Genomic DNA, 115,343 nt, shown 5'->3' on the forward strand with positions numbered 1-115,343 from the left:
ATTGGTAATGGTAACCGAAGTATCACAATTGTCAGTTGCAGTTGCAGTTCCGATTGCACCAACATAAGTACAAGCCGTGTTGGTTCCGATATTGAAATCTACAGGACAAGTAATCACCGGGGCATCATCATCATTGATTGTTACTTTTTGAGTACAAGTAGCGATTTTTCCGGCATCATCCGTTGCGGTCCATGTCACGATAGTTTCCCCAATCGGGAAAGCGGCAGGGGCGTTATTGGTAATGGTAACCGAAGTATCACAATTGTCAGTTGCAGTTGCAGTTCCGATTGCACCAACATAAGTACAAGCCGTGTTGGTTCCGATATTGAAATCTACAGGACAAGTAATCACCGGGGCAGTAGTGTCTGTAATAGTTATTTTAATATTTGCTGTATCACAATTGTTTGGATTAACAACTTGACAAATTTTATATACTAAAGTATATTGCCCAATAGAAAGTCCATTGACTATTATATCGCCGGTGGTTGTGTTTAAGGAAAGGTTTGGATTTCCACCAGATTGTAAAGTAATAGTAACGTTACTCGAATTAAATCCAAATCCGTTTAAAGTATCATTAGTTAAAATATTACCAAGGGTACCATTTGTAGAACATGTTGAATTATAAGTATCATCAACTGCATCAATAATCGGCGCAGTTACGGTTACAGTAACGGTAGCTTGGTCGCAGTTAGTTGGATTAAGGATTTCGCAGATTTTGTATACCAAAGAGTAAGTTCCTGCAGGTATACCTGAAGCAACTACTACATCGGTACCGGAAAGTGTTATACCTAAATTAGTCGCAGACACAAAAGTTGTATTGACTTTAGAAGAAACTACAGCCACTCCATTAAGCATATCATTCGACAAAACATTGGTAAATGTTCCGCCTGTGTATCCATTTATAGAAGTGGTATCATTAATAGCATCAATAATCGGCGCAGTTACGGTTATAATAACGGTAGCTTGGTCACAGTTAGTTGGATTAAGGATTTCGCAGATTTTGTATACTAAAGAGTAAGTTCCTGCAGGTATACCTGAAGCAACTACTACATCGGTACCAGAAAGTGTTATACCTAAATTAGTCGCAGACACAAAAGTCGTATTGACTTTAGAAGAAACTACAGCCACTCCGTTGAGCATATCATTCGACAAAACATTAGTAAACGTTCCGCCTGTGTATCCATTTATAGAAGCGGTATCATTAACAGCATCAATAATCGGCGCAGTTACGGTTACAGAAACGGTAGCCTGATCGCAATTGGTTGGATTAAGAATTTCACAGATTTTGTATACCAAAGAGTAAGTTCCGGCAGGCGTACCTGGAGCAACCAGTATATCGGTACCAGAAAGCGTCACACCTGCATTAGTAGCAGACACAAAAGTCGTATTGACTTTAGAAGAAACTACAGCCACTCCGTTGAGCGTATCATTCGACAAAACATTAGTAAACGTTCCACCTGTGTATCCATTTATAGAAGCGGCGGTATCATTAATAGCATCAATAACTGGAATAGGATCGGCGAAGCAAAGCGTATTGTTATAAATTACACCTGTACTAAAACCTATTGCACCCTTAGTAGAAAGCATTCTACCTTCAAGATTTCCATTAGCTCCCATCGTGTTGGCACCATCATGCGCAATAAGAGTACCTTTCATAAACGTAAATGTACCCATAGAAATAGCTCCTTCAGCTACCCAAAACACATTACAACGACGTACGCCATTAGTCAAAATCACTTTAGACTGTGCTGCTGTTGTAAAGGCTCCAGCAAACTTAAAGATAAATAAGGCATTGGCATTTCCCTGTCCATTTAAAGTAATGGTTCCTGCTAAAGATCCAGCTCCAGCAATGGAATAAACTCCTGCTGTTAAAGTTTCTCCGCTTCCAAAGGCAGGAGTATGAGAAGTATTTGTTGCAGGCGTGTTTGAAAGCTGAACATAAGCGGCTTGTAAATCTATTTTAGCTTGTGCGGTTGTAGCATCAACATGATGAAATGAACCAGCCACAGTAGAACTTGCGAAACCGCTAATATCTCCATCATTTGATCCTATATCACCTACTATTCCTGAAGTCGCTGCGTTAGCTACTGCCCCAACACTAGTAAATAGAGCAAAATTGGCAGCAGTTCCTAAAATATTATTATTACAAGTGTTATCACAAGCTATAGGAATAGTAATAGGACCGGCAGGTATGGTTGCCACACCAGGTCCAAAACTAATAGCACCTTCAGTAGAAAGCATTCTTCCTTCTATATCTCCTGAGCCTCCAATTGTTATGGCGCCAGGGTGAGCTATAAGTGTTCCTTTGGTAATTGATGATGAACCAATGGAAATAGCACCTTCAGCGATCCAAAATACATTACACGCACGGGCTCCATTAGCTAAAATGATTTCGGAACCTGCTGTTGAAGAAAATCCGCCTTCAAATTTAATAACAAACGCGGCATTCGTATTTCCTTGTCCATCTAAGGTAAGGGTTCCTGTCAATGATCCTGCGCCTGCTATTAAGTAAACTCCGGCAGTAATGGTTTCTCCGCTTCCAAATGCTGCAGCATGCGTGGTATTTGTTAGAGGAAGATCACTAAGATGAATATAAACCCGAAGTAAATCAATTTTAGCTTGTGTGGTTGTAGCATCGGCATTGTGAAATACACCAAATGTGGATGCCGGTCCAAAACCACTGATAGCGCCTACATTCGTCCCTATATCACCATGATAAGTAGACTTACCTGTATTTGAAACTGCTCCAGTACCGGAATAAGCAGAAAAATTGGTAAGTGTTCCTAAGTTAAGTACTTGTCCAAAACCTATATTTGGAAATGATAACAAAGCGATAGTTATTATACTATAAAGTAATTTTTTTTTCATTTGATTTCATTTGGGTTTAAAAAATTCATTTTTAAAGATTTGGATAAAATGCATAACCCATTCATTGGACGATTTTTTGTGATTTGTGTGTAACATATGTTTTTTATTACCGCGATATAACCATCTATTTGTTTGAATATCATTTTTTTAAATTGCTAATGTTGTAATTTTTCGATCTAAATAAATTGTAGGCTAAATTGATTAAGTCTTAATTATTTCAGTTTCTCTTACTATATGTAAAATGCTATATCCTTGTTTCGTATACTTTATTTTCATCTTATATTTTTCAATAGTCGTTCCTGTACTTTTAAGAGGCCTTAATTGTAATGATTCTCTAAATCCCTAAATGTTATATAAACAGTTTTTAAACATTAACACAACATGAAAGTTTATATAAATAAGTTAATTGTGTACTATTAACACTTTTAAATCTTTTTTTAGAGCAAGTTTGATATCGTGTAAAACTACTTACATAAAATTGCTATTTATAATTTTATCTATGAATAACCTAAATACCTGTTGAAACGAGATTTCTTGTTAAAAAAAAATTAAAAAACACTGCTTTTTAGCTTATTTTAACATGATTTTAATTTATTTTTATTCTATCCTTGTTTTTTTTTTTAAAATTTTAACATTTCAAATCTATATTTTTTATTATTTATTAACAAGTAAAAAAGACGATAAAATGCATATTTATCGGATTAAGTGCATTTTTGAATAATTTTGAGTAGGAAAATTACTATTTATATAAAGTAATTAACAATTTTTATCCTGATTTTTCTTATGACTAATATCTATAAAATATGTTTTTATTAAAAATTAGATTTAAAAAATATTTTGTAATTTGTAATCTTAAAGAAATTAATGCAATGCCATTGATAAATAAAATTTGAAAGTATGAAAAATTTAATATTAATACGGCATGCAAAATCAAGTTGGGAAGCGCCGCTACATGATAAAGATCGACCGTTGACTCATAAGGGAATGAAAGATGCACATTTGGTATCTTCTCATGTAAGTGATTTTATTCCTAAATCATATGTGATGTGGAGCAGCACAGCTGAAAGGGCTTTAGAAACAGCACTGATTTTTGCTCAAAATATAGCATATCCCATAGAATGTATTGATTTCAAAGACGAGCTTTATACTTTTGATGAAAATAAATTAGAGAAAGTTATTAAATCTTGTGATAATGGTATAGAAAGTGTTATTCTTTTCGGACATAACGAGGCTATTACAAATTTTGTTAATAAATTTGGAGATGCTTTTATTAATGATGTTCCTACAGCTGGATTTGTGTCTTTACAATTTGACACAGACAGCTGGGATAGGATTAAAAAAGGCAAAACAAAAAAAATAATATTTCCCAAAGAATTAAAATAAAAAAAGTGTTAGAACATAAATATATTGATAGAGAAAAAAGTTGGTTAGCGTTCAATGCAAGAGTACTTCAAGAAGCCGCGGATGATTCAGTACCATTATTGGACAGATTACGATTTTTAGGTATTTTTTCTAATAATCTGGATGAGTTTTTCAGAGTTCGTTTTGCCGCTATCAGAAGATTAAGCCTCTCAGGAATATCCGGAGAGAAATATCTTGGTGGTATTTCGGCCCAACAATTAGTAAAGGATATTACCGAAATAGTAATTCAGCAACAATCCGAAAGTCTGCGAATTTTAAACATTATCGAAACTAAACTGGAAACAGAAAACATATTCATTATTAATGAAAATGAAATTTCCCGTGAGCAGGAAAATTTTTTAAAAGACTTTTTTATTCAAAAATTAAGTCCAGAATTAGTAATCATAATACTGAATGATTTAGCAGAATTTCCTTTATTGAAAGATACTTTAGGATATTTGGCTGTAAAATTGGTTATGAATCATACCTCTGAAGTTAGATACGCAGTTATTGAAATTCCTAAAACGATTAATCGATTTGTTGTTTTGCCATCTAATAATGAAAAGCAATACGTAATCCTACTTGACGATGTTATAAGACATAATTTGAAAAGTATCTTTAATATTTTCGATTACCAAAGTGTTTCAGCACATATGATTAAAATTACCAGAGATGCTCAGTTAGACATCGATAGTGATTTGAGCAAAAGTATGATTGAAAAAATTTCTACAAGCGTAAAAGATAGAAGAATAGGGGAGCCCGTTCGTTTTATTTATGATCAGTTAATAGAAAAAGACACACTCCAATTTTTCCTCGATAAGATGAAAATTGTTACTACTGATAGTATTATTCCTGGGGGTAGATATCATAACAGACGTGATTATATGAATTTTCCAAATCTTGGCAGATTTGATTTATTGTATCAAACTAATGAACCTTTGCCGATTCCTGGACTAAGTCTTGAAGGAAGTATATTAGAAAAAATCAGTACTAAAGATTATTTGTTAAATGCACCTTATCAGTCGTTTTCTTATCTCACTAAATTTTTACGGGAAGCAGCTCTTGATCCAAAAGTTACTTCGATTAAAATCACGTTATACCGATTGGCAAAAAATTCTCAAATCATAAGTTCACTTATAAATGCTGCCAAAAACGGAAAAAAAGTGACTGTTCAAATCGAATTGCAAGCTCGTTTTGATGAAGCTTCAAATATTTCGTATGCAGAGCAAATGAAAACGGAAGGAATTGAACTTATTTTTGGAATAAAAGGACTGAAAGTCCACAGTAAGATATGCGTTATCGAAAGAACCGAGAATGATAAAATCAAACGTTATGGTTTTATTTCTACGGGAAATTTTAATGAATCAACTGCAAAAGTCTATACTGATGTGACTCTTTTTACAAGTCACCAACAAATTCTAAAAGACATTACAAAAATTTTTGAATTTTTTGATATTAATTATAGAGTACATAGATACAAACATCTTATTGTTTCTCCTCATTACACGCGAACTAGATTTTATAAACTGATAGATAGAGAAATTTTGCATGCTTCAGCTGGTAGAAAGACGCATATAAAATTAAAAATGAATAGTTTATCCGATTTTAAAATGATTGATAAATTATATGAAGCCAGTAATGCTGGAGTAAAAGTACAACTCGAAATTAGAGGTATTTGTTCATTGATACCGGGAATTCCTGGGATGAGCGAAAACATAGAAGCAATAAGTATTGTAGATAATTATCTGGAACATTCCAGAGTTTATATTTTTGGGAATGCCGGACAAACGGAAGTTTACATTTCCTCAGCTGATTTTATGACTAGAAATCTTGATGGTCGAGTAGAAGTTACATGTCCTATTTATGATCAGGAAATAAAAAATGAGCTCATAGACAATTTCGATTTAGGTTGGAAAGGAAATGTAAAAGCGAGATATCATTCTTATAAATTAGATAATAAATATAGAGTACGAAATCATAATCCAGTTTTTAGGGCGCAACTAGAGACTTATAAATATTATCGAAATAAAATTGACGTTTTAGAAGAAATCGTTTAAAAATTGGTTTCATATTTGCTATTGTCCTCTAATAAAATTAAGAAACTAAATTCAAATCATAAATTAAGAATGATTAAATTAAAAAAATATGCTGCAATAGACATCGGTTCAAATGCGATGCGTTTATTGGTTGTAAATATTGTTGAGCAAGATGGGAAAGAACCCCAATTCAATAAAAGTTCCCTTGTACGTGTACCAATTCGTTTGGGGCAGGATGCTTTTACAGTTGGCGAAATTTCTCAAGAGAATATGGAAAGGATGTGTGACGCCATGAAAGCATTTAATCTATTGATGAAAGTGCATAAAGTGGAACGCTATATGGCATTTGCAACTTCGGCGATGCGAGAAGCATACAACGGTAAAGAAGTTGTAGCAATGATTAAGAAAAAAGCGGATATCAAAATAGAAATCATTGACGGAAAAAAAGAAGCAGCAATAATCGCTTCAACTGATTTGCATCATTTATTAAAAACAGATCAAACGTATCTTTTTGTTGATGTTGGTGGTGGAAGTACTGAATTTACCTTATTTTCCAATGGTAAAATGATAAATTCCAGATCATTCAAAGCAGGAACAGTTCGATTGTTGAATGAAATGGTTTGCGATGTTGTTTGGGATGAAATTGAAAAATGGATAAAGTCAAATACTCAAGAATATGATGAAGTTACTTTGATAGGTTCTGGTGGAAATATCAATAAACTCTTCAAGATGTCAGGAAAAATGCAAGAAAAGCCTTTGTCTTACATTTATATGAATTCCCAATATGCTTTCTTGAATTCACTTTCTTACGAACAAAGAATTTCAGAATTAGGATTAAATCCGGATCGTGCCGATGTAATTCTCCCAGCCACCAGAATTTATCTAAATGCAATGAAATGGAGCGGAGCAAGAAATATTTATGTGCCTAAAATTGGACTTTCTGATGGTATTGTAAAAGCTATGTATTACGGTAAAATATAAATTTTAAAATGAATAAAAACAGACTTGAAGCTTTTAGCGATGGTGTTTTGGCTATCATAATTACTATTATGATACTGGAAATAAAAGTTCCGGAAGGAGAAAATTTCAGCGATTTATTATCGCTTTTCCCTAAATTCATAAGCTACATATTGAGTTTTGTTTATGTAGGTATATATTGGAACAATCATCATCATATGCTGCAAAGTGTCACTAAAGTAAATGGTAAAATTTTGTGGGCAAATCTTCATTTGTTATTTTGGTTATCACTAATTCCAGTTTCTACTGGATGGATGGGGGAACATAATTTTGCCAAAGCCGCCATTACATTGTATGGCGTAATTCTTTTTTTCGCAGCAATAGCCTTTTTGTTGCTTCAAAATGTAATTATATCTAGTGAAGGAGAAAATTCAATATTGGCAAAAGCTGTTGGGAAAAATTTTAAAGGAAGTATTTCTAATCTTTTATACCTAAGCGCAATATTTATTTCTTTTTTTTACGAAATCGTAGCTGCTTCTATTTATGTTATAGTAGCAATGATGTGGCTTATACCCGATAAAAGAATTGAAAAAATTATCAATTCTAAAGAATGATCTAATTCTTATGACATAAAATCATGCATCTAAATCTAATCCAAATGTTGTTCGTAAGAGTTCAATATTTGGATTTATTTCAAGAAGCCTATTGTAGCGGTCTTGGTCATTAAAGTTTCTCTTGCTTTCGACACTTTCATTAACAATAACTTCTATTGTAATGTCATGATTGTGTAAATGACCTTTCAAATGTCCTAAAAGGCCATTCAATTCTTTTTCAAAATCTAATTTTGAACCTTCATTTGGTAATTCAATCGTGATGGCAGTTCCATTTAATTTAGGATCGTTGATTAGTAACAACGATTCCATAATTTTATATCCTTTGTCGCCTAAACGTTGTGCATATTTATTCCAATACAATAGCATTTCAGTTTCGGTAAAAGATTCAGTTGGTAAATGAACGGCTTCTTTTACTATTCCTTTATTGCTTTCTTCTAATGCTTTTTTGGCACGAATACTAGATAATGAAAAAGCCGAAACCTTTAGTTCATTAGATTGTTGAATGTCAATTTTTACTATAGGAACAGGAACAGGAACTGGAGAAATAATATTTAAAGCTTCAGGTTCTTTTTCTTGAGCTGGTACAATTGGAGTATTTACAATGTTTTCTGTCTTAGCTTTTGGACTTTCTACAATAGAGTAATCGTTCTTTCTAAAATAAGTAGGAGGAATTATAAATTGCTCAACTTTTTTTTTTCTCCATCAAAAGTGATAGAGGCAAGTTGCATCAGGCAAAGTTCAACAAGAAGTCTTTGATTTTGGCTCAGTTTGTATTTTAAATCACAATCATTTGCAATTTCGATTCCTTTTAAAAGAAAGTCTTGACTGCATTTTTGCGCTTGCACGCCATACATTTGTTGTGCTTGTTCCCCAACTTCTAATAAAGATAAAGTAGCAGGTGTTTTAGAAACCAATAAATCTCTAAAATGGGAAGCTAATCCTGATACAAAATGATGCGCATCAAATCCTTTGGCTAGAATTTCGTTGAAAGCGATTAATAAATCCGGAATTTTATTTTCCAGAATCAAATCGGTTACATTGATGTACGTTTCGTAATCCAAAACATTCAAATTTTCTGTAACGGCTTGACGTGTTAAATCTTTTCCACAAAATGAAACTACTCTGTCAAAAATAGACAAAGCATCACGCATTGCTCCATCAGCTTTTTGGGCAATGATATGCAAAGCATCATCTTCAAAATTTACACCTTGACTTGTAGCTACTTCGGCAAGATGTTCTTTGGCATCTTTTACGGTAATTCTTTTGAAATCAAATATTTGACAACGAGAAAGTATCGTTGGAATAATTTTATGTTTTTCGGTCGTTGCTAATATAAAAATGGCATGTTTTGGCGGTTCTTCCAGTGTTTTCAAGAAAGCATTGAAAGCTGCCGAAGACAACATGTGAACCTCATCAATAATATATACTTTGTATTGTCCCGTTTGTGGCGGAATACGGACTTGGTCAATTAAATTCCTGATATCATCAACTGAATTGTTGGAAGCAGCATCTAATTCGAAAACATTAAAAGCGAAATCTTCATTTGGATCGTCATATCCTGGCTGATTAATTTTTCGAGCCAGAATACGGGCGCAAGTTGTTTTACCAACTCCACGAGGTCCTGTAAATAATAGGGCAGAAGCAAGATGATTGCTTTCTATGGCATTCAACAAAGTATTGGTAATGGCTTTTTGTCCTACAACATCTTTAAATGTTTGAGGACGATATTTACGTGCCGATACTACAAATTGTTCCATAGAAATTTTATTCGAAAGCAAATATAGGTTTTAATTTAATGATGGAAAAATTTGCGGCTTGAAAGATTTTATAATTTTTCAAATGGTTTTTAGTTCCCAAATTCCCTAGCCCAGATAGCAGTGGAAATCCTTATGAGCCGGGGTTCGGCGAATAAGATTGTAACGGATAGCTGGAAATTGCTCCTAATTAAATGCAATTTCAAGAATAAAAGAATTTCTAAATCTGATTAGATTTTTAGTTAAGAAGGGATTTTGAAGAATTCGAAAGTTTCAAACCGGATAGCGGATATTCAGGTACATTTTTTTGTTGGATCAATACTTTAAACTTCATCCCCATATCCACCAATAATCTGTAATTCAGGATTGATTCCTGCAGTGCCATTTGTAAATTGCCCTGATTGTTTTTAAAAGTAGTGTCTTGATATTCTTTAATTCCAAGTCCCAATAAAAAACTGGCTTGGTCTACTATTCCGCAACATTCGATGCCGAATTGCGAACCCCAATGCGATATCGCAGAAAAGTTGATGTGCGTTGTTATGTCTTGTTGTCCGATAAATTGATACGGATTGTCGTTTTTGTGGTGTTTGTAATAACATAAAAGCGTGCCACAACTCCTACGACTGTTGTATAATTCAGATGATAATGAACCATAATCGATGGTAATTACATAACCTTTTTGTAAAGATTGTGAAACTTCTTTGATCCATGATAGGGCTTCCAAATTAATTTCGGTTCGAAATCCTTCAGTTAATTGTACATTTAATACAGTCAAATAATCGGTGAGTTCTTTTTTTGCAGGTTTTAAAATTTCAATAAAATCTTCTTTATAGTCTACAAAAACTTCGTTAAGTCGCTCTTTCATAATTACCTGATGAACGGAGAAATTATCAATCAATTCATTGGATAAAACACAGCCGTTAATTTCCGGAATATCTTGAATGGAGTTATACCAGCTTACTTTTTCATGCAAATGTTTCTTTTGTATTTCCCTCATGCTGGCACTTTTCTCAATAATGCAATAAGTTAAGTTTTCATATAAAGAGTTGTTATTCTTGAGATAATCTAAAATATCATGACACAATAAACCCGTACCGGCACCATATTCAACAATTTTGAAAGGTTTTTTTTCTAAGTTTTGCCACATTTCTTCAATTTGGCGCCCTATCATTACTCCAAAAGCGGCAGTAAGATTGGCACTGGTATAAAAATCACCATATGCTCCAATCTTGTTTTGAGAAGAATTATAATATCCTAATTCTGGATAATACAATGCCATCTCCATAAAATCCCGAAAAGATAATGGCCCTTCTTTTTTGATTCGTTCTATTATTATTTCGGAAAGCAACATCGAATTTATAAATTAAATCGTGAAGTTTTTCTGGTAAACAAATTACAAGTAGCTTTAAAAAAACGGTAGAAATAAATCGAGTTTATTTTTATTTATTTCTTCCTTTAATGCTGATTTCATTTAAAACTCTTGCAGCATCATTCTCGGAATTTGCTGCAAAACCAGCTACAAAAACACCTTTTTTACCAGAACTGGACTTTATACCGTAAACCGTTGCTTCATCATCAGGATTACTATCACCTTCATATCGATAGATGTGTTCAATTTCATATCGATGTGGATTTTTGATAATGTCTTCTTCGTGAAGATTAAAATCAAACGTAAATCCCATTTCATTCAAATCGTCTAAGGCTTTAGAAACACTGGCATAATGATATATGTTTGACATAATAGTAGATTTATGGTTAATGCTTAAAGGTAACTATTTTATTATGAATTCATTGTCAAAGAGTTGTTAAAGTAAATAAGCTAAAACCCAAAAAAAGGATTAAATATCGTAAATTCGCACCGCAGACCGCCTTATCGTCGTTTTGAGCAATCAAAAGGGAGGAAAGTCCGGACACCATAGGGAAGCATAACGGGTAACGCCCGTCGGGTTGAGCAATCAATTCAGGACAAGTGCAACAGAAAGTATGTACAGGTAATGCTGTAGTGAAACCAGGTAAACTCTATGCGGTGAAATATCAAGTATATCAGCATTTAAGGGCTTCTCGTCCGTTGTTGAAGGGTAGATAGCTTGAACTTATGAGTAATTATAAGTCTAGATAAATGATAAGGCTCCGATTTATCGGGGACAGAATCCGGCTTATAGGTCTGCATTTTTTATTTTTTTTGCCGCGAAGGCGCAAAAAAAAACCACCTTTTTTTCTCATTTTTACACTTTACATTTTTAGGATTATTTGTCAAAAACCCATTTTGTTTGAGCTTTTGCACCTTTGTGATAAGTTTGATTAATTATCTTTGGGGTTTACTTTGAAACAGTGATTTATAATCAACTTATAAGATGAAAACAAGAATAGGAATTTTAGGATTGGGTGGAGTAGGTGGCTATTTTGGAGGATTATTGGCCAAAAATTACTATGATTCTGATACAATTGAAATCATATTTATTGCTCGTGGTGAAACCCAAAAAGTAATAGCCCAAAATGGATTGAAAATTATTTCTGATACTAATGAAGTAATTGTTTTTCCAAATTTGGTTTCTAATAATCCAGACCAAATTGGAAAACTGGATTACCTTATTTGTGCCACTAAAACCTATGATGTCGAATCCAGTTTTGAATCTATAAAAAGTTGTATTTTCCATAACACAATAATTCTACCTTTATATAATGGTGTTGACGCTGCAGAGCGCATACAAACATTGTTTCCAGAAAATATGGTTTTGCAGGGTTGTGCCTATATTGTTTCCATGATTGTATCTCCCGGAGTTATTAGAAAATTAGGGCATTTTGAAAAACTATTTTTTGGTTCAAGAACCGCTCCCATTTCTAAATTGAATGCGCTACAAACTTTATTGAAAAATGCTGGAATCGAAAGTTATCTTTCGGAAAATATCGAAGAAACGGTTTGGGAAAAATTCATTTTCATTTCCCCTTTGGCTTCGGCAACTTCCTATTTGAATCAGAATATTGGTGCTATTTTGAATAATCCAGTTAACAAAGCAATTTATATTTCACTGCTTAATGAGATTAGTTCGGTCGCTGCCGCAAAAGGATTAGCGCTGCCAAATGATATTATTGCCCAAACGATAGCCAAACTGGAAAAATCGCCTCAAGACGCCACCTCATCTATGCAAAGGGATTTTTTAGCAAATCGAAAAACGGAAGTAGCTTCTTTGACGGAATATGTGGTAAATGAGGGTGCGAAATATGGAGTTTCAACTCCTACTTATCAAATGATATTGGAAAAGTTATCAAAATAATACTAAAATCAGATTACTCTTCTTCACCATCGTTTTGGTCTGATTCATTTTCAGAATCTTCCTCTTCATTACTTGAACCTATTTCGAAGAAGCTAAAAATAGAACCTCCGTAACTTTTTTGAAATAAAAAGTGAAGCATGTGATCTAGTTTGGTATATTTCGAATGTTCGATTACCATCATTCCTTCGTCATTAAGCAATTCTTTTTCGAAAACTAATAAGATAATTTTCTCGAAAGTTTTTTGGTCCAAAGCATAAGGTGGATCCGCAAAAATAATATCATAAGACGTTTTACATCTTTCTAAATACGTGAAAACATCGCTTTTTGTGGCTGCAATATTAAAATCATATTCGGCTGCAACTTGTTTGATAAATTTTACACAACCAAAATCACCATCAACAGAAGTGATTGGCGTGCTTCCTCTTGAGGCAAATTCATAACTGATATTTCCGGTTCCTGCGAATAAATCTAATATTTTAAGCCCTTCAAAACTGAAATGGTTGTTCAAAACATTGAATAATGCTTCTTTGGACATATCGGTGGTCGGACGAACGGGGAGTCCTTTTGGTGGAAAAATGCGTCTTCCTTTGTATTTTCCTGAAATGATTCTCATGAGTTGAAAAGTATAAAATGATTTCTGTTTTCGGCCTCAGAAAAATAATTGTTCCATCGCAAATCTTCCACATCAATAAGGGAAACGTTGCGAATGTATTTGTAAGCGATTTTGAAATAATCACTTTCGGTATCAATATTTCCGATTAGTTCCAAAGGGAAGTTTTCGGGATTTAAATTCAATTGTTCGGCAGTAAATAAAATGTAATACAAGAAATCTTCGGGCGTGTTGTAATCAAAAGAATTGAAAAGCAATAATTTTTGGTTCTGAACCACAATGATTTCAAAGTGACCAGAATTGATGTGAATGAACATCTTTTTATCATCCTTATTTTTGGATGCAACCAAAAGTTTTGAGACCAAAATGCTATTGGCATGTTTGTAATCGAAAGAACCAAATTGGTCAATAAAAAAATTATTGATATTCACATACGGAATATAAACCGCATTCATTTGATAGTTTGGAATTTCATCAAAAGCAAAAAAATCCGTTTCAAAAACCTTAGTGTTGTATTGTAAATAACTGCCTAAAAAGTTCTCATCAAAAAGAGCTGTGGGAACAAAAGTGGAAAGGTTGTTATTGTGAATAATCAAAATTTCATCATATGAATCCTTTAATTCCGGATAATCCTGAAACGCATCACCAAACAATTCTTCAATTTTTGTTGCTTTATGAAACGTATCAAAATGCACTTCGTTAAATGAAGTTACCGTATTGTTTAGCGTGTCAAAACAACAAAAAGAAAGTCCAGTCAAGGAAACTTGAATGGACAGTTTTTTATATTTTTTTTCGGTGATGTTCGTATTTTGTATTGACATAATTTGATTTTCAATCCATTTCTACCTTATATATAGTACAAGAATTAAATGCGGTCACAAACTTACAATTTTTTTACGATTCTAATACCAATTTATGCAATTGCCTCGATTTTCATACTTATATTTGATGTTCATTTATAGCAATCAACTTCACATGAATTCCTCCTTGTTTTACAGTCTTTTACAGAGAAAATTTCCTTTTCAGCCCACTTATAAACAAGATATTTTTTTTCAAAAAATTGCTATTTTTTTAACCGAAGCCGATAATAAGACCATTTTCGTCTTAAAAGGATATGCAGGAACTGGAAAAACAACCGTTATTTCTACTATTGTAAATAGTTTATTGGACATCAATAAAAAATATGTCTTGTTGGCGCCAACCGGTCGTGCGGCAAAAGTGATTGCCAATTATTCGAACAAACCTGCTTTTACGATTCATAAAAAAATCTACTTTCCCAAGAAATCTTCTGGTGGTGGCGTTTCATTTACATTGCAACAAAACAAACACAAGAATACGATTTTCATAGTCGATGAAGCTTCGATGATTTCGGATACCAATTCCGATTCTAAGTTGTATGAAAACGGTTCCTTATTGGATGATTTGATTTCGTATGTATATTCAGGAACCAATTGTAAGATGATTTTATTGGGAGATACCGCTCAGTTGCCTCCGGTGAATTTGGATATCAGCCCCGCTTTGGACATTCGTACTTTGGGAATGAATTATGATAAGGAAATAGAACATATCGAGTTAGACGAAGTCATGCGTCAGGAAGAAAGTTCCGGGATTTTGCATAATGCAACCGAACTTCGGGAATTATTGAAAGATTCCTTTATCAATGAATTCAAATTTGATGTCAAGAAATTTAAAGATATTGTTCGGTTGACCGATGGGTACGATATTCAGGATGCGATCAATTCCGCCTATAGTAATTATAGTATAGAAGATACCGCTTTTATTGTTCGTTCCAATAAAAGGGCGAATCAATATAACGAGCAAATCAGAACCAAAATCCTCGATAAAGAAAGTGAACTTTCCACAGGCGATTTCTTGATGGTGGTAAAGAACAATTATTTTTGGTTAAAAGATTCTGATGAAGCGGGTTTTATTGCCAATGGTGATATTATTGAAATATTGGAAATTTTCAATATCAAAGAATTGTATGGTTTTAAGTTTGCCAAAGTAAAAATACGAATGATTGATTACCCCAATCAGATTCCGTTTGAAACGGTATTGTTAATGGACACCATAAAAAGCGAATCGCCATCTTTAACCTATGAAGAATCCAACCGATTGTATCAGGAAGTATTGAAAGATTATGAAGGCGAAACCAAATTCCAAAAATTCCAAAAAGTAAAAGCCAACGAATATTTCAATGGTTTACAAGTGAAATTCTCGTATGCAATTACGTGTCATAAATCACAAGGTGGACAATGGAATACCGTTTTTATAGAACAACCGTATTTGCCCGATGGAATCAATAGAGATTACATTCGCTGGCTGTACACCGCTATGACCCGAGCAAAAAATAAATTATATTTGATAGGATTTAAAGATGAGAATTTTGTGGAATGATTTTAAAAATAACCGCAAATTCGCAAATTTTTCAATTTAATGTTAAAATATATAATTTGCGAATTTGCGGTAAAAAAATAATTATGAATACACTAAACGACTTACATAAAATTTCTGGCTCTTTTTCGAATACCGAAAAAATGCCAGTGCTGTTTCTAGGACACGGAAGCCCGATGAACGCAATTGAAGAAAATCAGTTTGTAACGGGTTTTCGAAACTTGGCTAAAACCTTACCGCAACCGAATGCTATTTTGTGTATTTCAGCGCATTGGTTCACCAAAGGGACAAAGGTTACCGCAATGGAAATGCCAAGAACGATTCACGACTTTGGAGGTTTTCCGCAAGCGTTGTTCGACGTGCAATATCCAGCAAAAGGGAGTCCGGAATTAGCAATAGAAACCAAACAATTGTTGACACCAGCAGAAGTAGAGCTGGACGAACATTGGGGTTTAGATCACGGAGCTTGGAGTGTCATCAAACATTTATATCCAGAAGCTAATGTTCCCGTGATTCAGTTGAGTATTGATTATACAAAATCCGGGCAATACCATTTTGAACTGGCTCAAAAACTAAGTGCATTGCGTACCAAAGGAATCCTGATCGTAGGCAGTGGCAATATTGTTCATAATTTAAGGTTGGTTGATTATCATAATTTCGATAAAGACAATTACGGTTACGATTGGGCAATTGAAGCAAGGGAATCGGTAAACAATTATTTACTGGACGGGAATTTTCAGCCATTGATTGATTTTGAGAAACAAAGCAAAGCATTTCAATTAGCGATTCCTACGCCAGAGCATTATTTACCTTTGATTTACACTTTGGGATTAAAAGGAAAATCCGAAGAACTGAGTTTGTTTAATGATAAATTATTGGCGGGTTCCTTGAGTATGACTTCGGTGAAGATTATGTGAAATAAATCTTATATTTGAAAAAGAAGATTGGCATACCAAAGTATATCGTAAAATAATATGGAAGAAAATATAGTAAGTATAGAAAATAGTTCAAAAGAAATTAGATTTCAAAATAATTTGATACTTGAAGAATATCGAGGTGACAAAATAAGGTTTTCTCAATGCTTTGTAAAAGATGGTGATTGGATTGAGGAAAACAAAGTATTGTTCACAATTCAAACCTTTTCAAAATCACCATCCTTTCCAGATAGAGAGCTATGGTGTAGTTCCGAAGTAAGGTCTATAAAAAACGGAATTATTGAGTTTAAAAAAAAGCAAGATGAGCCAATTGTAGTAGGAGATTTATTGTGTGTTATTCATCCATTAGGTATATATCCTTTTGAAAATACACCATTAAGACCAACGTATAAATTTTATTTTGATCTGAATAAAATTCACTTGGTTCAATTAAGGAATGGTTCAATTAAAGAATGGTTCAAACAAGATGGTGAATTTGTTGAAAAAGGAGAAAAAATATTTTCTATTACAGTAGAAAACGAATTAATTAATTATGTTGCAGAAAAAGAAGGTTATATAGAAATTGTAAAAAAAATCAGGACAGAATCGTATTCTCAAGCAGAAAATAAAATTTCACATTATGAACTAATTTATGTTATTCGTGATGAAGAAACACATAATATATGGGTGAATGATAAATTTAAAAATATTCCAGAGGTTATTGTAGATGATTTTACTAGGAATAAAACTATTAGATGGGAGATAGGAAGGATTAAAACAAAATCTTTGGATGATACAATAAATTTAGATTTTTCATTTAATAACATAAACAATAAAGACTATATAGTTTTTAATTTTATTACAAGTGATTTAAAGTTAAGAAAAGACGATAATGTTTCTTTTTTGTTTGAAGACGGCAGAATTATAAGTTTCAAAATTAATAATCCATCTTATAAAATAAATCAATATTGGTCTGAAAATAAGGCACAAATAACCGATGATGAAATTTTCCATTTTGAAAAGGAAAAATTTTCCAAATGGAAAATATATTGTTTGAAAACAAAGAATGAGATTTTAGGAGGGATTATAGGTAAATATGGTATATATAATTCTTCAATATATTTAATTTTGGTAATACAACGATTAGCAAAAGAATATCGTGAATTGGTTAGAAATGAGATACCTGATTATAAACCATTGCTAGAGCATAATATTGTTATTTCACAGAGTTCAATAATTGAAATTGATGAATGTTATGTTTATTTGATGATTGATACTATAAACCAATATCATAAAATTGGTATTTCAAATAAACCAAGTTGGAGAGAAAAGACTTTACAAAGCGAGAAACCTTCTATCGAACTTATTGCTAGTAAAAAATTTGTTAGCAGAAGAATTGCTTTAAGTATAGAAAAAGCATTTCATAATACTTTTGCTGATAAAAGGGTTAGAGGAGAATGGTTTCAACTCAATGAAATGGATATTGAAGAAATTAGAATTACACTAACGAATTAGATTTTATGGAAAAGATTTTGAATAATGAATATGTGGATAAAGAATTTGAGGAGGCTTGTAAGAAAACTGATAAAATTAGAGAAGATGGTTTAAGAAATGTTTTTAAGCATTTTGATAGGATACATGATAAGCTCTTTATTTTTAATAATATTTTGATTGCTGGCTTCTTTGGTTTATCTAAAATTGACAATCAAATTTCCGTTAAATTGATTATAATACCAATATTAAATTTGTGCTTTTTAATTTTTATTGAATATGAAATGATGGAAGTAAGTAGGTTTGATGCTACAATAAACGAACAATTTTTTGAAAATTATAAGTTTAATAAGGAAAGAATAAGTAGAATAACTTTATTTTCTCTTTTAAGCATTTTGTCAACACTCATAGTTTCTCTAACATTTTTATATTTTTTATTCCAATGAAAATAATAGCCGTTATTCCCGCACGTTAAGTCCCCAGCTAGCGAGAGCGCAATGTCATTAAGTTAAGGGAAATCCAGCGGATTTCAATGTTTATAGAACCCTAGATACCACACGCCACCAACCCCAGCGGGGTTGTATTATTTTGGAAAACATACGACCCCGCTGGGGTCGTTGTGGAAATCGAATATTATTTCTATAAACATTTGACCTCTCCGAGGTCAGTATAATCCTTAACTTAATGACATTGAGCGAGAGCGTCTCGCTCGTGACCATAAACAAATATAACTTCCTCTTTTAAGAATAAATAATAACAATCCCAAAACAAATCCTCAAAACTAATTATTGTGAAAACAGAAGACGATAAAAAATTAGATAATCCCGTTTGGTTTTCGTTATCAGAAATGCATCAAAGTTTTGCGGTAGATTATGGCGGTGTAAAATTCTATCATCCTGATTATTGTCCGTTTGGTGGTTTTGTAAAAGGCAATGCGATTGCAATTTCTATCGATGAATATTCTGCTATGGTTGACAATTTTTTTATTGTTGGAGAAAAACCGGAACTTTCAAATCTATTGAAGTTAAATAAAGAATTTATTTGTCTTCAAATGATTGTTTACAATCCAATCGATATTGCAATTAATGATCCAATCATAAAACTTACTGGCGAACATATTGATGCTTTATATGAGTTAGTGAACTTTGTGCAACCGGGATATTTTAAAAGAAAAACGGCTTTATTGGGCAATTATTATGGAATTTTAAAAAACGATGAACTTGTAGCCGTGACTGGTGAGCGCATGCAAATGAATGATTTTATAGAAGTAAGCGCAGTAGTCACACATCCCAATCATTCAGGAAAAGGATACGCTAAACAATTAGTTGCCCATGCTGTAAATGAAATTTTCAAGCAAAATAAAACTCCTTATTTACATGTGATTGAAGATAACATGGGAGCAATACGATTGTACGAAAAATTGGGGTTTACAATTAGACGAAAAATTAGTTTTTGGAATATCACAAAGTAAATTTAGGTGTGAATTGAGAACATTTTTGTAAATCCTAAAAACATGCTAACTTAGCGCCCAGCTAACTTGATTGTTCCGTTTGCCCCAAATAAAAAATTTAAAATAAAAACTTTGCGACTTAGTGTCTTCGTGGCAAAATGAAAAATATAAAAATGAAAATAATAGCAGTCATTCCCGCCCGTTACGCTTCCACACGATTTTCCGCAAAACTAATGCAGGATTTGGGAGGTAAAACGGTTATTTTAAGAACTTATGAAGCAGCCATAAACACCCATTTATTTGATGATGTTTTTGTGGTAACGGATTCGGATTTAATTTATGATGAAATCGTTTCTCATGGTGGAAAAGCCATTCGAAGCATTAAAGAACACGAATCGGGTAGTGATCGAATTGCGGAAGCCGTCGAAAATCTGGATGTTGATATTGTGATTAATGTACAAGGAGACGAACCGTTTATTGATGCGGAACCTTTGGCAAAAGTCATTGAAATTTTTAGAAATGATTTGGATGAAAAAGTAGATTTAGCTTCGTTGATGCGCGAAATTACAAACGAAGATGATATCAATAATCCCAACAATGTAAAAGTTGTGGTAGATCAAAATGGATTTGCATTATATTTTTCACGTTCGGTAATTCCATATCCAAGAGAGAAAAACGTGGGCGTTCGTTATATGCAACACATCGGGATTTATGCCTTTAGAAAAGAGGCTTTATTAGACTTTTACAGTTTGCCGATGAAATCATTGGAAGCCTCCGAAAAACTGGAGCAACTTCGTTATTTAGAATTTGGTAAAAAAATCAAAATGGTCGAAACTACTCATGTTGGAATCGGAATTGATACTTTGGAAGATTTAGAAAAAGCTCGAAAGATGCTTGAATAAATTAAAAAACCGCAGATTCACAGATTATCAATTAAATCTGCGAATCTGCGGTCGTGTTTTTTGAAGTCATTAATTATAGCAGTTTTTATTCTAATTTTTCAATTACGATTAATTCATTGTGTACTTCAATTCTGGGTATAGTTCTTATTTTGAAATGATTTTCATAAAATTCAGAAACATATTTTTGATTTCTTATATTTTGTGTTTCATTCAAAATCATCGTATTGAAAAGAATGAAACCTTTACTTCTTAAAAGGAAACAGATGCGGTTGATAAAGAATGTTTCAAATAAAAAATTGGGCATTGTAGTATCTTGGAAGATATCAATAATAATCAAATCGTATTTGCTTTTGGTTTTCAAAACAAATTCAAATGCATCTTCAATAACAATATCAAGTTGGGGTATTTTATCTAAAGCAAAATATTTATTAGCAACCTTAATTATATCGGAATCAATTTCAACTCCGGTTATTTTTCCTTTAAATTTAATTTCATCAACCAACGTTTTTATGACACTACCTCCAGCTACTCCCAAAACCAAAATATGTTCCATGTCAGCTATTTTTTCGTAGCCAATGTTTTTTAGTCCGATTCTTAAAATACGTTGTAGACTTCCATACGAATAATTGGCATTTTCAGAATCTAAAAGTAACTCACCATTTGCCCAGGTCACTTCAATCGATTTGCTCAATGGAGATTTTGATTGGTAAATTTTTATTGGAATAAGGTAACTAAATATTTTTTTAATCATTAGGAACAGTTTTACTCAAAAATAAGATATTAATTATTTATTTTGTGCGAAAGAATTAAAGAATGAAGAAACAATTTTATAAATGGGTATTTTTTAAGCTGATGGGGTGGAAAATAGTTGGGACCATAGATGCAAATATTAAAGAATGTGTTATGATGGTCATGCCACATACTAGCGCTCATGATTTTTATTTGGGAATTTTCACCAGAGGAATAACTGGGTTGGAAATGAACTGGGTTGGGAAAAAAGAATTATTTCGTTTTCCTTTTGGATTTTATTTCAAATATATGGGTGGTGAACCTTTGGATCGAACTGGAGGATTGAATAAAGTAGATTCCATTGCAGCTATTTTTCAAAGAAAGGAAGTTTTTCGACTTGCCGTTGCACCCGAAGGAACCCGTGAAAAAGTAAGCGAACTAAAAACAGGATTTTATTACATTGCCTTAAAAGCAAATGTTCCCATAATTCCTGTTGCTTTTAATTTTGGTAAAAAAGAAGTGAATCTGGGAAATCCATTAATGCCTTCAGGAAATTTAGAAACTGATATGATTATTTTGAAAAAACATTATATAGGAGTAGAAGGTAAAATTCCTGAAAAAGGATATTTTTTTCAATAAAAGTTAAAATAATACCAAAAAGATAAAACCAAAAGTTTTTGTTTTTCGTAAGTATAATTAAATCTCTAAAATTATACTTATGAAAAATTTATTTATTACTTCCGCATTTCTAATCGTACTATTCGCATCATGCGATAATAATGATTCTAATTCTACTCCGGCAGAATTGAACTTGGTTACCTCAAGTAACACATCAGGAAAAGTTACATATACTAATTTATTGGCAACAATGCCAACAGTAAAATCATATACGGTGAGTTCAGCAGACGCTGAGGGAATATCATATAACGTTGAAACAGATGAGATTATAATTGCTTCCAGAACAAATAACCGCTTAGAAACCTATTCAGGATTGAAAACTGCATTTACAGAAGGAACTGATAATTTAATGTTGACATTGAACAGTATTACCGGAGAATTTTCTAATGCGAGAGAAACTGCTATTTCCGGAGATAAAATTGTGGTTACTCAAGACCAATCGACTAGTAATGGGATGATTAATAAATTATTTGTATATCAAAAAACAACTACAGGTTTTACATTGATGAAAACATATATAACCGATTTTAAACTATGGGGAATACACATGGATGGGGCAGATTTGTATGCTGTTGCTGATTTGACAGGTGATATTGTACAATTCAAAAATTTCATGACTAATGCTTCAGGTAATATTTCAGCTACTAAGCGTGTAACTATTGCAAGTTTAACCCGTACTCATGGAATTACATATTCAGCTTCAGATGATGTTATGATTCTTACAGATGTTGCCAGTGCAACTTCAGCAACTGATGGAGGTCTTGTCATAATAAAAAATTTCGCCAGTGTTTTTGCTTCAACAGCTACATCAGGAACAATTGCTTTGACAAACCAAGTTAGAGTTTACGGTCCTAATTCACTTTTAGGAAATCCTGTAGACGTTGCTTATGATAGTGTAACAAAGAATATTTATGTTGCCGAAAGACTCAACGCTGGTGGACAAGTATTGACTTATAGTTATCCAACAACTTCGGGTGATTTTGCTCCAATCAATGTAAGAGCCGAAGCAGGGGTGACTTCGATTTTTGTTCTAAGAAAATAGGGATACGTTTTAAGCTTACTTTTTTTAAATAACCCCCAATTCGGAAAACTGAATTGGGGGGTATTTTTTAATCCGGAACATAACTTTTAAAAGTTCCATTTTTATAAAAAATTACAATTTTATCAATTTCACTCGAATTTGATGCTGTGGCTATATTTTGAGTTTGCGTCTTTTTTGTTTCCAAAGCATTTATCGGATTTGTATTTTTTATTTCTGAGAATAAATTTTCTGGAATACTTTCGTTGCTTAATGGAGTAGGACTATTTTGTTTTACAGTTTCCTCAGATGCATTTTCTTTTTTATCACGTTCCGTATTTTTTGGAAATGTGCCTTTCCCATTCAAAATCCAATACAAATCAACATCAGGAAAAACGTCTAAAATTTTAAGGATGAAATCCAGACTTGGCTTGTTTCTTCCTGAAAGCAGGTGAGACAAACTGGAACGCTGCACCCCAATTTTATCTGCAAAAGAGGAAGCATTCAAACTGTAATAATCCAGTATAATTTCTAGTCTTTTTATAAAATCGTCTGTGTTTACCATTGTAAATTTGGATTAAAAATAATCTATTTACAAATGTAACTAAATCAGGTTGAAATACCAAAATTACAAGTGTAAATAGTATTTATTTTAACATTTTAATTAAAGTTATGTTGACTATAACTACAACTAACGTATTGATAGTTAAAACAATAATTAATAATAATGTTTTACGTAACATTTGTTAATTGGAGCGTAAAGGTTTAGAAGGATCGGGTGCAAAAAAGTGTTTACATCCTTGAAATAATTTGAATTTAACGTGTTTACAAATGTAAATATAAAGATGTTTACTTTTGTAAATCAAATAATATAGTATGAATTTAGAACAATTATTCAGTCAATATAAAGAAGAATCTATCTCCGGGCGTTACATTACTTTAGATTCAATTGAGCCTTTATTGAGAAAATTAAACGCCAATAATGAGTTAAAAATTATCGGAAAATCAGTCTTAGGAAAGTCTATTTATTCGTATCAAATTGGACAAGGCGAAACCAAAATTTTTCTGTGGTCTCAAATGCATGGAAATGAAAGCACCACTACAAAAGCACTATTTGATTTCTTAAATGTCCTCAATAGTGGTTCAGATTTAGCGAAGCAATTGCTGACGGATTTTACTTTTTGCAGTATTCCAATGTTAAATCCTGACGGAGCTACTTTATATACACGTGAAAATGCCAATAAAATTGATCTTAATCGAGACTCTCAGGATCTTTCTCAACCTGAAAGCAAGATATTGAGGGAAACTTTCGAATCTTTCAAACCTGATTATTGCTTTAATCTTCATGATCAACGCACTATATTTGGAGTTAGTAATACGGGCAAACCGGCAACATTGTCTTTTTTGGCACCTTCTTATAATGAAGAGAGAGAAATAAATGAATCTAGATTAAAAGCCATTAATTTAATTGCAGCCGTGAATGACGTTTTGCAAGACTATTTACCAAATCAAATAGGACGTTTTGACGATTCGTTTAATATAAACTGTATAGGGGATACTTTTCAGTATTTAGGTGTGCCAACTTTATTGTTTGAAGCGGGACATTTTGCAAATGATTATGATAGAGAAGAAACGAGAAAATTTGTTTTTATGGCGTTAATTTCCAGTTTTACGATACTTAGCGAAAACGTTATAGTTGACAACGGAATTAATAAATATTTGAATATTCCTCAAAATAAAGTCGTTTTTTATGATTTAATGTATAAAAACATCAGAATAAATTATGATGGTATTGAAAAAATCACCAATTTTGCAGCACAATACAAAGAAGAGTTATTTGAAAATCAGATTTACTTTAACGCCTATATTTCTGAAATTGGCGAATTAGAAAATCATTTTGGTCATTATGTGTATGATGCTGAAGGAGCACGCTATAAGGATGACTATGATGGTTTTCCGAAATTAAATCAAAAAGCTGATTTTTACTTAGATAATAACATAAAATTTGTTAACGGAATGATAAAAGTATAATATTTATATCGTTTTATTAATTTTTATGTATATTTTTATACTTTGTAATAGTAATTATTAATATTAATTAAAGAAATATGAGTAAGTTTCGTTTAGATGAAGTAGATCACCAGATATTAGATATGTTGATAGACAACACAAGAGTTCCGTTTACAGATATAGCAAAAAAATTGTTGATTTCTGCAGGAACTGTGCATGTTAGAGTAAAAAAAATGGAAGATGCAGGGATTATAATGGGATCTTCATTAGTTCTTGATTATGATAAATTAGGATATTCTTTTATTGCATATGTAGGTGTTTTTCTTAACAATACGTCTCAAACTAAATTTGTTTTAGAGCGTATTAATGAAATTCCTTATGTAACAGTTGCATCTGTAACAACAGGTAAATTTAATATTTTCTGTAAAATCAGAGCTAAAGATACTAAACATGCTAAGGATGTTATCTTTATGATTGATGATATAGAAGGCGTTTACAGAACAGAAACTATGATTTCTCTTGAAGAAAGTATAAATGATAAGAAGCGCCTAATGCATACTATTTTTAAAAATATGTAATTAATTCTTGAACGCTATATTCTAAAAATATAACCTCAAGTTTATTCTTGGGGTTTTTTTATGAAAAATTAACTAACTAAATCAACTATAACTGAATTATGTACACGCTGCCTAAAATAGAACGTTTCAATCAAGATGTTCTTTCGAAATATCACATTTATAATAGTGTTTTTATTACATTACCTTTTGATTCTATAGATAATACAGGTGTTTTGCTTCCTTTGTTTACAGATGTTTGTGATACGGGTTTTAAAAAACAAGAAACACCTAAAGAAATAGTCGATTTTTTTGCTAAAAGATACTTACATAGCGCTTCAGAAACGGAAAAAATTGATTTAATGTTTCGTTTTATTCAATATATCGAACGCCAAATCGTGTTGTTTGATGCGATTGAAGATGCTGCTTTTCCTGTAGTTAACAATATGGAAGGAAGAGGATCGCTAAGAGATATCAAAGAAAAATCAGAAGCAAAAGAGAAGGAAGAAGAATTGATTAATTTCTTAGAAGATTTTAATGTAAGAACGGTCTTAACAGCTCATCCTACACAATTTTATCCTGGTGCTGTACTTGGTATTATCAATGATTTAACGGATGCTATCCGTAAAAATAATTTGCTGGACATCAAACAATTGTTAGCACAATTGGGTAAAACTCCTTTTATTCAAAATGAAAAACCGAATCCTTTTGATGAAGCGGTAAGTTTAATTTGGTACCTTGAAAATGTATTTTATAAAACTTCGGGAGACATGGTTCATTATCTCCAAAAGAATATTTTTAATGGAAATTCTATTAAAAATCCATTAATTAAACTTGGATTCTGGCCCGGTGGAGACCGTGATGGAAATCCATTTGTAACTACAGAGATTACCTTGAAAGTTGCGGAACGTTTGAGAACTTCTATATTGAAATGTTATTACATTGAAATGAGGAATTTAAAACGCAAGTTAACATTCTCAGGTGTAGATACTTTAGTTTCAGAACTTGAATCTAAACTTTACCGTTCTGTTTTTTATTCACGAGGAGAGATTTTTATTACTTTGGATGAATTTAAATCACAATTGAAAAAAATTAAACAGATAATCATTGATCAACATCAATCATTATATCTTGATGAGTTGGACGCACTTTTGATTAAAGTCAATTTGTTTGGTTTCCATTTCGCCTCTTTGGATATTCGTCAAAACAGTAAAATTCACGATGCTGTATTTAATGACGTTGTAGAATTTTATTTGAATTCAAATCCAGATGTTTTTCCTGAAAATTATTTTGAATTATCGGAAGAAGAGAAATTTGCAGTTCTTTCTAATGTTAATGGAGATCTAAATCCAAATGTATTCAATGATGAAATGACTAGATCGACTATTGAATCGATTCAGGCTATTAAAACAATACAGGGAAATAATGGTGAATTTGGTGCAAACCGTTATATTATAAGTAATAATGAAAGTGCGCTTAATGTGATGGAAACTTTCGCGTTATTCCGTTTAAGTAATTGGGAAAATCCATCTGTTGATATTATTCCGCTTTTTGAATCTGTTGACGATTTACAAAATGCGCATGCTATCATGGAGAAATTATATACTAATCCTGCTTATGCAAAACATTTGGTAAACAGAAACAATAAGCAAACTATAATGCTTGGTTTTTCTGACGGTACGAAAGATGGAGGTTATTTAATGGCAAACTGGAGTATTTATAAAGCCAAAGAAGAACTTACCGAAATCTCTAGAAAATATGGAATAAAAGCTATTTTCTTTGATGGCCGTGGTGGTCCTCCAGCTCGTGGTGGTGGAAAAACACATAAATTCTATGCTTCATTAGGTCCAAATATTGAAAATAATGAGATTCAAGTTACCGTACAAGGACAAACGATAAGTTCTAATTTTGGAACTTTAGATTCTTGTCGTTATAATTTAGAAAATTTACTAAGTGCTGGTGTAACCAATCAAGTTTTCAGCAAAGGTCAAAACGAATTGTCAAGTAACGAAAAAGATATTTTGAATCAATTAGCAGAATTAGGATATGAAAAATACTTGAGTTTTAAGAATCATCCTAAATTCATCCCATACTTGGAGCAAATGAGTACTTTGAAATATTATGCCAAAACTAATATTGGAAGCAGACCATCAAAAAGAAGTAAATCTGAAAGTTTAGATTTTGCGGATTTACGTGCGATTCCATTCGTGGGTTCTTGGAGTCAGTTAAAACAAAATGTACCAGGATTTTTTGGTGTAGGATCAGCTTTGAAACATTTTGAAGATACAGATCAATGGAATAAAGTTCAAGATTTGTATGACAACTCTTTATTCTTTAAGACTTTGTTAGAAAACAGTATGATGTCATTGGCAAAATCATTTTTTCCATTAACAGCTTACATGAAAAAAGACCCTGAATTTGGTGTTTTTTGGCAAATAATCTATGATGAATTTTTAGAAACAAAACGTTTGCTTTTGAAAATTGCTGGTCATAAAGAATTGATGGAAAATTACCCTGATGGTAAAGCATCCATACAAATAAGAGAGCGTATAGTGTTGCCATTGTTAACAATACAACAATATGCTTTGCTGAGAATTAATGAAATAAATAAAGAGAAAAACCCTGATAGAGACTTGATTAAAGTGTATGAGAAAATTGTAACACGTTCTCTTTTTGGAAATACAAACGCAAGTAGAAATTCAGCTTAATTGTAAAAAATGAAAACAGATGAATTGCCTGTAAATGAATATTCTGAATTTAACGCAACTTATATCAAAGCTGCGGGTAATATTGAAATGATTGAAGAATTGGAAATTTGTCTTCACGATTTTATTCGTTTTGTACAAAATATTCCTATGGATAAATTTGATTATAGATACGCCGAAGGGAAGTGGACAATCAAAGATATAATTCAACACATCATTGATACGGAACGGATTTTTGGGTATCGTGCGTTGCGAATTTCTAGAAATGACAAAACACCATTACATGGTTTTGAAGAAAATGATTATGTAGATAATACGAATGCAAATGATAGAAATATTCAGAACTTATTGACAGAATTGTCAGCGGTTAGGCATTCAAATTTGTTTCTTTTTAAAAGTTTTTCAGAGGAACAATTAAAAAGAATTGGAACTGCTTCTAATAATGAAATTTCAGTTCGTGCAATAGGTTTTATTCTTATTGGTCATCAAAAACACCATCAAAAAGTTTTTCAAGAAAGATATTTATAAGCTTATTCGAAACAGGTTGACCAGATCTTCAACTTGTTTTCAAAAGACATTGTATTAGCAGGACTAGTTGAAGGCATCACATAATACGTGATGCCTTTTATTTGTCCGAATTTTTTTAGAAAGTATTTATGACTTTCCTTTCCGTTAAATACGATTTTAGTTATTGCGGGAAATTCTTTAAATAAGGTTTCAAAATCATTTTCTTTATGATTTTTGATTTGAATATCCAAACTTCCTTTTCTTTCGCAATTTTCCAATACATCCCACAATCCAATTTTGTTGGTTTGCAGTAATTGTATTTTTTCTTCAAAAATTTCTGAGATGGGTAAATTATCCAGTATAGTATACATTATTTTCCAAAAATGATTCCTTTTGTGCGCATAATATTCCTGTTTTTCCAGAGAAGCTATACCGGGCATAGTTCCCAAAATCAAGATTTCAGTTTGAGAATTTACAAAAGGGGAAAATGAATTTATCATGTTTATTTTTTAAAGTACTGCATTTTCTTTTTCTAGTATAGCCAATGCTAAGCGGATTTTTCCGTAATCTATTTTTTCTTCAAAATAATCAAAATACGGTTTTAATGCGTTTGGAGACTCTAGTCTTATTTGTGCTTCGGCAATTCGGGATACTTCCTCTTTAGAAATAAAGGACTTCAAATCAATAGCAGCTCCGTCAACATATAATTTGGCTAAATGGGACATAATCGTACTCAAACCTAATTTTCGCTTTTGAGAAATTTCTTCAACTGATAATCCGTTTTGGTATAGTTCTAATGTTTCCTTATAAGTTGTTGCTTCTTTCTTTTTTTTGACAATTTTTGATTTTTGAAAATCAATGATGACTTTAATAAAGGCATCGCCATATTTTTCGAGTTTTGCTTTCCCAACGCCGTCAATTGCCAGTAATTCCTGGTCGCTCATGGGTCTTTCCGTTTCCATTTGGCGCAAAGCCGCATCACTAAAAATAACATAGGCGGGAACAGATTCTTCTTTGGAGATTTCGTAGCGCAGTTTTCGTAATGTATCAAATAATGAATTTGCAGTAGATTTACTTTTTGTTTCTTTGACTTCCTGTTTGTCAATATTGATTTTCTGAACCGTGGTCAATTGTACTTTCTCTCCTTCAAACAAGACTTTTTTGGAAAATTCGGTTAATCTAATTTTGTTTTGCTGATGAAAAGCAATTTCGCAATAGCCCAAATTAATGAGTTGAATTAAATATTGATTCCAATCAAACCAAGAAATATCAATACCAACACCATAGGTTTTTAGGTTTTGATATTCTTTTTCATAAATATAGGCGTTTTTTGAACCGCGTAAAAAATCAATGATTACGGGTAATGGTTCCGTTTCTTGCAAACGAATAATTGCTGATAATGCTTTTTGCGCAATAACAGTTCCGTCAAAAAAGGAAGGCGGTTTTTTGCAAATGTCACAATTCCCACAGTTTTCCGTAACGAGTTCTCCAAAATACGAGAGTAATATTTTTCTGCGACAACTCAAGGCATCAGCATATTGCTTCATTCTTTCCAGTTTCGCCAGTTGTACTTCAGCATTCAAACCTTGAGATGCAAATTTTTGTAGTTGAATAACATCACCATAGCTTTCGAACAATACCGTTTCTGAAGGTAATCCGTCACGGCCAGCACGACCAATTTCCTGATAATAACCTTCTATATTTTTAGGTAAATTATAATGGATTACCCAACGAACATTTGATTTGTCAATTCCCATTCCAAAAGCTATTGTAGCGCAGACCACCTGGCAATCATCATTGATAAACTCGTCTTGGGTTTTAGACCGAATTTTATTGTCTAAACCGGCGTGATAAGCTTTTGCATTAATACCGATTTTTTGTAGTTTTTCGGCAAGTTCTTCTGTTGTTTTTCTACTTAAGCAATACACTATTCCTGATTCATTTGGCTTTTCCTGAATGAAATCTATAATCTGTTTTACGCGATCTAAAGCGGGACGAACTTCTAGACTTAGATTTTTTCTATCAAAAGAAGCTACGAATATTTTAGGATCTATTAAGTTTAATTGTTCGCTAATATCCTTACGTGTAGCTTTATCAGCAGTTGCAGTTAAAGCTAAGATTGGAGTAGAAGGGAAGCGTTTTTTGAGATATCCCAAATTAGTATAGGCAGGACGAAAATCGTGTCCCCAAGCCGAAATGCAATGTGCCTCATCAATAGCAATAAGACTTATGGTTAAACTATTGAAAATGTTATCAAGATAAGAAAGACTTTCAGGTGCAATGTAAACTAATTTTATACTATTCGATTGTAAGCTTTCAATATAAAATTGACGTTCGGCTTCAGTTTGGCTGCTATTTATAAAACAGGCTTGGATTCCATTTGCTTTAAGACTGTCTACTTGATCTTTCATCAAAGCAATTAGTGGCGAAATTACGATTGTGATTCCTGAAAAAATTAATGCCGGTAATTGAAAACAAATTGATTTCCCACCACCCGTTGGCATAATGGCCAAAGTATCTTGACCGTAAAGTACACAATTTATTATGTCTTCCTGATTGGGTCTGAATTTTTCAAAACCAAAGTTTTCCTTGAGTTTGGCATGTAAAATTTGTTGCGTCATTTTGGCGTATATTTTGAATTCTAAATTAACAAAAAAAGGAACTCGTTTGGGAGTTCCTTTTTTATTTTTATCCAAGACTTGAATTTAATCTTCGTCATCCTCATCGTCTTCGTCCGATATATTTTTATCTTCGATATCATCGTCGTCATCGTCCCCGTCATCACCTGCGTCAGAATCTGGTTTGTCGATAGCATCGTCGTCATCGTCATCTTCTATTGCATCCTCATCATCAAGTTCTAAGCCGCTTATTGGTTCAACAACTGCATCGATATCATCATCTTCATCATAATTTTCAATTCTGTCTGCTAATTTTGTACTAACTTTTACTAAATAAATGGTGTCTTCCGTACGTACTTCGACAGCTTCTATTAACTCATTTTTAGCATTTCTAAAACGGATAATGTTTGAATCATCATATCCTTCAGGAAATTTTTCTACCAAAAGGTTCAAAATTTCATTTGTAAGTTTTGCGTAATCAACTATTACTCTTTTCATAAAGTTATTCTATAAATCTAATAAATAAGCGAAAATTAAAGGTGCTACAATGGTAGCATCGGACTCAATAATGAACTTAGGAGTTTTTATATCTAATTTACCCCAAGTAATTTTTTCATTCGGTACCGCTCCAGAATAAGAACCATAACTGGTTGTTGAATCTGAAATCTGACAAAAATAACTCCAAAAAGGAATGTCATGCATTTCCATATCTTGGTATAACATTGGTACAACACATATTGGAAAATCTCCTGCAATACCTCCACCAATTTGGAAAAAACCTACGCCGTTAGTACTGTTTTTTGGATACCAATCTGACAAGAAAACCATATATTCAATACCTGATTTCATCGTAGATGCTTTTAATTCACCTTTAATTACATAAGATGCGAATATATTTCCCATCGTACTATCTTCCCAACCTGGTACAATGATAGGTAAATTTTTCTCGGCAGCTGCATACATCCAGCTGTCTTTTAAGTCAATTTCATAATATTCTTCAAGAACACCTGAAAGTAACATTTTGTACATGAATTCATGTGGAAAATATCTTTCGCCTTTATCATCGGCGTCTTTCCAAATTTTATAAATATGTTTTTGTAAACGACGAAACGCTTCATGTTCCGGAATACACGTATCGGTAACTCGGTTTAAACCTCTTTCTAATAAATCCCATTCATCTTGAGGAGTTAAATCTCTATAATTTGGAACTCTTTCATAATGAGAATGGGCTACCAAATTCATAATATCTTCTTCAAGATTTGCTCCAGTACAAGAAATAATATGAACTTTATCCTGACGAATTATTTCTGAAAAAATCTTTCCAATCTCCGCTGTACTCATAGCACCAGCCATGCTCACCATCATTTTTGCACCGTTGGCTAATTGTTGCTCGTACGCCTTAGCTGCGTCAACTAAAGATGCAGAGTTGAAATGCAGGTAATGCTTCTCAATAAATTGACTGATCGGTCCTTTGCTCATTTTTTAAAATTTAAAGATTTAAAAACCGAAACATTGAATTTGTATTTCAAATTTAACGAATTTTTAAATTGACTAATTGTATAATTAAGTATTTATTTTTTGTCGTAACCTAATATTTTTAAAACATCATCGGAGGTTTGTTGTTCTGAGAAAACCTCAGTTGCCAAAATTCCGTTTTCGTCTCTATCTATCAGTATGTGTTTGGGTTGAGGAATTAAGCAGTGGTGTAAACCGCCATATCCACCTATAGTTTCCTGATACGCTCCAGTATTAAAAAAACCAATATATAATGGTTTTTCTTTGTTGTATTTTGGCAAATATATTGCATTCATATTTTGCTCTGAATTGTAATAATCATCACTATCACAAGTCATTCCACCTAATAAAACTCTTTCATAAGTCTCATTCCAGCGATTGACCGCTAACATGATAAAACGTTTGTTGATAGCCCATGTATCTGGCAAAGTTGTGATAAAAGAGGAATCAATCATATTCCATTTTTCTCTATCATTTTGTTGCTTTTGATACAAAATCTGATAAATTGCGCCGCCACTTTCTCCAACCGTAAAGGAACCAAATTCTGTAAAAATATTTGGAACATCAACTTCTGCTTCATCACAGGCAATTTTTATCTGATTGATAATCTCATCAATCATATATTGGTAATCGTATTCAAATGCCAGTGAATTTTTGATAGGAAAACCACCACCAATATTTAATCCATCTAATGTAGGGCATTCTTTTTTTAATGCAACATAAACTTTGATACATTTTACTAATTCATTCCAGTAATATGCATTATCATTTATACCTGTATTGATAAAAAAGTGCAACATTTTAAGTTCCAATTTCTTATTTTCTTTGATTTCTTTTTTATAAAAAGGAACGATATTTTTGTATCCAATTCCCAATCTTGAAGTATAAAACTCAAATTTCGGTTCTTCCTCGGCAGCAATACGAATTCCAATTTTGAATTTCCCCTTTATTTGACCTTGAAGTAAATCCAGTTCTTCATAATTATCAATAATTGGAATAGCATTTTTATGTCCGTTATTTACTAATCGTGCTATGTTCTCAATGTATTGATCTCTTTTAAAACCATTACAAATGATATAGGTACTTTTATTGATTTTTCCATTTGCCAATAAATTTTCAACAATATTAATGTCAAAAGCAGAAGAAGTTTCAATATGAATATTATTCTTAAAAGCTTCATTCATTACAAATTCAAAATGAGAACTTTTTGTGCAATAGCAATAATAGTATTTTGCCTCATATTTATTTTTTTCCATCGATTTACGAAACCAGCTTTTGGCTTTGTTAATGTTATTGGAAATTTGAGGTAAATAAGTAAATTTTAATGGTGTGCCATATTTCTCTACCAGTTTCATCAAATCAATATTGTGAAACTGAAGGTTATCTTTGTTTAAAGTAAACTCTTCTTGGGGAAAGTAATAAGTTTGATTTATTAAATCAGAATATTTTGTATTCATTTAGTTTTTAGTATTTTAGATTAAGTATGCAAAAAATAATTAATCTAAAATTCAAACTCTGATATTTGCATAAATTATTTGAAGCTTTTCATTATCTGCTTTCAAATATTGAAAAATATCAAAACTAAAGTTTCCTTTGATGGAATAAAAACGTTTCAATATTCTTAAAAAAGACATATTGTTTCGGTTTTTCTTAGAACTATAATTTCTCTTGTTTTGACTTTTTTTCATTGCAGCAAATGTAAAAAATATTATATACGTAATGCAATCCTTTTTATAAAAAAATAATTAAGATTTATAATCCAGAAACGCTTTAAGAATTAATTCATTGTCAACCGATTGATTGATTTTTATGTTTCCGATGCCTTCGATTAATGCAAACTGGATGTTGCCATATTCATTTTTTTTGTCGTGAATAAGCAATTCCAAAATAGGTTTAATATCATTTTCTTCAAAAATAATGTCATCGTATATCGTCTTAATACTTGATTTTATTTGAAAATATTCTTCCTGACTGATTAAATTTTTATGTAATGAAATATAACTTTCCAATATCATTCCAACTGCAATCGCTTCGCCGTGTAATAAAGTAGTTTTGTTTTCATTCTCCAGAAAATAGCTTTCAATAGCATGACCAAGAGTATGACCAAAATTCAATGCTTTTCGGATGTTTTTTTCAGTTGGATCTTGTTTAACAATTTCATTCTTTATTTCTACAGAACGGTATATTAAGTCATCAAAATCAGCAAAATCAATGGCTTTCAAATCTAGAAATTGCTCCCAGTATTCTTTGTCATATATTAAACCATGTTTCAACATTTCGGCAAGACCGGAACGCATTTCGTTTTGCGGTAATGTATCAAGATATTGAGTGTCAATAAGAACCATTTTTGGGACATTGATAACCCCGATTTGGTTTTTTAAATTACCTAAATCAACACCGTTTTTTCCTCCCACAGAAGCGTCTACCATAGACAATAGAGTAGTAGGAATGTGAATAAAATCAACTCCTCTCTTGAATGTTGAAGCAACAAATCCACCTAAATCAGTAACAACACCACCACCTAAATTAATAACAAGGCTTTTTCTGTCAGCACCAAGCTCAGTTAATACATTCCAAATTTGAACACAGGTTTCAATATTTTTGTTTTGTTCCCCTGCTTCAAATTCAATGATTTCAATAGTAAGATCAGTTTCTAAAAAAGGTAGAAATTTTGGCAAACAAAACTCATTTGTATTGCTGTCTACAATAATAAATAGGTTAGAATACTTGTTCTCTTTTAAATGAAGGTTTAATGCTTCATATCCTTTTTCGTTGAAATAAATCGGATAACTGTTGGCTTGAATCGTTTGCATTGTTGTTAATTAATTGAAAGCGCAAAATAAGGTAATTTTTGCTAAATAATATTTAAAAATCGCTCAATAATTAGACATAAATATCACAAATAATAAAAAATATATTCAATAAAACATAAGTTGTCTTTTTAAAAAAGCTTTTCTGAGCTTTATTTAGCTTTTATTCTAATTTATTAAAAATAGTCTAGATGATGGTTTTAATAAAATAATTATTGACATTCTTGTCTCAGTATTTCTTGGGCATTACCATAATTTTTGTCTTTTGCTAAATTTAAATATTTACAGCAATTTTCTTTGTTTTTAATAAAAAAGTAACTCATACCCAATAAATATTCGGATTTTCCATCTTTTAAATTTGGAGAAATTAATGTTTGTTTTAAGTAAGAAATTGCATTCAAGTATTGTTTTAAGTTATAAAAACATATTCCTATATTTTGGATTAAAAAAACATTATTCGGATCTTTATTCAATGCTTTTTTATAGGATTGCAAAGCTTTTTCATAATTTGAATTATTAAAAAATAGAATAGCTTGATTTTCAAAAATATCTTTTTCAAATATTTTTTTTCTTTCAATTAAAAGGCTGTCGTTAGGGAATTTTTTTAATCCATTACTTATAAAAGAGATCAGTTTTTTATGATTATATCCTGATTGATTTAATGCACTTGAAGTATTTATCCAAACTTCTGGATAATCGTTATATTGAGTATAGATATTGTGAATTCTAATTATTCCTGTAGTATCTTTTAAAATAATTGCTGAATTAATCGCCTCAATATAATAATCTTTATTGCGAGGTCGAATATCTAAGGCCTTTTTTGCATAAAAATAGGCACTATCATTTTTCCCAGTTTCTTTTGCTATTTGATGTTTATAAAACTCTGTTCTTCCAATATATGGATTTATTTTATAACCAATATTTAAATATTTTAATGCCTGTTTGTAATTTTTCTCTTGAATATAATATTTTCCAACATAGGTAGCAAAAGGTTCTCCGGTACTAAAAATATTAGGATATTTGGGCAAATTGTAAACAATTTCATCTGCTTTTAAGTCAAAATCATTTTTTAAAAAATTAGCTTTAATATCATTTTCTAATTGATCTGCTTTAAAAGTTTTAAAAGAAAAGTAAACAGTAAAAAGTGAAATAATTATTATAAAAATAGAGGCTTTATTCCAAAAATTACTTATTTCAAATTCTTTAGATGTTGAAGTATTAATAATTGACAAAGCAAGAAAAAAAGAAAACCATACCTGCATTGTTGGTCTGTATAATGGAAAATTGAAGGTGGCATCGATACCATAAGATAATAAAAGTAAAATTGAAAGTAACGCAATTATTCTAACTTCACTATTTTCTGACTTAAAAAATCTTTTTAAATTTAGATAAAAGGCAAAAATAAAGATAGATAAATAAATGAGACCATTTATGATACCCGTTTCTGCAGTAATTTCAAGAAAATCATTATGTGTATGTCCCGAAATAGTATGATCATTTTCTATTTTTTTTTCATAAGGAATTGATTCTATTTGCCAATTCCCTATTCCTATACCCATTACAGGATTGTTTTTAATCATTTTAAGAGCATTATTCCAATAAAGTAATCTTGTGTTTATAGAAGCATCTTTTATATTAGCAACTTGTTTTACTCTGCTTGAAACAGACTCATATCGACCTGTACCTTTTCCTTTTTCAAAAATTAGATTTGCGATGAAAAATGAAATGATAATAGGTATGATGATATAAGAAATAGTTAAAATATTTTTTGGCTTTAAAGGATTTAACTTTAAGTATAATAGAATATAAATAATTGTTTCAAAGAATAGACTTAAAAAAGCAGCTCTAGATCCTGTTAAAAAAATAAGAATTGTAGCCAATAATAATGCTAAAACTAAAAACCATTTTTTCCATTTTGTAAAATGTAATATTCCTATCAGCAGGAAAGGGATTTTAATACTTAAACTAGCTGAAAATATATTGATATTTCCAGTGTTACCTTTTAAATTACTTAAAGCATTTAAAATCGAATCTACTTTTGAAAATTGAACAAAATTAGAAAGTTCTAGAAATGATTGAGTAAAAACACTAATGCCAATAAGAAAGATGATTTTGTAAATTAAATTTAGTCTATTATATAATAAAATGGAGAAGTTAACCAGTGTAAAAAAAACTATAATAAGTCTGGTAATACTTACAATACCCAAAGAGAGATTTACAGCTGAAAATAAGGAGAGACCACAAAATAGAAGAAATAATATATAGGCTTTAATTAAATAACTTTTTTTATAGATTGAAATTAAATTTTGAGGAATTATAGACGGATTATAATATATAAAAATTCCGATTATAATATTTAGTATTGATAAGTATAAATATTGGGGCCCAATAATTTCAATACTTCTAAATTGCGGCAAAAAATCAGTAATTAAAAAACCAATTATAAAAAATAAAGTGATTACCTCAAAATAATTATTTTCTAATTTATAATCTTGAGAATTAAACTTATTATTATCTATTTTAGCTTTCATATCTGTTTATATTAAAAATTATGTTTAAAAAAAATCTTTTGAAATTTAATTAAATCAATTGATTATTCTGTTCGTAATTAGAATAAGTTTTAAAAATAATTTAAAGTGTTTTTTCATTATTTAAATATGATTTTCTATAATATTTTTTCAACTCTATCTATATTTGTATAAAAATATCACAAAAAATGAAAAAAATATTCAATAATACACAAGTTGCATTTGCATTAAAAAGCGATACCGAACTCGATAGAGCTTATTTTCTTTTCAAAATGATTGATAATCAGCCTTTAGTTCGAATAGGAACTGCGGTTACTAATTTTGCATTGAAAGCAAATCTTCCTGTTGAAGGTTTAATTCGCGCCACCGTTTTTGATCATTTTTGTGGTGGAGTAAATGAGGTTGACTGTCTTTCTGTAGTTGATAAAATGTTTACCAAAGGTGTTTCATCTGTGTTAGATTATTCTGTAGAAGGAAAAGAAGAGGAAGATCAGTTTGATGCTGCACTCGAAATGACTTTAAAAACAATTGAATTTGCCAAAGAACGCAAAGCAATTCCTTTTGCAGTTTTTAAACCAACGGGTTTTGGGCGTTTTGAATTGTATGAAAAATTAGGAGAAAAACAAACGTTAACTACCGAAGAACAAGCTGAATGGAATAGAGTAGTGGAGCGTTTTGATTTGGTTTGCAAAGAGGCTCATTCTAAAAATGTAGCGCTTCTTATTGATGGTGAAGAAAGTTGGATGCAAGATGCGGCCGATGATTTAGTTACCGAAATGATGCGCAAATATAACAAGGAAAAACCAATAGTTTTCAATACGCTGCAAATGTATCGTTGGGATCGTTTGGATTATTTGAAAAAATTGCATGAGCAAGCCAAAAAAGAAGGATTTCTAATTGGAATGAAATTGGTTCGTGGTGCCTACATGGAAAAAGAAATTGCGCGTGCTGAAGAGAAAAGCTATCTTTCACCAATATGCGCTTCAAAAGAAGCTACAGATGAAAATTACGATGCAGCAGTGCATTACATGATTGAACATTTAGATGCGATGTCCATTTTTGCAGGAACCCATAATGAGGAAAGTACCTATACTTTAATGGAATTAATGCAGGAGAAAGGAATTAAATCAAACGATGACAGAATCTGGTTTGGCCAACTGTACGGAATGAGTGATAATATAAGTTACAATTTAGCCGCTAATGGTTATAATGTTGCTAAATACCTGCCTTTTGGTCCAGTTAAAGATGTGATGCCGTACTTGATTCGTCGTGCCGAAGAAAATACTTCAGTTGCTGGGCAAACGAGTCGGGAATTATCAATGATAAAAGCGGAACGCAATAGAAGAAAAAGGAAATAGAATAAAATTCTCAGTGATCAGTTTTTAGTTTAAAAGCTATGAAAATTTTAATAAAAAAATCCATTTGTTTTTTTGCAAATGGATTTTTTTATGTCATTAAATAAGAACTAAGAATTACTAAACTGCAAATTGCTTAAATTTTTATACATTCCGTTTTCTAAAGTAATTAATTCCTGATGTGTCCCTTGTTCAGTAATTTTTCCATTATCAAGAACCAAAATTTGATCTGCACTTCGTATAGTAGAAAGACGATGGGCAATAATGATACTTGTTCTTCCTTCCATCAAAATTTCTAAAGCTTCCTGAACTAATTTTTCACTTTCACTGTCTAATGAGGAGGTTGCTTCATCCAGAATCAAAATACTCGGGTTTTTCAATAATGCTCTCGCAATTGCGATACGCTGTCTTTGTCCTCCAGAAAGTTTAATTCCTCTTTCTCCAACAACAGTTTCAAATTTTTCAGGAAATCCTTCAATAAAATTTAAAGCATTGGCTTGTTTTGCAGCCAGAAGAATTTCTTCCTCAGTAGCATCTGGTTTTCCGTAAGCGATATTTTCTTTGATGGTTCCACCAAATAAAATCACGTCTTGAGGAACAATACTCATATTACCGCGAAGATTTTCTAAATCATAATCGTAAATATTTTTTCCGTCAACCAAAATTTCTCCGCTATCAATATTGTAAAAGCGCAACAATAAAGAAGCGATAGTCGATTTTCCAGTTCCACTCGGTCCCACTATAGCTATTTTTTGGCCATAATTAGCGGTGAAGCTGACATCTTTCAACACTTTTATTTCTTTTCTCGAATGATAACTGAACGCTACATTTTTGAACGTAACATTTCCTTTTATTTTATGTGCGGAGGATGCATTTTGAATTGAATTAATTTTTTCAGGAGTTTCATCTAATAATTCAAAAACTCTTTCAGTTGCTCCAATTGCCTTTTGGATTTGGGCATAAAGTTCGGCTATTCCTCCAAAAGAAGCGCCAACGAAAGTGGAATACAATACAAACGAAATCAATTGTCCTACACTCATTTCTCCGCTAATGCTCAAACGAACGCCAAACCAAACTACAGCAACAATAGCTCCAAAAAGACAAAAAATAATAAATGAAGCAAAGTATCCTCTGTATTTTCCACCTTTAATGGCTATTTTAACGACTTCTTTTATTTTACCATTATAACGTGCAATTTCGTACCACTCATTGGCGAAAGCCTTGACAATACTAATTCCTTGCATGGTTTCTTCAACAATAACCTGACTTTCGGCAACTTTATCTTGAACGTTTTTCGAATATTTTCTGATAAATCGTCCAAAAACAACAGCAGCAACAGCCACAAGTGGTACTACTGATAACATCAACAAAGTTAATTTTATACTTTCATTTGCCAATAAAAGAACACCGCCAATAATTAAAATGAATTGTCTTAAGAATTCGGCTATAGTGGATGTTAAGGTATCTTGTATTTGGGTTATATCAGAACTGATTCTACTGTTTAATTCGCCAACACGCTTTTGTGAAAAGAATGACATGGGCAACTTTACCAAATTACTATACAACGCTAATCTAAGGTTGGCTAACGTATGTTCCGTAAAATTGACAAATAAAGACAATCTAAAAAAGGAGAAAATAGATTGAAAAAATAAAATAACAACTAATCCCAAGGCTATAAAATTGGCTTGAGAATTGTCTTTGTTTTTTACACAATCGATAAGCATTCCCATTAATTTAGGGAAAGCTAGTGCGGTTGCACCTGTTAGCAGTAAAAAAACTAAACCTACATAAAATTTCCAACGATGGTTTCCTGCATATTGGAATATTACGGTTGCTTTTTGGAGTGAACTTGCAGTAATTTTTGATTTTGGTAAATCATTTTCTTTAAACCTTGCCATTATTTATAATTTATGTCACAAATGTAAGACTATAACAACTCAATACAAAAAAATAGTATGGTTTCGTCCTGTATTTAAAGTGCTATTAGAGAGAGTGAAAGAGAATTATTGTTGTTTTTTATTTTATTTTTTTAATATTTCACTTGTAAATACGATTTCTAGGTGTATATTTGCACTCGCAATAAGGAAATGAAAAAATCTAAATTGTACTAGGGCGATTAGCTCAGCTGGTTCAGAGCACCTCGTTTACACCGAGGGGGTCGGGGGTTCGAACCCCTCATCGCCCACTAAAAATTACAAACCTCCAAAGTCATTTGATTTTGGAGGTTTTTTTGGTTCGAAAGTTATTTGAAAAATATTTTAATATTTATCAACCTTTTTAATTTGCTGGGATTATTGGTTCTAACAACTTAAAGTATTTCTATAATGGGATATTACTTCACCCTCCGAGTTTCAGTATTGCACCCAACTATGCATTATACACGTTTTTAGTATACGTTTTTATTGTATTCTACTTTCTCAATATTAAAATTGTTGAGGCAATAAACGCAATCAACTATTTAAGTTGTGTTTAAGCGCCTTGTTTATGTGTCTTTTTTCTTTAAACACCGTCCTCTCGGCTCATCACCCTCATGAAGCACAATTTCGGAATGTAGGAACTGTGCGGCCTCTGCTGAATCTTTCACTTTGGAAGCACTGCGTTCTAACATTTCTGATTCAAACTCATTTAATACACTTTCCCTCACTCCAGCTTTTCTCCATTGAGATGCAGCTCTACATCCTCTTGAGATTCCCCGAGCCAGCGTGAGCGCATCCAGCAGCGCTTGATTCGCCCCCTGTCCTTTGAATGGGCTCATTGGGTGAGCCGCATCTCCGATCAGAGTCACTTTCCCTTCTTTCGCCAACAATTCTGACTTGAGTAATTCTCGGTCATACACGGGATAGCCAGAAATCTGCGCTTCCAGGGTCGCCGCTAAAATCTGAGGAATGGGATTATGCCATTGAGTTCTAAGACACGCTTCTTCCTTGAGTGCTTGAGGTCCTTGAGCACTTAACGCCTTAGCCTCTTCTTCCGGCATTGGGAAGCTAAGTTGCCACATCACCGAGTCTGACGTATAAGGCATCATGTACATCCGTTCATTGCCATTGGCGGTTTGAAATACAGTTGCCGAGTCCAGCAAAGGACTAGTAATGCCTTCGAGAGCACTTAAAGGGCAAATACCCAATATCACAATACACCCCAGGTAACGTAATGGGCTAATATCTTCACCAATCAGCAACCTCCGCACCGAACTACGAATACCATCGGCTCCAACCACGAGATCGGCTTTGTAGCTCTTCATTTCCCCGTTCACTTGAAATCTTAGATTAATAGCGTCACCCTCAGATTCTTTAAAATCTACTAATTGGTGTCCCCAATGTACCGCATCCTGTCCGCCTAGCTGCTTAAGTAGTGCTAAACGTAGAGATTGCCGTGAGATATGAATATTGGTACGTTTCTGAAATGTTTTTGCATCTGACGGTATCCACTTTCGGATGCCCCATTCACCGATTACTTTTCCGGCTGTAGTATGAACCAAATGTCTTGTTGAAATCACTCCTTCTTCTAACGAGAAAATACCCAATCCCTCAATCGCTTTACTAGCTTGCTGCAGAGTGAGTCCGTAGCCCTGAGATCGAGCTTCGAAGTTAGTGTCGCGCTCATAAAGGGTAAAAGGTATTCCCCGGTGCAAACAAGCCACAGCAAGAGCCACTCCGCCTATACCACCACCAATAATAGCAACATGTGGGTAGTTTTCTTTATCAGCTACAGGAGGACTGGCAGAACGAAGCAGTCCGGATCCGGAACAGTTCAAACAGGAGTGTTGATGTCCTTTAGGACGAATTGGAGGCGTCCCTTTGTCTTTTGTTTTTTCAAATTGATCTAATGCCATCTGGTAGTGGAGTTTCACTTTATTGCTGAGTCCTCTACTTTTTTTGCCGCGTCCCTTACATTCCTGACAAATAGTCCAGCTTACTTCTTCATTTTCCACTTCCTCTTTATTTAACTTGATTTCGACTCTTATTTTATAAGAAAAAACTATTATACACAATTAATACTGTGCCTAATAGCAAAGTAGTAATTATGACTTTCAATACTTCTATGTAATTTAACGTGTGAAATTAATATTTTCAGCCTTTTGCCGCTTGTGTCAGTTGCGTAACTTTAAGACAAAAGATTAGCAGCACAAAACTACTTTTTTCAAATTGAAATAGAAAGGATTTCTCAGAGCTATTTTATTGAAACTTTCTTCAAATCCTGCAAAAAAATGGTTCATAAGGACCAAAAAAAAGCTTTAGAGAAATCTGAGGCTTTTTTTATGGAATAAAATTAATTCTCGTTTTTTACAATCCTCAAAAAAGAACCACAACAAAAATTATACAAAAAAATTCATCCTCAATCTTGTTTTTCCGAGGAAAAAGGAAACTCCGCAAGAAGCTCAAGCTATGTAAATCATTTTTTTATCTTTCAAATAAAATGATTTTAGAACAATTCGTAAAAGTCGGGAGACTTTTATCAGATTTAAGATTTACAAGAACATAAAAGAATTGCGCAAATTCAGAGATATTTGTGCAGCTTTTCATAAGAAACTCTTTGGAGAGCGGGCTGTCGACGAAAGTGTAAGACACTTTTATGTTAGAAAGTGGAAAAATAATAGCTATTTTTTTGAAAGAATATTTTGTGAAATCAGAGCAAAATTATTTATGCATAAAGTAACAATATCCTGATTAGAATTTTGAAGTAAAATTAAATATTTAGGATATACTTTAGTGAATTGTAATAGTTTAAATAATGTCATAAAAGTTTTTGAATTAAATGCGAAAGAAAATCCAAAATCTGGAAACGTTTTTGATAGTCTGGCCGAAGGTTATTTTAATAATAATCAGTTAGAAATTTCCAGGCAAAATTATAAAAAGTCTTTAGAACTGATGCCAGAGAATAACAATGTAAAAGAAATGCTGGAAAAATTGATAAATGTTGACTAAAAAATCTTAAATGAATGCCTCAAAAGACTTTGCCAAACCGCAAAGTCTTTTTTATATCTTTGAAAAAAACAAACCTTCAATGCATAAAATTTTAGCCCAAATAAATAAAATTACTTTACCAAGTTTTACAAAACAAGGCTTAGATATTTCGAAAGCAAAAAAATGGCAAATGGCTATTATTGGTTATCGCTATTTTGTAACGACTCGTGCTTTGGGGTAATTTTAAAATACTGCATTTTTTTATCTTTTTTTAAATAAATATTGAAAGCAATTTCAACAACACTTCTTCTGAAGAAATAAGAAATGTTTATTTCAAAATACATTTCTATCTTTCTCATTCCACTAATTCCCATGAAAAATAAAGAATTTAATATACCTCCTATTCCCGCAGTCCTTTTAGCTATTATTAGTGTGCAATCAGGCGCAGCTATTGCCAAAAGTCTATTTCCTACAATTGGAGCCGCAGGAACAGCATCGATCCGAATTGGTATTTCGGCTTTAATTTTACTATTAGTTTATAGACCAAATCTAAAAGAAATTACACCTAAACAATGGAAAATAGTTATTCCGTATGGTTTGTCTTTGGGCGCTATGAATTTAATTTTTTATCTCGCTATAGAACGAATTCCAATTGGATTAGCTGTTACTTTAGAATTCATGGGGCCTTTATCAGTAGCTATAATTGGTTCAAGACGTTTAATTGATTATTGCTGGGTTTTACTTGCGACTGCAGGAATCGTTTTAATCGCTCCCTGGACAAATGATCGAATGGATTCTTTAGGCGTAATATTTGCTCTTTTAGCGGGTGCACTTTGGGCAGCTTATATTGTTTTAGGAGGAAAAGTTTCTAAAATCATGAACGGTGGCCAGGCTGTTGCCACAGGAATGTTATTCGCTGCTATTTTAATTCTGCCTTTTGGTTTTTACCAAAACGGATTGGCAAATCTTACTCCAAAGCTTTTGGGCTTAGGAATCGCTTTGGCTCTTTTATCAAGTGCTATTCCGTTTACGCTCGAGATGAAAGCTTTAGGTCAGCTTCCTCCTAGAACTTTTAGTATTTTAATGAGCTTAGAACCTGCTGCAGCTTCTATTTGTGCGTTTATTTTTTTGCAGGAAAATCTAAGTTTCTACGAAATTATGGCTGTCGTTTGTGTAGTAATTGCTTCTGTTGGGTCAACTTTAACGGCGAAACGATAAATTGTTTGTTGTATTTTTTAAATAACAAAAAGTCCTGAAATTTCAGAACTTTTTTTGATCGTAGGTTTCATAGTTTTTATTTGTGTTTGTCATTGTGAGGAACAAGCAATCACATTTAGTTGCTCAACTTGTGTCCTTATTAGTGTGATTGCTTCGTTTCTCTATGATATATTGCTTACTTCTTACCCGCTTCTACGAATTCCAATTCCTCTAAACTTACTTTCGAAGTAAACACACCATAATTCACTACTGCTTTGTTCTTCTCAATCTTATCAATGCTACCTACTGATTTTCCGTCGAGCATTCGGACACGATCACCCACTTTTAAAATGGCTTTTGGTTTTACAACTACGGGTTTTAGTTTCTTCTCTTTCTTTTCCTGGCGAATTTCTTCTACATGAACAGTGATTTCTTCTATAACTTCTTTTTTCTTCTCAATAATAGCTTTGGCCTCTTTAGGTGTGGCTTTTTTACGTTTTGAATTTTCAATTTCAATAATTTTTAAAAACTCCCCAATTAGGTCTTTTTTATTTTTGGTATTAAAATATTTCTCGGCTATATCTTCAATTTTTTGACCAATGTAAATCGTTTTCTGATTGCTGTCATATAATTCCTGATAGCTTTCCAGTTTTTGTTTGATTTTTACATTGATGTTTTCCATTTTCTTGCCTTCTTCTCGCGCTTTTGTTTCCTCTTCTTTGAGCGTTTGTGAGGTTTTTTCCATTTTCGAACGCTCTTTTTGAAGTGTAGCAATCGTTTTATCAAAACGCACTTTCCCCACTTCAATTTTCTTTTTCGCTCGATTTATTAAACTAAATGGAATTCCGTTTTTTAAAGCAACTTCAAATGTAAAAGAACTTCCTGCTTGTCCTAAAACCAACTTGTATAAAGGTTCTAATGTTTTTTCATCAAAAAGCATGTTCGCATTGGTAGCATAAGGCAATTCATTAGCAAGAATTTTTAAATTCGAATAATGCGTTGTAATAATTCCAAAGGCTTCCCGATGATAAAACTCTTCAAGGAAAATTTCGGCTAATGCACCACCTAATTCAGGATCAGAACCGGTACCAAATTCATCAATCAGGAACATTGTTTTTTTATTGCACTTCTTTAAAAAGTAGTTCATGTTCTTTAATCGATAACTGTATGTACTTAGGTGATTTTCAATAGATTGATTATCTCCGATATCTGTTAATATGCGATCAAACAAAAACGTTTCACTGCGTTCGTGTACCGGAATCAACATTCCGGATTGCAGCATCAATTGGAGTAATCCAACCGTTTTTAACGATATGGTTTTCCCTCCGGCATTAGGACCTGAAATAACAATGATTCTGCTTTCCTGATTTAATTCAATGGTCTGCGGATGTGTAATTTCATTTTTCTGTTTGTTATTCAAATACAAAATAGGATGGTAGGCATCTCTAAAATAGAGTCGGCGATCTTCCGTAATTGTTGGTAAAATTCCATTGATTTTATTGGCATATTTTGCTTTTGCGGCAATCACGTCAATATCACTTAAGAAATCCTGATATTGAATTAGCAACGGTAAAAAAGGACGAATTTTATTCGATAATTGTTTTAGGATTCGGGTAATTTCCTCTTTTTCCTCGTATTCTAAATTGCTTAGTTCACGGGAATATTTGAGTGTGGCTTCAGGTTCTATATAAGCAATGCTTCCCGTTTTTGAACTGCCCAGAATTGACCCCTTCACTTTACGACGATACATGGCAAGAACAGCTAAAACACGTCTGTTTTGAACGAAACTTTCTTTAATGTCGTCTAAATAACCTAAGGCATTATATTGCGTTAACGCGGTTCCAAAACTTTGGTTTACTTTCCCACGAACCAAATTCATATTGCGTCGAAGATCCAATAAATCCGGTGAAGCATTGTCTTTTATTTCACCATATTTATCGACTACTTCATCAACCATTGTGATGATATCTTTGGTAAATTCGACTTGTGAGGCTCTTGCGTTTAAGTTTGGATAATAATCTTCGAATTTTTTCAGGAAATTCAATAAGAAATTCGCAGTTGATGAAATGGTGGCAATTTTTCTAAAACTGCCCACTTCAAGAAAACTATCTTCAATAGCCAAGAATTTAATTTCGTGTGTTATGGCATCAAAACCATGATTAGGAATCGCATTGTTATTCTGAAAAGAGGAAACATATTCAGATGTTTGCATTAATGATTGCATCAAGGTTTCCTTATCCTTGAAAGGAGTGATTTCTAATGCTTTTTGTTTTCCAATATCAGTATTACAAATCTTCGAAATAGTATCGAGAACGGTTGGGAATTGTAAATCTTGTAACGTTTTTTCGGTGATGGATATCATTTTATAATCTAAGTTGTAAAGTTTCAAAGTTACAAAGATTCAAAATGAAATGCATTAATTTTTTAGCGGACTTTGCGAAAAACTTTGCGAACTTTACGGCAAAATAATTTACATGCAAATCAACCTCAATCCTTCTTGGCAATCCATTTTATCAGACGAAATTCAGAAACCTTATTTTCAGGATTTAATGGAAACTGTTGCCGAAGAATATAAAATTCATACTTGCTATCCTCCAAAAGAATTGATTTTCGCTGCTTTTAACTATTGCAGCTTCAAAGGTGTAAAAGTGGTTATTATTGGTCAAGATCCATATCATGGAAAAGGCGAAGCCAATGGTTTGTGTTTCTCGGTAAATGACGGAGTTAGGATTCCGCCTTCTTTGCGCAATATTTTCCGCGAAATGAGTGATGATTTAGGAACTATTTTTATGCCCACTTCCGGGAATCTGGAAGCTTGGGCGAAACAGGGTGTTTTACTTCTGAATGCTTCGCTAACTGTGAGAGAAGATAATCCAAATAGCCATAAGCATTTAAAATGGAACGTTTTTACGGATGCGGTAATCCAGAAAATTTCTGAAGAAAAAGAGCGTGTGGTGTTTTTGCTTTGGGGTAATTTCGCCCATAAAAAAGGACTTAAAATAGACCGAAACAAACATTTGGTATTAGAATCTGGGCATCCATCGCCAATGAGTGCGAATCAGGGAAAGTGGTTTGGGAACAAACATTTCAGTAAAACAAATACTTATTTGAAACAAAATGGAATGGAAACAATCAACTGGATTTCAGTAGATTAATTTTTTTGTTTAAAGATATAAACGCTCGTTTTACATTGCTTTGCGTGAGTGATGGCAGTGGAGCTCTTTTTTTGAGAGACGTTTTAGCCTCTCAAAAAAAAGCGGAACGTACAGCACGACCCGAAGTTTTTACGTAGGGTCACGCCCAAATTGAAATCGTATTGTTTGTAGAATTAAGTTCTAGATAACAATAATTAAAGTGTCTATTTCTTAATTATTTCTTCTAAAGTAGCTTTGCCTTCTTCGTTTTTTATTTTTAGGATAATTTCTTGACCTTTCAACGTTTTGCCTTCAATCACGTATACTTTACTTTTACCAAATTCGGTATTGCTTTTATCAAAGTCAACATCACCGTATTGCAATGTGTTTTTTATATCAATGGTATCAATCCACTTTTCAGCTAATATTTGGGATGCTTTTTCAGAATAATCAAAAGGTTTGTTTCTTAAATCATTCAATACTCTTGCATTTGGAAAATAATTGCAACGGGTATCTTTTCCACTAAAAATAGCGGCTACAAAAAACAATCCTAATATTAAACCAATAAGATAATAAGCAAAACGATGTACGAATTTCATGTTTTAAATTTTTGGCAAAGGTAAAAGAAAGTTTGCTTAAAAAACAATTAAATTGATGTCGTTAATAGGTAGATCAAACCAATCGCCAATTGCTTTATTGGTAAGTATTCCATGATAGAGATAAACTCCGTTTTTCAATCCTTTATTGCATCGTAAAGCGCTTTCAATTCCACCATCTTCAGCAATTTGTAACAAATAAGGAGTGATGATATTGCTAATGGATAATGAAGCCGTTTTTGAATAACGGGAAGGGATATTGGGTACACAGTAGTGCAAAACATTATTTTTGATAAAGGTTGGTTTTTCATGTGAAGTCACTTCCGAAGTCTCAAAACAACCACCGGTATCAATGCTTACATCTACGATAACGGCCCCCTTTTTCATGTATTCAACCATAGTTTCCGTCACTACAACCGGGCAACGTTCCATGCCTCTCATGGCGCCAATAGCGACATCACAACGTCTTAGTGCTTTCAGTAAAGATTTAGGCTGAATGGTAGAAGTAAATATGCGTTGATTCAGATTATTTTGCAGTCGGCGTAATTTGGTTATGGAATTATCAAATACTTTCACATTCGCCCCCAAACCAATAGCGGTTTTAGCTGCAAATTCAGCAACGGTTCCTGCACCTAAAATTACAACTTCAGTAGGAGGAACGCCAGTAATATTTCCGAATAATAATCCTTTTCCAAATTCATTGGTAATCATTAATTCGGCAGCAATTAAAATGGAGGCAGTTCCTGCAATTTCACTCAATGATCTGACTGCGGGGTATGTGCCGTCTTCGTCTTTTATGTATTCAAAAGCAAGTGCTGTGATTTTCTTTTTAGTTAAAGCCTCGAAATAGGCCTTTTTTCTGGTTTTTAATTGAATTGCTGATATCAGAATCGTTTCCCGATTCATCATTTCAATTTCGGCCAGGGTAGCGGGCTCTACTTTTAGTATCATGGGACAACTAAACACCTTTTTGGTATCATTAGTTATTTCGGCTCCCGCTTCAAAATATTCTTTATCCGAATAACTGGAACTTTCACCTGCACCAGCTTCAATCATTACCCGGTGACCATGATAGGTCAGTGTATTTACAGCATCAGGAGTCAGACAAATACGGCGTTCTTGATAACTGGTCTCTTTTGGAATTCCAATAAAAAGTTCGCTTTTCCGTCTTCGTATCTCGAGTTTTTCTTCTTGAGGTAATAACTGCTGTTTAGTAAATGGTGTTATCGTTATTGGCATTAGTGCTGTAAAATTTAGGGTACAATTTACGGAAAAAGTTTTAGAAAAAGGCAATTGAAGTACTGGAAAATGTATTGATGCTGAAATTAAAAATTAGCCGATGATTCTTTCCATTTTTATGTCGGCTCTTTCGTAAACACCGTCTTCTAAAGCTATTTCTACAAAACCAAATTTTTCATACAAATGGATTGCTGGCAGTAATTTTCTGTTCGAATATAAAATAAGCTTTTTAATGCCTTCCTTTTCAGCGATATCCATACAATGGACCATCAGTTTTTTCCCTATTCCCAGTCCTTGAATTTCATCAGTAACTGCCATTTTACTCAATTCAAATGTGGTTTCATCGATTTTTATTAAGGAAACCGTGCCAATGATTTTGTCATTGTATTTTGCATAAAAAATCATTCCGCCTTTGTCAATGATTTCTTCTTGGGGATTTGATAATACTATTTCGTCTTTGGGTTCCACCTTGAAATATTTCTTTAGCCATTCTATATTCAAGGTTTTTATAGGTTCAGTTAAAGCTGTAGTAAAAGGAATAATTTCAACTGTATTTTCTAAACTCATAGTAATTGTTTTTATTTTAATTCTAGGGAACGTTTTCCATCCGGAAGTAGTTCAATCGTAATGACAGAATGGGTTTCAGGAATTAAATTCGGAATCTTTTCCGCCCATTCTATAAAACACCAATTACCGGAATACAAGTAATCATCAACGCCCATGTCCAAGGCTTCAACTTCATGATTCAATCTATAAAAATCAAAATGATAAACGATTTGATTAGCAGTAGTTTGATATTCATTAACTAAAGAAAAGGTTGGACTGCTTGTAGCACCTAAAACTCCAAGAGTTTTACACAATTGTTTTATTAATGTGGTTTTGCCAACACCCATTTCTCCATGAAAAAGAATCACTTTTTTTGGGTTTTCGGCTATGATTTTTTGTGCAACTTCCTCAAGTTGATCTAAAGAAAAAATAACATTCATAATTTAAGTATTCAGTGTTCAGTGATTAGTGTTCAGTTATCTCGGCTATCTGCAAACTGAACACTACAAACTGACCACTTTTTTATTTCGGATTAAAAACTAAAAAAGGAATAATCATTTCTTCCAATGAAATTCCACCATGCTGATACGTGTTTTTATAATAACTTACATAATGATTGTAATTATTGACATACGCCAAAAACAAATCATTTTTTGCAAAAATATAAGAACTACTCATATTTATCGTTGGCAAACCAATATTCTTTGGTTCTTTCACCGCATAAACATCTTTGTGTTCGTAGGTTAAGCTGCGTCCTGTTTTGTAACGCAAATTCAAACTTGTATTTTTATCACCCACTACTTTCGATGGATTTTTCACGTTTATGGTTCCGTGATCCGTAGTTAAAATCAACTTGAAACCCATTTTCTGTGCCTGTTGGATAATTTCCAAAAGTGGAGAATTTTTAAACCAACTCAGCGTCAGCGAGCGATATGCTTTATCGTCGGAAGCAAGTTCTTTTACCACATCCATTTCGGTTTTAGCGTGCGAAAGCATGTCTACAAAATTATAAACCACGGTAACCAAATCGTTGTTTTTTAGTGATTTAAAACCTTCAACTAGCTTTTTACCGCCCGCAAGATTGGTGATTTTAAAATAATCTTCCTTAATATGCAATCCCAAACGTTTCAATTGTGCCGACAAAAACTCCGCCTCGTACAGGTTTTTTCCGCCTTCTTCGGGATCATTTTTCCAATACTGGGGAAACTGTTTTTCCATTTCAAGTGGCGTCAACCCCGAGAAAATAGCATTTCTCGCATATTGTGTGGCCGTTGGCAAAATCGCGTAATAGGGAACTTCTTTTTCTAGCTTGTAATAATTACTCACCACACTTTCAAAAGCTTTCCATTGATCGTAACGTAAATTATCAATTACGACAAACAAAATAGGTTTGTCTTTTTTTACAATTTCAGGAACCACTAATTCTTTAAATAATGTGTGTGATTGAACCGGTTTGTCTGCTTTTGGTGCAAACCAATCTTCATAATTGCGTTCAATAAATTTTCCGAATTGGGAATTGGCTTCCGTTTTCTGGGATTCCAGAATTTCAACCATGCTTTGATCGTTGATGTTCTCCAATTCCAGTTCCCAAAAAATCAATTTTTTATACAATTCAATCCAGTCTTCATAGGAATTCACCATCGCCATTTCCATGGTGATTTTTCTAAATTCCTTCTGATAATCCAACGTTGTTTTTTGCGAAATCAATCGGGAATGATCCAAGTTTTTCTTTAAACTCAACAAAATCTGATTCGGATTCACAGGTTTGATTAAATAATCGGCAATTTTAGAGCCAATCGCTTCCTCCATGATGTATTCCTCTTCACTTTTGGTAATCATAATCATGGGAACCGAAGATTTTTTTTCTTTCATCTCAGACAGCGTTTCGAGACCACTCATTCCGGGCATATTTTCATCCAGAAAAACAATGTCAAAATTGTTTTCCTCAAAAATATCAACCGCATCACGACCGTTATTACAAGTAGTAACTTCGTAATTTTTCTTTTCCAGAAATAATATATGAGGCTTTAAAAGGTCGATTTCATCATCTACCCAAAGTATTTTTATTTTATCCATAAGACGTATTAACAAGTGTTCAAAAGTAATAATTGAAAGTGCCAATTTACTCTTTTTTGCAACGGATAGTTGCTAATATTATGATAATTTTTCGCGCAATAGTTCCTCGTATTCCTATATAAAGATAAGGTTTTTTTACATTGAAATTGTTTCTGGGCGTGACCCATCCTCCGTAAACTCCGCCTGGGTCGGGCTGTACGCTGTATCTTTCCTTTTTAAAGAAAAAAGGAAAGGATGCCGCTTCCATCCCTCACGCAGCTGCCAGAACGATTGGATTTATAATTACAATTGAGATAATAAAAGTTTTCAGAAAATAAAAAAGTATTGGAGTATTATGATTGCTTTTTTATAAATTCGTTAAAATATAAATGCTATAGTTTATCGAATCAAGTTACCGAAAAAACGGTAAAAAGAGCAGTACCTTTAAAAAAAAAGGTGTCATAATCAGCTAAATAAAATTATGAATTATAAAGATAAAATATTGAAAGTGATTATATCAAATTTGAGAATAAGAAGATAATTCTGTATTTGATAATTTTTATCTACATAGTAGTATTTTCGACACCAAAAGTTAGTTTTGTGTGCTGGAAAGAGAAAAAATTGGCAATTGGTTTTGTTCGCAATAATTGTGCTGAGACAATTTTCAGCTTTCCAAGGAAACGGAATTTGAGTTGATTGGAAATAACGGATTAAAACGTTAGAATTGTTAAACTTTTAATGATATTACAAATGGATAAAAAAATGAACCAAAATGCCGTTCATACTTTACTTGCCGAATACAAAAAAGCAATTAATGAATTACAGGATATAATTCTAGATATCTCAAAAAAGAACTTAGTATTTGTAATAGATAAAGAAACTCCGAATTGGGACTGCAAATCAATTCAAACCATACTTACACATGTTATAAGTTCCGGTTATTCGTATTGCATTTACATTCAAAATTCAAGAGACATATGTAGTGAACGACCTGAAAAAATTATACGTACATCAATAATTCAATATATAAAAGATCTTGATAAGCTACTTGAATTTACGTTTAACACATTCACCAATATAAGCGATAATGATTTGGAAGAATGCGATAATACTAAAAAAATAATTACATCTTGGGAACAACTTTATGACATTGAACAATTAATGGAGCATGCAATCGTACATGTTTTACGCCATAGAAGACAAATTGAAAAGTTTAAAATCATATTAAATAATGAAGCATAGCTAATGCTAATAACAATTCCTTGGTTATTTCGAAGGAACGATAAGTAGGACTGTTTCTTCTTTAATTTTTTACAATATTCCAATAATTTAATTATATTCTGTAATTTTACTAAAAACAAAAAAAAATGGAAATAAATTGGGTTATTATAGCTGTAATTTTGGTTGGCGCCATTGCTTTAATTCTATACTTGATTAAAAAGAATCAAATCGATAAAAAAGAAGTGACTAAATTTTTTAATACGGATACTACAATTAGAAAGGAATCAGAACTAGATGAAGAGGAGGAGTACTGATTGCATTCTTTCGTAATTATTAAAATTTAAAAAATGAATACTATAATTCTGAAAACAGAACGATTAAATTTAAGACCAATTGCAGCATCAGATTTAGATTATATTCATGAATTGCATTGTATGGAAGAAATAGATGAATTCAATACGTTAGGAATTCCACAACATATTGATGAAACTAAAGTGCTTTTAGAAGAATGGATTTTTGAAAACAACAGAGCGCTTACTACCCATTTTACTTTTGCGGTGGAATTAAATACTGGAAACCAAATTATAGGATTAATTGGAATCAATTCGGGAAAGTTGAAATATAAAAATGCCGAAGTTTGGTTTAAATTTCATAAAAATCATTGGAATAAAGGCTACGCTACAGAATCGTTGAAACAGCTACTGTATTTTGGATTTAATGCACTTAACCTTCATCGAATTGAAGCGGGTTGTGCCGTTGGGAATATAGGTTCCATAAACGTTTTGGAAAAAATGGGGATGATACGAGAAGCACATACACGAAAATTGTTACCATTAAAATCAGGCTGGTCAGATAATTATGGATATGCCATTTTATCGACTGACTGAATAATTCCATTTTGGTGAGAACGTTAAGATTTACGTCCAAAAACAAGAAACTAATGCTGCAAACATTTTTTTTGTTCCTAATGTAAAACAAAACGATTTTATACTAAATTTATACTTTTATCAAACCAAACCAAATTATTTATGAAATCGGAAAAAATTAGAAACTATTTTTTGAGTATTACCTTATTTTCAGTGACTCTTGCCATGGCACAACATGATTATGTGAATACGCCACCAGCCGTGTCGCCAATGACGATGAAACCCGAGATGACTGAAATATGGGAACCGCAAGTAAAAGTAATCACTCCTGCTAAAAAGCTAGGAGATGCACCTTCCGATGCGATTGTTTTATTTGACGGGAAAAATTTAGATCAATGGGTTAGCCAAAAAGATGTTACAAAGCCAGCTCCATGGAAAATAGTGGATAAGGAATATATGGAAGTTGTGGATGGTTCCGGAGCGATTCAGACAAAAATGCAGTTTGGAGATTGCCAATTGCATGTCGAATGGAGCGCACCCGATGCAGTGGTTGATGGAGGACAATGGAGAGGAAACAGTGGTATATTTTTACAAAACAGATACGAACTTCAAGTTTTGGATTCGTATAACAACAGAACTTATAGCAATGGGCAAGCAGGAAGTATTTATAAAGATGTACCGCCTTTAGTGAATGCCATGAAAATGCCTTTAGAATGGAATACGTATGATGTTGTTTATACTGCTCCGCGCTTTAAAGCTGATGGAAGACTAGATGCTCCGGCAAGAATAACAGTATTGCACAATGGAGTTTTGGTTCAAAATAATGCTACTATTAGTGGGTTGACACTTTATATTGGTTTACACAATTATCCTTCACCACATGGTGATGATGTGATCGCGTTACAAGAGCATGGTTGTAAAACTCAATTCAGAAATATCTGGATTAGAAAACTTTAAATACTAAAAAAGGAGAGCTAAAAACTCTCCTTTTTTAGTATTAGTGCAAACAGGAAAGTCTATTTTTTTGATTCAAAATCGTCATAACAAACGGTTTCTATTTTAAAGTCTAATTTCCTTATATTTGTTGACCAAAAACAAAGTTATAGTGAGTCAAATCAATAAGCTAAAAATATTCAATGACCCCATTTATGGGTTTATTACCATCCCCAATGCCTTAATTTACGATTTAGTTCAGCATCCTTATTTTCAACGCTTGCGCCGCATTTCACAAATGGGTTTGTCGTATTTGGTTTATCCAGGTGCAAATCACACTCGTTTTCACCATGCTTTAGGTTGCATGCATCTGATGCAAAAAGCGGTGGATGTATTGCGTTTTAAAGGGGTTTCGATATCTCCTGAAGAAGAAAATGCGTTGTATATTGCCATTTTATTGCATGATATTGGACACGGACCGTTTTCGCACGCGATGGAAAAAAGCATTGTTGAAGATGTACATCATGAAGAAATCTCCTTGTTATTTATGAACCAATTGAATTTGGAATTCGATGGTCAGTTGAGTTTAGCAATTCAGATTTTTAAAGGTGAATATGACCGAAAATTCATGTTGCAATTGATTTCCAGTCAATTGGATATGGACCGAATGGATTATCTGAAACGGGACAGTTTTTATTCGGGTGTGGCAGAAGGAAATGTCAATTCAGAGCGACTGATTCAAATGATGAATGTGGTGGATGATTTCTTGGTAATTGAAGAAAAAGGAATTTATTCTGTAGAGAAGTTTCTGATGTCAAGACGCTTAATGTATTGGCAGGCGTATTTACATAAAACGAGTTTGGTAGCAGAGTTAATTTTGACGAAAGTCTTAAAACGTGCCAAAGAATTAACATTAAAAGGAATTCAATTGCCTTGTAGTGAGCCGTTGCTATTTTTTATGCAAAATAGAGTTACCTTGGACACTTTTGACACTGAAAATCTGGATTTATTTTCTCAATTGGATGATTTTGATATCATTAGTGCTTTAAAATCTTGGCAAAAACAGGACGATTTTATATTGTCATCTTTGAGTAAAATGATAGTCAATCGTGATTTATTAAAAATAAAATTAACCAGTGAAAAAGTTGATATTGAAGAGTTACAACCTTTGAAAGAACGTTTTGCGCAGGAGAATAATATTTCATTATTGGAGACTAATTATTTTATTTTTAAAGGGAAAATAAAAAACCAAGCATATAGTAAAGAAGCCGAACCAATACGGATTTTGAAAAAAGACAGAACAATTGAGGACGTTATTGAATCTTCGGATCAGCTGAATTTAAAATCGTTATCTAAACTGGTTACCAAGTATTATATATGTTTCCCAAAACAACTTGCATAAAATGAACATTTAAAATCTATTTTTTTATATTTTTGTCGCAATGAAATTTACAGCAGAACAAATAGCAGGGATTTTAGAAGGTGAAGTTGTGGGGAATCCTATGGCTGAAGTTTCTAGATTGTCAAAAATAGAAGAGGGAGCTGAAGGATCACTTACTTTTTTGTCAAATCCTAAATATCTCAATTATATATATTCTACAAAGGCCTCGGTAACAATTGTTAATGATACTTTTGTTGCAGAATCACCGCTTGCCACAACACTAATAAAAGTACAAGATGCCTATGCAGCATTTTCTAAATTATTAGAATTTTACAATCAGGTAAAGTTAAATAAAAGTGGGATAGAGCAACCTTCTTTCCTTTCGCAAAGCGTAAAATACGGAGATGATTTATATCTTGGTAGTTTTAGTTATGTGGGACAGCATGTAGTTTTGGGTGAAAATGTGAAAATATATCCTAATTGTTTCATTGGAGATAACGTAGTAATTGGAGATAATGTGATATTATTTGCTGGCGCAAAAATTTACTCGGAGACTGTTATTGGAAATAATTGTACGATTCATTCTGGAGCAATAATAGGTGCTGATGGTTTTGGTTTTGCTCCAAATCCTGACGGAACGTATACTAAAATTCCACAAATAGGGAATGTAATTATTGAGGATAATGTTGATATAGGGTCCTGCACTACAATTGACAGGGCTACAATGGGTTCTACAATTATAAGAAAGGGAGTGAAGCTTGACAATCAAATTCAGATTGCCCACAATGTCGAAATTGGTGAGAATACTGTAATTGCTGCTCAAACGGGTGTTGCAGGTTCTACAAAAATTGGCAAGAATGGCATGATTGGTGGGCAGGTAGGAATCTCGGGACATTTGACCATTGGTAATAATGTCCGGATTCAGGCTCAATCTGGTGTAGGAAGGAATATAAAAGATAATGAGATTCTACAAGGAAGCCCCGCATTTGGATACAATGATTTTAGTAAATCGTACGTTCATTTCAGGAATCTACCTAAAATTGTTGCAGAAATAGAGGAATTAAAAAAACAAATATTAAACCAAAAAAATGGAAAAAATGGTTAAACAGCAGACCATCAAAACAGAAATCTCATTAACTGGAGTTGGATTACATACAGGAAAAGAAGTTAAAATGACTTTTAAACCTGCTCCAGTAAATAATGGTTTTACTTTTGTTAGAGTAGATCTGGAAGGACAACCTGTTATTGAAGCTGATGCAAATTATGTTGTAAACACACAAAGAGGAACCAATTTAGAAAAACTAGGAGTAAAAATTCAAACACCAGAACATGTTTTAGCAGCATTAATTGGTTGTGATTTAGATAATGTCATCATTGAACTAAATGCTTCAGAGCTTCCTATAATGGATGGTTCTTCAAAATATTTTGTTGAAGCCCTTGAAAAAGCGGGAATCGAAGAGCAAAATGCTAAAAGAAATGTATATGTGGTAAAAGAAGTAATTTCTTTTACTGATGAAGCAACTGGGAGTGAGATTTTAGTGATGCCAAGTGATCATTATTCCGTTACTGCAATGGTTGATTTTGGAACTAAAATTTTAGGAACCCAAAATGCTAACATGAAAAATATTTCAGAATTTAAAACTGAAATATCTGAATCCAGAACCTTCAGCTTTTTACATGAATTAGAATCACTTTTAGAAAATGGCTTAATAAAAGGAGGCGATTTGAATAATGCCATCGTATATGTTGATAAAGAAATATCGGCAGCTACTATGGAGAATCTAAAAGTTGCTTTTGGAAAAGAGGAGTTAACGGTTAAACCAAACGGTATTTTAGACAACCTTACTTTACATTATCCAAATGAAGCTGCAAGACATAAACTACTGGATGTAGTGGGTGATTTAGCTTTGATTGGAACAAGAATACAAGGTAAAGTAATTGCCAATAAGCCAGGACATTTTGTAAATACCCAATTTGCAAAAAAAATGGCGAAAATTATAAAAATAGAACAAAGAAATTATGTTCCTGTTTATGATTTAAATCAAGAGCCTTTAATGGACATTCATAAAATTATGGCTGTTCTTCCTCATAGACCTCCATTTTTATTGATTGACAGAATTATTGAAATGTCTGAAAGTCATGTTGTGGGTATGAAAAATGTTACAATGAATGAAAATTTCTTTGTTGGGCATTTCCCGGAAGCTCCAGTTATGCCAGGTGTTTTAATTGTAGAGGCAATGGCACAAACAGGAGGGATTTTAGTATTAAGTACAGTTCCTGATCCTGAAAATTATTTGACTTTCTTTATGAAAATTGATAAGGTTAAATTCAAACATAAAGTACTCCCAGGTGACACTTTGATTTTTAAATGTGATTTAATAACGCCTATCAGAAGAGGGATTTGTCATATGCAAGCGAATGCTTACGCAAATGGGAAACTAGTTGCAGAAGCGGAGTTAATGGCCCAAATTGCGAAAAAACAATAAATTTAGATTTAAAACTGTATTATTCATTTGAAAAAATGAGTTTACAGTTTTTTTGTTCTAATTAATATAAAAAAATAAAAAAAGTAGATGAATCAACCACTAGCATATGTTCATCCTGGCGCAAAAATAGCCAAAAATGTTGTCATAGAGCCTTTTACCACCATTCATAATAATGTTATTATTGGAGATGGAACTTGGATAGGTTCAAACGTTACTATCATGGAAGGCGCAAGAATTGGAAAAAATTGCAATATATTCCCTGGTGCTGTAATCTCAGCAGTCCCACAAGATTTGAAATTTGGTGGAGAAGATTCTTTAGCTATAATTGGAGACAATTGTACGATTAGAGAATGTGTAACTATCAATAGAGGAACAATAGCATCTGGACAAACTACTTTAGGTAATAATTGTCTTGTTATGGCAACAGCGCACATAGCTCATGATTGTCACATCGGTGATAATGCAATTATAGTAAACGGTGTCGCTTTGGCTGGTCATGTAACTGTAGGTAATTTTGCGGTTATTGGAGGTTTGGCGGCAATTCATCAATTTATTAGCATAGGAGATCATGCGATGATATCTGGTGGTTCTTTAGTAAGAAAAGATGTTCCACCGTATACAAAAGCGGCTAAAGAACCTTTATCTTATGTTGGAATTAATTCTGTCGGATTAAGAAGACGTGGTTTTACAACTGAAAAGATCAGAGAAATACAGGATATTTATAGAATTCTGTATCAGAAAAATTATAATACTTCTCAGGCATTAGATATTATCGAAGCAGAGATGGAAGCAACAACAGAAAGAGATGAAATCATTGATTTTATCAGAAATTCGTCAAGAGGAATAATGAAAGGATATTCAGGAAACTACTAAAACTGTTTTCAGTTATCACAAAATAAAAATATTAATAAAAATAAACAATATAATGGCATCTACATCAGACATTAAAAACGGATTGTGTATTAAATACAATAATGATATTTACAAAATCATAGAATTTCTTCACGTAAAACCAGGAAAAGGACCTGCTTTTGTTCGAACAAAACTAAGAAGTTTAACGAATGGAAAAGTATTGGATAATACTTTTTCAGCAGGACATAAAATTGAAGAAGTTAGAGTAGAAAACCATAAATTTCAATATTTATATCCTGAAGGTGATGATTTTCATTTTATGAACACGGAAACTTTCGAACAAATTACTTTAAATAAAAACATTTTAGATTCTCCAGATTTATTGAAAGAAGGAGAAAATGTAATGGTAAGTATCAATACAGAGACTGATTTACCTCTTTCAGTAGATATGCCAGCTTCAGTAATACTAGAAGTTACTTATGCTGAACCTGGGATTAAAGGAAATACTGCTACAAATGCTACAAAATCAGCAACTGTTGAAACAGGTGCAACTGTAAATGTTCCTTTGTTTATCAATGAAGGTGACAAAATTAAAATTGATACTACATCAGGTTCTTACATGGAACGCGTAAAAGAGTAAATTACAGTTTACAGTATTCAGTTTGCAATCAAGCTGAATACTGAACATTGAATACCGAACACTAAATTTATGAAATTCCAAAAAGTTTACTCTTTAGAAGAAATTGCAAATATCATCAACTGTGAATATGTTGGTGATAAAAATTTTCCAGTAACTGGAATGAATGAAATTCATGTTGTTGAATCCGGAGATATAGTTTTTGTTGATCATCCCAAGTATTACGATAAAGCGTTGAACTCAGCGGCAACTATAGTTTTAATAAATAAAAATGTAGCGTGCCCTGATGGGAAAGCATTGCTAATTTCTGATGATCCCTTTAGAGATTTCAATAAATTGACAAATTATTTCAAGCCTTTTCAATTTTCTAATGTTTCAATAGCTACTTCAGCTTCTATAGGTGAAAATACTATAATACAGCCTAATACGTTTATTGGAAATCATGTTGTTATTGGAAAAAACTGTTTGATTCATTCTAATGTATCGATTTATGATTATACCGTAATTGGTGATAACGTAATCATCCACGCTGGAACCATTCTTGGTGCCGATGCGTTTTACTATAAAAAGCGTCCTGAAGGTTATGATCAATTACTTTCTGGTGGAAGGGTAGTAATCAAAGACAATGTTGGGATAGGGGCACTTTGTACCATTGACAAAGGAGTTACAGGCGACACTACCATTGGCGAAGGAACAAAAATTGACAATCAGGTGCATGTAGGTCATGATACTGTGATTGGAAAAAAATGTTTGATTGCTTCACAAACAGGAATTGCAGGTTGCGTAATTATTGAAGATGAAGTTACGATTTGGGGACAAGTAGGAACTACCAGCGGAATTACAATAGGAGCGAAGGCAGTAATTCTTGGTCAAACAGGAGTTACAAAATCAGTAGAAGGCGGTAAATCTTATTTTGGTACGCCAATTGAAGAATCAAGAGAAAAATTGAAACAACTTGCCAATATCAAAAAGATACCAGAAATTTTAAATAAACTAAAATAATTATGTCTGCTAAAGAAATCGTTCAGAAATTTTATAAATCTGATGCCCTAATTGATAGTGAAGTCATGAAAGATTTTTTGCATCCAGACATAATTGTTGAATGGAATAGCAGTAAAGGATTTATTCAGCATAATTATGAATCATTACTCAATTTAGCTAATGATTTAAGCAAGGCTTATGTTCGCTCTAAAGTTAGAATAAGCCATATTATTTCAGAAAAAGATTTAATTTCGGTACGTTATTCTCATTTTGTAAAAACAATTGAAAATCCACGAGAAGAAATGTTATTAGCACATTTTATAACAATTTGGCAAATAAAAGACAATAAATTATTCAGAGGCTACCAAATGAGTCAATTATCATAATATATTTTGACAAAAAAAGGCTTCAAAATAATTTACAAAACCTTACTTTTGCATCACAATTTTAAAAACTACATAAAATATATATCATGAGTGTTTTAGTTAATAAAGATTCCAAAATAATTGTTCAAGGATTTACAGGAAGCGAAGGAACTTTCCATGCTTCTCAAATGATTGAGTACGGTACTAACGTTGTTGGTGGTGTAACTCCAGGAAAAGGTGGGACAACTCACTTAGACAGACCCGTTTTTAATACTGTAAAAGATGCTGTAGAACAAGCAGGAGCTGATACTACTATCATTTTTGTTCCGCCAGCTTTTGCTGCAGATGCAATTATGGAAGCTGCAGATGCGGGAATAAAAGTAATTATTGCAATTACTGAAGGAATTCCTGTTGCTGATATGATTAAAGCGAATAGTTATGTTAAAGAAAGAAATGCAAGATTAATAGGCCCTAACTGTCCAGGAATAATAACTCCAGGTGAAGCAAAAGTTGGAATTATGCCAGGTTTTGTTTTCAAAAAAGGAACTGTTGGTATTGTTTCTAAATCAGGAACATTAACTTATGAAGCAGCTGACCAAGTGGTGAAACAAGGATTAGGAATCACTACTGCAATTGGTATTGGTGGAGACCCAATCATTGGAACTACTACAAAAGAAGCGGTTGAATTGTTGATGAATGACCCAGAAACAGAATGTATCGTAATGATAGGTGAAATTGGCGGACAATTAGAAGCTGATGCTGCTCATTGGATCAAAGCTGATGGTAACCGTAAGCCAGTTGTAGGTTTCATTGCAGGAGTTACCGCTCCAGCTGGACGTACAATGGGACATGCAGGTGCTATTGTTGGTGGATCTGACGATACTGCTGAAGCTAAAAAACAAATCATGAGAGAATGTGGAATACACGTTGTGGATTCTCCAGCTGAAATTGGTAAAAAAGTAAAAGAAGTTTTAGGTTAATCAGCCTAAAATTAAATATTTTAAAAGCTCCACAATTTGTGGGGCTTTTTTATTATAAATTGAATTAAAGAAATATCTTTGCACTTTATTAAATTGATCTGTTTTTTCAGATGTAATCCTAATAAGAGCAAACATAAACGAATGGTTTCTAATGGACCTCACGATTTTGTGGGGTATTTTTTTGTAAAAGCCAATTCAAATAAAAATAAAATAATATGTACAAAGAGTTAAAAAAATTCAAAGTTAGCAATCAGTTTTCATTAACTATAGACGATAGTTTAGAAGAAGTTTGTAATGCTTCAGAAGGATCAGGAGTGTTTTTAGTGTATTCAGTAGGAGATGAGAAAGAGTTAATTATGGTTGGTTCTACTGGAACTGTTCAGAACAACGGAACTTTGAAAATTAAAAATGGTGGTTTAAAAGATAAAATTGTAGAAGGACACCAATTTGCAAAAACAGGAAGAAAATATTCTTGGCCAGCACAAATGAAAATCGAAGATATCAGTACACTGGAAGTGGTTTGGTATGAAACATTTAATGATAAGACTAAAGCAATACCAACATTCGTAGAAGGACAAGTTTTGCAGAACTTCCTGGAAGAAAATGGAAGATTACCAAAATGGAATGTTGCTTTTTAGTATATTTCAAAAAAATTAAAATTTACTGTTTAAAAGCTTTACCTCGGTAAGGCTTTTTTTGTACTACAAATTTCATAAAACGCTTAAATAATCTATATTTGTACATCAAAATAATAAACATACTTATCATTATAATATGAAATTACTAGAAGGAAAAGTTGCCATAATTACAGGTGCAAGCCGCGGAATTGGAAAGGGAATTGCAGAAGTTTTTGCAAAACACGGTGCAAATGTTGCATTTACATATAGCTCATCGGTAGAATCAGCTTTGGCTCTTGAAAATGAATTGAACGCTTTAGGAATTAAAGCAAAAGGATATCAATCAAATGCTGCTGATTTTAATGAAGCTCAAACATTTGTAGATGCAGTTTTAGCTGAATTTGGAACTGTTGATATTCTCATAAACAACGCCGGAATTACTAAAGACAACCTTTTGATGCGTATGTCTGAAGGAGATTTCGATCAAGTAATTGATGTTAATTTGAAATCTGTTTTTAATATGACCAAAGCGATTCAAAGAACTTTCTTAAAACAACGTTCAGGATCAATAATCAATATGAGTTCTGTAGTAGGAGTGAAGGGAAATGCAGGTCAAACTAATTATGCGGCTTCTAAAGCAGGAGTTATTGGTTTTTCAAAATCCGTAGCTTTGGAGTTAGGTTCTCGCAATATTCGTTGTAATGTAATTGCTCCAGGATTTATAGAAACTGAAATGACTGCCAAATTAAACGAAGATGTTGTGAAAGGTTGGAGAGACGGAATTCCGTTGAAACGTGGTGGAACAACTGAAGATGTTGCTAATGCGTGTCTTTTCTTTGCATCAGATATGAGCGCTTACGTAACCGGACAGGTTATGAATGTTTGTGGTGGAATGCTTACTTAATATAATTTAAAGATTAAATGATTTAAGGATTTAAAAATTGGGCTGAAGAGTTATTATTGAATTTCATAATCTTTAAATCATTTAGTCTTTGAATTTTTAAATAAAAAAGAATGACAACAACTACCATTTTATTAATAATACTTTCTTTAGTAGTAGCCGGTAGTTTGTCATTTTACCACTATTTATACAAAGCCAAAAACAAATCTACAGTTAGTTTGTTTTTGGCTTTTTTGCGTTTTATGTCTATTTTTGGAATATTGTTACTGTTGATTAATCCAATAATAACTAAAAATACGCTGGAAACTATAAAAACACCGTTGCCAATTGTTGTTGATAATTCCAGTTCCATTTCATTCTTGAAAGCTAATGGAAAATCAGCGGAATTATATCAAAAATTGATTTCGAATGCAGCATTACAAGATAAATTTGATATTCAATCGTATCAATTTGACGGTGAATTTCAACAATCGGAAAAATTTGATTTTAAAGGAACACAAACTAATCTGGATGCCGTAGCCAAAAACCTGAAAAGCATTAATAAAAATGTGATTTTTCCAACCGTAATTATTACCGATGGAAATCAAACTTCTGGTAACGATTATGTTTATGGTTTTGATGCTGCGAATAAAGTATTTTCATTAATTGTGGGCGATACGACCACTTTTTTGGATTTTAAAATAGATCAATTGAATGTCAATAAATATGCTTTTTACAAAAATAAGTTTCCGGCAGAAGCCTTTTTGTACTATTCAGGAACCAAAAATGTAACTGCGGATTTTATCATTTCACAAGGGAATTCGGTGTTTAGTAAACAATCTATTTCATTTTCACCATCGAAAAAAACGGCTGTTGTCAATGTACTTTTACCCGCTAATAAAGTAGGATTACAAATTTTTAAAGCCACTATTTCACCTAAAGAAAAAGAAAAAAACACCTATAATAATACCAAGAATTTTGCCGTTGAAGTGATTGACCAAAAAATGAATATCGCTATTATTTCGGCTATAAATCATCCGGATATTGGTGCTTTAAAACATGCAATCGAAACGAATGCACAACGTAAAGTAACTTTGATTAAGCCTAATAATATCAAATCATTACAAGATTATACTATTTTAATTTTGTACCAGCCTACAACTGAATTCAAATCTATTTTTGATGCTGCTAAATTAGCCGGAATCAACACATTCATCATTACCGGAAACAATACAGATTTCAATTTTTTGAATCAACAACAGAATAATTTGTCTTTTAAAATGAGTGGTCAAAAAGAAGATTATTTGGCGGCATTTAATTCTCAATTTAATCTCTTTGCGATTGATAATATTGGTTTCGAAAATTTTCCTCCTTTGCAAAATCCTTTTGGAAATATAACTACAAATGGAAACGTTTCGGTATTGCTTTCTTCCAAAATAAGAAATATTGATACCAATTCGCCTTTATTGGCTTTTACTGAAAATCAAGGCAAAAGAACGGCTTATTTTTTAGGGGAGAATAGTTGGAAATGGCGTTTACAAAGTCATATCGATAACCAGTCTTTCGAGAAGTTTGATGTATTTATAGACAAGATTATCCAGTTTTTGGCTTCTAATAATTCAAAAAAATCATTGGTTATTGCACATGAAAGTTTTTATAATTCAGGTGAAGTAATTGAGATTTCCGCACAATATTTCAATAAAAACTATGAGTTTGATGAGAAAGCTCGTTTGACAATTGCCGTAACTAATACTAAAACCAAACAAACTAAAAATTACGATTTATTAAAAAGCAATAATTCTTACCAAGTCAATCTTGATGGACTTACGGCTGGGAATTATGATTTTTCGGTAAAAGAATTGAATTCAAAAACTACCTATTCCAATCACTTTGAAATACTGGATTTTGATATCGAAAAACAATTCGTTAATCCAGACGTAGAAAAATTGAAACAATTAGCTTCGCAAACACAAGGAAAAGCCTATTTTCCGGATCAAATTGAGGTTTTAATAAAATCACTTTTGGATAATGAAGAATACAAAGCCGTTCAAAAGAATACTATGACCAAAACACCTTTGATTGATTGGGTTTGGTTACTCGTTTTAATTTCGATTTTTCTTTCAACCGAATGGTTTGTTAGAAAATATAACGGATTGTTGTAAATTTAAATTCCTTTTAATAAAAATATAAATCATGGATTTTAGATTAAAAGTATTTTTTACTGTCGCCAATAGATTGAGTTTTACAAAAGCCGCAACGGAATTATTCATTACACAACCTGCCGTTTCGAAGCATATTCAAGAGCTGGAAGAACAATATAAAATCAAACTTTTTGAAAGAAACGGTTCTAAAATTTCCCTTACCAATGCCGGTGAAGTATTGCTAAAGCACACTAAAAATATATTTGAAGTCTACAGAGAAATTGATTTTGACATGAGCGCACTAATCAATCAACAAAAAGGATTACTTCGATTAGGAGCCAGCACAACAATTTCTCAATATATAATTCCGCCTCTTTTGGCTCGTTTTCATCAAAAATTGCAGGATATAAAAGTAAATCTATTGAACGGAAATACGGAACAAATTGAAAAAGCACTACTGAACAAAGAGATTGAAATAGGAATTGTAGAAGGACAATCTAAAAATCAATCTATCAAATACACCGAATTTTTAAAAGACGAATTAGTTTTAGTTTGTAACAATACCAATCCTTTAAGAAATAAAGAACAAGTTACTTTAGAGGATTTAAAAGACCTGCGATTTGTAACTCGGGAACAGGGTTCTGGAACACTTGAAGTTATTGAACATGCGTTAAAACCTTTTGGAATTAATCTCTCGCAATTAAAAATTGAAATGCAGTTGGGAAGCCCGGAAAGTATAAAATCTTATTTAATAAATTCTGATTGTGTTGCTTTTATTTCCATCCATGCTATAGGAAAAGAGCTTAAAAATAATGAATTGGTTATTCTAGATATTGATGATTTTGTTATTGAACGCTTTTTTTATATCATTACTTTACAAGGAAAAGTTGATGCGTTATCAGAATTATTTATAAAAAATATATCAAGCCATTATAATTTAAAGTTATAGCAGATTGTTTTTTGCGATTGGTTAAATCAGATTAATCTATCCACCTTTGTATAGTAATAATTCAATTACTTTACAATGGAATCAAATCAAAAAACAATTCTAAAGCAAGTACCATTATTTTTAAAAATAAGTTTAATACAGCAACAAATTATTTTTGTTGCACTGCTATTGTTTTGCATGACGGCTGTTGTTTCACCACCAATCGCTTTATTGTTAGGACTGATTGTAGCGAATCTTTCCGGTCATCCTTTTTTACATCTCAACCATAAAGCAACGAACATTCTATTGCAGGTTTCTGTAGTAGGTTTGGGTTTTGGAATGAATGTAAACAGTGCTTTGTCGGCTGGTAAGGAAGGTTTTATATTTACTATCGCCTCAATCTTTAGTACTTTAATTTTAGGTACATTTCTTGGAAAATGGCTGAAAATTGAAAAGAAAACTTCTCACTTGATTTCATGTGGAACTGCAATTTGTGGCGGAAGTGCAATTGCAGCGATTGCTCCGGTACTAAAATCAGATGAAAAACAGACTTCCATTGCTTTAGGAGTGATCTTTATTTTAAATTCGGTGGCTTTATTTTTATTTCCGGCTGTAGGACACTGGTTGGATTTATCACAAAAAGAGTTTGGGTTATGGTGTGCCATTGCTATTCATGACACAAGTTCTGTAGTTGGTGCAGCCAGTAAATTTGGACCAGAAGCATTGCAAATAGCTACAACAGTAAAACTAGCCCGAGCTTTATGGATTATTCCGGTTGCTTTACTTACCGCTATTATTTTTAAAAATAAATCCAGTAGAATCAAAATTCCCTATTTTATTGGATTATTTATTTTGGCAATGGTAATGAATACGTATGTTTCCCAAACAGCTATTGTAGCTCCATATCTGGTTTCAATTGCCAAAATTGGACTCACGCTAACCTTGTTTTTAATTGGAGCAGGATTGAATAGGAATATTTTGAAATCTGTTGGAGTAAAACCTTTGTTTCAAGGTCTTTTGCTTTGGGTATTTATAGCAATTGGAACACTGTTAACCATCATGTATTTTAATTAGAAAGGAATATTTAAAACAGCATTAGGGATTAAATTTCTTTCTCTTGATAGCAAAATAAGTGAGTCTCATGTAATCATAAAAAAGTGCAACAAACAGAAAAAAGGAAGCGATTAGAAGTGTCTTTAATTCCATTTTTTGATACATAAATCCTCCGGAAACACAACCAATAAAAAAGAAGGAAATGATTGAAAAGCGTAAATAAATACTCGTTTTCAATTTTGTTACTTCATCTGCTTTTTTATAAAAAAATAATTGAGACAATTCGATTCCTAAATCGGTAAAAAGCCCTGTTAAATGGGTTGTTCGGACTGTTGCCTGTGATATTTTTGTTACCAGGGAATTTTGAATCCCCATGGAAAAAAGCATACAAAAAGCAATTATTTTACCTTGGAAAATAGAAATATCAGATGGAACTCCAAAAAGGGCAACACTTGTTAAAACTAAAATCTCCAAAGAAATAGGCACAACATGAGACAAATCGGGATATTTTCCTGAGACTAATTCCGATAAAAAGTTAGAAGTAAAAGCTCCAATCAAGAAAAATAGTGTAAAAATAAAAAAGGTTATTGCTGCGGAATAATTATTAAGCATTAATTCTTCGGCAAAATAAGCAAAGTGTCCTGTTACATTAGTTGTTAATGTTTTTACAGCCAAAACTCCCGTAATATTAACAATCCCAGCCACGAAGGATAGTAAGGTTGCTAAACGCAAATTGTGAATAAAAGTCCTGTTTTTTCCTTTGTGACGAAACATTTTTAATTAATTTCTTTAAATTAACATAATCTTAAACCAGATTTCATTGAATTATATTTAAAAAAAATACATTTGCAGTTCTAATAAATAAATATAATGAAAAATTTTAAAATTAGACCTACACTTATTGGGTTATCTACAATTGGAATTGCTTTTTTGCTGTTATCATGGGGTGTTGTTGGCCATGAACGAATCAATAGAGCTGCGGTAATGGCACTTCCAAAACCATTACAAACTTTTTTCTACAATCATATCGATTTCATCACTCAGGAATCGACAGTTCCCGATTTAAGAAAATCTATATTGAATGATAAAGCTGAAGGACCGCGTCATTATTTTGACATGGAGAATTTTGGAAGTGTTGACAGTTTTCCTAAAACAATGGAAGCTGCAAAGAAAAAATACGATGAGAAATTCTTGTCAAAAAATGGGACATTGCCTTGGTACATTCAAGAAATGATGGGCAAATTAACTAAGGCCTTTAAAGAGAAAAGAAAGAACGAAATTCTATTTATTGCAGCAGAACTGGGGCATTACATAGGAGATGCACACATGCCTTTGCACACTTCTGACAATCATGATGGTCAAAATACCAATCAAAAAGGAATTCATTCTCTATGGGAAAGCCGTTTGCCTGAATTGTTTGTCAAAAACTATAAATTAAACGCTACTGAAGGGAAATATATTGAAAATGTTGACCAAGCAGCTTGGGATATAATTTTTGATACCCATAGTTTAGTAGCTCCTTTATTAGCGGCTGATAAAAAATTAAGAACTACAACTCCAGAAAATAAAATGTATGTCGTTGACGATGCTGGAACCATTTTAAAAAACAAATACAATGGCGTTTTATATTCGGATGATTATGCCACTAAATTTCATCAAGAGTTGAATGGTATGGTTGAAAGTCAAATGAAAAAAGCAATTACTGCTACAGCTAGTTTTTGGTATACCGCTTGGGTAAATGCAGGAAAACCGGATTTAAGTAATTTAGATACTGAAGCACTTACCAAACGCAATAAAAAAGGATTAAAACAAGATTCCAAATTATTTAAAAGAGGAGTCCTTTTTGGTTTAGTAAACGATAAAGAATAATTTTTAAAGCTAAAATAAAAAACGGGTAAGATTGCTGTCTTACCCGTTTTTTTTATACTAATTAATTTTCTGATATTTCTTTTTCTTCAATATATCAGAAGCCGTTTGGTAATAGGAAATAGTTTGGTTTACTAAATCAGTTCTTTCTTTTATCAGCGGATTTTGATCGTAATAGATTTGGAAATCAGGTGCTGTTTTTTGATCTTTTTTTAATGTTAATTGAAATTGCTTCACTTGTTGTTTAGGTGAAATAATAGTCAAGACATTATCTTTTATTAACCCTAAATCCTGATAGGTTGCAATTAATGCTCTCGGTTTATAGTCTGTTTTTAAAACGTCCTCACCATAAAATTTACTTTGATAATTGAAATTCAACAATCCAAATAATGTAGGCATAATATCGATTTGAGACATCAAATTGGTGTAATGCTTTGGCTGAACATAACCCGGACTGTAAATCATTGCCGGAATTCTGTATTTATCAACAGGAAGCTCTGTTTTTCCTGCACTGGAAGCACAATGATCCGCAATAATCACAAATACAGTATTCGCAAACCAAGGTTGTTTACTCGCCATTTCGAAGAATTTCTTCATGGCAAAATCGGTATATTTTACGCCACCGTCACGAGATTTTGCATCTCCCGGAATATCAATTTTATTATTCGGATAGGTAAATGGTCTGTGATTGCTAACCGTCATAATATGGTTAAAAAAGGGTTTATTTTCTTTTGCTTCCCCATTCATCACCTTGATTGCTTTGTTGTACATATCCTCGTCACAAACGCCCCATACATTCGCAAAAGTAATTTCTTCGGGAGTGAACGTTTTTTTATCTACAATTCCATAACCGTTTCCAGTATAGAAATCTTCCATATTATCAAAGAACGCATCACCTCCATAAAGGTATTTCACAGTATACCCTTTTTGCTTGAAGATATTTCCGGTTGAAAATTTATTTTTATTATCTTCTCTTTTTACCACACTTTCGCCGGCAGTGGGAGGAAAACACAAAGTAACAGCTTCAAGACCACGAACGGTCCTGTTCCCAACAGCGTAAAGATTCGTAAACAACAAACTTTTTGTAGCTAAACTATCCAAGAAAGGAGTGAGGTTTTGATCGTTACCGTACATTTTCATAAAGTCAGCACTATAACTTTCGATAGTTATTAATACAACATTCTTATGGTTTTCGGTAGCATCGCTTTGAATTTTCCTTAAAGAAGTTTCTCCTGAAATTCCTGGAATTTGTTCTTGTAATAATGCATACGCTTCTTTTTCCGGAAGTGTTTTGTAGAATTTGAAATAGTCTAATTCACTATTTTTAAAGGCTAAAAAGAACTTATAAATTCCATTTGCCTCTAATTCATTTGCAAAAATATTTGGTGAGTTTTCCTGAGCAGATAAAAAGGGTATCGCCAATAAAGAGAGCCCAAATAAAGCAAGATAAATTCCAGAAAGCTGTGTTTTTTGTACAAAAGTTGGAATACTTTCGATATACGTTTTTGAACGTCTTACGATCAAATATGTTATTAAACCTGCTACAACAAATAATGCCGTAAATATTGGAATTACTGGATACGATTGCATGATATTCCCGATTACTTCATTGGTGTAAACCAAATAATTAACGGCTATGAAGTTGTATTTTACACCAAATTCATTCCAAAAAAAGTATTCACTAATTCCATTTTGCAAAATCAAAACAACATACAAGAAAATGACAAACGTGAACAACCAGAATCTAATTTGGCTTCGGTATTTTGGAAGAAAAAGCAATAACCCAAATAAAATAGTTTTTATAGCGATAAAAGCTGTTCCAATTGCGGGTAATGCTCCACCATATTCATTAAGAATTGTATTTCCAAATGAAACATATAACAATAAGGCGACTAAAAGTCCGAAGAAGATATAACCATAGGGCTTTAAGTATTTTGAATCGGATATGAAAATAAGATAGATCCATAAAAAACCGCTCACCAATACAAAAATGAAAAAATCAGAGATTAATCCAAAACCAAATATTTTAACAATATCGAGGAAACCAAATGAGCTTTGGGTAATAGGGTGGAAGATTAATACTATTCTTAAAATGATGCTTACAATAATATAAAAAAGCATAAGATTGTAAAATGGAGAGAATTTTTTTGAAAGCGTCATTTGGAGTTGTTTTTTTACAAAAATACTAATTTGAAACAATAAAAGCATATCCACCAGATGTATTCCATTCTTAATTTTGGCTTAAGAAAGTTTAACTGTAATATTAAACCCTTTTATTTTGAGTTAAATTTGTGATGTTTTATTTCTGATAATTAAGACTTGAAATAATTTTATAAATATTTGATTTTTATTACAGTTACTATATTAATATTTAGAAAGTTTAAACACATTATTATTCGCTTGTTCAATGAACTAACAGATTTAAAAAAATGAAAAAAACAATGATCTTGATGTTACTTTTTTTAGTAACAATTGGCTACTCACAAGAATGGAAAACTGATTTTGAAGTTGCTAAAAATGAAGCAAGCACACAAAACAAGACTATTTTGCTTGTTTTTTCTGGATCAGACTGGTGCGGACCTTGCATTAAATTGGATAGAAACATTTGGCAATCTGCAGAATTCAAAGAATTTGCCCAAAATAATTTAATTATAGAACGTGCTGATTTCCCTAAGAAAAAGCAAAATCAACTGGCACCTGAATTAAAAAAACGAAATCAAGAACTGGCTGAAAAATACAATAAAGACGGATTATTTCCTCTAGTAGTTATTTTAGACAAAACCGGAAAAATCCTTGGAAAAACAGGTTTTAAGAATGTTTCGCCTCAAGAATATATTACTCTGATTAAATCATTTATAAAATAATGAGAACAGTTATTTTAATTTCGCTTTTTTTTGCTGCTGCTTTTGCATCGGCACAAGTGACTCATAAAAGGACTTTATCCATGTTAGGAAGTCCGTTTGAAATGACTGTCGTTGCAAAAGATATTCCAGAAGCTGATTTTTATATTGATATGTCAGTCGCAGAAGTTTCCCGTCTTGAAAACCTAATTTCAGATTGGATTCCAACAACTCCAATTTCTCAGGTAAATAGATTTGCAGGGATAAAACCCGTTAAAGTTCCTCAGGAAGTTTTTGATTTAGTGGAACGCTCCATAAAAATATCAGAATTAACCTCAGGCGCTTTTGATATCAGTTATGCTTCTATGGACAAAATTTGGAAATTTGACGGAAGTATGACAAGGATGCCAACTCCAGAAGAAATTAAGAAATCCGTTTCAAAAGTGGGTTATAAAAATATAATCCTGAACCATAAGAACAGTACGATATTTCTGAAATTAGAAGGAATGAAATTGGGCTTAGGTGGGATTGGACAAGGATTCATTGCAGACAAAATTAAATTTTTGCTTACTTCTAAAGGTGTTGCGGCAGGAATAGTAAATATTTCGGGAGACATTAATACTTGGGGAAAACAGACCAATGGAGAAAAATGGAAAGTTGGAATTAAAAATCCATTAAATAAAAATAAAATCTTTGCTACATTTCCTTTAGATGATAGCGCTGTAGAAACTTCAGGGAGTTATGAGAAATATGTAACTTTTAATGGAAAAAGATATTCACATATAATTGATACCAGAACAGGTTATCCGGCAACGGGAGTTATCAGTGTATCCGTTTTTGCAAAAACTACAGAATTAGCAGATGCTTTAGCAACAGGTATTTTTGTTATGGGTGTTGATGTAGGTTTAGATTTAGTCAATCAATTGCCTGGTGTGGGTTGTATTTATGTGGATGAAAGCGGAAAAATATTTTCCTCAAAAAATATTGATTTAAAAAAATATAATAATGAATAAAATAATGCTTTTTCTGGTTTTAATCCTTGTGATGCAATCTTGTGTTGCTGTCAAAGAATACGATAAACAATACATCAATGATCCAGATATGAAATTAAGTGCAAAAACTGCAGAACGATATGAAACCACATTTCAAGTCTATCGAGAAGCTGCAGCAGGTGCAAATGGAGGGAAAACTGGTGGTGGATGTGGTTGTAATTAATTAGTTATGAGAAAAATAGTATACATAATTATTTTATTGATAAACGGGGCAGCCATTGCCCAAAGTCAAGATACTACAACTACTTTTAAGAAAAGAGTTTTAGAAAATGCAGAAGTTGATTTTTTATTAAGTTATTATAAACAAGATGGAGTCCATTCAGCAGTAGGCGGAGGGATTGGTTCTGAAAAATTAACCGATATTGCCTCAAATATAGTTGTAGCCGTTCCATTAAACGATGATGATGTTTTGACTTTTGATGTTGGAATATCAACCTATACTTCGGCATCATCAAGTAATATCAACCCATTTAATGCAACAGGTGCTTCTGGAGGCGGTGGCCATGATGATAAGCAATGGGCAAATAAAGCGAGTGCTGCAATGAGTCCTTACGGAACGCCTTGGCAAGCATCATCAGGAGCTTCCGGAAATGATCAATTAGCCTCAATTGTGGCTAATTACAGTCACAGTTCAGATGATAGAAATACAATCTGGAATGCAGATGTTTCGTTTTCGAATGAATATGATTATACTTCAGTAGGCTTTGGAGGTGGATTAACAAAATTATTCAATCAAAAAAATACTGAAATCGGATTAAAAGTAAATGCTTATTTAGATCAATGGAGGCCAATTTATCCAACAGAATTACATGAATATTCTTTGTACGGGAATAATTTCCAAAATCAGGGTTATTTTTCCGGGGTTTCTGTTTTAGATCAAAATGGGTATGTATCAAACGGTTATTTGCCTTCTGCTTTTACAACTTACGATGCAAAAAACAGAAATTCTTATTCTGCGTCAGTATCGTTTTCGCAAATTCTTTCAAAAACGATTCAAATGTCTATATTTATGGATGTTTTGAAACAAGAAGGTTTATTGGCTACTCCGTATCAACGAATTTATTTTGAAGATAAATCAAACTATTATATCGGTCAGTCTCAGTATATTCCTGTTTATGAAACATCAGAAAATAAAGGAGTTTACAGACTTTCAGATGATATTGAACGTTTACCGAACAGCCGTTTTAAAGTTCCTATCGGTGCAAGAATCAATTTTTATATCAATGAATATGTTGTTGTTAAAGCCTATTATAGATATTATGAAGACAACTGGGGAATTCAGGCACATACCGCATCTATTGAATTGCCTGTAAAGTTGAGCCAAAAATTTACGGCTTACCCCATGTTTAGATATTATACACAAACGGCTTCTGATTATTTTGCCCCTTTTGAAAAACACATATCTACTGAAAAATATTATACTTCTGATTATGATTTATCTGCTTTTAATGCCAGTCAATATGGTATTGGTTTAAGTTATTCAGACATCTTAATGGGTTCCAGAATATGGAAATTAGGTTTGAAAAATATTGATTTCAGATACAATCATTACGTGAGAAGTGATGGTTTGAATGCAAATATTTTATCTTTAGGTTTTAAATTTGTGATGCAATAGCTTATGCGTATTTTAATAGTAGAGGATGAAGCCGGAATTATTCAATTTCTCCAGCAGGGATTAGAAGAGGAGGGCTACCAGATTACAAGTGCTTCAGATGGCTTGAAAGGGTTTGAATTAATTCAAAAGGAGGATTTTGACTTGGTTTTATTGGATTGGATGTTACCAAAAATGACTGGATTGGAACTTTGCAAAGCCATCCGGTTGAAAGATACAACTACTCCAATTCTGTTTTTGACCGCCAAAGATACCATTCAGGAAACTATCGAAGGATTAAAAGCCGGAGCTAACGATTATATTAAAAAACCATTTAGTTTTGATGAATTATTAGAACGAATTAAAATTCATTTTAGAAACCAAAAAGAACAGAAAATATTAAGCCTTGGAACAATTGAAATTAATGTTTCCCAACATCGGGTTTTGGTAAATGGAAATGAAGTTACCTTGACTCATCGAGAATATGAATTATTGTATTATTTGGTGAAAAACAAAGGTAAAGTTTGTACCCGAAGCCAAATTATTGAAGATGTATGGGATATTCATTTTGATTATGACACAGGTGTAATAGATGTTTTCATAAATGCAATTCGGAAAAAATTGAATTTAAAAATAGAAGAAGATTATATTAAAACAGTACGTGGTGTAGGCTATATTGCTAACGACTAAATAAAAATGCAACAACTTTCCTTTAAAAACAGAATTGCCTCTAATTATATTATCACCACAGCTTTGTTGATCTTTGTGGTCTTTTTTGTGATTTATTCTATTGTAAAACTTAGTGTTTTTAGTCATATAAATTATGATATAAGAAGCGAATCCCAGAAACATTTATCCGAAATTGAAATCAAAGGAAATAGTTTTCATTTAAGTCACGAGGAAGAGTGGAAGGAAAGAGAACACAATACGATTGATGTTAATCCTGTGTTTGTTCAATTTGTTGATGGAATGGGAACCGTTGTTGAAAAATCTCCTAACTTAAAAAATCGAGCTTTAAAATTCCATTCCGGAATTAGTAAAAATGAATTATTTGATACCAAAATAGCGAATAAAACCATTCGGCAAATTCAAGTTCCAATATATCAAAACAATAAAATTTTTGGTTATGTAATCGTCGCCATGTCATTAGAAGATGCCACAATGGTCTTGAACAATTTATGCGAAGTGCTAATTATTGCTTTCCCTTTAATTCTAATTGCACTTTTTTTAATCGCTCGTTTTATAGCTGGAAGAAGCATAAAACCGATCAGTTCTATTATTGAAACCTCTAATGTTATTACTAAGGATAATTTAAAATCCAGGATTCCATTACCAATCAATCGGGATGAATTGTATATTTTGTCAACAACAATTAATCACTTATTGGACCGGATTGAAACGGCTGTCGAAAGAGAAAAACAATTTACTTCTGATGCTTCACATGAATTAAGAACCCCATTGACAGTTATCAAAGGAACATTGGAAGTTTTGATACGAAAACCTCGAAATCATAATGAATACGAAGAGAAAATAAGTTTTTGCGTCACTGAAGTGAATCGATTAAATCATTTAGTTGATCAATTGCTTTTACTTGCTCGATTCGAAAATCAAAATCAATCATTGAAAATAGAAAAAGTACATCTGAATGCATTAATTCTGGACACACTTTCTCGATATTCTAATGCCATTCAATCTAAAAAGATTTATGTTTCCACTGAATTTTCAAAAGAGTATTATGTGAACAGTGATAGTTATTTATTATCAATTATAATTAATAATCTGGTTGCAAATGCATTGAAATATTCCAATGAAAAAGCGACTCTGACAATAATCATAACGGATACGGACAATAAACTGGAATGCCATATTATTGATTCCGGAATAGGCATTCCTTCAGAAGATTTGTCTAAAGTATTCAATCAATTTTATCGTTCAAAATCTAACGAACATCCTGAAATAAAAGGAACTGGCTTAGGTTTATCAATTGTCAGACGATTGTGTACTTTACTCAATATAGAAATTGCTATTTCCAGTGAAGAGCAAATTGGAACTAAAGTGATATTAAGTTTCCATTAAGCAGACCTTAAGCTGTTCTTAAGATGGGTATTCTTACTAAAATCTTATCTTTGCATTATAAAATAAGATCAAAATGCTGGAGAAAATCATTGCTTTTAGTTTAAAAAACAAACTTATTATTTTACTCTTTACGTTAGGAGTTTTTTTATTCGGATTGTTTTCTGTTTTCCAAATTTCTATAGGAGCCGTTCCCGATGTTACTAATAATCAAGTTCAGGTAATTACTACTTCTCGTAACCTTTCTACGCAAGATATTGAACAATTTATTACATATCCAGTTGAAATTGAAATGGCTAATTTGCCTGGAGTTCAGGAAATCAGGTCTATTTCAAAATTTGGATTGTCAGTTGTCACCATAGTTTTCGAAGACAATTTAGGGACCTATTTGCCAAGACAATTAATCGCCGAAAAAATTAAAGCTGCAACCGAAAAAATTCCGGAAGGCTTTGGAACTCCTGAAATGGGACCAATTACGACAGGATTAGGGGAAATCTATCAATATACGCTGGAAGTAAAACCGGAATTCAAGAATCAATACTCCGTTACTGATTTGAGAACGCTTCAGGATTGGGTGGTGAAACGACAATTGTCAGGAATTAAAGGTGTTGTAGAAATAAATACTTGGGGTGGTAATTTAAAACAATATGAAATTGCCATAGTGCCTTCAAGTTTAAAAGCAATGAATATTACCACTAGCGATGTTTTTACTGCTTTGGAAAAAAACAACAGTATTGCTGGTGGCGCTTACATCGAAAAAGTAAATCAAAGCTATTTTATTCGGGCTGAAGGAAAGGTAAAATCAATTCAGGATATTGAAAATATAGTTGTTAAGAACGTAAATGGTTTGCCTGTTTATGTCAAAAATGTTGCTCAGGTTCGTTACGGCAGTGCCAATCGTTTTGGAGCAATCACAGGAAATGGCGAAGGCGAAAAAGTTTTGGGGCAAGTGATGATGCTCAAAGGAGGAAACTCAAAACAAGTCATCGCAGATGTAAAAGACAGAGTTGTTGAAATTCAAAAACATTTGCCGCATGGTGTTTATATAAATGGCTTTTTGGAAAGAAGCGAGTTAGTGGGTAAAACTACTTTTACAGTTGCTGAAAATCTCATTTTGGGATGCCTAATAGTAATTTTTGTAGTGGTTTTATTGCTTGGAAACTGGCGTTCCGGTTTGGTAGTGGCTTCCGTAATTCCATTGTGTTTACTCTTTGCAATTTCATTAATGAATATCTATGGAATTGATGCAAATTTAATGAGTTTGGGTGCAATTGACTTTGGAATTATAATAGACGGAGCCGTTATTATTGTTGAATTTATTGCATTTCAAATTGCCAGTAAATCGGCAGATCTAAGTGATTTATCCAAAGAAGAGCGTCAGCTGGAAATTGACCAAATCACGTATAAAAGCGCTTCCAAAATGATGAATTCGGCTATTTTTGGCCAATTGATTATTTTAATTGTTTTTATTCCAATTCTTTCTTTATCAGGAATTGAAGGCAAAATGTTCAAACCAATGGCAATGACATTCAGTTTTGCTTTGGTTGGAGCCATGATATTTTGTTTTACGTATGTTCCTGTCGTTTCTTCGTTATTTTTAAAACCAACAGCAGAAAATCCAAATTCTTTTTCCAACCGATTAATCCAAAAGTTAAAATCCTTCTATGTACCCATAATTATTTGGGCTTTGGCCAATACCAAAAAAGTAATGTACGGTGCGATTGGGTTATTATTTATGGCAATTGCTTTATTTACTACTATGGGCGGGGAATTCATACCAACGCTGGACGAAGGTGATTTTGTAATTCAACCCGTTCTTAAAACAGGAACTTCATTGACAAAAACCATTGCAACAACGACAAAAATCGAAAAAATAATTCTGAAAAACTTTCCCGAAGTGGAGCAAGTAGTCAGTAGAATTGGTGCTGCTGAAGTACCAACGGATCCAATGTCAATGGAAGAAAGTGATGTTATTGTCAAGCTAAAACCAAAATCAGAATGGGTTTCCGCTTCCAGCAAAGATGAATTGGCCGACAAAATTAAAACCGCGATTGAGAAACAAATTCCAAATATGGATATTGAGTTTACACAACCCATAGAAATGCGTTTTAACGAATTAATTTCAGGAACACGATCTGATGTTGCCGTTAAAATATTTGGCGAAGATTTGGATGTTTTGGCTCAAAAAGCACATGAAATAAAAGTAGCCATTAAAAATGTCGAAGGTGCATCTGATATAATTGTCGAAAAAACGGAAGGATTGCCTCAAATGGCTGTGGTCTATGATCGCTCTAAAATTGCACGCTATGGCTTGAATATTGCCGATTTGAACGAAACAATTGCACTTGGTTTTGCAGGGAAAACAGTTGGAAATGTCTTTGAAGGCGAAAAACGATTTGATATAGTTATCCGTTTAGATCAAACAAAAAGAACTGATATTGAAGATTTACGAAATTTATACATTTCGACTCCGAATGGAGACCAAATCCCATTGAGCGAATTAGCATCAATTGAATATACCGAAGGTCCGGCTAAGATTTCCAGAGACAATACCAATCGCAGAATTGTTGTGGGTATTAATGTTCGAAATCGAGATTTACAAAGTGTAGTGGCTGATATTCAAAAAATTGTTGATACAAAAATCAAACTTCCTGTAGGATATTATGTGAAATATGGCGGCCAATTCGAAAATCTTCAAAGTGCAAAAGCCCGATTAATGATTGCTGTTCCTATTGCCTTATTACTGATTTTTATCCTCTTGTATTTTGCTTTTGGAACCATCAAAGAAGCATTAATGGTTTATACTGCCATACCGCTTTCGGCAGTGGGAGGAATACTATTCTTGTGGATTAGAGATTTGCCTTTTAGTATCTCGGCAGGGGTTGGTTTTATTGCGCTTTTTGGAATTGCAGTGCTGAATGGAATTGTACTTATAGAGCATTTTAAAGAGTTAAAACACAACGGAGAAATGAAAGATATGGATGAATTGATTCTGAAAGGTACAACCGATAGATTGCGTCCGGTTTTATTGACCGCTTCTGCGGCTGCATTAGGTTTTTTACCCATGGCTATTTCTTCATCAGCAGGAGCAGAGGTACAACGTCCATTAGCAACTGTAGTTATTGGAGGATTATTTACGGCAACTATTTTAACTATGGTCGTTTTACCCATTTTGTATAAAGTTTTTGACGGAAAAGAATTTAAGAAACCTAAATTCAAACCTAATAAATCAATTTATAGCATATTGCTACTAGTAGCCTCATCAATGGCTTTTGCTCAAAATTCAAATACTAATGAATTAGAAGGTTTAATCACTAAAGTAATCGAAAATAACAAAGGTTTGAAATCATCCCAACTGCAGGTGGCCAAAATGAAAGAGAATATAAAAACAGCTTATACATTTGACAAAACCAATATTTATTACAGTTATGACCAAAATAATTTAGCCTTAAACAATGAACCTTTAAAAGTCTTTGGAGTGCAACAACGATTTGCTTTCCCAACGGTTTATGGAGCGCAAAAAAAGGTATATTCTGCAGAATATGATAAAGAAAAAGCCAATTTTGATATTCAAAAAAACAAACTCGCTTTTGGAGTTTCGAATCTGTATTATCACATTGTTTATTTGCAAAACCAAGCAGTTTTGTACCGCTATTTAGATAGTTTGTACCAAAATTTTTCTAAAGCCAGCGACAGGCGTTTTGAGTTGGGTGAAACAAATTATCTGGAAAAAATTACAGCTCAATCTAAATTTAGAAAAATTAAAACGATGCTCATTCAAATTGAGAATGATAAAAAAGCGCAGTATGAAGTGTTACAATCTTTGGTACAATCAGATGAAAATATTGAAATAAAAAATAAAATAATAACACCAATTAATAATTTAACTAAAGAAACAAGTAAGTCATACTATACTGCTTATTTAGAAAGTGTTACTGAAAATTATAAAAACCAAATTAATTTACAAAAACAACATTGGCTGCCCGACATAAACGTTGATTATTTTCAAGGTAAAAATAATGGTTTATCACAATCGCTGTATGGTTTTCAAATTGGATTAGCAGTTCCAATTTTATTTTCCGGGAATGTTTCGAAAACTAAAGTTGCGCAATTAGATTTACAAAGTTGGGAACAACAAAAGCAAAATGAAGAACTGAAAATCGAGAAATATATCACTCAAAAAAATAATGAATTAGCTAAATACCAGGAAGCCATCAATTATTACAATCAATACGGTAAAAAATTATCTGATGAGATTATCAAAGTTGGTAATAACAGCTACAAACATGGTGAAATAGATTTCTTTCAATACATTCAAAGTTTAGAAAATGCCACTACGATTCAAGTAGATTATTTGGACACTATTTTACAATTCAACAAGACACAATTAGAATTAGAATACCTTAATTTTTAATATTTACAAATGAAAAAATCAATTTATATAATCGCCGTATCCTTAATTTTATTCTCTTGCAAAGAAACCAAAACGGAAGAGCCAACTCCCAAAGACGACGGTTTGATAACAGTGACAAAAGAACAATTTGAATCTTCAGGTATGGAAATTGCCAGTCCTACAGAACAGGACTTTGATGTAACAATTAAAGCATCGGGGAGAATTGATGTTCCGCCTCAAAACAGGGCAAAAGTGGCTACATTTATTGGTGGTTATGTAAAATCAACCAAACTTTTAGTTGGCGACAAAGTGACTAAAGGGCAAGCTTTACTGACATTGGAAAATACGGAATTTCTTGATATTCAGAAAGATTATTTGGAAGTGGCCGAGCAAATCAAATATTTGAAATCCGAATACGAACGTCAAAAAACATTGTATGATGAAAAAATAACCTCGCAAAAAAACTACTTAAAAGCCGAAAGCGAGTACCGACGTGCGAAAGCCATGCATCAAAGTTTAAAGGCAAAATTAGTGCTGTTAAGCATTAGTCCATCTCAAGTTGAAAAAGGTAAATTAACATCCATAATAACTATTTTCTCGCCTATTTCAGGAGATATTGTGGTTATGAATGCCAATGTGGGAATGCTTATGGGGCCGTCGGATGTGATTTTGGAAATTGTTGATACAGATCATTTGCATTTAGAATTAGCTGTTTTTGAAAAAGATATTTTAAAGGTAAAAATAAGTCAGAAAATTAAATTTAAAGTGCCTGAAGCTTCAAAAGAAGAATTCAATGCCGAAGTACATTTGGTTGGAAAATCGATTGAAGGGAATGACAGAACAATCAATGTTCATGGCCATTTAGATGATGCTATTAAGCAAAAATTATTGACTGGGATGTTTGTAGAAGCAGGCGTTGTTGTGGACTCTAAAAAAGGTTTAGCTATTCCGGTGGAAGCGTTAATAACCGAAAACAACAAAAATTTCGTACTTTTATTAGATAAAGAGAAAAATGGATTTTCATTTAAAAAAATAAATGTTTCCATAGGTGAAAAATCTGAAAATTTAGTTGAAATTTTGCCCAATAGTGCCATTAATTCTGCTTCAAAAATATTGACAAAAGGAGTTTTTGATTTGGCCAATTAAAAGAAAACTAATATGGATTTAAATAAACTAAAAGATCAATTACAGACGGAAGTAGATACTTCCTTTTTGTATGATAGTATTGCAGCAATTCAATCTGATGACAATCTTACAAGAGTTTTACGGGGATTATCGGATATAGAAAAAGGTCATGCTAAGCACATGTTAGATAAAGTATTGACTTTGGAGCCGAATTATAAAATGCCTTTACCTTCAGGAAGAGCAAAATTGCAATTGAAACTAGGTAAAATTTTTGGTTATACGTCTATAATTAGCAGCCTTTCAAGTATTGAAAAGCAATTTGCAGTTAATACAATTAAAAACAAAATTAAAAGCGGGGAGAAGCCAACAGGTTTTGAACACAATCACCTTAATATTATTGAAGCCATAAACAATAATGCAGCGCTAAATGTTTCAGGTGGTTTTTTATCAAAATTCGAAAGTCGACATAAGTCTGTTGGCGGTAATGCTTTGCGAGCAGCAGTTTTAGGTTCTAATGATGGATTGGTTTCTAATATGAGTTTGGTCATGGGAGTTGCCGGCGCTGCAGTTTCTAATAATACAATATTATTAACCGGGATTGCAGGACTTTTGGCGGGAGCAATTTCAATGGCTTTGGGAGAATGGCTTTCGGTACAAAGTTCCAGAGAATTAAATCAACGCCAGATTGACTTAGAAACAGAAGAATTGGAAGCGTCACCCGAGGAAGAAAAAAAGGAACTTGTGTTGTTGTATCAGGCCAAAGGAATGAATGTTGAAGAAGCTAAAAAATTAGCCGAAAAAGCATTTGAAAATCCGCAAACGGCCATAGATGCAATCATTACGGAGGAATTAGGCATTGATAAAGAAGAATTAGGAGGCTCAGCCTGGGAAGCAGCTATAGCTTCTTTTGTATTATTTTCAATCGGAGCGATTATACCATTATATCCTTTCATGTTTTTAGATGGAAAAAATGCAATTTTATTGAGTCTTGGAAGCAGTGTTATTGGTCTTTTTGGAATTGGTGCCGCAATAACTTTATTAACAGGAAAAAGTATTATATTTTCTGGACTTAGACAAGTATCTTTCGGGTTGGCAGCAGCAGCAGTAACCTATGGAATAGGTTCGTTGATTGGCGTTTCATTGGCGGGATAAATAATTCGATTTCAAATAAAAGACACAATTCAAACTTTAAACCTTAAACAAATTATATTATGAATGATGCGCATTTACACATGGTAGTTAACCATTTTCCAATTATCGGGACTATTTTAGGACTTGGAATTTTAATAACCGGAATTATTTTAAAGAACAATTCGGTAAATAATACCGCTTATGCTTTATTTATAGTTGCAGCACTTTTTGCGCTCGCAAGTATGTCTACTGGTGAAGGAGCAGAGGAAATGGTTGAAGATATGCCTAATATTGGGAAAAGAATAATTCACGAGCATGAAGAAATAGCAGAAAAGTTAGCAATTGTATTGTATTTGCTTGGTGCGATTTCAATTTTAGGCTTAGTTTTAAATATAAAAAATCATTCAAAGGCTAAATTCATTTCGTTTGTAGCCGTTATTGTGGCAATTGGGAGTGTCTATTTAACAACTTTAGTTGGAACTTCAGGAGGTGAAATTCGTCACACTGAAATTAGAGAAGAAAGCATCGATTCAGCTGTTAAAAATAGTGTTGATTCAGAAAAAGGAGCTCCTGTTTCTAATAAATCAGAGCCAAAAGAATACGATAGGTAGTATTAATTTAACAATAAAATAGCTTTAAGTTAAATTAAAAATTGGATTCTAAATCATTTATCTCTTATATTTGCAGGAGAATTTAAGATCAATACAATTACACAAAACATGTTAACAAATAAATTACATCACCATCATTTTCATTATTGCTCTCAAGCGATGTGTTAATGTTATGTTTGTAAATCATCATAATCTAAAAACCCGTTTGAGTACATCAAGCGGGTTTTTTATTGCCTAATATTTGTACTCAATCATAATATTCTAAACAAAAAAACAAAAACTTAACAAAAATGAGTACACTAAAAATTGCAATTCAAAAATCAGGACGTTTAAACGAAGACAGTATTCAAATTCTAAAAGATTGTGGAATTTCTATAAACAATGGAAATGACCAACTTAAAGCATCAGCTTCCAATTTCCCATTAGAAGTGTTGTATTTAAGAAACTCCGATATTCCTCAATATTTAATTGATGGAGTCGTGGATGCTGCGATTGTTGGCGATAATCTTTTGGTTGAAAAAGGAAAAAATATTGAAGTTGCAGAAAAATTAGGTTTTTCTAAATGCAAAGTTTCGGTAGCGGTGCCTAAAAATTTCGAATACAATTCGATAAAAGATTTGGATGGATTGCGAATTGCTACTTCATACCCAAATACTGTTTTAGACTTTTTTAATTCTAAAAATGTAACTGTTGATTTACACCAAATTTCAGGTTCGGTAGAAATTGCTCCAAATATTGGTCTTGCTGATGCTATAGTAGATATTGTTTCTAGCGGAAGTACTTTGTTTAAAAATAATTTGAAAGAAGTGGAAGTTATTTTTAAAAGTGAAGCAGTTTTGGCTGTTTCTCCAAAAATAACAACTGAAAATAAAGCTATTTTAGATAAATTACAATTCAGAATCCAATCCGTTTTAAGAGCGCGTAAATCAAAATACATTTTGATGAATGTACCAAATGATAAAATCGAGCTTATCAATCAAATTTTACCTGTATTGAAGAGTCCAACAGTAATGCCTCTGGCACAAGAAGGTTGGTCAAGTGTACACACCGTTATTGAAGAAGATCGTTTTTGGGATGTTATTGATCAATTGAAAGATGCTGGAGCCGAAGGAATTTTAGTTTGTCCAATTGAGAAAATGGTACTTTAAAAGTTTTAAATTATAACGTATTCTATTTTAAGAATTCATTGCGAACTTTGCAAAAGCCTTTGTGAAGTTTGCGGTTAAAAACAATACAATGAATAAAATATACAATCCAAAACCAGAAACTTGGTCTTCTATTTTAGAGAGACCTACTAAAACTGTTGATGATATTGAAGCAACAGTAAAAGAAATTTTCAAGGAGGTACAAAAGAAAGGTGATGTTGCTGTTGCAAAATACACTTCGCTTTTTGACGGTGCATCAATCGAAAACTTAGAGGTTTCTAAAGTTGAAATTGAGGTGGCTATTGCATCTATTTCTTCCGAATTAAAAGAGGCTATTCAACTGGCAAAGACAAATATAAAAAAATTCCATTCTGCTCAAAAAACGGAAAGAGTAGTAGTAGAAACTATTGAAGGAGTAAATTGTTGGCAGGAAAAAAGACCAATCCAAAAAATTGGTTTGTACATTCCCGGTGGAACTGCTCCATTATTTTCTACCGTATTAATGCTTGCTGTACCAGCAGAAATAGCAGGTTGTAACGAAATTGTTTTGTGTTCTCCTCCCGATAAAAACGGAAATATAAATCCAGCTATTTTATATGCTGCAAATTTATGTGGCGTAACTAAAATTTTGAAAGTAGGAGGAATTCAAGCTATTGCAGCAATGACTTTTGGAACAGAAACGATTCCTAAAGTGTATAAAATTTTTGGACCTGGAAATCAATTTGTAACTGTTGCTAAACAATTGGCAACGCAATTTGGCGTGGCAATCGATATGCCTGCCGGTCCATCCGAATTGTTGATTGTGGCTGATGATACCGCTGTTCCAGCTTTTGTAGCATCTGATTTATTATCACAAGCAGAACATGGAGCGGATAGCCAAGTTATTTTGGTTTCAACATCAAAAAAATTAATTGATGCCGTTGAAAACGAAATCCAAATTCAAATGGATTTACTTCCAAGAAAAACCATTGCTGAAAAAGCCATTGCTAATTCTAAATTGATTTTTGTAGAAAACGATACAATTGCCTTGGAATTGATCAATGAATATGGTCCGGAACACTTTATTATTTGTTCTCAGTACGATGATTTTTACAGCAATGGTGTTCACAACGCAGGTTCCGTATTTATTGGTAATTATACTCCTGAAAGTGCTGGAGACTACGCTTCAGGAACTAATCATACCCTGCCTACAAACGGTTATGCAAAAAATTATAGCGGTGTAAATCTGGATAGTTTTACTAAAGCGATGACTTTTCAAAAAATAACTAAAAAAGGAATACAAAACATCGGTAAAGCTATCGAAATTATGGCAGAAGCGGAAGGTTTGCAAGCACACAAAAATGCAGTTACATTACGATTAAAAGCAATTGAAGATGGAAAATAATTTCGATATAAATAATTTAGTTAGAGAAAACGTAAAGCAATTAAAACCCTATTCTTCGGCACGCGATGAATTTGAGGATTTTGATACCGCAGATATGATTTTTTTGGATGCCAATGAAAATCCGTTTGAAAATGGTGTAAATAGGTATCCTGATCCTCAACAAATGAGTGTAAAAGGAATTTTGGCAAAACAAAAAAATGTCAAAACGAATCAAATTTTATTGGGAAACGGAAGTGATGAAGTGTTAGATTTATTATTCAGAGCTTTTTGTGAACCAAAAACAGACAATGTAATCACTTTGCCACCAACATACGGAATGTATGGCGTATTGGCTAATATCAATGCTGTTGAAAATAAAGAAGTATTGCTTTCTTCAGATTTTCAACCGCAAATTGAGAAAATTATGGAAGCTGTTGATGAAAACACTAAAATCATCTTTTTATGTTCTCCAAATAACCCAACCGGGAATTCGTTTTCGGATGAAAGTGTAGCCTATTTATTGAAAAACTTCAATGGTTTGGTTGTGATTGATGAAGCGTATATTGACTTTTCAAAAAAAGAAAGCTGGATCAATGAATTAGACGAATATCCAAATTTGGTCATTACTCAGACACTATCAAAAGCGTATGGTTTGGCAGGAATTAGATTAGGTGTTTGTTATGCATCTGCAGTAGTAATTTCGGTTTTGAATAAAATAAAACCACCATATAATGTAAATGAATTGACTCAAAAAAGAGCTTTGGACAGATTAGATAATTCAGAAAAAATAAGATCTGAAATTGAATCTATAATAGCGCAAAGAGAAGACTTACTTAAAGTATTACTTAAAGTGAATTTTGCTAAGAAAATCTATCCAACTGAGGCCAATTTTATTTTGATAAAAGTAGATGATGCCAATAAAAGATATGACGAATTAATTGCAAAAGGAATCGTAATTAGAAACAGAACAACCCAGCCGTTATGCGACAATTGTTTGCGTTTAACCGTTGGAACCGAAATAGAGAATAAAAAATTAATAGCAGCATTACAAAGCCTAAACGCTTAGTTTAAATAATTATATAATGAAAAAAATACTTTTTATAGATCGTGATGGAACAATGGTTTTGGAACCAAATGATTACCAATTAGACAGTTTCGAAAAATTAGAATTTTACCCTAAAGCGTTTCAATATCTTGGTAAAATCGCTTTGGAACTAGATTTTGAACTCGTAATGGTTACGAATCAAGATGGTTTGGGAACTGATTCTCATCCGGAAATTAACTTTTGGCCCGTTCATAATTTAATTATGAAAGCTTTTGAAAATGAGGGAGTTGTTTTCAAAGAAGTATTAATTGACAAAACATTTCCGCACGAAAATGCACCGACACGCAAACCTGCAACAGGTTTATTGACAAGATATATTGATAATCCCGAGTATGATTTAGAAAATTCATTCGTAATAGGAGATAGAATAACTGACGTTGAATTGGCAAAAAACCTGGGCTCAAAAGCTATTTTTATCAATACAGACGAAGCTTTGGGAGGCGACGAAATTGCTTCAAAAAGAGAAGAATTGGATTCCGTTATTGCTTTACAAACTACAGATTGGAAAGTAATTTATGAGTTTTTGAAATTAGAAGAGCGTTCAGCTTCAATAGAAAGAAAAACAAATGAAACAGATATTTACATCAACTTAAACCTTGACGGAACCGGAAAAAGCAAGATCGAAACAGGAATTGCTTTTTTTGACCACATGCTGGACCAAATTGCTCGTCACGGACAAATGGACTTGGAAGTTCTTGTAAAAGGAGATTTAGAGGTGGATGAACACCATACTATCGAAGATACTGCAATTGCTTTGGGTGAAGTTTTTGCAAAAGCATTAGGAAATAAATTAGGAATAGAACGTTACGGTTTTTGTTTGCCAATGGATGATTGTCTTGCACAAGTGGCTATTGATTTTGGAGGTAGAAACTGGTTGATTTGGGAAACCGAATTCAAACGGGAGATGGTAGGAAAAATGCCTACGGAGATGTTTTATCATTTCTTCAAATCTTTCTCGGATGGTGCTAAAGCCAACATTAATATCAAAGCAGAAGGAACTAACGAACATCACAAGATAGAAGCGATTTTTAAAGCTTTTGCAAAAGCGATAAAAGTAGCTGTAAAACGTGATACCGAGAAGATGATTTTGCCAAGTACGAAGGGAATGCTTTAATATACGATTTTGAGAAGTTTGCTATATCAAGGATAAAATCCTAAATCAAACCTCCTAAATCCCAAATTTTAAAAATGAAAATAGTAATCATAAATTACGGAGCAGGAAACATTCAAAGCATTATGTTTGCCATCGAAAGATTGGGATTCAAAGCAGTTTTGAGTAATAATCCTGACGAAATTAAAGCAGCCGATAAAGTTATTTTTCCAGGTGTTGGGGAAGCTAGTTATGCAATGAAAATGCTTCAGGAAAGCGGTTTAGATACTTTGATTCCTACCTTGAAACAACCCGTTTTAGGAATTTGTCTGGGCATGCAATTGATGTGTAACAAATCGGAAGAAGGGAATACTAAAGGATTGGGAATTTTTGATGTTGATGTGATTAAATTCACACCTAAATTAAAAGTGCCACAAATGGGCTGGAACCAAATTTATAATCTAAAATCGCCTTTATTTGAAGGAATTAATGAAAACGAATACATGTATTTAGTACATAGTTTTTATGCTCCTAGCTGTCCCGAAGCTATTGCTACAACAGACTATGAAGTAGAATATGCCTCGGCTTTGCAGAAGGATAATTTCTACGGAACACAATTTCACCCTGAAAAAAGTGGCGATGTTGGAGAAAAAATTTTGGCTAATTTTTTAAAACTTTAAGTTGAGTCTTTAAGACTTTCTTTTAAACTAATTATAAATGAGAATAATACCCGCAATAGATATCATAGAAGGAAAATGTGTTCGCTTGTCAAAAGGCGATTACAATACCAAAATTATATACAATGAAAACCCACTTGAAGTGGCAAAATCATTTGAAGCACATGGAATTGAATACTTACATTTGGTTGATTTAGACGGAGCAAAGTCGAGCCAAATTGTCAATTATAAAATATTGGAACAAATAGCCTCGAAAACTAAATTAAAAATTGATTTCGGTGGTGGATTAAAATCGGATTCCGATTTAAAAATCGCTTTTGAAAGTGGAGCGAATCAAATTACCGGCGGAAGTATTGCTGTGAAAAATAGAGAACTCTTCGAAAAATGGATTGCAGAATATGGTTCTGATAAAATTATTCTGGGAGCAGATGCTAATAATGAAAAAGTAGCCGTTTCGGGTTGGTTAGAAGATTCTAATGAAGACTTGATTCCATTTATTCAAGACTACCAAAATAAAGGAATTCAGTATGTAATTTGTACGGATATCGCCAAAGACGGTATGCTTGAAGGACCATCTTTTGATTTATACGCTAAAATTTTGGCAGAAGCCAACGGTATAAAATTGATTGCTTCAGGAGGAATTTCTACTTTTGACGAATTGCCAAGACTAGCCGAGTTAGGTTGTGAAGGAACAATAATCGGAAAAGCAATTTACGAAGGACGAATTTCATTGAAACAATTGGAAAATTATATATTAGAAAAATGTTAACAAAAAGAATTATTCCCTGTCTCGATATAAAAAACGGAAGAACCGTAAAAGGCGTTAATTTTGTGGACTTGCGTGATGCAGGAGATCCTGTGGAATTAGCCAAAATATATTCGGATGAAGGTGCTGATGAATTGGTTTTTTTGGATATTTCGGCAACGGAAGAAAGAAGAAAAACCTTAGTTGATTTGGTTCGTAAAGTCGCTTCAACGATTAATATTCCGTTTACTGTTGGTGGTGGAATTTCATCCGTTGAAGATGTTGAAATTTTATTGCAAAACGGAGCAGATAAAGTTTCCATTAACTCCTCTGCAGTGAAAAACCCACAGTTGATTAATGATTTGGCACAAAAATTTGGTAGCCAATGTGTCGTTGTTGCTATTGATGCCAAACAAATTGAGGGACAATGGATTGTTCATTTAGTGGGCGGAAAAGTGCCTACAGAATTGAATTTATTTGATTGGGCCAAAGAAGTGGAGCAAAGAGGTGCAGGCGAAATCTTATTCACGTCAATGGATAATGACGGGACTAAAAACGGATTTGCCAATGAAGCTTTAGCAACACTTTCGGACTTAGTTAATATTCCTATAATAGCTTCTGGTGGAGCGGGAAATATACAGCATTTTGTAGATACTTTTCTGGAAGGAAAAGCGGATGCAGCATTAGCAGCAAGTGTATTTCATTTTAAAGAAATTGAAATCAAAACATTAAAAAAAGAACTTAAAAACAACAATATCGAAGTTAGGATATAACAATCCTAAATCGAAAATCCTAAATTACAAATGAATATAGATTTCTCAAAAAACACAGACGGATTAATTCCTGCCATAATTCAAGATAGCGAAACCAAAACGGTTTTGATGTTGGGTTTCATGAACGCCGAAGCGTATCAAAAAACGGTTGACACTAAAAAAGTAACTTTTTATAGTCGTACGAAACAAAGGCTTTGGACAAAAGGTGAGGAAAGTGGCAATTTTCTGAATCTGATTGACATCAAAAACGACTGTGATAATGATACTCTATTAATTCAGGTAAAACCAGAAGGGCCAACATGTCATAAAGGTACAGCTACGTGCTGGGCTGACGAAAACAAAGCTGATTATGGCTTTATTTCGAATTTAGAAGATACAATCCAACTTCGAAAAGAAAATGCGGATTCTGAAAAGAGCTATGTTGCTTCCTTATTTAAATTAGGGATGAACAAAATTGCCCAAAAAGTAGGTGAGGAAGCGATTGAAGTGGTTATTGAAGCCAAAGACGACAATGATGATTTGTTTTTGAGTGAAAGTGCTGATTTGCTTTTCCATTACCTTATATTATTGCAAGCCAAAGGATTTAAACTAAATGATGTTGTGGAAGTCTTAAAAAGTCGCCAAAAGTAAAATTCATCAAATAATTTTTACGAATACAAACCCAATAGGAAATTCATTTGCTATTGGGTTTTCTTTTTTCTTTTATTTCAAATTGCAATCCACTATATTTACTATTTATTTTTAAAATACAAGTAGTACAATGCAAGTGATGAATTCAAATAATACCACATTTACCCAAGAATTAAATAATCCAATACTAAATACTGGGCTACATATAATCCTTACAACTGATGAAGATGATGCGAGACCCGTATATATCTCAGGGAATTTTAATCAATGGCGTACTCAGGACAAAGAATTCATAATGGAGAAAATTGGGATTGGTTTATATCACTATAAATTTTCACATGATTTTGATTATCCTTCTGAGCTTTTGTATAAATTTACGAAAGGGGATTGGAGTGAAGTAGAAATTGACAGCCATGGAAATCGTACCGAAAACCGTTCAACACACAATCATACGGGAATTCAAAAAGAACATGTAGCGCGATGGAGAAAAAACTGGTTGCCGTTTAAGCAATCTTTTTTACCGCAAGTTCAGTTGATTTCAGATGAATTTATAATTCCACAACTCAATAAAACTAGGAAAATTTGGGCTTTATTGCCTCATGATTATGACAATTCAAGTGAAAGTTATCCGGTTATGTATTTGCAGGATGCACAAAATTTATTTAATGAAGCAGCTGAATTTGGCAATTGGGAAATTGATAAAAAACTGGCAGTTATGTCAGAATATAAAATTGGAAAAATTATAATTATTGCTATAGAACATGCCGAAGAAGATCGAATAAAGGAATACAATGTTGGCAAAACAGTATTAGGGAAAGGACAAGGCAAAAAATACATTCGATTTGTAACAGATACTTTAAAACCTTATGTGGACAGTAATTTTAGAACCAAAAAAGAACGCGAATTTACAGGAATAGGAGGAAGCTCAATGGGCGGATTAATCAGTATTTTTAGTGGACTGAGAAACCCCGAAGTTTATGGGAAATTAATGATATTCTCGCCATCGCTTTGGGTAGTTCCAGAATTAAAAATCAATGCTAAAAAAGCCAATTCAGCCGATACAAAAATCTATTTGTATGCTGGTGGAGATGAAAGTGCAACAATGATTGAGCATGTAAAAAAGTTTCAGGAAGATTTAATTTCAAGCGAATTTGTAATAGACAAATCAAAGATTAATTTAAGCATCAATAGACAAGGAAAACATAGCGAAACCTATTGGAGTGATGAATTTCCTAAAGCAATAGAATGGTTATTTTTTAATGCAAAATAAACGTAGAGACGCGATTTGTACCGTCTAAAATAAATAAAGCATAATGCATTTATATTGAATTCAATCAATAGGCGAAAAAAAATTAAAAGAACAAATGAAAACAAATACGGTAGTAAACTTAGATAATTTTTCAGGAACAATTTTAATTCCGGCTTTTGAAACATACTCAAAAAGTATTGTTCCTATTGCGTTTAATGGATTGGAAATTACTTCTAAAGTTTTTTTTGGCAAAAAAGACACCCATTATTTAGCCGAAAAGGATAACAATGCATATATTTTTATTGGTTTAGGAAAAGCGATAGACTATAAATCTTTGAAAACTATTTTTCGTCGTATTTCATCAAAACAGAAGGATAATTTCAGTTCGAACATAGCTTTAGTTATACCGGAACAAATTACTCAGGATCAGGTAGAAGCTATGGTTTCGGGTTTACTTTTAGGGACTTATAATATAGGCCATTTTAAATCAGATAAAAAGGAACATCCTTTTTTAGATCCTGAATTTACATTGAATTTGGTTTCTGAAAAAGATTATTTGGCTACAGCCAAAAAAGGAATTAAAATTGCTAAAGCACAATTAGCAACCTATAATTTGGTCGATTTGCCCCCGAATACAGTTAATCCAAAATACTTGTCGAATTGGGCTAAAGAGACTGGTGAAAAATATGGATTTGATGTAGAAGTTCTAGGTTATGAAGCTTCAAAAATTGCAGGTCTTGGCGCATTTTTGGCGGTAGGGAAAGGAAGTGAAAATGAACCTCAATTTATCATTATGAATTACACTCCTGCAGCCGAAGTGGAACACATAAAACATGTTGGATTGGTGGGAAAAGGAATAACCTTTGATACCGGCGGATTAAATATAAAAACAGCAGGAATGGTTCACATGAAATGTGATATGGCTGGCGGTGGCGCTGTACTAGGAGCGATGCAACTTATAGCCGATTTGCAATTGCCTGTGAAAGTAACTGCTATTGTTCCTTGTGCCGAAAACTCGGTTGACAGTAAGTCCTTTTTACCTAGTGATGTGATTCATAGTTATAGTGGACATTCAATAGAAATAATTGATACTGATGCTGAAGGCCGACTCGTTTTAGCCGATGGATTATCGTATTTAATTAAAAATTTCAAACCGGAATATATTGTTGATATCGCTACACTTACAGGAAGCAGCGTTGGTACTTTTGGTTATGAATGTGGTGCTTTGTTTACCAATAATGAGGAAATTGCAAAGAAATTGCAAGAAAGTGGGGATGCAATCGGAGAACGTTTGTGGCCTTTACCACTTTGGGATGTTTATAAATCAGACATTGAAAGCGATATTGCAGATGTCAAAAATTATAGTGGAAAACCAGTTGCCGGAGCAATAAGCGCAGCTAAATTTTTAGAATATTTTACCCAAGAGCACAAAGCTTGGGCACATCTTGACGTTGCAGGCGTAGCATTTGGCGATGATGAATTTGCTAAGAGTAAACATGCTACAGCATATGGAGTTCATTTATTAACTAAATTCATAGAAAATTTATAACGTATGGAAAACTCTAAAACCTTCCTTTGTATTTCAAATTATTTTAAGGGTGCTGATTTTTTAATTAATTTAAAAAAGTTAGGCAACAAAGTCTATTTAGTGACGAGTGAAAAACTGAGAGACAAGCCATGGCCACATCAATATATTGATGAGATTTTTTATATGGAAGGGCAAGATGTCGATTGGAATTTAGAGCATTTACTACTGGGCGTTGGCAATTTCATGAAGTCCACGAGAATTGATGCTATTGTAGCTTTGGATGATTATGATGTAGAAAAAGCAACTTATCTCAGGGAAAATCTTCGTATTGACGGAATGGGACAAACTACAGGTCGCTATTTTAGAGATAAACTTGCCATGCGTATGAGAGCGAAGAGTTGCGGTATTTCAATTCCTGCTTTTTGTTCCTTATTTAATGATCATGACATCAATTCTTTTGCTGATGCGATTCCAGCACCATGGGTTTTGAAACCGCGTTCTGAAGCTTCTGCGGCCGGGATTATAAAAGTATATGACAAGGAGAGTTTATGGATTCACATTAATGAAATGGGGAATAATAGATTCAAATATTTGTTGGAGCAATTCAAACCTGGCGATGTGTACCATTGTGATAGTTTAATTTCGGATAGTAAAGTTATCTTTAGTTTGACTTCAAAATATTTGGCTACACCAATGGAAATTTCACAAGGTGGTGGTGTTTTTCGTTCGGCCAATATTCACTATGATTCAGAAGATGATAAAGCCATCAAAAAAATAAATGAACAAGTATTGAAAGGCTTCGGATTGAAACATGGTGCCGCTCATACTGAATTTATAAAATGCAAGGAAGATGGGAAAATCTATTTTCTGGAAACGTCATCTCGAGTAGGAGGAGCACATCTGGCAGAAATGGTTGCCGAAGCTTCCAATATTAATTTATGGAAGGAGTGGGCAGCAATTGAAGATGCCTTGGTAAAAGAAAGTAAAAACACTTTACCAAAAGTAAAAAAGGGTTATGCCGGAATTGTTTTGACTTTATCTAAATTCCAGCATCCGGATTTATCATCGTTTTCAGATCCTGAAGTTTGCTTCAGAGTTCCGTTGGAATATCATGCGGGACTTATTGTAAAATCAGATAAACAAGAAAGGGTTTTAGAACTATTAGAAGATTATGGAAATCGTTTAGCTAATGATTTTACAGCCATAGTGGAACAAAATTCGGTTTCAAAATTGCATTAATTCATTCCTTTGTAAAAACAATTTATTTTTATTTTAAATTCATGAAAAGATATTTAAGTCTCATTTGTTTTTCATTTTTTGTTTTTAATAGTGCTCATGCACAAGGGCTTCTTGGACAGAAAGAACAAGTTTTTATCCGCCAGGATTCATTACGAGGAAGTATTACAAAAGAAAGAGCTTGGTGGGATGTAAAATATTATCACTTGGACATTAAAGTAAATCCTACTGACAGCACTATTACAGGTTCTAATACCATAAAATATTTAGTATTAAAAGAATACAATATCATGCAAATTGATTTGCAGAATCCAATGATGATATCTAAAGTCATTCAAGATGGTATTGCTTTAAAATACAAAAGAGATGGAAATGCTTTTTTCATTGAATTGATAGCTCCTCAAAAAATTGGTTCAACAAAAGAACTTACTGTGTTTTATGGAGGAAAACCTAAAGTTGCCGTAAATCCACCATGGGATGGTGGGATAACTTGGAAAAAAGACAGTAATCGAAATCCTTTTATAGCTTCTTCTTGTCAAGGCTTAGGTGCTAGCGTTTGGTGGCCGAACAAAGACCATATGTATGATGAAGTAGAAAGCATGCTAATCAGTGTAAATGTTCCAAAAGGTTTAATGGATGTTTCCAATGGTCGTTTACAAAGTGTAAAAGAAATGAATGATGGATCTAGAACATTCAATTGGGTTGTGTCAAATCCCATCAATAATTATGGCGTAAATATCAATATAGGTGATTATGTCACCTTTTCAGAAAAATACAAAGGAGAAAAAGGAGATTTAGATTGTACTTATTATGTATTGAGAGACAATCTTAACAAAGCGAAAAGGCAATTTCAAGACGTACCTCGAATGTTGAAAGCTTTCGAGCATTGGTTTGGACCTTATCCATTTTATGAAGACAGTTATAAACTAGTAGAAGCTCCCTATTTAGGAATGGAACATCAAAGTAGCGTAACGTATGGCAATGGTTTTAAAAATGGATATTTAGGAAGAGATTTGAGCGGAACGGGTTGGGGTTTAAAGTTTGATTACATCATTATTCATGAATCAGGTCATGAATGGTTTGCCAATAATATTACTTATAAAGATATTGCTGACATGTGGATACATGAAAGTTTTACGGATTATTCTGAAAGTCTTTTCCTTGAATATTATTATGGCAAGGAAGCAGGGTATACTTATGTAAGGGGGATTAGAAAAAATATTGCAAATGATAAACCAATAATTGGAAAATATGATGTCAACAATGAAGGCTCCAGTGACATGTATTATAAAGGGGCAAATATGCTACACACTTTGCGGCAAATTGTAAATGATGACTCCAAATGGAGAACTATTTTAAGAGGATTAAATAGTACTTTTTACCATCAAACGGTTACCACAAAACAAATTGAAGACTACTTAAGTCAACAAGTTGGAATAGAGTTAAATTCATTCTTCAACCAATATTTGAGAGATATCAGAATTCCAACATTAGAATATTTTTTCAAAGACAATCACCTTGGGTATCGTTGGACAAACTGTGTTCCAGATTTCAATATGCCTGTAAAAGTAATTTTGAATGGAAAAGAAGAATTGCTGAAACCAGAAACGGAATGGAAGGACATTCCAGCTAAAACTGAAAATCCAAAACTAGAAATTGACAAAAATTTCTATGTGGCAGGTTTTAATATAACGGAGTAAAATATAGAAAAGGTTGTATTTATCTTATAAAATTGAGGATACAATCTTTTTTATTTCTTCAAAATAGGTTTTAACTCATATTGTAGATCTTTACCTATTCGTAAAATAAAAAGGAAGTTTCAAATAGACCATAAACTTTTGAGCTTTATGGTCTGTCTATTTGAAACTTCCTTTTCGTTTGTAATGAAGTCCTTTTAAATATTAGTTTTAGAGTAAATTCTCCTTAACATAAGCACAACTTGCTTTTACAGATTCCATAGGATTTGGATAATAATTTGTTTCATGTTCTACAAAGAAATGTTTCATTCCTGAAAGTTTTGCTTGTGCAAAAATGGATTTAAAATCAATTGCACCTTTTCCTATTTCTGTGTTCCATTCTGGTTTTGCTTTGTCCATGTCTTTTACATGCCACATTTTAAAACGTCCTGGATTTTCTTTGAATAATTTTAATGGATCATTTCCAGAACGAACCACCCAGTATAAATCCAATTCAAAATCTACTAATTTTTTATCCGTTTCATTCAATAAAATTTCATAACCAGTTGTTGATCCAAATTTAGTAAATTCAAAATCATGATTGTGGTAGGCTAATTTTAAACCAGAAGCTTTACAAAGTTCAGCAGCTTTATTTACTTTATGTGCTAGTTTTTTATAGTCATCACCTCCATTTCCACGCAAATCTGGAGACAGCCATGGTACTACTACATATTCACTATCAAGTATATTAGCCGCTTCAATGGAAGCTTTTAAAAAATCAGTTGAATCATCTTTTATGTATTTACTGAAATCATAATGGCCACTTGGTGCTTTTAAACCGTTATCACATAAAATCTTATTAAAATCTTTTACAGATGTACCAAAATAACCTTTTTCTACTGAAAAACCAAAGGTTTCAACTTCACTAAAACCTGCTTTAGCTACTTTCTCCAAAGTACCTTTTACATCTTTAGGAAATTCTGCTCTTAAAGAGTACAGTTGTAGCCCTACATTTTTTTTCATAGTTCCAAAAGCAAATGAAGGTGCTATTGCTAATGCTCCTAATGCCAAACCACTATTTATTATAAAATCTCTTCTTTTTATCATGACTTAATTTTTTTATTAGTTAAATATCACAAATAGTGATAGCCTTTTTCAATGAACCAATCTTATCCGCATTTTTGGGTATAAATTCTTGTCCCACAAATCCTTTAAAACCAGTTTCTGCAATAGCTTTCATTATTGCAATATAATTTAGTTCTTGTGTTTCGTCAATTTCATTTCGTCCCGGAACACCGCCAGTATGAAAATGTGTAATATATTGATGGTTATCCTGTATAGTCCTAATCACGTCACCCTCATCGATTTGCATGTGATAAATATCATAAAGGAGCTTGAAATTTTCAGAATTTAAACGCTTTGCTAATTCTACTCCCCAAGATGTTTTATCGCATTGATAATCTTTATGATTAATTTTACTGTTTAAAAGCTCCATTACCAGCGTTACATTATGCTTTTCAGCCAATGGAATTAATTTTTGCAAACCAATTACGCAATTATTCCAACCTTCTTCATCTGTCTTGTCTCTTTTGTTTCCACTAAAGCAAATAAGATTTTTAAATCCTGCTTTTGCTACTAGCGGAATCATTTCGGTATAATTCTTTATTAGCGTTTCATGGAATTTAATATCGTTGAAACCATCAACTAAATTAATCTCGGCTCCGTTGCACATAGTAGAAACAAGACCATATTTCTTCAATGTTGGCCATTCTTTAGGACCAACTAAATCAATTCCTGTGATTCCGATTTTTTTTGCTTCGATGCAAAGTGTTTCTAAGTCAAAATCTTTAAAACACCATCGAGCAACAGAGTGATTTATCTTTCCTTTTAACATACTTGATTCTGTTTCGTTTTTTGGCATAGCCAAAGCAGAAAATCCAGAAGGAATACTCAACGCTGCTGTTCCAGCGAGAATTCCTTTTATAGCCGATCTTCTATTTAAATTTGTACTCATATTTTTATTTTTTATACTGCAGGAATTTCCTTTTCTGTTTTAGTTTTATCATTAAATAAAAGTGCAAAAAGTAAAAATACTGCAAGAGCAATTCCTGCTGGAATAATCCAAACCATTTTCCAATCTATAGTACCATCCAAAGTTTTGTAATTATCAGTTATCCAACCTGCAACACCAAAACCTACTAACATTCCTATACCATAAGTAGCTAATGTTATCAAGCCTTGAGCAGCACTTTTATATTTTTCACCTGCTTTTGAGTTGGTGTATATTTGACCAGATACAAAAAAGAAATCATAGCAAATACCGTGTAAAGCAATACCAATAATAAGCATAAAGCTCAATTCACTTCCATTACCATAAGCAAACAAGACATAACGAATCGCCCAAGCTAACATACCAACCAGAATAGTTTTCTTAAAACCAAAACGAGTGAAAAATACTGGAATTAATAATAAGAACAATGCTTCTGATATTTGGCCAATAGCCATTTTTCCTGTTGGATTTTCAACTCCTGCTTCTGTTAAAAAGGGGTGTGCATTTTGATAATAGAAAGCTAATGGAATACAAATAAGAATTGATGAGATAAAAAAGACAGCGAAATTTTTATCTTTCAAAAGTTTTAAAGCATCAAGACCGATAATATCACCAATTTTAATTTTTTCGGTTGCAGCAACTTTAGGCGGTGTTTTAGGTAATGAAAAACTAAATATTCCTAAAATAAAAGCAGCAATTCCTGCCAAAAGAAACGTATTTTTTAGTAATCCCTGTGTAACACCTTCTGCTGAATCCCAATGAAATAAGAAGCTTATCGATAATCCTGCTAAAATCCAACCGATAGTTCCCCAAACTCTAATATTTGCAAATTCTTTTTCGGGATCATTCATTTGATTAAAAGAAACTGAATTTACAAGTGCCAATGTTGGCATATACAAAATCATATACCCTAAAACATAAGAATAGAAAAAAGTTATATCATCTGAAACATACATTTGATACATTAAAAATGCTCCGATTAGATGAAGAATACCTAAAATTTTCTCGGCGTTGAAATAGCGGTCTGCAATCAAACCAATAATAAAAGGTGCAATGATGGCACCCCAAGATTGGGTTGAAAAAACGGCAGCTGTTTCTGAACCTGTAGCATGCAAATTGCTTGCTAGAAAAGTTCCTAATGTTACAAACCATGAGCCCCAGATAAAAAATTCTAGGAACATCATTATAGATAATTTAATTCGGATTGTGGTATTCATTGGTTTTAGGTTAGTTAATATAAATGATTTAATAGTTTTTATTTTTAATGTAATTTCCGAAATAATCTCGCCGAATTACAATTCTTTAATTACAATATTTCTGTACCAAACAGCATCACCGTGATCCTGTAAAGCTATTTTTCCTTTTTTGAATGTTCCAAAATCTTTCCAGACTTTAAATTTACTTCCTGCAACAAGTGCTTTCCAGTTTTCATCCCAAAGAGTTGTTTTTACAACAGTTATTCCGTTTAAAATAAAAGTTAATTCTCCTTTTTTACTGATTATTTCAACGGTGTTCCATTCACCTACAGCTTTTACTGGCTCAGCATCGCTTTTTATTAAATCATATAAATTTCCAGCTCGGTGTTTCGTTATTTTTCCGTCAGGATGCCCATCATTATCTAAAACCTGCATTTCCAGACCAGTTTCATACGTGTTTTTATATTTTTCAGGATTTTCATTAATGTAAAAAATGATTCCACTGTTGGATTTCGGAGCTACTTTCCAGTCCAACTTTAGATGAAAATTAGCATATTCTTTATCTGTTACAAGGTCACCGCCTTGATCTTTTTCTTTTGCAGTTGGCTCCAAATGCAATATGTTTCCATCAATTTTCCAAGCTGTACCGACAGTAGTTTTTCCATAACTATGCCAGCCTTTTGTAGTTTTTCCATCAAATAATGGTTTAAATCCAATTTGGGCATTTGTTAGTTGTACCATTGCGATCAGAATTAAAGAGGTAACAATATTTTTTAACATGATTTAGGTGTTAAGCATTAATTTTTATAAAGATAAATTTTTCCAGCCTTGGCGGTAGTCACGTTTCACAAATTGATTTACATCATCAAAATTGGTGATTTTCATATTGTCATTATCCCAAAGTAATTTTACAGATCGACCCGGATATTTAGTTTTCCCAAGTGTTTCTTTTTGAATATCATATCCTCTGATAGCCAAATTTGCCATTAACAAAGCCTCGGTCAAAGGACCTGCGATTTCAAAAGGAGAACTTAATTCTTGTTTGCCATGACCGGCAATAGCAGCTTCAACCCATTGTTTATAATGTCCATTTGCTCCGTCATGTACTCTGGCGTATTTTTGGGTAATATTTACATTTTGATTTATTGTCAAAGGAAGCAAACGAGGATTCATCCCATATGTGTCACACATCATTTTACCTTTTGTACCAACAAATAAGGTGCCATTTCCTCCGTCTCCAAAAATTTCGTTTGGTTCTAATTCTAAAGGTCTTTCAGGCTGAATTCCTCCATCCATCCAATGTAACGTTACATCGCCATTTGTTTTATTAGTCTTAGGAAAGGTTAAAGTTACGTGGCTTGAAGGGGGACAACTTTGTGGGAAATAACCTCTTTTAAATTCATCAACATATACGGATCCAACGCTACATTGCACATCTTTAGCATATTTTAAATTTAACACACTAAAAGGAGCTTCAATAAGATGACAACCCATATCTCCCAAAGCACCTGTACCATAATCCCACCATCCACGCCAGTTGAAAGGAACTAATTTATCTACATAATCTTTTTGAGGAGCCGTTCCTAACCATAAATCCCAATCTAATTCTTTTGGAATTTCTGCTTTTGTAGTAGGCCAGGGGATACCCTGTGGCCAAACTGGGCGATCAGTCCAAGCATAAACAGTATGAACATCTCCAATTAAATCCGCTTCATACCATTCTTTCATTATTCTGGTTCCATCGTTAGAAGCACCTTGATTCCCCATTTGGGTTACTACTTTATATTTTTTAGCAGCTTGAGTTAATATACGAGCTTCATAAATATCATGCGTTAATGGTTTTTGAACATAAACATGCTTTCCTAATTGCATAGCAGCCAGAGTTTGTATCGCATGATTATGGTCTGGTGTTGCTATTGAAACAGCATCAAAATTTTTGTGTTCTTTGTCAAACATTTCACGCCAATCTTTGTAATATTTGGCTTTAGGAAATGCATTTACACTTTTAGAGGCTCTCCGGTCATCAACATCACAAAGAAAAGCAATATTCGCTTTTCCACTTTTATCAAACATAGCAATATCAGATTGTCCTTTACCACCCACACCAATACTGGCAATTAATAAACGATCACTTGGAGCAACAAAACCTCTTCCCAAAACATGTCGTGGAACAATCATAAAGGCAGCAGCAGCCAAAGCACTTGTTTTTATAAAATCACGACGATTCGTTATGATTTTATTTTCTTTATCGTCTTCTTTTTTTATACTCATTATAAGATCTTTATTGTTTATTATGAAATATAGAAATTTGTTGTTGGTGCTTTAGATTTTACTACTGTCTAATTTGAGTTAAGCTTTGATTTTTTTATAATCCCAAATTTTTCATATTAAATGCTTTGTTCGTCTCTATTGCTGCAAAATCATCAAAGGCTTTATCCGTTACTTTTATAATATGCTTTTTTATAAATTCAGCACCTTCCCGAGCACCATCTTCTTGATTTTTAATACAACATTCCCATTCCATAACGGCCCAACCTTTATAATCGTATTGCGCTAATTTGCTAAAAATAGTTTTAAAATCAATTTGTCCATCTCCAGGGGAACGATAACGTCCTGCACGATTAGCCCAACTTTGGTAACCTCCAAAAGTACCTTGTTTTCCTGTTGGGTTAAATTCAGCATCCTTAACATGAAATGCTTTTATTCGTTCGTGATAAAAATCGATATATTGAATATAATCTAATTGTTGTAAAACAAAATGGGAGGGATCATATAAAATACATGCTCTGGAGTGATTATTTACAGCTTTTAAGAACATTTCATAGGTTTCACCATCAAATAAATCTTCTCCGGGATGAATCTCATAACAAAGGTCAACACCGTTTTGATCAAATTCATTTAGGATAGGCAACCAGCGTTTGGCCAGCTCTGCAAATCCATCTTCAACTAGACCAGGTGGTCGCTGAGGCCATGGATGAAAATACTGCCAAAGTAAAGAACCACTGAAAGTGGCATGCGCATTTAAACCTAAATTATTAGATGCTTTTGCAGCATATTTTAACTGCTGAACAGCCCATTCTTGTCTTGCTTTTGAATTTCCGTGAACATTTTTTGGTGCGAAAGCGTCAAAAAAATCATCGTAAGCAGGATGAACTGCGACTAATTGACCTTGTAAATGGGTTGATAATTCAGTGATTTCTAATCCGTATGATGCAATGGTGCCTTTTAATTCATCCGCATAGGTTTTACTTTCAGCTGCCTTTTGTAAATCAATGAATCTAGTATCTAATGTTGGCATTTGAATACCTTTAAAACCCAAATTAGCTGCCCATTTACAAATTCCATCTAAGGAATTAAAAGGAGCTTCATCACCAATAAACTGAGCTAAAAATACTGCAGGACCTTGTATTGTTGTCATTTATTTATTTTAATTTTTTTATGAATACCCTTTTACTACAAAACGTAAGGAGTCCATTTTTGATCTGAATGTGCTGAAACTACTACGTTATCAATAAATGCCATACCTCTTAATCCATCTTCAACAGAAGGGAAATCTAACATTTCTGGAGTAGGTTCTTTACCATCTAATTTGCAACCAAGTGTTAATGCAAAATTACGGTAGATATTGGCAAATGCTTCTAAATAGCCTTCCGGATGTCCTCCGGGTGTACGGCAATTATGTGTAGCGAATGAGGATAGATGTGCATAATTACTGCCTGCTCTTAAAATTTGTGCAGGCTCATCTAACCATCTTACAATTAAAGTATTGGGGTCGTGTTGCAACCATTCGATTCCACCTTTTTCACCATAAACTCTAATTCTTAAAGCATTTTCTTCTCCTGCAGCAACTTGAGACGCCATTAAAACTCCTTTGGAACCATTATCAAATTTTAACATTACGGCTCCATCATCATCCATTACACGTCCTTCAACTAGTGTATTTAATTCTGCACATACATCTGTAATCTTAGATCCTGTAATATATTCTGCTAAATGAGCTGCATGAGTTCCAATATCGCCCATTACAGAGCTTTTCCCTGCCTTTGTTGGATCAGTTCTCCAAGCAGCTTGTGCATTTCCTTCTCTTTCGGATAATTTACTCAACCATCCTTGAGGGTATTCTACCCAAACTTTTCTAATCTTTCCTAGTTTGCCTTCTCTTACCATTGCCTTTGCCTGTTTTACCATTGGGTAACCAGAATAAGTATGTGTCAAACAAAGGATTAATCCTGTTTCTTTTATTTTTTGTTCTAAAAGTTTGGCTTCTTCTAATGAAAAAGTGATTGGTTTTTCGATTACGACATTAAAACCATAATCTAAAGCCATCATAGCAGGTGCAAAATGCGCAAAATTGGGAGTAACGATAGTCACAAAATCCATTCGCTCATTAGCTGGCAATGCTGCTTCAGCTTTAAACATTTCTTCATAAGTCAGGTATATTCTTGATTCAGGGAGAAACAAGGCTTTTCCTGATGCAATTGCAGTTTCTGGTTTTATACTTAATGCACCACAACTTAATTCTATAAGTCCATCCATATTGGCGGCTAAGCGGTGAATGGCACCTATAAAAGCATCTTGGCCACCACCGACCATACCCATTTTTAATTTTCTATTCATCTTTTGTATACTAAATATTCCCTTTTTTTAATTCTTTTACTGCATAATCACAAGCTCTAGCCGTTAATGCCATAAAGGTCAATGATGGATTTTGGCAAGCAATTGATGGCATACAAGAACCATCTGTTACAAATACATTATTTACTTCATGCATTTGATTCCATTTGTTTAAAACAGAAGTTTTAGGATCGTTACCCATTCTGGCAGTTCCCATTTCGTGGATGGCCATTCCGGGATAACATTCATTATCATACGTCTCTACATTCTTAATTCCTGATGCTTCAAGCATTTCCGCAGCATCATTCATCATGTCAATACGCATTTTTTTCTCATTTTCTTTGTATTCGCAATCAATGGCTAATACCGGTTGACCCCATTTGTCTTTTTTATCATGGTTGATATAAACCTTATTTTCATAATAAGGTAACATTTCACCAAAACCACCTAATCCCATATTCCATGTATCAGCCGGTAGACTCATTTTATCTTTAAAATCACCACCAAAAGCTAATTCGGCAACTTCTTCATGCCAAGGATTTCTACTGGCACCACCTTGATAACCAAAGCCTCTTAAATAATCTCTTTTATCATTGCCTATGTTTTGATATCTTGGAACATAAATACCATTTGCTCTTCGGCCATAAGTATATTTATCTTCAAAACCTTCTGCTTTTCCTGAAGCGCCACAACGGAAATGATGATCCATTAAATTATGTCCTAATTGACCACTGGCATTACCTAATCCTTCCGGATGTGCTTCTGAAGTTGAATTTAATAAAATAAATGTTGAACCTAAAGTTGAACCATTTACAAAAACAATTTTAGCATAAAACTCCATAGTTTCATTTGTTTCTGCATCAATCACCATAACCCCTTTTGCTTTCTTAGTATCTTTATCATAAATGATATGATTTACGATAGAGTAGGGTCTTACAGTTAATCGTTTAGTTGCCATAGCAGCAGGAAGAGTAGCTGATTGTGTACTGAAATAAGCCCCAAACGGACAACCGCGACTGCATAAATTTCTATATTGACAATTCCCGCGACCATTATGAGGAACAGTCAAATTTGCTGTACGTCCAATGGTAAGAATACGGGTTCCTTTATAATGCTTTTCCATTCTTTCCTTAACAGATTTCTCCACACAGTTCAAATCCATTGGAGGTAAAAATATTCCATCAGGTAAAAGAGGCCAATTTTCTGCTTGACCACTGATTCCTGCAAATTTTTCTGCATAATCATACCAAGGAGAAATATCTTTATAACGAATAGGCCAGTCATTACCATGCCCATCTTTAGCATTATCTTCAAAGTTGTGATCACTTAAACGGTAACTTTGACGTCCCCACATTAAGGATTTTCCACCTACATGAAAACCTCTGTACCAGTCAAAACGTTTATCTTCGGTATAAGGGCATTCTAAATCATTTACCCACCATTTTTCATTTGCCTCACTATATGGATAATCTCTTGTTTGAACAGGATGCGTTCTTTTTTGCTCTTCGGTCATTTTTCCGGCATGCTTAAATTCCCATGGATTTTTCATGGCAGAATCGTAATCTTTTATATGTTCGATGTTCATTCCACGTTCCAACATCAAAACTCTTAATCCTTTTTCAGTTAGTTCTTTTGCAGCCCAACCACCACTTATTCCTGAACCTACAACAATCGCGTCATAAGTATTTTCTTCTTTTAAATTTGAATTTATATTCATTCTAGGGAGTTCTATTTGGTTAATTTGAAGATAATATTTCGAAAAAATTAAATTGCTAAAATCCTAAATAATTTATTAAAAAGGATTTCTATAGTCAATTAATTTCTAAGTAGCCCAAGCTTTTTGTCCAGGCTTGTAATCCGCATTTCCGTCATATCGACCAGGAACGGCTAAATATTCACGAGCTTGCGTACAACCAATTTCTGATGAAAAGTATCCTAGAATTGTTAAGTCTCTAGCTAGAATAAAAAAGGAAGGTTTTTTAATATCAACAAGCGATTCAGTTCTTAAATGTTCCATTATTTTAACACGTTCTTCAGGGGACAATGCAATGAAATTTTTATTATATTCCTTTTGACATTTTTCTTCCATCTCTTTCATTCCGGTTGCGAATGTTTGTTGTAAATCTGCAGGGTAACACTCTTTAATCATCATAGGAATAAAAGGTCCTAAACCAGCAGCTTTAGCTCCAGGTGCAGCTTTTGTAGTTGGAATAATAATATCAGCAAATTCGGCTAAAAGTTCTTCGTCTGTAGCAGAAAACGATACATTACTATTTTCGTTGTCAGGAATTACAATATCTTTAATTAAAATTCCAACTGTTGTGGCTGAGATTACACCTCCCAGCACCAACGCCAAGTTTTTGATTGCTCTACGTCTATCCATTTACTAAATTATTAAAAGTATTAATGATTATTGAATATTATGCATTTATTATAACAATACAATAATAAATAAAAATAAGATAGATTCATTTTTTTAATGTTAAATTATTGACAGAATTCAATAATTTGTAAATTATTAAGTAAATCACTTTGAAAAATTCATTAAAGTGTAAGACTAATCAATTAAAACAAGAAAAAAATTAGATTTTAAAAATACCTGATACAGTTAAAATTATCTCAGGAGGCATTTATTAGTATATTTAACATTCTTTATCTTACAAAATAAAATTTTATTTTCAATAAAACTAATGTCAATGCGTTAAAATGACATTTACTTCAAAAAACTTAATCTTAAAAAGTATTTAAAATACTAGAAATAATATAACGGTGATTAATTGTAAAAAAAGATGCTTTAGTATTTAAGATATGGAAACAAAAAATGAATTTACTTTAATCGAGTGATGCTGTCAATATAAAACAGATTTATCTTTCAAATAATCCCAGGGTACCGCCAACCCAATCCTTGTCTTTATTGAATTTTACGCCGATCATTTCACCGCGACTCAATCGGACTAAGTTACAAAGTAGCGTAGGAGCGGTATCTTCTTTCTTCCAAACACAAAGCATACGTACTTCAGCTTTTACTTTTTCCTCAGGAGATTGTACTATAGGGATATAGTTGACCTTTTTTTGAAGAATATAAAGTTCTTTTTCAACTACCCCTTCGATGTCTTCTTTTTTTACATGAAAAATAACACCCGTTCCTGAAAAAGAAAACAAAGGTTTTAAAACATAATTTTCTAAATCCTCGGGAATTTCTTTGAGTTCACTTAATAGTGTAGTTTCTATGAAATATTTTCCTTTTAAAAATGGCAAAATGAATTTACTGATTCTAAAAAACCAATTAGGATGACCTGCCCATTCTACATCTAAATCATCTGAGAAATGAAAATTTAATTTTAAATCAGTACGTAAATCCAATTCATCAAAAATAACACGATTATAAATTCGTTTTACCAGAATTTCGTCCCCTTTTTCATTTTTGTAGAATAGTTGTTTTCCTTTTTTTAAAAGTTCAGTAACACAAACTATTGGTATTCCAATATCTCTGCGACAGTAATAAAAATCGATTTTTGTATTTTGTTTTTCCGGTTCTATTTCAAGAAGAATAACATTTTCTTTTGGATGATTGTTACAAATCGCTTCTTCAAGTATATCTAGGTATTCTTGTTGTTCAATGTTATTAATAAAAGGAGTTAATTCGCTAAGAAAAGGATACTGTTTCTTAAATTTTTCATACAAATTAATTTGATAATTATACAAAGAAGGGAATCCTTGCACTTCAATTAGTTTAGGGATAATCACTCCGTCTTCTTCGCAAATTCCAAAATCAATTGCTAAAAAAGTAGTGTGCTCGTCTTCATTTGGAACCTTATGATTTAACTCTAATGATTTATTTGTAAGTGACTTAAAAGATTCGTTTTGAATTAAAGCTATAACTTGATTGCTACCTTCAATCAATTGCGATTTTAGTTCATTTGAAATAAAAAAAGGTGTTTCACCCAATCGAAAAGTAGGCATATAATTAAAATCGGAAGCAATATCATCTTTGAGTTCTTGATATTTTTTTTCTGTAAATTGAGCATTAAATAACTCCCGATATTTTGAAATCATTTGGAATGGATTGTATTAATTAGAAAGCATTTTCTTTGTTTTCATCAAGTCATTAATGGCTATTCGAAGGAAATTTGGAATCAAAGTTTCATTGGTTCTGTATATTTTATCGTCATCCAATAAATCTTCCAGCATATTTCTAAACTTTCTTTTTCCTTTCATAGCTCTGATTTTCTCTTTTGCATCTTTATTTCTCAAATGAGAAACAAAGCTAATGGGATCGGCTTCCGGGTGAAATTGAGTACCTACAAAATAGTCGGTAAAACGAACTGCCATAATTGCACGTTCGTATTGTATATGGTCTCTAATTTTCTCCAAAGAAATAATTTTAGCCCCTTTTTTAGCAAAAATACTCAACTTAGGTTGTATAACCTGATAATCTCTGGAATCAATCGCATAGAACGGATCCGCTAATCCTTCAAAAAGTGGATCAACAAGTCCTTCTTTTGTTTTATGAATGGTCATAACACCAAAAGAAGTATCATTTCTTTTGGTAACAGTCGCTAAACCAAAATGCAAACATGCCATTTGAAAAGAGTGACAAATAAATAGTACATGTTTTTTAATTGCATTTTCATTGTTCCATTTGTTCAATGAATCAATAAATTCATAATATTTAACATCCCAATTCCCATCACCAATTAATGGATTCCCAGGTCCTCCGGTTGAAATGTAAATATCAAACTTGTTAATATCTGGCAATTCACATTTTACACGAACATCGAATATTTTAAAACTCACAACGGGACTAAACCGATTCACTACATCAATAATACAACGCATACCTTGATTTGGTTCACCGTTATACATATCTAAAAGAGCAATTTTTATAATTTTATTGGACATAACCTATTTTTAAAAAAGAATGCACAAAGGTAATTTATATTTTACAATCCCTTGGTAAATTCACCAGTTATAAAGTCTACGACTCTGCAAAGATCTCCCGTTTCTTCAAAAACAGCTAATTGTTTATCTGCTCCCGTTCCGTTTTTCAAAATTGTATGTACATAATTAATATCCTCACGACTTCCTAATTCATCAACTACATCATCAATAAAATCAAGTAGTTCAAGGATAAGCATCTTGGTTTCAACTTCTTTCTGCAATCCAAAATCAATCATATTATTGTCAATTCCATAACGTGCAGCTCTAAATTTATTTTCTTTTATTAAAGCCAATCGATAGATGTTAAAACTGGTATTGTTCATATTCAATTTGTAGAGTTTAGCTACAATTGCCTGAATTATCGCAACAATACAAATTGTTTCATCTACAGTTAAACACATATCACAAATCCTAAATTCTATCGTATTATAAAACGGGTGTAATCGTAAATCCCACCAAATTTTCTTTGGATTATCGATACAATTGGTCTTTACCAATGTCTCTAAATAATTCTCATACGATCCAACCGAATCAAAATATTCGGGCAATCCAGTTCTTGGAAATTTATCAAAAACCTTTGTTCTAAAGGATTTATAGCCCGTTTGTCTTCCTTCCCAAAAAGGAGAATTCGTCGAAAGCGCAAAAATATGAGGCAAGAAATAAGTCGCCTGATTCATCAGTTGCAATCCAATTTCACGGTTTTCAATACCCACATGACAATGCATTCCAAAAATTAAATTGGAACGTGCTGCATCTTGCAATTCATTTACAATATCATGATAACGAGGATCATCAGTAATAGGTTGATCTTGCCATTTCGAAAAAGGATGCGTCCCGGCACCGCCCACAATCAAATCTTGTTTATCGGCTAATTCAACAATTTTGGAACGCAAAAATCTAATTTCGTTTTTGGCATCAGTGACGCTATTACAAATATTAGTACCTACTTCCACAACCGATTGGTGCATTTCGGCCTTTACCTGTTCATTCAAAATTATTTTGGCGCCATCTACAATTTTAGACAAATGTGAACGCAAATCCCTTGTTACCGGATCTATAATTTGATATTCTTCTTCTACACCAAGTGTGAAAACTGGTAATTTTTTCATTATTTTTTTTTTAGGAGCTATTTCCCTCTTTTCGTTTCAATCTTTCTATAATCGGGGCTAGGCAATTCCGTTTATCTATAATTTTTATTTTACAGCTACGGCGTCTTTAATAAAAGTTCCCCAAGTAAGATTGATTTTACCCGGCTTTTGTTTTTTTGCGGCAGCGATAGCCATTTTTGCAGCTTCTTCAACTACCCATTCAAAATTCTCAGCACCTACCGAAGTCAATTCAGCATCAGGAGCAGGATTTCCAAAATCAATTGCATACGGTATTCCATCACGAACGGCAAACTCAACTGTATTGAAATCATATCCCAATCCTTTACAAAGGCGTAAAGTGTAGTCTTTTATAGTTGCCAATAATTTTTTATCTACCGGTGGTCCATCAATCACATAACGCAAATGATGTGGATTTCTAGGTTCATATTGCATAATTCGAACCGCTTTACAACCCAAACAATACACTCTGAAATATTCTGTAAAGACAATTTCTTCTTGCAGCATCATCACTAATTGTCCCGTTTCCTGATGCTTTTCCCAAAACTCTTCTTTATTTTCCAATCGATATACGTTTTTCCAACCGCCACCAGCATAAGGTTTCATATACGCTGGAAAACCAATGTATTCAAAGATTCCTTCCCAATCCATTGGGTATTTTAGGTTGCGGAATGATTTTCCGGTGGTATCTGTAGGATGTTCCGCAGATGGAAGTATAACCGTATTAGGAAGTGGAACTCCAAGAGTATCTGCCAAAGCATTATTGAAAAACTTATCATCAGCACTCCACCAAAATGGATTGTTGATAACATTTGTTCCTGTTAAGGCTGCATTTTTTAAATAAGCACGATAAAAGGGAACATCTTGTGAAATTCGGTCAATAATTACAGCATATTCTCCATCTTGATTTTGAACTACTTTATCAACAGCAACTGCTTCGGCAATGATTCCTTTTTCGTTTTTTGAATTTACGCGATCTATAAATGCTTGCGGAAAGGTGTCTTCCATTCCAAATAAAATTCCTATTTTTTTCATCTTGCTACGTTTATACTTTTAAAAAAATTTAATTCTTGATAAATAATGTGGAAACATTTCTTGCCAAACTGGCCAATCGTGTTTTCGCTCCTGACGAATATCCAGCCAATGATGCATATTTTTGTCGCTTAACACTTTACTTAGTTTTAGATTTGCATCAAAACAAATATCCCAATTTGAGGTTCCCAGAACGATATCCATATTCCACAATTCATGATCATTAAGTCCATATAAATAATCTTCCGGACTGTTGTAAAACACATCATCATTATGAAAACCATCCATAAAACTCTTGATATTAAAAGCACCACTCATGGAAAATATATGACTCACATAACCTGGATGTCGAAACGCGAAATTAGCGGCATGATACCCGCCAAAACTGCAACCCGCAACAACAACTTTTCCGGAAGAGGTATTGTTTTTTACTTTTTCAACGATTTCATGACAAATCATTTTGTCATATCTAACATGATTTTCTATGCGATGTACAGGATGAATTTGTTTATTGTAAAAACTGTCTTTATCGATACTGTCCGGACAAAATATTTGGATTAAACCTTGTTCAATATACCAGTTTGCAGAATCAATCAACCCCATATCTTTATTTTCATGGTAACTGCCCATAGAAGTAGGAAATAAGATTACAGGATATCCTGCATGTCCAAAAACTAGCATTTCAATATCTTTACCCAGATTGGGGGAATGCCATTTGAAATATTCTTCCTTCATAACTTTATTTTTAACAATTATAATGAAAAAAACCGAACCGATAGCATAAATAATTTTACTTAACTAATATTTATTATAAAAAACA

General features: G+C 32.8%; 102 protein-coding genes, 1 tRNA gene and 1 other RNA gene. 64 read left to right on the forward strand and 40 right to left on the reverse strand.

What is annotated here, in order from left to right; genetic code table 11:
• A partial coding sequence (locus ACM55K_RS13980) for an ice-binding family protein (protein WP_416850896.1) occupies nt 1-2,868 on the reverse strand: 2,868 nt, incomplete at its 3' end.
• An 897-nt stretch (nt 2,869-3,765) separates the two neighbouring features.
• On the opposite strand from ACM55K_RS13980, the gene ACM55K_RS13985 reads away from it, so the two are divergent.
• The 4 genes from ACM55K_RS13985 (at nt 3,766) to ACM55K_RS14000 (ending at nt 7,876) form a co-directional block, all read left to right on the forward strand.
• Nucleotides 3,766-4,251: a SixA phosphatase family protein gene (locus ACM55K_RS13985; protein WP_416850897.1), complete on the forward strand. Its 486-nt coding sequence runs from the start codon at nt 3,766-3,768 to the stop codon at nt 4,249-4,251.
• 5 nt (nt 4,252-4,256) lie between these two features.
• Nucleotides 4,257-6,326, forward strand: coding sequence for a polyphosphate kinase 1 (ppk1, locus tag ACM55K_RS13990; RefSeq protein ID WP_416850898.1), 2,070 nt, complete (start codon nt 4,257-4,259; stop codon nt 6,324-6,326).
• A gap of 69 nt (nt 6,327-6,395) precedes the next feature.
• On the forward strand, nt 6,396-7,286 hold the full coding sequence (locus ACM55K_RS13995; RefSeq protein WP_416850899.1) for a Ppx/GppA phosphatase family protein: 891 nt from the start codon (nt 6,396-6,398) through the stop codon (nt 7,284-7,286).
• 8 nt (nt 7,287-7,294) lie between these two features.
• A complete protein-coding gene (locus ACM55K_RS14000; RefSeq protein WP_416850900.1) occupies nt 7,295-7,876 on the forward strand; it encodes a TMEM175 family protein in 582 nt (193 codons plus the stop codon).
• Between the two features lie 21 nt (nt 7,877-7,897).
• On the opposite strand, the gene ACM55K_RS14005 is transcribed toward ACM55K_RS14000, so the two are convergent.
• The 4 genes from ACM55K_RS14005 to ACM55K_RS14020 form a co-directional block, all read right to left on the reverse strand.
• Nucleotides 7,898-8,242: a DNA polymerase III gene (locus ACM55K_RS14005; RefSeq protein ID WP_081897846.1), complete on the reverse strand. Its 345-nt coding sequence runs from the start codon at nt 8,240-8,242 to the stop codon at nt 7,898-7,900.
• A gap of 305 nt (nt 8,243-8,547) precedes the next feature.
• Nucleotides 8,548-9,633 carry a DNA polymerase III subunit gamma/tau gene (gene dnaX / locus ACM55K_RS14010; RefSeq protein WP_416836735.1) on the reverse strand — a complete coding sequence of 362 codons (1,086 nt, stop codon included), beginning with the start codon at nt 9,631-9,633 and terminating at the stop codon, nt 8,548-8,550.
• Nucleotides 9,634-9,868: 235 nt separating this feature from the next.
• On the reverse strand, nt 9,869-10,981 hold the full coding sequence (locus tag ACM55K_RS14015) for a class I SAM-dependent methyltransferase (RefSeq protein ID WP_416850901.1): 1,113 nt from the start codon (nt 10,979-10,981) through the stop codon (nt 9,869-9,871).
• Nucleotides 10,982-11,069: 88 nt separating this feature from the next.
• Nucleotides 11,070-11,369, reverse strand: coding sequence for a hypothetical protein (locus ACM55K_RS14020; protein WP_416850902.1), 300 nt, complete (start codon nt 11,367-11,369; stop codon nt 11,070-11,072).
• Between the two features lie 118 nt (nt 11,370-11,487).
• On the opposite strand from ACM55K_RS14020, the gene rnpB reads away from it, so the two are divergent.
• Nucleotides 11,488-11,805, forward strand: an RNA gene (rnpB, locus tag ACM55K_RS14025) — RNase P RNA component class A.
• Nucleotides 11,806-11,984: 179 nt separating this feature from the next.
• Nucleotides 11,985-12,905, forward strand: coding sequence for a ketopantoate reductase family protein (locus ACM55K_RS14030; protein WP_416850903.1), 921 nt, complete (start codon nt 11,985-11,987; stop codon nt 12,903-12,905).
• A 13-nt stretch (nt 12,906-12,918) separates the two neighbouring features.
• Here ACM55K_RS14030 and ACM55K_RS14035 read toward each other — a convergent pair whose 3' ends face one another.
• Both ACM55K_RS14035 and ACM55K_RS14040 read right to left on the reverse strand, forming a co-directional pair.
• Nucleotides 12,919-13,518 carry an RsmD family RNA methyltransferase gene (locus ACM55K_RS14035; protein WP_416850904.1) on the reverse strand — a complete coding sequence of 200 codons (600 nt, stop codon included), beginning with the start codon at nt 13,516-13,518 and terminating at the stop codon, nt 12,919-12,921.
• Nucleotides 13,515-14,336 (reverse strand): DUF3822 family protein, encoded by an 822-nt coding sequence (locus ACM55K_RS14040; RefSeq protein WP_416850905.1) that lies wholly within the window; start codon nt 14,334-14,336, stop codon nt 13,515-13,517. The genes ACM55K_RS14035 and ACM55K_RS14040 overlap by 4 nt, the downstream gene beginning before the upstream one ends.
• 154 nt (nt 14,337-14,490) lie before the next feature.
• Between ACM55K_RS14040 and ACM55K_RS14045 the strand changes: the two genes are divergently transcribed.
• From ACM55K_RS14045 to kdsB, 6 genes are all read left to right on the forward strand, one after another.
• Nucleotides 14,491-15,912: an ATP-dependent DNA helicase gene (locus ACM55K_RS14045; RefSeq protein WP_416851065.1), complete on the forward strand. Its 1,422-nt coding sequence runs from the start codon at nt 14,491-14,493 to the stop codon at nt 15,910-15,912.
• A gap of 83 nt (nt 15,913-15,995) precedes the next feature.
• Nucleotides 15,996-16,826: a 4,5-DOPA-extradiol-dioxygenase gene (gene ygiD / locus ACM55K_RS14050; RefSeq protein ID WP_416850906.1), complete on the forward strand. Its 831-nt coding sequence runs from the start codon at nt 15,996-15,998 to the stop codon at nt 16,824-16,826.
• Between the two features lie 57 nt (nt 16,827-16,883).
• The gene (locus tag ACM55K_RS14055) at nt 16,884-18,338 is read left to right on the forward strand and encodes a GIY-YIG nuclease family protein (RefSeq protein WP_416850907.1); all 1,455 of its coding nucleotides are present in this window, start codon (nt 16,884-16,886) and stop codon (nt 18,336-18,338) included.
• 5 nt (nt 18,339-18,343) lie between these two features.
• On the forward strand, nt 18,344-18,760 hold the full coding sequence (locus ACM55K_RS14060) for a hypothetical protein (RefSeq protein WP_416850908.1): 417 nt from the start codon (nt 18,344-18,346) through the stop codon (nt 18,758-18,760).
• A 344-nt stretch (nt 18,761-19,104) separates the two neighbouring features.
• Nucleotides 19,105-19,785 (forward strand): GNAT family N-acetyltransferase, encoded by a 681-nt coding sequence (locus tag ACM55K_RS14065; RefSeq protein WP_416850909.1) that lies wholly within the window; start codon nt 19,105-19,107, stop codon nt 19,783-19,785.
• Nucleotides 19,786-19,937: 152 nt separating this feature from the next.
• Nucleotides 19,938-20,666: a 3-deoxy-manno-octulosonate cytidylyltransferase gene (gene kdsB, locus ACM55K_RS14070; protein WP_416850910.1), complete on the forward strand. Its 729-nt coding sequence runs from the start codon at nt 19,938-19,940 to the stop codon at nt 20,664-20,666.
• 85 nt (nt 20,667-20,751) lie between these two features.
• Here kdsB and ACM55K_RS14075 read toward each other — a convergent pair whose 3' ends face one another.
• Nucleotides 20,752-21,417, reverse strand: coding sequence for a spermidine synthase (locus ACM55K_RS14075; protein ID WP_416850911.1), 666 nt, complete (start codon nt 21,415-21,417; stop codon nt 20,752-20,754).
• A 62-nt stretch (nt 21,418-21,479) separates the two neighbouring features.
• Here ACM55K_RS14075 and ACM55K_RS14080 point away from each other — a divergent pair, with 62 nt between their 5' ends.
• A complete protein-coding gene (locus tag ACM55K_RS14080; protein ID WP_416850912.1) occupies nt 21,480-22,034 on the forward strand; it encodes a 1-acyl-sn-glycerol-3-phosphate acyltransferase in 555 nt (184 codons plus the stop codon).
• 79 nt (nt 22,035-22,113) lie between these two features.
• A complete protein-coding gene (locus ACM55K_RS14085; RefSeq protein ID WP_416850913.1) occupies nt 22,114-23,115 on the forward strand; it encodes a hypothetical protein in 1,002 nt (333 codons plus the stop codon).
• Between the two features lie 67 nt (nt 23,116-23,182).
• On the opposite strand, the gene ACM55K_RS14090 is transcribed toward ACM55K_RS14085, so the two are convergent.
• Nucleotides 23,183-23,656 carry a helix-turn-helix domain-containing protein gene (locus ACM55K_RS14090; RefSeq protein WP_416850914.1) on the reverse strand — a complete coding sequence of 158 codons (474 nt, stop codon included), beginning with the start codon at nt 23,654-23,656 and terminating at the stop codon, nt 23,183-23,185.
• A 311-nt stretch (nt 23,657-23,967) separates the two neighbouring features.
• Here ACM55K_RS14090 and ACM55K_RS14095 point away from each other — a divergent pair, with 311 nt between their 5' ends.
• The 4 genes from ACM55K_RS14095 (at nt 23,968) to ACM55K_RS14110 (ending at nt 28,888) form a co-directional block, all read left to right on the forward strand.
• Nucleotides 23,968-25,122 carry a M14 family metallopeptidase gene (locus ACM55K_RS14095; protein ID WP_416850915.1) on the forward strand — a complete coding sequence of 385 codons (1,155 nt, stop codon included), beginning with the start codon at nt 23,968-23,970 and terminating at the stop codon, nt 25,120-25,122.
• A gap of 77 nt (nt 25,123-25,199) precedes the next feature.
• Complete coding sequence (locus tag ACM55K_RS14100) at nt 25,200-25,679, forward strand: Lrp/AsnC family transcriptional regulator (RefSeq protein WP_035672404.1); 480 nt, start codon at nt 25,200-25,202, stop codon at nt 25,677-25,679.
• Between the two features lie 98 nt (nt 25,680-25,777).
• Nucleotides 25,778-28,363, forward strand: a complete 2,586-nt coding sequence (locus ACM55K_RS14105) for a phosphoenolpyruvate carboxylase (protein ID WP_416850916.1) — start codon at nt 25,778-25,780, stop codon at nt 28,361-28,363.
• A 9-nt stretch (nt 28,364-28,372) separates the two neighbouring features.
• On the forward strand, nt 28,373-28,888 hold the full coding sequence (locus ACM55K_RS14110; RefSeq protein WP_416850917.1) for a DinB family protein: 516 nt from the start codon (nt 28,373-28,375) through the stop codon (nt 28,886-28,888).
• Nucleotides 28,889-28,890: 2 nt separating this feature from the next.
• On the opposite strand, the gene ACM55K_RS14115 is transcribed toward ACM55K_RS14110, so the two are convergent.
• The 7 genes from ACM55K_RS14115 to ACM55K_RS14145 all read right to left on the reverse strand — a co-directional run bounded on the left by ACM55K_RS14115 (nt 28,891) and on the right by ACM55K_RS14145 (nt 38,341).
• On the reverse strand, nt 28,891-29,367 hold the full coding sequence (locus ACM55K_RS14115; RefSeq protein WP_416850918.1) for a DNA-deoxyinosine glycosylase: 477 nt from the start codon (nt 29,365-29,367) through the stop codon (nt 28,891-28,893).
• A 9-nt stretch (nt 29,368-29,376) separates the two neighbouring features.
• Entirely contained in the window at nt 29,377-31,488 is a 2,112-nt protein-coding gene (recQ, locus tag ACM55K_RS14120) for a DNA helicase RecQ (RefSeq protein ID WP_416850919.1), read from the reverse strand.
• Between the two features lie 84 nt (nt 31,489-31,572).
• The gene (locus tag ACM55K_RS14125; RefSeq protein WP_416850920.1) at nt 31,573-31,983 is read right to left on the reverse strand and encodes a DNA primase; all 411 of its coding nucleotides are present in this window, start codon (nt 31,981-31,983) and stop codon (nt 31,573-31,575) included.
• Nucleotides 31,984-31,992: 9 nt separating this feature from the next.
• Nucleotides 31,993-32,964, reverse strand: a complete 972-nt coding sequence (locus ACM55K_RS14130; RefSeq protein ID WP_416850921.1) for a deoxyhypusine synthase family protein — start codon at nt 32,962-32,964, stop codon at nt 31,993-31,995.
• 92 nt (nt 32,965-33,056) lie between these two features.
• Nucleotides 33,057-34,457 carry a type III PLP-dependent enzyme domain-containing protein gene (locus ACM55K_RS14135; protein ID WP_143388376.1) on the reverse strand — a complete coding sequence of 467 codons (1,401 nt, stop codon included), beginning with the start codon at nt 34,455-34,457 and terminating at the stop codon, nt 33,057-33,059.
• A 288-nt stretch (nt 34,458-34,745) separates the two neighbouring features.
• Complete coding sequence (gene aroB / locus ACM55K_RS14140) at nt 34,746-35,813, reverse strand: 3-dehydroquinate synthase (protein ID WP_416850922.1); 1,068 nt, start codon at nt 35,811-35,813, stop codon at nt 34,746-34,748.
• A 209-nt stretch (nt 35,814-36,022) separates the two neighbouring features.
• On the reverse strand, nt 36,023-38,341 hold the full coding sequence (locus ACM55K_RS14145) for an O-antigen ligase family protein (RefSeq protein WP_416850923.1): 2,319 nt from the start codon (nt 38,339-38,341) through the stop codon (nt 36,023-36,025).
• A 185-nt stretch (nt 38,342-38,526) separates the two neighbouring features.
• Here ACM55K_RS14145 and ACM55K_RS14150 point away from each other — a divergent pair, with 185 nt between their 5' ends.
• Nucleotides 38,527-39,696: a proline dehydrogenase family protein gene (locus ACM55K_RS14150; protein ID WP_416850924.1), complete on the forward strand. Its 1,170-nt coding sequence runs from the start codon at nt 38,527-38,529 to the stop codon at nt 39,694-39,696.
• 107 nt (nt 39,697-39,803) lie between these two features.
• Here ACM55K_RS14150 and ACM55K_RS14155 read toward each other — a convergent pair whose 3' ends face one another.
• Nucleotides 39,804-41,591, reverse strand: coding sequence for an ABC transporter ATP-binding protein (locus ACM55K_RS14155; RefSeq protein ID WP_416850925.1), 1,788 nt, complete (start codon nt 41,589-41,591; stop codon nt 39,804-39,806).
• A gap of 212 nt (nt 41,592-41,803) precedes the next feature.
• Here ACM55K_RS14155 and ACM55K_RS14160 point away from each other — a divergent pair.
• Nucleotides 41,804-41,878, forward strand: a tRNA-Val gene (locus ACM55K_RS14160).
• Between the two features lie 297 nt (nt 41,879-42,175).
• Here ACM55K_RS14160 and ACM55K_RS14165 read toward each other — a convergent pair.
• Nucleotides 42,176-43,624 (reverse strand): FAD-dependent oxidoreductase, encoded by a 1,449-nt coding sequence (locus tag ACM55K_RS14165; RefSeq protein WP_416850926.1) that lies wholly within the window; start codon nt 43,622-43,624, stop codon nt 42,176-42,178.
• 778 nt (nt 43,625-44,402) lie between these two features.
• Here ACM55K_RS14165 and ACM55K_RS14170 point away from each other — a divergent pair.
• The 3 genes from ACM55K_RS14170 to ACM55K_RS14180 all read left to right on the forward strand — a co-directional run bounded on the left by ACM55K_RS14170 (nt 44,403) and on the right by ACM55K_RS14180 (nt 45,815).
• A complete protein-coding gene (locus tag ACM55K_RS14170; protein WP_416850927.1) occupies nt 44,403-44,618 on the forward strand; it encodes a tetratricopeptide repeat protein in 216 nt (71 codons plus the stop codon).
• 79 nt (nt 44,619-44,697) lie between these two features.
• On the forward strand, nt 44,698-44,838 hold the full coding sequence (locus ACM55K_RS14175) for an SsrA-binding protein (protein ID WP_416851066.1): 141 nt from the start codon (nt 44,698-44,700) through the stop codon (nt 44,836-44,838).
• 131 nt (nt 44,839-44,969) lie between these two features.
• The gene (locus ACM55K_RS14180; RefSeq protein WP_416850928.1) at nt 44,970-45,815 is read left to right on the forward strand and encodes an EamA family transporter; all 846 of its coding nucleotides are present in this window, start codon (nt 44,970-44,972) and stop codon (nt 45,813-45,815) included.
• Between the two features lie 175 nt (nt 45,816-45,990).
• Here the strand turns inward: ACM55K_RS14180 and ACM55K_RS14185 are convergent, their stop codons facing one another.
• A complete protein-coding gene (locus ACM55K_RS14185) occupies nt 45,991-48,156 on the reverse strand; it encodes an endonuclease MutS2 (protein WP_416850929.1) in 2,166 nt (721 codons plus the stop codon).
• A 112-nt stretch (nt 48,157-48,268) separates the two neighbouring features.
• Between ACM55K_RS14185 and ung the strand changes: the two genes are divergently transcribed.
• A complete protein-coding gene (gene ung / locus ACM55K_RS14190; RefSeq protein WP_416850930.1) occupies nt 48,269-48,949 on the forward strand; it encodes a uracil-DNA glycosylase in 681 nt (226 codons plus the stop codon).
• 203 nt (nt 48,950-49,152) lie between these two features.
• Here ung and ACM55K_RS14195 read toward each other — a convergent pair whose 3' ends face one another.
• The 5 genes from ACM55K_RS14195 to porX all read right to left on the reverse strand — a co-directional run bounded on the left by ACM55K_RS14195 (nt 49,153) and on the right by porX (nt 53,385).
• On the reverse strand, nt 49,153-49,527 hold the full coding sequence (locus ACM55K_RS14195; RefSeq protein WP_416850931.1) for a DUF4258 domain-containing protein: 375 nt from the start codon (nt 49,525-49,527) through the stop codon (nt 49,153-49,155).
• A gap of 36 nt (nt 49,528-49,563) precedes the next feature.
• Nucleotides 49,564-50,763: an alanine dehydrogenase gene (locus ACM55K_RS14200; RefSeq protein WP_416850932.1), complete on the reverse strand. Its 1,200-nt coding sequence runs from the start codon at nt 50,761-50,763 to the stop codon at nt 49,564-49,566.
• Nucleotides 50,764-50,856: 93 nt separating this feature from the next.
• Nucleotides 50,857-51,330, reverse strand: coding sequence for a GNAT family N-acetyltransferase (locus tag ACM55K_RS14205; protein ID WP_416850933.1), 474 nt, complete (start codon nt 51,328-51,330; stop codon nt 50,857-50,859).
• 11 nt (nt 51,331-51,341) lie between these two features.
• Nucleotides 51,342-51,749 (reverse strand): tRNA (adenosine(37)-N6)-threonylcarbamoyltransferase complex ATPase subunit type 1 TsaE, encoded by a 408-nt coding sequence (gene tsaE / locus ACM55K_RS14210; protein ID WP_416850934.1) that lies wholly within the window; start codon nt 51,747-51,749, stop codon nt 51,342-51,344.
• An 82-nt stretch (nt 51,750-51,831) separates the two neighbouring features.
• Nucleotides 51,832-53,385 (reverse strand): T9SS response regulator signal transducer PorX, encoded by a 1,554-nt coding sequence (gene porX / locus ACM55K_RS14215; protein WP_416850935.1) that lies wholly within the window; start codon nt 53,383-53,385, stop codon nt 51,832-51,834.
• Between the two features lie 729 nt (nt 53,386-54,114).
• Between porX and ACM55K_RS14220 the strand changes: the two genes are divergently transcribed.
• The 17 genes from ACM55K_RS14220 to ACM55K_RS14300 all read left to right on the forward strand — a co-directional run bounded on the left by ACM55K_RS14220 (nt 54,115) and on the right by ACM55K_RS14300 (nt 69,706).
• The gene (locus tag ACM55K_RS14220) at nt 54,115-54,606 is read left to right on the forward strand and encodes a DinB family protein (RefSeq protein WP_416850936.1); all 492 of its coding nucleotides are present in this window, start codon (nt 54,115-54,117) and stop codon (nt 54,604-54,606) included.
• A 125-nt stretch (nt 54,607-54,731) separates the two neighbouring features.
• Entirely contained in the window at nt 54,732-54,899 is a 168-nt protein-coding gene (locus ACM55K_RS14225) for a hypothetical protein (protein ID WP_416850937.1), read from the forward strand.
• A gap of 33 nt (nt 54,900-54,932) precedes the next feature.
• Nucleotides 54,933-55,472, forward strand: a complete 540-nt coding sequence (locus tag ACM55K_RS14230; protein WP_416850938.1) for a GNAT family N-acetyltransferase — start codon at nt 54,933-54,935, stop codon at nt 55,470-55,472.
• A gap of 141 nt (nt 55,473-55,613) precedes the next feature.
• A complete protein-coding gene (locus ACM55K_RS14235; RefSeq protein ID WP_416850939.1) occupies nt 55,614-56,408 on the forward strand; it encodes a 3-keto-disaccharide hydrolase in 795 nt (264 codons plus the stop codon).
• Between the two features lie 148 nt (nt 56,409-56,556).
• The gene (locus ACM55K_RS14240; protein ID WP_416850940.1) at nt 56,557-57,786 is read left to right on the forward strand and encodes an HD domain-containing protein; all 1,230 of its coding nucleotides are present in this window, start codon (nt 56,557-56,559) and stop codon (nt 57,784-57,786) included.
• A 40-nt stretch (nt 57,787-57,826) separates the two neighbouring features.
• Nucleotides 57,827-58,870 (forward strand): UDP-3-O-(3-hydroxymyristoyl)glucosamine N-acyltransferase, encoded by a 1,044-nt coding sequence (gene lpxD, locus ACM55K_RS14245; protein ID WP_416850941.1) that lies wholly within the window; start codon nt 57,827-57,829, stop codon nt 58,868-58,870.
• Nucleotides 58,863-60,251 carry a bifunctional UDP-3-O-[3-hydroxymyristoyl] N-acetylglucosamine deacetylase/3-hydroxyacyl-ACP dehydratase gene (locus tag ACM55K_RS14250; protein WP_416844559.1) on the forward strand — a complete coding sequence of 463 codons (1,389 nt, stop codon included), beginning with the start codon at nt 58,863-58,865 and terminating at the stop codon, nt 60,249-60,251. Before lpxD ends, ACM55K_RS14250 begins: the two co-directional genes overlap by 8 nt.
• 87 nt (nt 60,252-60,338) lie before the next feature.
• Nucleotides 60,339-61,124: an acyl-ACP--UDP-N-acetylglucosamine O-acyltransferase gene (lpxA, locus tag ACM55K_RS14255; RefSeq protein ID WP_143388917.1), complete on the forward strand. Its 786-nt coding sequence runs from the start codon at nt 60,339-60,341 to the stop codon at nt 61,122-61,124.
• A gap of 52 nt (nt 61,125-61,176) precedes the next feature.
• On the forward strand, nt 61,177-61,743 hold the full coding sequence (gene efp / locus ACM55K_RS14260; RefSeq protein WP_416844515.1) for an elongation factor P: 567 nt from the start codon (nt 61,177-61,179) through the stop codon (nt 61,741-61,743).
• Between the two features lie 69 nt (nt 61,744-61,812).
• Nucleotides 61,813-62,742, forward strand: coding sequence for a UDP-3-O-(3-hydroxymyristoyl)glucosamine N-acyltransferase (locus ACM55K_RS14265; RefSeq protein ID WP_416850942.1), 930 nt, complete (start codon nt 61,813-61,815; stop codon nt 62,740-62,742).
• 2 nt (nt 62,743-62,744) lie between these two features.
• Complete coding sequence (locus ACM55K_RS14270; protein ID WP_416850943.1) at nt 62,745-63,107, forward strand: nuclear transport factor 2-like protein; 363 nt, start codon at nt 62,745-62,747, stop codon at nt 63,105-63,107.
• 86 nt (nt 63,108-63,193) lie between these two features.
• A complete protein-coding gene (gene sucD / locus ACM55K_RS14275; protein WP_091207776.1) occupies nt 63,194-64,066 on the forward strand; it encodes a succinate--CoA ligase subunit alpha in 873 nt (290 codons plus the stop codon).
• A gap of 215 nt (nt 64,067-64,281) precedes the next feature.
• Nucleotides 64,282-64,704: an ADP-ribosylation factor GTPase-activating family protein gene (locus ACM55K_RS14280; RefSeq protein ID WP_416850944.1), complete on the forward strand. Its 423-nt coding sequence runs from the start codon at nt 64,282-64,284 to the stop codon at nt 64,702-64,704.
• Between the two features lie 136 nt (nt 64,705-64,840).
• Nucleotides 64,841-65,587, forward strand: a complete 747-nt coding sequence (fabG, locus tag ACM55K_RS14285; RefSeq protein ID WP_035672321.1) for a 3-oxoacyl-[acyl-carrier-protein] reductase — start codon at nt 64,841-64,843, stop codon at nt 65,585-65,587.
• 110 nt (nt 65,588-65,697) lie between these two features.
• Nucleotides 65,698-67,725, forward strand: coding sequence for a hypothetical protein (locus ACM55K_RS14290; RefSeq protein ID WP_416850945.1), 2,028 nt, complete (start codon nt 65,698-65,700; stop codon nt 67,723-67,725).
• 31 nt (nt 67,726-67,756) lie between these two features.
• The gene (locus tag ACM55K_RS14295) at nt 67,757-68,653 is read left to right on the forward strand and encodes a LysR family transcriptional regulator (RefSeq protein WP_416850946.1); all 897 of its coding nucleotides are present in this window, start codon (nt 67,757-67,759) and stop codon (nt 68,651-68,653) included.
• A gap of 75 nt (nt 68,654-68,728) precedes the next feature.
• Nucleotides 68,729-69,706 (forward strand): YeiH family protein, encoded by a 978-nt coding sequence (locus ACM55K_RS14300; RefSeq protein WP_416850947.1) that lies wholly within the window; start codon nt 68,729-68,731, stop codon nt 69,704-69,706.
• A gap of 21 nt (nt 69,707-69,727) precedes the next feature.
• Here the strand turns inward: ACM55K_RS14300 and ACM55K_RS14305 are convergent, their stop codons facing one another.
• Complete coding sequence (locus ACM55K_RS14305; RefSeq protein WP_416850948.1) at nt 69,728-70,459, reverse strand: YoaK family protein; 732 nt, start codon at nt 70,457-70,459, stop codon at nt 69,728-69,730.
• Between the two features lie 96 nt (nt 70,460-70,555).
• On the opposite strand from ACM55K_RS14305, the gene ACM55K_RS14310 reads away from it, so the two are divergent.
• The gene (locus tag ACM55K_RS14310; protein WP_416850949.1) at nt 70,556-71,554 is read left to right on the forward strand and encodes a zinc dependent phospholipase C family protein; all 999 of its coding nucleotides are present in this window, start codon (nt 70,556-70,558) and stop codon (nt 71,552-71,554) included.
• Nucleotides 71,555-71,611: 57 nt separating this feature from the next.
• On the opposite strand, the gene ACM55K_RS14315 is transcribed toward ACM55K_RS14310, so the two are convergent.
• Nucleotides 71,612-73,711: an LTA synthase family protein gene (locus tag ACM55K_RS14315; RefSeq protein WP_416850950.1), complete on the reverse strand. Its 2,100-nt coding sequence runs from the start codon at nt 73,709-73,711 to the stop codon at nt 71,612-71,614.
• A gap of 269 nt (nt 73,712-73,980) precedes the next feature.
• Here ACM55K_RS14315 and ACM55K_RS14320 point away from each other — a divergent pair, with 269 nt between their 5' ends.
• The 22 genes from ACM55K_RS14320 (at nt 73,981) to ACM55K_RS14425 (ending at nt 99,608) form a co-directional block, all read left to right on the forward strand.
• Complete coding sequence (locus ACM55K_RS14320; protein WP_416850951.1) at nt 73,981-74,415, forward strand: thioredoxin family protein; 435 nt, start codon at nt 73,981-73,983, stop codon at nt 74,413-74,415.
• Nucleotides 74,415-75,404: an FAD:protein FMN transferase gene (locus tag ACM55K_RS14325; protein WP_416850952.1), complete on the forward strand. Its 990-nt coding sequence runs from the start codon at nt 74,415-74,417 to the stop codon at nt 75,402-75,404. The genes ACM55K_RS14320 and ACM55K_RS14325 overlap by 1 nt, the downstream gene beginning before the upstream one ends.
• Nucleotides 75,397-75,606 carry a DUF4266 domain-containing protein gene (locus tag ACM55K_RS14330; protein WP_103999488.1) on the forward strand — a complete coding sequence of 70 codons (210 nt, stop codon included), beginning with the start codon at nt 75,397-75,399 and terminating at the stop codon, nt 75,604-75,606. The genes ACM55K_RS14325 and ACM55K_RS14330 overlap by 8 nt, the downstream gene beginning before the upstream one ends.
• 6 nt (nt 75,607-75,612) lie before the next feature.
• Nucleotides 75,613-77,058, forward strand: a complete 1,446-nt coding sequence (locus ACM55K_RS14335; protein WP_416850953.1) for a DUF3570 domain-containing protein — start codon at nt 75,613-75,615, stop codon at nt 77,056-77,058.
• Between the two features lie 3 nt (nt 77,059-77,061).
• On the forward strand, nt 77,062-77,724 hold the full coding sequence (locus ACM55K_RS14340; protein WP_416850954.1) for a response regulator transcription factor: 663 nt from the start codon (nt 77,062-77,064) through the stop codon (nt 77,722-77,724).
• 6 nt (nt 77,725-77,730) lie between these two features.
• Nucleotides 77,731-79,110, forward strand: a complete 1,380-nt coding sequence (locus tag ACM55K_RS14345; RefSeq protein ID WP_416850955.1) for a sensor histidine kinase — start codon at nt 77,731-77,733, stop codon at nt 79,108-79,110.
• A gap of 73 nt (nt 79,111-79,183) precedes the next feature.
• Complete coding sequence (locus ACM55K_RS14350; protein WP_416850956.1) at nt 79,184-83,521, forward strand: CusA/CzcA family heavy metal efflux RND transporter; 4,338 nt, start codon at nt 79,184-79,186, stop codon at nt 83,519-83,521.
• 9 nt (nt 83,522-83,530) lie between these two features.
• Nucleotides 83,531-84,646, forward strand: a complete 1,116-nt coding sequence (locus tag ACM55K_RS14355; RefSeq protein WP_416850957.1) for an efflux RND transporter periplasmic adaptor subunit — start codon at nt 83,531-83,533, stop codon at nt 84,644-84,646.
• 12 nt (nt 84,647-84,658) lie between these two features.
• Nucleotides 84,659-85,777 (forward strand): VIT1/CCC1 transporter family protein, encoded by a 1,119-nt coding sequence (locus ACM55K_RS14360; protein ID WP_416850958.1) that lies wholly within the window; start codon nt 84,659-84,661, stop codon nt 85,775-85,777.
• 59 nt (nt 85,778-85,836) lie between these two features.
• Nucleotides 85,837-86,367 (forward strand): DUF2231 domain-containing protein, encoded by a 531-nt coding sequence (locus tag ACM55K_RS14365; protein ID WP_416850959.1) that lies wholly within the window; start codon nt 85,837-85,839, stop codon nt 86,365-86,367.
• A gap of 290 nt (nt 86,368-86,657) precedes the next feature.
• Entirely contained in the window at nt 86,658-87,515 is an 858-nt protein-coding gene (hisG, locus tag ACM55K_RS14370) for an ATP phosphoribosyltransferase (RefSeq protein WP_416850960.1), read from the forward strand.
• 88 nt (nt 87,516-87,603) lie between these two features.
• Entirely contained in the window at nt 87,604-88,896 is a 1,293-nt protein-coding gene (hisD, locus tag ACM55K_RS14375; protein ID WP_416850961.1) for a histidinol dehydrogenase, read from the forward strand.
• Entirely contained in the window at nt 88,886-89,941 is a 1,056-nt protein-coding gene (hisC, locus tag ACM55K_RS14380; RefSeq protein ID WP_416850962.1) for a histidinol-phosphate transaminase, read from the forward strand. Before hisD ends, hisC begins: the two co-directional genes overlap by 11 nt.
• Nucleotides 89,942-89,957: 16 nt before the next feature.
• Entirely contained in the window at nt 89,958-91,094 is a 1,137-nt protein-coding gene (gene hisB / locus ACM55K_RS14385) for a bifunctional histidinol-phosphatase/imidazoleglycerol-phosphate dehydratase HisB (RefSeq protein ID WP_416850963.1), read from the forward strand.
• Between the two features lie 74 nt (nt 91,095-91,168).
• On the forward strand, nt 91,169-91,750 hold the full coding sequence (hisH, locus tag ACM55K_RS14390) for an imidazole glycerol phosphate synthase subunit HisH (RefSeq protein WP_416850964.1): 582 nt from the start codon (nt 91,169-91,171) through the stop codon (nt 91,748-91,750).
• A 37-nt stretch (nt 91,751-91,787) separates the two neighbouring features.
• The gene (hisA, locus tag ACM55K_RS14395; RefSeq protein ID WP_416850965.1) at nt 91,788-92,516 is read left to right on the forward strand and encodes a 1-(5-phosphoribosyl)-5-[(5-phosphoribosylamino)methylideneamino]imidazole-4-carboxamide isomerase; all 729 of its coding nucleotides are present in this window, start codon (nt 91,788-91,790) and stop codon (nt 92,514-92,516) included.
• The gene (gene hisF / locus ACM55K_RS14400; RefSeq protein ID WP_416850966.1) at nt 92,510-93,265 is read left to right on the forward strand and encodes an imidazole glycerol phosphate synthase subunit HisF; all 756 of its coding nucleotides are present in this window, start codon (nt 92,510-92,512) and stop codon (nt 93,263-93,265) included. Before hisA ends, hisF begins: the two co-directional genes overlap by 7 nt.
• Nucleotides 93,266-93,295: 30 nt before the next feature.
• Nucleotides 93,296-93,895: a bifunctional phosphoribosyl-AMP cyclohydrolase/phosphoribosyl-ATP diphosphatase HisIE gene (gene hisIE / locus ACM55K_RS14405; RefSeq protein WP_416850967.1), complete on the forward strand. Its 600-nt coding sequence runs from the start codon at nt 93,296-93,298 to the stop codon at nt 93,893-93,895.
• 139 nt (nt 93,896-94,034) lie between these two features.
• The gene (locus ACM55K_RS14410; protein WP_416850968.1) at nt 94,035-95,165 is read left to right on the forward strand and encodes an alpha/beta hydrolase; all 1,131 of its coding nucleotides are present in this window, start codon (nt 94,035-94,037) and stop codon (nt 95,163-95,165) included.
• Between the two features lie 94 nt (nt 95,166-95,259).
• Nucleotides 95,260-96,693 (forward strand): leucyl aminopeptidase family protein, encoded by a 1,434-nt coding sequence (locus ACM55K_RS14415; protein WP_416850969.1) that lies wholly within the window; start codon nt 95,260-95,262, stop codon nt 96,691-96,693.
• 3 nt (nt 96,694-96,696) lie between these two features.
• Nucleotides 96,697-97,911 (forward strand): ATP-grasp domain-containing protein, encoded by a 1,215-nt coding sequence (locus tag ACM55K_RS14420; RefSeq protein ID WP_416850970.1) that lies wholly within the window; start codon nt 96,697-96,699, stop codon nt 97,909-97,911.
• Between the two features lie 41 nt (nt 97,912-97,952).
• Complete coding sequence (locus ACM55K_RS14425; RefSeq protein WP_416850971.1) at nt 97,953-99,608, forward strand: M1 family metallopeptidase; 1,656 nt, start codon at nt 97,953-97,955, stop codon at nt 99,606-99,608.
• 207 nt (nt 99,609-99,815) lie between these two features.
• Here ACM55K_RS14425 and ACM55K_RS14430 read toward each other — a convergent pair whose 3' ends face one another.
• The 14 genes from ACM55K_RS14430 to ACM55K_RS14495 all read right to left on the reverse strand — a co-directional run bounded on the left by ACM55K_RS14430 (nt 99,816) and on the right by ACM55K_RS14495 (nt 115,258).
• Nucleotides 99,816-100,691, reverse strand: coding sequence for a sugar phosphate isomerase/epimerase family protein (locus ACM55K_RS14430; protein ID WP_416850972.1), 876 nt, complete (start codon nt 100,689-100,691; stop codon nt 99,816-99,818).
• 19 nt (nt 100,692-100,710) lie between these two features.
• Nucleotides 100,711-101,598: a hydroxypyruvate isomerase family protein gene (locus ACM55K_RS14435; RefSeq protein WP_416850973.1), complete on the reverse strand. Its 888-nt coding sequence runs from the start codon at nt 101,596-101,598 to the stop codon at nt 100,711-100,713.
• 11 nt (nt 101,599-101,609) lie between these two features.
• Entirely contained in the window at nt 101,610-102,851 is a 1,242-nt protein-coding gene (locus ACM55K_RS14440) for a nucleoside permease (protein WP_416850974.1), read from the reverse strand.
• A gap of 75 nt (nt 102,852-102,926) precedes the next feature.
• Nucleotides 102,927-103,610, reverse strand: coding sequence for a 3-keto-disaccharide hydrolase (locus ACM55K_RS14445; RefSeq protein ID WP_416850975.1), 684 nt, complete (start codon nt 103,608-103,610; stop codon nt 102,927-102,929).
• A 24-nt stretch (nt 103,611-103,634) separates the two neighbouring features.
• A complete protein-coding gene (locus ACM55K_RS14450) occupies nt 103,635-105,101 on the reverse strand; it encodes a Gfo/Idh/MocA family protein (protein ID WP_416850976.1) in 1,467 nt (488 codons plus the stop codon).
• 94 nt (nt 105,102-105,195) lie between these two features.
• The gene (locus ACM55K_RS14455) at nt 105,196-106,248 is read right to left on the reverse strand and encodes a sugar phosphate isomerase/epimerase family protein (RefSeq protein WP_416850977.1); all 1,053 of its coding nucleotides are present in this window, start codon (nt 106,246-106,248) and stop codon (nt 105,196-105,198) included.
• A 35-nt stretch (nt 106,249-106,283) separates the two neighbouring features.
• Entirely contained in the window at nt 106,284-107,447 is a 1,164-nt protein-coding gene (locus ACM55K_RS14460; protein ID WP_416850978.1) for a Gfo/Idh/MocA family protein, read from the reverse strand.
• A 10-nt stretch (nt 107,448-107,457) separates the two neighbouring features.
• On the reverse strand, nt 107,458-109,161 hold the full coding sequence (locus ACM55K_RS14465; RefSeq protein ID WP_035672590.1) for a GMC oxidoreductase: 1,704 nt from the start codon (nt 109,159-109,161) through the stop codon (nt 107,458-107,460).
• Nucleotides 109,162-109,266: 105 nt separating this feature from the next.
• The gene (locus tag ACM55K_RS14470) at nt 109,267-109,827 is read right to left on the reverse strand and encodes a gluconate 2-dehydrogenase subunit 3 family protein (protein WP_416850979.1); all 561 of its coding nucleotides are present in this window, start codon (nt 109,825-109,827) and stop codon (nt 109,267-109,269) included.
• Nucleotides 109,828-110,309: 482 nt separating this feature from the next.
• Nucleotides 110,310-111,500, reverse strand: a complete 1,191-nt coding sequence (locus ACM55K_RS14475; protein ID WP_416850980.1) for a hypothetical protein — start codon at nt 111,498-111,500, stop codon at nt 110,310-110,312.
• A gap of 15 nt (nt 111,501-111,515) precedes the next feature.
• Nucleotides 111,516-112,346, reverse strand: coding sequence for a type 1 glutamine amidotransferase (locus tag ACM55K_RS14480; protein WP_416850981.1), 831 nt, complete (start codon nt 112,344-112,346; stop codon nt 111,516-111,518).
• A 41-nt stretch (nt 112,347-112,387) separates the two neighbouring features.
• Nucleotides 112,388-113,494 (reverse strand): carboxylate-amine ligase, encoded by a 1,107-nt coding sequence (locus ACM55K_RS14485; RefSeq protein ID WP_416850982.1) that lies wholly within the window; start codon nt 113,492-113,494, stop codon nt 112,388-112,390.
• A gap of 84 nt (nt 113,495-113,578) precedes the next feature.
• Nucleotides 113,579-114,526: an ATP-grasp domain-containing protein gene (locus ACM55K_RS14490; protein ID WP_416850983.1), complete on the reverse strand. Its 948-nt coding sequence runs from the start codon at nt 114,524-114,526 to the stop codon at nt 113,579-113,581.
• An 18-nt stretch (nt 114,527-114,544) separates the two neighbouring features.
• A complete protein-coding gene (locus ACM55K_RS14495; RefSeq protein ID WP_416850984.1) occupies nt 114,545-115,258 on the reverse strand; it encodes an esterase family protein in 714 nt (237 codons plus the stop codon).
• Between the last annotated feature and the right edge of the window lie 85 nt (nt 115,259-115,343).

It is taken from the genome of Flavobacterium arabinosi (assembly GCF_048158725.1).
Lineage (GTDB): Bacteria > Bacteroidota > Bacteroidia > Flavobacteriales > Flavobacteriaceae > Flavobacterium > Flavobacterium arabinosi.

Coding starts and splice junctions, on each gene's coding strand:
- ACM55K_RS14475 (WP_416850980.1), bottom strand. CDS start 111,500: ATGATTTCAAAATATCGGGAGTTATTTAATGCTCAATTTACAGAAAAA.
- ACM55K_RS14265 (WP_416850942.1), top strand. CDS start 61,813: ATGAAATTCCAAAAAGTTTACTCTTTAGAAGAAATTGCAAATATCATC.
- ACM55K_RS14415 (WP_416850969.1), top strand. CDS start 95,260: ATGAAAACAAATACGGTAGTAAACTTAGATAATTTTTCAGGAACAATT.
- ACM55K_RS14110 (WP_416850917.1), top strand. CDS start 28,373: ATGAAAACAGATGAATTGCCTGTAAATGAATATTCTGAATTTAACGCA.
- ACM55K_RS14095 (WP_416850915.1), top strand. CDS start 23,968: ATGAATTTAGAACAATTATTCAGTCAATATAAAGAAGAATCTATCTCC.
- ACM55K_RS14435 (WP_416850973.1), bottom strand. CDS start 101,598: ATGAGTACAAATTTAAATAGAAGATCGGCTATAAAAGGAATTCTCGCT.
- ACM55K_RS14365 (WP_416850959.1), top strand. CDS start 85,837: ATGAATGATGCGCATTTACACATGGTAGTTAACCATTTTCCAATTATC.
- ACM55K_RS14220 (WP_416850936.1), top strand. CDS start 54,115: ATGGATAAAAAAATGAACCAAAATGCCGTTCATACTTTACTTGCCGAA.
- ACM55K_RS14060 (WP_416850908.1), top strand. CDS start 18,344: ATGGAAAAGATTTTGAATAATGAATATGTGGATAAAGAATTTGAGGAG.
- ACM55K_RS14145 (WP_416850923.1), bottom strand. CDS start 38,341: ATGAAAGCTAAAATAGATAATAATAAGTTTAATTCTCAAGATTATAAA.
- hisF (WP_416850966.1), top strand. CDS start 92,510: ATGTTAACAAAAAGAATTATTCCCTGTCTCGATATAAAAAACGGAAGA.
- ACM55K_RS14320 (WP_416850951.1), top strand. CDS start 73,981: ATGAAAAAAACAATGATCTTGATGTTACTTTTTTTAGTAACAATTGGC.
- ACM55K_RS14325 (WP_416850952.1), top strand. CDS start 74,415: ATGAGAACAGTTATTTTAATTTCGCTTTTTTTTGCTGCTGCTTTTGCA.
- ACM55K_RS14460 (WP_416850978.1), bottom strand. CDS start 107,447: ATGAATAGAAAATTAAAAATGGGTATGGTCGGTGGTGGCCAAGATGCT.
- ACM55K_RS14350 (WP_416850956.1), top strand. CDS start 79,184: ATGCTGGAGAAAATCATTGCTTTTAGTTTAAAAAACAAACTTATTATT.
- ACM55K_RS14155 (WP_416850925.1), bottom strand. CDS start 41,591: ATGGCAAGGTTTAAAGAAAATGATTTACCAAAATCAAAAATTACTGCA.
- porX (WP_416850935.1), bottom strand. CDS start 53,385: ATGGATAAAATAAAAATACTTTGGGTAGATGATGAAATCGACCTTTTA.
- ACM55K_RS14105 (WP_416850916.1), top strand. CDS start 25,778: ATGTACACGCTGCCTAAAATAGAACGTTTCAATCAAGATGTTCTTTCG.
- ACM55K_RS14000 (WP_416850900.1), top strand. CDS start 7,295: ATGAATAAAAACAGACTTGAAGCTTTTAGCGATGGTGTTTTGGCTATC.
- ACM55K_RS14300 (WP_416850947.1), top strand. CDS start 68,729: ATGGAATCAAATCAAAAAACAATTCTAAAGCAAGTACCATTATTTTTA.
- ACM55K_RS14340 (WP_416850954.1), top strand. CDS start 77,062: ATGCGTATTTTAATAGTAGAGGATGAAGCCGGAATTATTCAATTTCTC.
- ACM55K_RS14330 (WP_103999488.1), top strand. CDS start 75,397: ATGAATAAAATAATGCTTTTTCTGGTTTTAATCCTTGTGATGCAATCT.
- ACM55K_RS14335 (WP_416850953.1), top strand. CDS start 75,613: ATGAGAAAAATAGTATACATAATTATTTTATTGATAAACGGGGCAGCC.
- ACM55K_RS14420 (WP_416850970.1), top strand. CDS start 96,697: ATGGAAAACTCTAAAACCTTCCTTTGTATTTCAAATTATTTTAAGGGT.
- ACM55K_RS14020 (WP_416850902.1), bottom strand. CDS start 11,369: ATGTCAAACATATATCATTATGCCAGTGTTTCTAAAGCCTTAGACGAT.
- ACM55K_RS14005 (WP_081897846.1), bottom strand. CDS start 8,242: ATGCTATTGTATTGGAATAAATATGCACAACGTTTAGGCGACAAAGGA.
- ACM55K_RS14045 (WP_416851065.1), top strand. CDS start 14,491: ATGAATTCCTCCTTGTTTTACAGTCTTTTACAGAGAAAATTTCCTTTT.
- recQ (WP_416850919.1), bottom strand. CDS start 31,488: ATGACGCAACAAATTTTACATGCCAAACTCAAGGAAAACTTTGGTTTT.
- ACM55K_RS14130 (WP_416850921.1), bottom strand. CDS start 32,964: ATGAGCAAAGGACCGATCAGTCAATTTATTGAGAAGCATTACCTGCAT.
- ACM55K_RS14355 (WP_416850957.1), top strand. CDS start 83,531: ATGAAAAAATCAATTTATATAATCGCCGTATCCTTAATTTTATTCTCT.
- ACM55K_RS14430 (WP_416850972.1), bottom strand. CDS start 100,691: ATGATAAAAAGAAGAGATTTTATAATAAATAGTGGTTTGGCATTAGGA.
- ACM55K_RS14465 (WP_035672590.1), bottom strand. CDS start 109,161: ATGAATATAAATTCAAATTTAAAAGAAGAAAATACTTATGACGCGATT.
- aroB (WP_416850922.1), bottom strand. CDS start 35,813: ATGCAAACGATTCAAGCCAACAGTTATCCGATTTATTTCAACGAAAAA.
- ACM55K_RS13985 (WP_416850897.1), top strand. CDS start 3,766: ATGAAAAATTTAATATTAATACGGCATGCAAAATCAAGTTGGGAAGCG.
- ACM55K_RS14115 (WP_416850918.1), bottom strand. CDS start 29,367: ATGATAAATTCATTTTCCCCTTTTGTAAATTCTCAAACTGAAATCTTG.
- hisG (WP_416850960.1), top strand. CDS start 86,658: ATGAGTACACTAAAAATTGCAATTCAAAAATCAGGACGTTTAAACGAA.
- ACM55K_RS14455 (WP_416850977.1), bottom strand. CDS start 106,248: ATGACAACAATACAAGGTCCTGCAGTATTTTTAGCTCAGTTTATTGGT.
- ACM55K_RS14485 (WP_416850982.1), bottom strand. CDS start 113,494: ATGAAAAAATTACCAGTTTTCACACTTGGTGTAGAAGAAGAATATCAA.
- ACM55K_RS14080 (WP_416850912.1), top strand. CDS start 21,480: ATGAAGAAACAATTTTATAAATGGGTATTTTTTAAGCTGATGGGGTGG.
- ACM55K_RS14310 (WP_416850949.1), top strand. CDS start 70,556: ATGAAAAATTTTAAAATTAGACCTACACTTATTGGGTTATCTACAATT.
- ACM55K_RS14445 (WP_416850975.1), bottom strand. CDS start 103,610: ATGTTAAAAAATATTGTTACCTCTTTAATTCTGATCGCAATGGTACAA.
- ACM55K_RS14150 (WP_416850924.1), top strand. CDS start 38,527: ATGAAAAAAATATTCAATAATACACAAGTTGCATTTGCATTAAAAAGC.
- lpxD (WP_416850941.1), top strand. CDS start 57,827: ATGAAATTTACAGCAGAACAAATAGCAGGGATTTTAGAAGGTGAAGTT.
- ACM55K_RS14175 (WP_416851066.1), top strand. CDS start 44,698: ATGCATAAAATTTTAGCCCAAATAAATAAAATTACTTTACCAAGTTTT.
- ung (WP_416850930.1), top strand. CDS start 48,269: ATGCAAATCAACCTCAATCCTTCTTGGCAATCCATTTTATCAGACGAA.
- ACM55K_RS14055 (WP_416850907.1), top strand. CDS start 16,884: ATGGAAGAAAATATAGTAAGTATAGAAAATAGTTCAAAAGAAATTAGA.
- ACM55K_RS14345 (WP_416850955.1), top strand. CDS start 77,731: ATGCAACAACTTTCCTTTAAAAACAGAATTGCCTCTAATTATATTATC.
- ACM55K_RS14315 (WP_416850950.1), bottom strand. CDS start 73,711: ATGACGCTTTCAAAAAAATTCTCTCCATTTTACAATCTTATGCTTTTT.
- ACM55K_RS14270 (WP_416850943.1), top strand. CDS start 62,745: ATGTCTGCTAAAGAAATCGTTCAGAAATTTTATAAATCTGATGCCCTA.
- ACM55K_RS14295 (WP_416850946.1), top strand. CDS start 67,757: ATGGATTTTAGATTAAAAGTATTTTTTACTGTCGCCAATAGATTGAGT.
- ACM55K_RS13995 (WP_416850899.1), top strand. CDS start 6,396: ATGATTAAATTAAAAAAATATGCTGCAATAGACATCGGTTCAAATGCG.
- ACM55K_RS14030 (WP_416850903.1), top strand. CDS start 11,985: ATGAAAACAAGAATAGGAATTTTAGGATTGGGTGGAGTAGGTGGCTAT.
- ACM55K_RS14235 (WP_416850939.1), top strand. CDS start 55,614: ATGAAATCGGAAAAAATTAGAAACTATTTTTTGAGTATTACCTTATTT.
- kdsB (WP_416850910.1), top strand. CDS start 19,938: ATGAAAATAATAGCAGTCATTCCCGCCCGTTACGCTTCCACACGATTT.
- lpxA (WP_143388917.1), top strand. CDS start 60,339: ATGAATCAACCACTAGCATATGTTCATCCTGGCGCAAAAATAGCCAAA.
- ACM55K_RS14225 (WP_416850937.1), top strand. CDS start 54,732: ATGGAAATAAATTGGGTTATTATAGCTGTAATTTTGGTTGGCGCCATT.
- ACM55K_RS14495 (WP_416850984.1), bottom strand. CDS start 115,258: ATGAAGGAAGAATATTTCAAATGGCATTCCCCCAATCTGGGTAAAGAT.
- ACM55K_RS14085 (WP_416850913.1), top strand. CDS start 22,114: ATGAAAAATTTATTTATTACTTCCGCATTTCTAATCGTACTATTCGCA.
- ACM55K_RS14135 (WP_143388376.1), bottom strand. CDS start 34,457: ATGAATACAAAATATTCTGATTTAATAAATCAAACTTATTACTTTCCC.
- hisD (WP_416850961.1), top strand. CDS start 87,604: ATGAATAAAATATACAATCCAAAACCAGAAACTTGGTCTTCTATTTTA.
- ACM55K_RS14200 (WP_416850932.1), bottom strand. CDS start 50,763: ATGCCAATAACGATAACACCATTTACTAAACAGCAGTTATTACCTCAA.
- dnaX (WP_416836735.1), bottom strand. CDS start 9,633: ATGGAACAATTTGTAGTATCGGCACGTAAATATCGTCCTCAAACATTT.
- ACM55K_RS14305 (WP_416850948.1), bottom strand. CDS start 70,459: ATGTTTCGTCACAAAGGAAAAAACAGGACTTTTATTCACAATTTGCGT.
- ACM55K_RS14185 (WP_416850929.1), bottom strand. CDS start 48,156: ATGATATCCATCACCGAAAAAACGTTACAAGATTTACAATTCCCAACC.
- ygiD (WP_416850906.1), top strand. CDS start 15,996: ATGAATACACTAAACGACTTACATAAAATTTCTGGCTCTTTTTCGAAT.
- ACM55K_RS14125 (WP_416850920.1), bottom strand. CDS start 31,983: ATGAAAAGAGTAATAGTTGATTACGCAAAACTTACAAATGAAATTTTG.
- ACM55K_RS14230 (WP_416850938.1), top strand. CDS start 54,933: ATGAATACTATAATTCTGAAAACAGAACGATTAAATTTAAGACCAATT.
- hisB (WP_416850963.1), top strand. CDS start 89,958: ATGAAAAAAATACTTTTTATAGATCGTGATGGAACAATGGTTTTGGAA.
- ACM55K_RS14490 (WP_416850983.1), bottom strand. CDS start 114,526: ATGAAAAAAATAGGAATTTTATTTGGAATGGAAGACACCTTTCCGCAA.
- fabG (WP_035672321.1), top strand. CDS start 64,841: ATGAAATTACTAGAAGGAAAAGTTGCCATAATTACAGGTGCAAGCCGC.
- ACM55K_RS14250 (WP_416844559.1), top strand. CDS start 58,863: ATGGTTAAACAGCAGACCATCAAAACAGAAATCTCATTAACTGGAGTT.
- sucD (WP_091207776.1), top strand. CDS start 63,194: ATGAGTGTTTTAGTTAATAAAGATTCCAAAATAATTGTTCAAGGATTT.
- ACM55K_RS14180 (WP_416850928.1), top strand. CDS start 44,970: ATGAAAAATAAAGAATTTAATATACCTCCTATTCCCGCAGTCCTTTTA.
- ACM55K_RS14195 (WP_416850931.1), bottom strand. CDS start 49,527: ATGAAATTCGTACATCGTTTTGCTTATTATCTTATTGGTTTAATATTA.
- ACM55K_RS14440 (WP_416850974.1), bottom strand. CDS start 102,851: ATGAATACCACAATCCGAATTAAATTATCTATAATGATGTTCCTAGAA.
- ACM55K_RS14480 (WP_416850981.1), bottom strand. CDS start 112,346: ATGTCCAATAAAATTATAAAAATTGCTCTTTTAGATATGTATAACGGT.
- ACM55K_RS14015 (WP_416850901.1), bottom strand. CDS start 10,981: ATGTTGCTTTCCGAAATAATAATAGAACGAATCAAAAAAGAAGGGCCA.
- ACM55K_RS14360 (WP_416850958.1), top strand. CDS start 84,659: ATGGATTTAAATAAACTAAAAGATCAATTACAGACGGAAGTAGATACT.
- hisC (WP_416850962.1), top strand. CDS start 88,886: ATGGAAAATAATTTCGATATAAATAATTTAGTTAGAGAAAACGTAAAG.
- ACM55K_RS14410 (WP_416850968.1), top strand. CDS start 94,035: ATGAATTCAAATAATACCACATTTACCCAAGAATTAAATAATCCAATA.
- ACM55K_RS14040 (WP_416850905.1), bottom strand. CDS start 14,336: ATGTCAATACAAAATACGAACATCACCGAAAAAAAATATAAAAAACTG.
- ACM55K_RS14090 (WP_416850914.1), bottom strand. CDS start 23,656: ATGGTAAACACAGACGATTTTATAAAAAGACTAGAAATTATACTGGAT.
- efp (WP_416844515.1), top strand. CDS start 61,177: ATGGCATCTACATCAGACATTAAAAACGGATTGTGTATTAAATACAAT.
- ACM55K_RS14075 (WP_416850911.1), bottom strand. CDS start 21,417: ATGATTAAAAAAATATTTAGTTACCTTATTCCAATAAAAATTTACCAA.
- ACM55K_RS14290 (WP_416850945.1), top strand. CDS start 65,698: ATGACAACAACTACCATTTTATTAATAATACTTTCTTTAGTAGTAGCC.
- ACM55K_RS14280 (WP_416850944.1), top strand. CDS start 64,282: ATGTACAAAGAGTTAAAAAAATTCAAAGTTAGCAATCAGTTTTCATTA.
- hisIE (WP_416850967.1), top strand. CDS start 93,296: ATGAATATAGATTTCTCAAAAAACACAGACGGATTAATTCCTGCCATA.
- ACM55K_RS14205 (WP_416850933.1), bottom strand. CDS start 51,330: ATGAGTTTAGAAAATACAGTTGAAATTATTCCTTTTACTACAGCTTTA.
- ACM55K_RS14100 (WP_035672404.1), top strand. CDS start 25,200: ATGAGTAAGTTTCGTTTAGATGAAGTAGATCACCAGATATTAGATATG.
- ACM55K_RS14470 (WP_416850979.1), bottom strand. CDS start 109,827: ATGGATAGACGTAGAGCAATCAAAAACTTGGCGTTGGTGCTGGGAGGT.
- ACM55K_RS14035 (WP_416850904.1), bottom strand. CDS start 13,518: ATGAGAATCATTTCAGGAAAATACAAAGGAAGACGCATTTTTCCACCA.
- tsaE (WP_416850934.1), bottom strand. CDS start 51,749: ATGAATGTTATTTTTTCTTTAGATCAACTTGAGGAAGTTGCACAAAAA.
- hisH (WP_416850964.1), top strand. CDS start 91,169: ATGAAAATAGTAATCATAAATTACGGAGCAGGAAACATTCAAAGCATT.
- ACM55K_RS14425 (WP_416850971.1), top strand. CDS start 97,953: ATGAAAAGATATTTAAGTCTCATTTGTTTTTCATTTTTTGTTTTTAAT.
- hisA (WP_416850965.1), top strand. CDS start 91,788: ATGAGAATAATACCCGCAATAGATATCATAGAAGGAAAATGTGTTCGC.
- ACM55K_RS14450 (WP_416850976.1), bottom strand. CDS start 105,101: ATGAGTATAAAAAAAGAAGACGATAAAGAAAATAAAATCATAACGAAT.